General features: G+C 72.1%; 67 protein-coding genes, 1 tRNA gene, 1 pseudogene and 1 riboswitch (1 of these 70 running past the window's edge). Of the genes and pseudogenes, 41 read left to right on the forward strand and 28 right to left on the reverse strand.

What is annotated here, in order from left to right; translation table 11 throughout:
* From ACFYQ6_RS06010 to ACFYQ6_RS06030, 5 genes are all read left to right on the forward strand, one after another.
* Nucleotides 1-687, forward strand: a 687-nt coding sequence (locus tag ACFYQ6_RS06010) for a flavodoxin-dependent (E)-4-hydroxy-3-methylbut-2-enyl-diphosphate synthase (protein WP_361573401.1), incomplete at its 5' end; no start/stop codon positions are given.
* A 25-nt stretch (nt 688-712) separates the two neighbouring features.
* Nucleotides 713-2,623: a 1-deoxy-D-xylulose-5-phosphate synthase gene (gene dxs / locus ACFYQ6_RS06015; RefSeq protein ID WP_388760974.1), complete on the forward strand. Its 1,911-nt coding sequence runs from the start codon at nt 713-715 to the stop codon at nt 2,621-2,623.
* Nucleotides 2,620-4,017 carry an aspartate aminotransferase family protein gene (locus tag ACFYQ6_RS06020; protein ID WP_361573397.1) on the forward strand — a complete coding sequence of 466 codons (1,398 nt, stop codon included), beginning with the start codon at nt 2,620-2,622 and terminating at the stop codon, nt 4,015-4,017. The genes dxs and ACFYQ6_RS06020 overlap by 4 nt, the downstream gene beginning before the upstream one ends.
* 60 nt (nt 4,018-4,077) lie before the next feature.
* Nucleotides 4,078-4,692, forward strand: coding sequence for an XRE family transcriptional regulator (locus ACFYQ6_RS06025; RefSeq protein ID WP_361573395.1), 615 nt, complete (start codon nt 4,078-4,080; stop codon nt 4,690-4,692).
* Between the two features lie 85 nt (nt 4,693-4,777).
* Nucleotides 4,778-4,948, forward strand: coding sequence for a DUF6126 family protein (locus tag ACFYQ6_RS06030; RefSeq protein WP_361573393.1), 171 nt, complete (start codon nt 4,778-4,780; stop codon nt 4,946-4,948).
* Nucleotides 4,949-4,980: 32 nt separating this feature from the next.
* Here the strand turns inward: ACFYQ6_RS06030 and ACFYQ6_RS06035 are convergent, their stop codons facing one another.
* Nucleotides 4,981-5,805 carry a tyrosine-protein phosphatase gene (locus tag ACFYQ6_RS06035; protein WP_388760979.1) on the reverse strand — a complete coding sequence of 275 codons (825 nt, stop codon included), beginning with the start codon at nt 5,803-5,805 and terminating at the stop codon, nt 4,981-4,983.
* Nucleotides 5,806-6,207: 402 nt separating this feature from the next.
* A riboswitch (cyclic di-AMP (ydaO/yuaA leader) is annotated at nt 6,208-6,396 on the forward strand.
* A 4-nt stretch (nt 6,397-6,400) separates the two neighbouring features.
* Between ACFYQ6_RS06035 and ACFYQ6_RS06040 the strand changes: the two genes are divergently transcribed.
* Nucleotides 6,401-7,315 carry a LysM peptidoglycan-binding domain-containing M23 family metallopeptidase gene (locus tag ACFYQ6_RS06040; protein WP_361573389.1) on the forward strand — a complete coding sequence of 305 codons (915 nt, stop codon included), beginning with the start codon at nt 6,401-6,403 and terminating at the stop codon, nt 7,313-7,315.
* Between the two features lie 165 nt (nt 7,316-7,480).
* Nucleotides 7,481-8,308 (forward strand): SGNH/GDSL hydrolase family protein, encoded by an 828-nt coding sequence (locus tag ACFYQ6_RS06045; protein WP_388760982.1) that lies wholly within the window; start codon nt 7,481-7,483, stop codon nt 8,306-8,308.
* Nucleotides 8,309-8,312: 4 nt separating this feature from the next.
* On the opposite strand, the gene ACFYQ6_RS06050 is transcribed toward ACFYQ6_RS06045, so the two are convergent.
* Genes ACFYQ6_RS06050 through ACFYQ6_RS06075 form a run of 6 tightly spaced genes read right to left on the reverse strand, consistent with a single transcriptional unit; the run spans nt 8,313 to nt 14,563 of the window.
* Nucleotides 8,313-9,272, reverse strand: a complete 960-nt coding sequence (locus ACFYQ6_RS06050) for an STM4011 family radical SAM protein (RefSeq protein WP_388760985.1) — start codon at nt 9,270-9,272, stop codon at nt 8,313-8,315.
* A gap of 9 nt (nt 9,273-9,281) precedes the next feature.
* Nucleotides 9,282-10,661, reverse strand: coding sequence for an STM4012 family radical SAM protein (locus tag ACFYQ6_RS06055; RefSeq protein ID WP_361573384.1), 1,380 nt, complete (start codon nt 10,659-10,661; stop codon nt 9,282-9,284).
* Nucleotides 10,658-11,470 (reverse strand): STM4013/SEN3800 family hydrolase, encoded by an 813-nt coding sequence (locus ACFYQ6_RS06060; protein ID WP_361573382.1) that lies wholly within the window; start codon nt 11,468-11,470, stop codon nt 10,658-10,660. Before ACFYQ6_RS06060 ends, ACFYQ6_RS06055 begins: the two co-directional genes overlap by 4 nt.
* Nucleotides 11,471-11,507: 37 nt before the next feature.
* Nucleotides 11,508-12,653, reverse strand: a complete 1,146-nt coding sequence (locus ACFYQ6_RS06065) for an STM4014 family protein (protein ID WP_388760988.1) — start codon at nt 12,651-12,653, stop codon at nt 11,508-11,510.
* Entirely contained in the window at nt 12,634-13,599 is a 966-nt protein-coding gene (locus tag ACFYQ6_RS06070; RefSeq protein ID WP_388760990.1) for an STM4015 family protein, read from the reverse strand. Before ACFYQ6_RS06070 ends, ACFYQ6_RS06065 begins: the two co-directional genes overlap by 20 nt.
* A gap of 7 nt (nt 13,600-13,606) precedes the next feature.
* Nucleotides 13,607-14,563, reverse strand: coding sequence for an STM4015 family protein (locus tag ACFYQ6_RS06075; RefSeq protein WP_361573376.1), 957 nt, complete (start codon nt 14,561-14,563; stop codon nt 13,607-13,609).
* Nucleotides 14,564-14,825: 262 nt separating this feature from the next.
* Here ACFYQ6_RS06075 and ACFYQ6_RS06080 point away from each other — a divergent pair, with 262 nt between their 5' ends.
* Together ACFYQ6_RS06080 and ACFYQ6_RS06085 are read left to right on the forward strand one after the other, a co-directional pair.
* Nucleotides 14,826-15,152, forward strand: coding sequence for a hypothetical protein (locus tag ACFYQ6_RS06080; protein WP_388760993.1), 327 nt, complete (start codon nt 14,826-14,828; stop codon nt 15,150-15,152).
* 85 nt (nt 15,153-15,237) lie between these two features.
* On the forward strand, nt 15,238-16,239 hold the full coding sequence (locus ACFYQ6_RS06085) for a DUF6745 domain-containing protein (protein ID WP_361573372.1): 1,002 nt from the start codon (nt 15,238-15,240) through the stop codon (nt 16,237-16,239).
* Between the two features lie 94 nt (nt 16,240-16,333).
* Here the strand turns inward: ACFYQ6_RS06085 and ACFYQ6_RS06090 are convergent, their stop codons facing one another.
* Together ACFYQ6_RS06090 and ACFYQ6_RS06095 are read right to left on the reverse strand one after the other, a co-directional pair.
* Nucleotides 16,334-16,945: a TetR/AcrR family transcriptional regulator gene (locus tag ACFYQ6_RS06090; RefSeq protein WP_361573370.1), complete on the reverse strand. Its 612-nt coding sequence runs from the start codon at nt 16,943-16,945 to the stop codon at nt 16,334-16,336.
* A gap of 57 nt (nt 16,946-17,002) precedes the next feature.
* Nucleotides 17,003-18,202: a Glu/Leu/Phe/Val dehydrogenase dimerization domain-containing protein gene (locus ACFYQ6_RS06095; RefSeq protein WP_361573446.1), complete on the reverse strand. Its 1,200-nt coding sequence runs from the start codon at nt 18,200-18,202 to the stop codon at nt 17,003-17,005.
* Nucleotides 18,203-18,456: 254 nt separating this feature from the next.
* On the opposite strand from ACFYQ6_RS06095, the gene ACFYQ6_RS06100 reads away from it, so the two are divergent.
* Nucleotides 18,457-18,897 carry a PPOX class F420-dependent oxidoreductase gene (locus tag ACFYQ6_RS06100; RefSeq protein ID WP_361573368.1) on the forward strand — a complete coding sequence of 147 codons (441 nt, stop codon included), beginning with the start codon at nt 18,457-18,459 and terminating at the stop codon, nt 18,895-18,897.
* A gap of 123 nt (nt 18,898-19,020) precedes the next feature.
* Nucleotides 19,021-20,217, forward strand: coding sequence for an MBL fold metallo-hydrolase (locus ACFYQ6_RS06105; protein ID WP_361573366.1), 1,197 nt, complete (start codon nt 19,021-19,023; stop codon nt 20,215-20,217).
* Nucleotides 20,218-20,509: 292 nt separating this feature from the next.
* Here ACFYQ6_RS06105 and ACFYQ6_RS06110 read toward each other — a convergent pair whose 3' ends face one another.
* The 5 genes from ACFYQ6_RS06110 to ACFYQ6_RS06130 all read right to left on the reverse strand — a co-directional run bounded on the left by ACFYQ6_RS06110 (nt 20,510) and on the right by ACFYQ6_RS06130 (nt 27,365).
* Nucleotides 20,510-21,406, reverse strand: coding sequence for an alpha/beta hydrolase (locus ACFYQ6_RS06110; RefSeq protein WP_361573364.1), 897 nt, complete (start codon nt 21,404-21,406; stop codon nt 20,510-20,512).
* Between the two features lie 334 nt (nt 21,407-21,740).
* Complete coding sequence (locus tag ACFYQ6_RS06115; RefSeq protein ID WP_388760997.1) at nt 21,741-22,217, reverse strand: (2Fe-2S)-binding protein; 477 nt, start codon at nt 22,215-22,217, stop codon at nt 21,741-21,743.
* A gap of 15 nt (nt 22,218-22,232) precedes the next feature.
* The gene (locus ACFYQ6_RS06120; RefSeq protein ID WP_361573360.1) at nt 22,233-24,542 is read right to left on the reverse strand and encodes a molybdopterin cofactor-binding domain-containing protein; all 2,310 of its coding nucleotides are present in this window, start codon (nt 24,540-24,542) and stop codon (nt 22,233-22,235) included.
* Nucleotides 24,543-24,758: 216 nt separating this feature from the next.
* Entirely contained in the window at nt 24,759-25,982 is a 1,224-nt protein-coding gene (locus tag ACFYQ6_RS06125) for an oxygenase MpaB family protein (protein ID WP_361573358.1), read from the reverse strand.
* Nucleotides 25,983-26,129: 147 nt separating this feature from the next.
* Nucleotides 26,130-27,365, reverse strand: coding sequence for an oxygenase MpaB family protein (locus ACFYQ6_RS06130; protein WP_388761001.1), 1,236 nt, complete (start codon nt 27,363-27,365; stop codon nt 26,130-26,132).
* 451 nt (nt 27,366-27,816) lie between these two features.
* Here ACFYQ6_RS06130 and ACFYQ6_RS06135 point away from each other — a divergent pair, with 451 nt between their 5' ends.
* Complete coding sequence (locus ACFYQ6_RS06135) at nt 27,817-29,031, forward strand: GNAT family N-acetyltransferase (protein ID WP_388761004.1); 1,215 nt, start codon at nt 27,817-27,819, stop codon at nt 29,029-29,031.
* Here the strand turns inward: ACFYQ6_RS06135 and ACFYQ6_RS06140 are convergent.
* Entirely contained in the window at nt 29,021-29,980 is a 960-nt protein-coding gene (locus tag ACFYQ6_RS06140) for an FAD-dependent oxidoreductase (RefSeq protein WP_388761007.1), read from the reverse strand. The two genes, ACFYQ6_RS06135 and ACFYQ6_RS06140, sit on opposite strands and share 11 nt — an antisense overlap.
* A gap of 251 nt (nt 29,981-30,231) precedes the next feature.
* Between ACFYQ6_RS06140 and ACFYQ6_RS06145 the strand changes: the two genes are divergently transcribed.
* Nucleotides 30,232-30,651 carry a hypothetical protein gene (locus ACFYQ6_RS06145; RefSeq protein WP_361573348.1) on the forward strand — a complete coding sequence of 140 codons (420 nt, stop codon included), beginning with the start codon at nt 30,232-30,234 and terminating at the stop codon, nt 30,649-30,651.
* 171 nt (nt 30,652-30,822) lie between these two features.
* Nucleotides 30,823-31,902 (forward strand): hypothetical protein, encoded by a 1,080-nt coding sequence (locus ACFYQ6_RS06150; RefSeq protein WP_388761010.1) that lies wholly within the window; start codon nt 30,823-30,825, stop codon nt 31,900-31,902.
* A 156-nt stretch (nt 31,903-32,058) separates the two neighbouring features.
* Here the strand turns inward: ACFYQ6_RS06150 and ACFYQ6_RS06155 are convergent, their stop codons facing one another.
* Nucleotides 32,059-33,108 carry a zinc-binding dehydrogenase gene (locus ACFYQ6_RS06155; protein WP_388761013.1) on the reverse strand — a complete coding sequence of 350 codons (1,050 nt, stop codon included), beginning with the start codon at nt 33,106-33,108 and terminating at the stop codon, nt 32,059-32,061.
* 91 nt (nt 33,109-33,199) lie between these two features.
* Between ACFYQ6_RS06155 and ACFYQ6_RS06160 the strand changes: the two genes are divergently transcribed.
* Entirely contained in the window at nt 33,200-33,757 is a 558-nt protein-coding gene (locus tag ACFYQ6_RS06160) for a TetR family transcriptional regulator (RefSeq protein WP_361573342.1), read from the forward strand.
* Nucleotides 33,758-33,760: 3 nt separating this feature from the next.
* On the opposite strand, the gene ACFYQ6_RS06165 is transcribed toward ACFYQ6_RS06160, so the two are convergent.
* On the reverse strand, nt 33,761-34,885 hold the full coding sequence (locus tag ACFYQ6_RS06165) for a mannose-binding protein (protein WP_388761016.1): 1,125 nt from the start codon (nt 34,883-34,885) through the stop codon (nt 33,761-33,763).
* A 544-nt stretch (nt 34,886-35,429) separates the two neighbouring features.
* Between ACFYQ6_RS06165 and ACFYQ6_RS06170 the strand changes: the two genes are divergently transcribed.
* The 4 genes from ACFYQ6_RS06170 (at nt 35,430) to ACFYQ6_RS06185 (ending at nt 42,265) form a co-directional block, all read left to right on the forward strand.
* On the forward strand, nt 35,430-36,230 hold the full coding sequence (locus tag ACFYQ6_RS06170; RefSeq protein ID WP_361573444.1) for a type VII secretion system-associated protein: 801 nt from the start codon (nt 35,430-35,432) through the stop codon (nt 36,228-36,230).
* Complete coding sequence (locus ACFYQ6_RS06175) at nt 36,227-37,564, forward strand: ricin-type beta-trefoil lectin domain protein (RefSeq protein WP_388761020.1); 1,338 nt, start codon at nt 36,227-36,229, stop codon at nt 37,562-37,564. The genes ACFYQ6_RS06170 and ACFYQ6_RS06175 overlap by 4 nt, the downstream gene beginning before the upstream one ends.
* Before the next feature lie 145 nt (nt 37,565-37,709).
* Nucleotides 37,710-41,021: a right-handed parallel beta-helix repeat-containing protein gene (locus ACFYQ6_RS06180; RefSeq protein WP_361573336.1), complete on the forward strand. Its 3,312-nt coding sequence runs from the start codon at nt 37,710-37,712 to the stop codon at nt 41,019-41,021.
* Nucleotides 41,018-42,265 carry a S8 family serine peptidase gene (locus tag ACFYQ6_RS06185; RefSeq protein ID WP_388761023.1) on the forward strand — a complete coding sequence of 416 codons (1,248 nt, stop codon included), beginning with the start codon at nt 41,018-41,020 and terminating at the stop codon, nt 42,263-42,265. The genes ACFYQ6_RS06180 and ACFYQ6_RS06185 overlap by 4 nt, the downstream gene beginning before the upstream one ends.
* Nucleotides 42,266-42,365: 100 nt before the next feature.
* Here the strand turns inward: ACFYQ6_RS06185 and eccCa are convergent, their stop codons facing one another.
* Complete coding sequence (eccCa, locus tag ACFYQ6_RS06190; RefSeq protein ID WP_361573332.1) at nt 42,366-46,388, reverse strand: type VII secretion protein EccCa; 4,023 nt, start codon at nt 46,386-46,388, stop codon at nt 42,366-42,368.
* A 459-nt stretch (nt 46,389-46,847) separates the two neighbouring features.
* Here eccCa and eccD point away from each other — a divergent pair, with 459 nt between their 5' ends.
* The 11 genes from eccD to ACFYQ6_RS06245 all read left to right on the forward strand — a co-directional run bounded on the left by eccD (nt 46,848) and on the right by ACFYQ6_RS06245 (nt 90,064).
* Nucleotides 46,848-48,254, forward strand: a complete 1,407-nt coding sequence (eccD, locus tag ACFYQ6_RS06195; RefSeq protein WP_361573330.1) for a type VII secretion integral membrane protein EccD — start codon at nt 46,848-46,850, stop codon at nt 48,252-48,254.
* A gap of 44 nt (nt 48,255-48,298) precedes the next feature.
* Nucleotides 48,299-49,900: a type VII secretion protein EccB gene (eccB, locus tag ACFYQ6_RS06200; protein ID WP_388761027.1), complete on the forward strand. Its 1,602-nt coding sequence runs from the start codon at nt 48,299-48,301 to the stop codon at nt 49,898-49,900.
* A 443-nt stretch (nt 49,901-50,343) separates the two neighbouring features.
* Nucleotides 50,344-50,679 carry a hypothetical protein gene (locus ACFYQ6_RS06205; RefSeq protein ID WP_145805774.1) on the forward strand — a complete coding sequence of 112 codons (336 nt, stop codon included), beginning with the start codon at nt 50,344-50,346 and terminating at the stop codon, nt 50,677-50,679.
* Nucleotides 50,680-50,768: 89 nt separating this feature from the next.
* Nucleotides 50,769-51,077 (forward strand): WXG100 family type VII secretion target, encoded by a 309-nt coding sequence (locus ACFYQ6_RS06210; protein ID WP_361573326.1) that lies wholly within the window; start codon nt 50,769-50,771, stop codon nt 51,075-51,077.
* Nucleotides 51,078-51,233: 156 nt separating this feature from the next.
* The gene (locus ACFYQ6_RS06215; RefSeq protein WP_356743459.1) at nt 51,234-51,698 is read left to right on the forward strand and encodes a type VII secretion system-associated protein; all 465 of its coding nucleotides are present in this window, start codon (nt 51,234-51,236) and stop codon (nt 51,696-51,698) included.
* A 161-nt stretch (nt 51,699-51,859) separates the two neighbouring features.
* Complete coding sequence (locus ACFYQ6_RS06220; protein WP_388761031.1) at nt 51,860-55,621, forward strand: AAWKG family protein; 3,762 nt, start codon at nt 51,860-51,862, stop codon at nt 55,619-55,621.
* Between the two features lie 184 nt (nt 55,622-55,805).
* Nucleotides 55,806-56,264, forward strand: a complete 459-nt coding sequence (locus ACFYQ6_RS06225) for a YbaB/EbfC family nucleoid-associated protein (protein WP_361573321.1) — start codon at nt 55,806-55,808, stop codon at nt 56,262-56,264.
* Nucleotides 56,265-56,266: 2 nt separating this feature from the next.
* Nucleotides 56,267-56,638, forward strand: coding sequence for a hypothetical protein (locus ACFYQ6_RS06230; protein WP_361573319.1), 372 nt, complete (start codon nt 56,267-56,269; stop codon nt 56,636-56,638).
* An 81-nt stretch (nt 56,639-56,719) separates the two neighbouring features.
* The gene (locus ACFYQ6_RS06235) at nt 56,720-88,336 is read left to right on the forward strand and encodes a lonely Cys domain-containing protein (protein WP_388761035.1); all 31,617 of its coding nucleotides are present in this window, start codon (nt 56,720-56,722) and stop codon (nt 88,334-88,336) included.
* Between the two features lie 383 nt (nt 88,337-88,719).
* Nucleotides 88,720-89,445, forward strand: coding sequence for a type VII secretion system-associated protein (locus ACFYQ6_RS06240; protein ID WP_388761038.1), 726 nt, complete (start codon nt 88,720-88,722; stop codon nt 89,443-89,445).
* On the forward strand, nt 89,438-90,064 hold the full coding sequence (locus tag ACFYQ6_RS06245; protein ID WP_361573313.1) for a type VII secretion system-associated protein: 627 nt from the start codon (nt 89,438-89,440) through the stop codon (nt 90,062-90,064). Before ACFYQ6_RS06240 ends, ACFYQ6_RS06245 begins: the two co-directional genes overlap by 8 nt.
* A gap of 104 nt (nt 90,065-90,168) precedes the next feature.
* Here the strand turns inward: ACFYQ6_RS06245 and ACFYQ6_RS06250 are convergent, their stop codons facing one another.
* On the reverse strand, nt 90,169-90,912 hold the full coding sequence (locus tag ACFYQ6_RS06250; RefSeq protein WP_361573311.1) for a LamG-like jellyroll fold domain-containing protein: 744 nt from the start codon (nt 90,910-90,912) through the stop codon (nt 90,169-90,171).
* A gap of 304 nt (nt 90,913-91,216) precedes the next feature.
* On the opposite strand from ACFYQ6_RS06250, the gene ACFYQ6_RS06255 reads away from it, so the two are divergent.
* Nucleotides 91,217-91,717, forward strand: coding sequence for a cupin domain-containing protein (locus ACFYQ6_RS06255; protein ID WP_361573309.1), 501 nt, complete (start codon nt 91,217-91,219; stop codon nt 91,715-91,717).
* Nucleotides 91,718-91,807: 90 nt separating this feature from the next.
* Here the strand turns inward: ACFYQ6_RS06255 and ACFYQ6_RS06260 are convergent, their stop codons facing one another.
* From ACFYQ6_RS06260 to ACFYQ6_RS06280, 5 genes are all read right to left on the reverse strand, one after another.
* A complete protein-coding gene (locus tag ACFYQ6_RS06260) occupies nt 91,808-93,697 on the reverse strand; it encodes an ATP-binding cassette domain-containing protein (protein WP_361573307.1) in 1,890 nt (629 codons plus the stop codon).
* A 304-nt stretch (nt 93,698-94,001) separates the two neighbouring features.
* The gene (locus tag ACFYQ6_RS06265; RefSeq protein ID WP_361573305.1) at nt 94,002-94,556 is read right to left on the reverse strand and encodes a hypothetical protein; all 555 of its coding nucleotides are present in this window, start codon (nt 94,554-94,556) and stop codon (nt 94,002-94,004) included.
* A gap of 96 nt (nt 94,557-94,652) precedes the next feature.
* Nucleotides 94,653-95,765 (reverse strand): HAMP domain-containing sensor histidine kinase, encoded by a 1,113-nt coding sequence (locus tag ACFYQ6_RS06270; protein ID WP_361573303.1) that lies wholly within the window; start codon nt 95,763-95,765, stop codon nt 94,653-94,655.
* On the reverse strand, nt 95,758-96,453 hold the full coding sequence (locus tag ACFYQ6_RS06275) for a response regulator transcription factor (RefSeq protein ID WP_361573301.1): 696 nt from the start codon (nt 96,451-96,453) through the stop codon (nt 95,758-95,760). Before ACFYQ6_RS06275 ends, ACFYQ6_RS06270 begins: the two co-directional genes overlap by 8 nt.
* A 190-nt stretch (nt 96,454-96,643) precedes the next feature.
* On the reverse strand, nt 96,644-97,714 hold the full coding sequence (locus ACFYQ6_RS06280; RefSeq protein WP_388761044.1) for a LacI family DNA-binding transcriptional regulator: 1,071 nt from the start codon (nt 97,712-97,714) through the stop codon (nt 96,644-96,646).
* Nucleotides 97,715-98,260: 546 nt separating this feature from the next.
* Here ACFYQ6_RS06280 and ACFYQ6_RS06285 point away from each other — a divergent pair.
* The 7 genes and pseudogenes from ACFYQ6_RS06285 to ACFYQ6_RS06315 all read left to right on the forward strand — a co-directional run bounded on the left by ACFYQ6_RS06285 (nt 98,261) and on the right by ACFYQ6_RS06315 (nt 105,655).
* On the forward strand, nt 98,261-100,270 hold the full coding sequence (locus ACFYQ6_RS06285; protein ID WP_388761047.1) for a beta-galactosidase: 2,010 nt from the start codon (nt 98,261-98,263) through the stop codon (nt 100,268-100,270).
* A 223-nt stretch (nt 100,271-100,493) separates the two neighbouring features.
* Nucleotides 100,494-101,314: pseudogene (locus ACFYQ6_RS06290) on the forward strand (hypothetical protein).
* Nucleotides 101,315-101,692: 378 nt separating this feature from the next.
* Complete coding sequence (locus ACFYQ6_RS06295) at nt 101,693-103,672, forward strand: sensor histidine kinase (protein WP_388761050.1); 1,980 nt, start codon at nt 101,693-101,695, stop codon at nt 103,670-103,672.
* A 7-nt stretch (nt 103,673-103,679) separates the two neighbouring features.
* Complete coding sequence (locus ACFYQ6_RS06300) at nt 103,680-104,114, forward strand: roadblock/LC7 domain-containing protein (protein WP_033302663.1); 435 nt, start codon at nt 103,680-103,682, stop codon at nt 104,112-104,114.
* A 2-nt stretch (nt 104,115-104,116) separates the two neighbouring features.
* The gene (locus tag ACFYQ6_RS06305; RefSeq protein ID WP_388761053.1) at nt 104,117-104,488 is read left to right on the forward strand and encodes a DUF742 domain-containing protein; all 372 of its coding nucleotides are present in this window, start codon (nt 104,117-104,119) and stop codon (nt 104,486-104,488) included.
* Nucleotides 104,466-105,077, forward strand: coding sequence for an ATP/GTP-binding protein (locus ACFYQ6_RS06310; RefSeq protein WP_361573290.1), 612 nt, complete (start codon nt 104,466-104,468; stop codon nt 105,075-105,077). Before ACFYQ6_RS06305 ends, ACFYQ6_RS06310 begins: the two co-directional genes overlap by 23 nt.
* Entirely contained in the window at nt 105,074-105,655 is a 582-nt protein-coding gene (locus ACFYQ6_RS06315; RefSeq protein WP_361573288.1) for a GAF domain-containing protein, read from the forward strand. Before ACFYQ6_RS06310 ends, ACFYQ6_RS06315 begins: the two co-directional genes overlap by 4 nt.
* A gap of 65 nt (nt 105,656-105,720) precedes the next feature.
* Here ACFYQ6_RS06315 and ACFYQ6_RS06320 read toward each other — a convergent pair whose 3' ends face one another.
* Complete coding sequence (locus ACFYQ6_RS06320; protein ID WP_388761056.1) at nt 105,721-108,822, reverse strand: ThuA domain-containing protein; 3,102 nt, start codon at nt 108,820-108,822, stop codon at nt 105,721-105,723.
* A gap of 182 nt (nt 108,823-109,004) precedes the next feature.
* Between ACFYQ6_RS06320 and ACFYQ6_RS06325 the strand changes: the two genes are divergently transcribed.
* Nucleotides 109,005-109,376, forward strand: coding sequence for an MmcQ/YjbR family DNA-binding protein (locus tag ACFYQ6_RS06325; protein ID WP_388761059.1), 372 nt, complete (start codon nt 109,005-109,007; stop codon nt 109,374-109,376).
* Nucleotides 109,377-109,380: 4 nt separating this feature from the next.
* Here ACFYQ6_RS06325 and ACFYQ6_RS06330 read toward each other — a convergent pair whose 3' ends face one another.
* Together ACFYQ6_RS06330 and ACFYQ6_RS06335 are read right to left on the reverse strand one after the other, a co-directional pair.
* Nucleotides 109,381-110,277: a transketolase gene (locus ACFYQ6_RS06330; protein WP_361573282.1), complete on the reverse strand. Its 897-nt coding sequence runs from the start codon at nt 110,275-110,277 to the stop codon at nt 109,381-109,383.
* A gap of 52 nt (nt 110,278-110,329) precedes the next feature.
* Nucleotides 110,330-111,031 carry a transketolase gene (locus ACFYQ6_RS06335; RefSeq protein WP_388761062.1) on the reverse strand — a complete coding sequence of 234 codons (702 nt, stop codon included), beginning with the start codon at nt 111,029-111,031 and terminating at the stop codon, nt 110,330-110,332.
* A gap of 130 nt (nt 111,032-111,161) precedes the next feature.
* On the opposite strand from ACFYQ6_RS06335, the gene ACFYQ6_RS06340 reads away from it, so the two are divergent.
* Nucleotides 111,162-111,235: transfer RNA gene (locus tag ACFYQ6_RS06340), tRNA-Pro, on the forward strand.
* A gap of 471 nt (nt 111,236-111,706) precedes the next feature.
* Here the strand turns inward: ACFYQ6_RS06340 and ACFYQ6_RS06345 are convergent.
* Nucleotides 111,707-112,222, reverse strand: coding sequence for a hypothetical protein (locus ACFYQ6_RS06345; protein ID WP_388761065.1), 516 nt, complete (start codon nt 112,220-112,222; stop codon nt 111,707-111,709).
* Between the two features lie 394 nt (nt 112,223-112,616).
* Between ACFYQ6_RS06345 and ACFYQ6_RS06350 the strand changes: the two genes are divergently transcribed.
* Nucleotides 112,617-115,343: the start of a DNRLRE domain-containing protein gene (locus ACFYQ6_RS06350; RefSeq protein ID WP_388761068.1), read on the forward strand. The gene runs 5,862 nt beyond the window's last position; only the first 2,727 of its 8,589 coding nucleotides appear in the window; the start codon lies at nt 112,617-112,619; its stop codon lies beyond the right edge, outside the window.

Here is a 115,343-nt window from a genome sequence, read left to right on the forward strand (position 1 = left end):
AAGTACGGCAAGGCGACGCCGGAGGCTCTGGTGGAGTCGGCGCTGTGGGAGGCGTCGCTGTTCGAGGAGCACGGTTTCCGGGACATCAAGATCTCGGTCAAGCACAACGACCCGGTCGTGATGGTGAACGCCTATCGTCTGCTGGCGGCGCGGTCGGACTATCCGCTGCATCTGGGTGTGACGGAGGCGGGTCCGGCGTTCCAGGGGACGATCAAGTCGGCGGTGGCGTTCGGTGCGCTGTTGTCGGAGGGGATCGGGGACACGATCCGGGTGTCGCTGTCGGCCCCTCCGGCGGAGGAGGTCAAGGTCGGGCTGCAGATCCTGGAGGCGCTGAACCTCAAGCAGCGTCGGCTGGAGATCGTGTCGTGTCCGTCGTGCGGGCGTGCGCAGGTGGATGTGTACAAGCTGGCTGATCAGGTGAGTGCGGGTCTGGACGGGCTGGAGGTTCCGCTGCGGGTCGCGGTGATGGGCTGTGTGGTGAACGGTCCGGGTGAGGCGCGTGAGGCCGATCTGGGTGTGGCGTCGGGCAACGGCAAGGGCCAGATCTTCGTGAAGGGCGAGGTCGTCAAGACCGTCCCGGAATCGAAGATCGTGGAGACCCTCATCGAGGAAGCCATGAAGATCGCGGAACAGATGGAGGAGGCGGGAACCCCCACCGGGGCTCCGGCGGTGACCGTGAGCCGATGACAGGACCAGAGAGAGGGGCCCGAGCGTGTCGGTACTGGAATCCATCAAGGGGCCGCAGGACCTCAAGGCGCTGACTCAGCCGGAACTCGGCGAACTCGCCGAGGAGATCCGGGCGTTCCTCATCCGGGCGGTGGCGAGGACAGGCGGCCACCTCGGCCCCAACCTCGGAGTCGTCGAACTCTCCATCGCCCTGCACCGGGCCTTCGACTCGCCCGTGGACCGCATCCTGTGGGACACGGGACACCAGAGCTATGTGCACAAGCTGCTGACCGGGCGTCAGGACTTCTCCAAGCTGCGCGGCAAGGGCGGCCTTTCCGGTTACCCCTCCCGCGAGGAGTCGGAGCACGACGTCATCGAGAACTCCCACGCCTCGACGGTGCTCGGCTGGGCCGACGGCCTTGCCAAGGCCAACGAGCTCCTGGGACGTCCGGACCACGTCGTCGCGGTGACCGGCGACGGGGCGCTCACGGGCGGGATGGCCTGGGAGGCGCTGAACAACATCGCGGCGGCCGGGGACCGGCCCCTGATCATCGTGGTGAACGACAACGAGCGCTCCTACGCCCCGACCATCGGCGGCCTCGCGAACCACCTGGCCACCTTGCGCACCACCGACGGCTACGAGCGCTTCCTGGCCTGGGGCAAGGGAGTGCTCCAGCAGACCCCGGTCATCGGACAGCCCCTCTACGGCTCCCTGCACGGCGCGAAGAAGGGCTTCAAGGACACCTTCGCCCCGCAGGGCATGTTCGAGGACCTGGGCCTGAAGTACCTCGGACCCGTCGACGGGCACGACATCGAAGCCGTCGAGACCGCACTGCGCAGGGCGAAGCGCTACCACGGGCCGGTCCTGGTGCACTGCATCACCGAGAAGGGCCGGGGCTTTCCGCCGGCGCTGGCCGACGACGCCGACCGCTTCCACACCGTCGGCAGGATGGACCCCCTGACCTGCGAGCCGCTCGTGGTGCCCGCCGCGCCGTCCTGGACCTCCGTGTTCGGCGACGAGATCGCCGAGATCGGTGCCGAGCGCCGGGACGTCGTCGCGATCACCGCGGCGATGCTGCACCCGGTGGGGCTGACCCGGTTCGCCGAGGAGTTCCCCGACCGGATCTGGGACGTGGGGATCGCCGAGCAGCACGCGGCTGTCTCCGCGGCGGGCCTCGCCACCGGCGGTCTGCACCCGGTCGTCGCCATCTACGCGACCTTCCTCAACCGCGCCTTCGACCAGCTGCTGATGGATGTCGCCCTGCACGGGTGCGGGGTCACGTTCGTCCTGGACCGGGCCGGCGTCACGGGCACCGACGGCCCCTCGCACAACGGCATGTGGGACATGTCCCTGCTCCAGGTCGTGCCCGGTCTGCGGATCGCGGCCCCGCGCGACGCCGAACGGCTCCGTGAGGAACTGCGCGAGGCCGTCGACGTCGACGACGCGCCCACCGTGATCCGGTTCCCCAAGGAGCCGGTGGGGGAGCCGATCGCCTCCCTCGGGAGGATCGGCGGGATGGACCTGCTGCACCGGGCCCCGGACCCCGCCGTCCTGCTGGTGGCGGTCGGGGCGCTCGCCCCGGTCTGTCTGCAGGCCGCCGACCTCCTCGCCGCCTCCGGCGTCCGCTGCACGGTCGTCGATCCCCGCTGGGTCAAGCCGGTCGACGGACAACTGCCCGGACTGGCGGCGCGCCACGAACTGGTGGCGGTCGTCGAGGACAACAGCCGCACGGGCGGCGTCGGTTCGGCCGTGGGACAGGCGCTGCGGGAAGCGGGCGTCGACGTACCTCTGCGGACCTTCGGCATCCCCGAGCAGTTCCTCGCGCACGCCGGACGCGGCGAGGTGCTGGCGGACATCGGACTCACACCGGTGGAGATCGCCGGACACATCGGCGCCGTGCTGGAGCGGCGCGCGACAGAGGAGGAGCGGAGCGTGCGGAGGGAGAGCGGCGCATGAAGGACGAACGGCCGGAAGGGTTCGATCTCACACGGCTCCTGGCGGAGCGCGGCGGCGAACGCTACGAGCTGCACACCCGCCACCTCAACCACCAACTGCCGCGCATGCTGCGCACCATCGGTTTCGACAAGGTCTACGAGAGGGCCGAGGGCGCCTATTTCTGGGACGCGGACGGCAACGACTACCTCGACATGCTCGCCGGCTTCGGGGTGATGGGGCTCGGCAGGCACCACCCTGTCGTACGCAAGGCCGTCCACGACGTCCTGGACGCCTCGCTCGCCGACCTCACGCGCTTCGACTGCCAGCCGCTGCCCGGTCTGCTCGCCGAGAAGCTTCTGGCGCACAGCCCGCACCTGGACCGGGTGTTCTTCGGCAACAGCGGTACGGAGGCGGTCGAGACCGCGCTGAAGTTCGCCAGGTACGCCACCGGCAGGCCCAGGATCCTCTACTGCTCCCACGCCTTCCACGGGCTGACGACCGGCTCGCTCTCGGTCAACGGGGAACAGGGGTTCCGGGACGGGTTCGCCCCCCTGCTCCCCGACACCGCCATCGAGCTCGGTGACCTCGACGCCCTGCGCCGTGAGCTGAAGCGCGGGGACGTGGCGGGACTGGTCGTCGAGCCGATCCAGGGCAAGGGCGTCCACGCCGCGCCGCCCGGCTTCCTCCGGGAGGCGCAGGAGCTGCTGCACCGGCACAAGGCCGTGCTGATCGCCGACGAGGTCCAGACCGGGCTGGGCAGGACCGGCGACTTCTACGCGTACCAGCACGAGGAGGGGGTAGAGCCCGATCTGCTCTGCGTGGCCAAGGCGCTCTCCGGCGGCTACGTGCCGGTCGGCGCGACGCTCGGCAAGGACTGGATCTTCAAGCGCGTCTACTCCTCCATGGACCGGGTCCTCGTCCACTCCGCCAGCTTCGGGTCGAACGCGCAGGCCATGGCGGCCGGGCTCGCCGTCCTAGCGGTGATGGAGCAGGAGGAGACCGTCGCGAACGCCCGGCGCACCGGTGATCTGCTGCGCGAGCGGCTCTCCGCGCTCGTCGGCCGCTACGAGCTGCTGCACGAGGTACGAGGCCGCGGGCTGATGATCGGGATCGAGTTCGGCCGTCCCTCCTCGCTCAAGCTCCGCAGCCGCTGGACGATGCTCCAGGCGGCGCGCAAGGGTCTCTTCGCGCAGATGGTGGTCGTGCCGCTGCTCCAGAAGCACCGCATCCTCACCCAGGTCTCCGGCGATCATCTGGAAGTGATCAAGCTGATCCCGCCGCTGGTCATCGGGGAGGCGGAGGTCGACCGCTTCGTGACCGCGTTCACTGCCGTCATGGACGACGCGCACAGTGGTGGCGGGCTGATGTGGGACTTCGGCAGGACGCTGGTGAAGCAGGCCGTCGCCAACCGCTGAGGGATTTGCCTCTGAGGCAATAAACTTGCCTCAGAGGAAAGATCCTGGCCCAATGGAGTCATGAATCCTTCTGACGAAGGGGTGGCCGACGAGCTTCCAGGGGTTGCGCCACGCCTGCGTGACCTGCGCCGCAACCGCGGTCTGACCTTGGAGGCCGCGGCCGGGCGGGCCGGACTCTCGCCCGCCCACCTCTCCCGGCTCGAAACGGGCCGGAGGCAGCCCTCGCTGCCCATGCTGCTCGGACTCGCCAGGGTCTACGGTACGACCGTCTCCGAGCTGCTGGGCGAGATGCCGCCCGAACGTGACGCGATCGTCCGTGGCGGTCCCCTCGAAGGCGCGCCTGGCGGCGACGGCGGCTGGCTCTACCGGCAGGCCGGAGGCTCGGGCCGGGCGATGCAGGCGCTGCGCGTGCGTGTGCCGTACGGCACCGAGGGCGACCTCGTGCGTGTGCACCCCGGGGAGGAGTGGCTGTACGTCCTCGACGGCAGGCTGCGCGTCGTGCTCGGGGACACCGTGCACGACCTCGATCCGGGTGACAGCGCGCACTTCGACTCGCTCACCCCGCACAGGATCGCCGCGCTCGACGTCGGCGGGGCGCGGCTGCTCTTCGTCCACACGCTGCTGCAGAGCCCCACCGCGGAGCTGTGCCTCGGCGGCGGGGCTCACCGTCTCTGATCCGGCACCGTCGCCGGTCCGGCACGCGCCCCAGCCTGCCGACCCCTTGTCACCCCGGCCCCCGCGGCCGGAAGAGAGGACCGTCATGTCCGATTCGGAGCACTACGACCCGCTGACCCCGCGCAGGCAGAAGAGCGCGGACACCCACGAGCGGAGGATGCCTCGCGGCGTCGTCATCCGGCTCTTCGCCTACCTGGTGGCCGGCCACGTCGTCGCGGCCTTCCTCTTCCTCCTCTTCAGCGTGGCCGGCAAGTGACCGCTGTGGCGTCCGGAGGCTGACCGCCGGCCTCAGGCGTCCTCGACGAGCCGCTCGCGCAGCTTCGCGCGGGTGGCCGCGTCGATCTTGAGTCCTTCGAGGAGATAGCGGTCCGTGCCGCCCCAGACCTCCTCGATGGTCTCGAACGCCGCCGCGAGATAGTCCGGGTGGGCGCCGAAGAGCGGATTGAGCAGTTCCATCACCTCGTCCGACATCCCTGCCGACGAGGTGTCGCTCCGCCGCACCTTGTAGCGCCGGTGAGCGTCGTTGGACTTGAGGTAGTCGGCCTCGATGGCCTCCTTCTCGACCCCGACGGCCAGCAGCGAGACCGCGACGGACAGCCCAGCCCGGTCCTTGCCCGCGGCGCAGTGCATCAACGCGGGCACACTGTCCTCGGCCAGCGCGTGCAGTACACGGCTGTGCTCGGCGGTGCGGTCCTTGATGATCGCGCGGTACGAGGCGACCATCCGCGCCGTGCCCTTGCCGTCGGCCAGGATCGAACGCAGCTGCTGGATGTTGCCGTCGCGCACCAGTCGCCAGAACTCCGCACCGTCGGCCGGGTCGGAGAGGGGAATGCTGACATTCCGGACTCCCGGCAGCTCCACGTCATGGCCGTCGAGCTTGTGGTCGGCCGCGTTGCGGAAGTCGAAGACCGTGTGCAGGCCGAGCCCGGAGAGGAAGGCGGCGTCCTCGGGGGTGGCGTGGGCGAGGTGGCCGCTGCGGTAGAGGCGCCCGTAGCGGACCCTGCCGCCGTCGACGGTGGGGAGGCCGCCCACGTCACGGAAGTTGCGGACACCGGTCAGCTCGACGTCCGTCGTCCCGGCGCCGGCCGGCGGGACCTCTGGCAGCTGCGTCACAAGGGCTCCTGTGGTGTCTGGCGTCGGCGCCGCTCGCCGACGGGGGCACGCTCGCGACGATACGACATGGCTGCACCTGCCAATCGTCTCGGGCGCGGCTCGGTGAAATGGGGTGACCGGTCGTATGGGTTGGTCAGTGAAAGCAATGACATGTCCGTATTGGTGTATTTAGTCGAACATGCTCTGCTTGTACGGGAGATGGTGTGAGGTGGGTGAGCGGGATCATATCCGTGACGGTGTGTGGCGGAGCCGCCGGTGGGTATTCCTGACGCCGCGCGGAATGCCAAGATCCGTAATCCACGGAGGGTGACGGGAATTCCGCGCGGAAATTGAAGCGCCGATTCCGGTGCGCAATCCGTGGCTTGTTCCCGGCGACCCGGCTCGCTTACGGTCACGGTCAATCCGGATGGAACGCCTAATCCTGCCGCCGTCCGGAATCCGCACCGACACACGTGTGGCAGGAGCGGGGGAACCAGGTAAGCCGCCGGCCGGAGGGATCCGGAACCGGCTCGGGGTCAAGTCGCGCACCGCGCGGCCGGGCATCTCCAGTCCGCACCCGACAGCTCACCTCGCAGGCGCCGGAGAGGAATGCCCCATGCCCGCAAAGGGTAAGCACCGCCGTACCAGGACCAGCCCGATCTCGCGCGGCATCCTCGCCGTGGGGACCGGCGGCGCCGTTCTCGCCCTGCCGCTGATCGGCGCCACCGGCGCCAACGCGGCGGAGCAGTCCGCACCGGCCGCCAAGACGGCCGCGCAGAGCGCGCCCGCCGCGGCCAAGAGCACCCCGAAGACCTACTCCGTCGTCGCCGGCGACTACCTGGCGAAGATCGCGGCGGAGAAGAAGATCAAGGGCGGCTGGCAGAAGCTTTACAAGGACAACCGCGAGGTCGTCGGCGGGAACCCGAGCCTGATCCAGCCGGGCATGAAGCTGGTTCTCGGAGCCAAGGCGTCCGGTTCCGCGGAGGCCGCGCCCTCCAAGGCCGCGCCCTCCAAGGCAGAGACGGCCGAGAAGGCGGCCGCCCCTGCCGAGAAGGCTGCCGCTCCGGCGGAGAAGACGGCGACCACGACCTCCACCGAGTCCGCCGCGTCGGAGGGCAACACCTCCGGCTACGCCGCCCCGGTCGAGAACCCCAACGTCACCACCCAGTACCGCGCCTCGGGCGCCAGCTGGTCCAGTGGCTACCACACCGGTTCCGACTTCCAGGCCGCGTCCGGCACCAGCGTCCGGTCCATCGGCCCGGGCACCGTGGTCTCGGCGGGCTGGAGCGGCTCGTACGGCAACGAGGTCGTCATCCAGCACAGCGACGGCATGTACTCGCAGTACGCCCACCTGTCCTCGCTGGAGGTCTCGGCCGGCCAGACCGTCACCGGTGGCCAGCAGATCGGTCTCTCCGGTTCCACCGGCAACTCCACCGGTCCGCACCTCCACTTCGAGGTCCGCACCGGCCCGGGCTACGGCTCGGACGTCGACCCGATCGCCTACCTGCGTTCGCACGGCGTCTCCATCTGAGACCCGGCGCCCTGAGGGCGAGGCAGGAGGGGCGGTGCGCCACGGCGCACCGCCCCTCTTCTTATTCCGGCTTTACCAAAAACTGACCGGGTGGTCTTTCTCACCACCCGTCAACCCCTTATTACGGTCGCGTAGGTCACATTCGAAGGTGCAGGATAAGCGCTTGTGGCAGACGATTCGAGAAACAACCAACGAGGCATCATCGGGTCGTACGCAGCGATTGGCGACAGCTTCACCGAAGGCGTCGGGGACCCTGGCCCGGACGGTGCGCTCGTCGGCTGGGCGGACCGGCTCGCGGTCCTCCTCGCGGACCGGCTCCCGGTCCCGCACGCGGTGGTCGCTCCTGTGGACGACACGCACGGGAACTTCCGGTACGCCAATCTCGCCGTACGCGGACGCCTCCTCGACCAGATAGTCGAGGAACAGGTCCCCCGCGCCAAGGAGCTGGCACCTGATCTGGTGAGCTTCTGCGCGGGCGGAAACGACATCCTCCGTCCCGGCTCCGACCCGGACGACGTGGCAGAACGCTTCGAACGCGCGGTCGCCGAGCTGACGCAGACGGTCGGCACCGTCATGGTCACCACCGGCTTCGACACCCGCGACATCCCGGTGCTCAAGCACCTGCGCGGCAAGATCGCCATGTACACCGCGCACGTCCGGTCCATCGCCGACCGCTACGACTGCCCGGTCCTGGACCTGTGGTCCCTGCGGTCCGTGCAGGACCGGCGCGCCTGGGACAACGACCGTCTGCACCTCTCGCCCGAGGGACACACCCGGGTCGCGCTGCGCGCCGCCCAGGTCCTCGGCCTCGACGTGCCGGCCGACCCGGACCAGGCGTGGCCCCCGCAGGCGCACCGCGGGCCGCTGGAGGTACGCCGTGACGACATCCAGTGGGCGCGTGAGTACCTCGTCCCCTGGATCGGCCGGCGGCTGCGCGGCGAGTCCTCCGGTGACCACGTCGCGGCCAAGCGTCCCGACCTGCTCCCGCTCTGACCGATCAGCGCGTGACGATCGGGAGGGGACGCCGGGCAGGGCCCGGTGTCACGAGTCCGTCCGGGGCCGCATCCCGCCCCGGACGGGCGTGCGTCCCCGACGGCCCGCCCGGCACAAGGACCGGACGGGCCGGTACGCGCTCCAGCACGCCGCCCGCGAAGACGTCGTACAACGGCAGCGTCTCCAGGTGCACGTAGCCGATGTGGCAGTCGCACACGTCGAGCGGACAGCCACGCGGACCGAGCGCCTCGCGGTAGCTGCCGTCGTAGAGATTGCCCAGCTCCGCCCTGACGAAATGACAGCGGCGCACCGTCCCGTCGCCGTCGACGGAGACGACCGACTCGCCCGTCCGGCAGGGCAGCCCGGCGGAGCGGTGCGGGAACCGGCTGTAGGGGAACAGCGGGTCCAGGGCGGTCCAGAGGTCCGCCTCCTCGTCCGTGTAGGTGTGCCCCTCGGCGGCGTTGACCCAGAGGTAGACCTCGGACGGCAGCGCCGCGCGCAGCCTCCTCGCCTCCTCCAGATGCTCCGCGAGCCCGACGACACCGACACTGTGCCGGACCCCCAGAGCCGTCAGCTCCCGGCACCTGCCCAGGAAGCGCTCGTACGGTGTCTGGCCCGGGTGGTAGGTGCACCACAGGGCGACCTTGTCCCGCTCCGCCTCGGCCAGCCAGCCCGTACGCCCGCTGAGGTTGGTCTGCACGGCGACCCGCTCGATGTGCGGCAGGCGCGACAGCTCCACGAGCGCGCGCCGGTACCAGGAACGCACCAGGGCCTCGCCCCAGGGGGTGAACAGCACCGACAGCCGGTCACCGGTCTGCTCGGCGGCCCACGTCGTGAACCGCGCCAGGGCGGCGCGGTCGGCCCGCAACTGCTCGCCGCTGTCCCGTCGCTTGGCGAACGGGCAGTACGGGCAGTCGTAGTCGCACGAGGCCAGCGGGCCCCGGTACAGAAGCGTCAGGTCCATGCCCGTCCCTCACTTCGCCTCGTACGCGGCCATCGCGGCCCGTACCTCGGGTGAGAACAGCTCGGGGCCCAGCGCGTCCGAGTGGGCCAGGCCCTCCGGGGAGAGACGCAGCAGCGCGGGGCGGGCCGTGGCGTCCAGCCAGCCGCGGGCGTCGAAGAGTTCCAGCTCGGCCCGGAAGTCGTCGTACGGATCGGAGGCGAAGCGCTCGCGGTACTCGGCGGTCCGCATCCCCTCGGCCTGGAGGAGCGACTGCAGGAGGTGGCGCCTGCGCGCCTCGCCCTCGTCGACGTACCGGCCGACCTCCGCGCGGGAGAAGTCCTCGGCCGTGGTGAAGCCGTCGATGATCCCCCGGATCTCCCGCATCTCCACGGCGTAGTCGAAGGAGTAGTGCAGCGAGGACGTGTACGAGCGCGCCCCGCAGCCGAGCCCGATCATGCCGTCGGTCTGGCAGGCGTAGTCGTCGGGACCGGCGTGCGGGGCGTCCGTGCGGCGGAACATCCGCATGGACACCTGCTCGTAGCCCTCGGCCAGCAGACGGTCACGACCCGCCCGGTACAGCCGCAGCCGCTGTTCGTCCCAGGCCGCGTCCGGTTCGTCCGGCGCGTCGGCCCCGGTGCCCAGCCGGCCCAGACCGGTGAGCGGGCGTACGTAGAGCGGATAGAGGTACAGCTCCTCCGGGCGCCAGGCCAGGGCGGCGTCCAGCGAGGTGCGCCAGCTCGCCTCGGTCTGGCCCTCGATGCCGTAGATCAGATCGATGTTGAGGACCGGGATGCGGGCGTCCCGGATCCGGCCGAGCGCCGCTTCCACGTCGGACCGGTGCTGCGGACGGACCGCCGCGCGGACCTCGGCGTCGACGAAACTCTGCACGCCGATGCTGACGCGCGTGGTGCCCCGGTCGGCGAGCACGGCCAGCCGGTCCGCCGTCGCGGTCGACGGTGAGGTCTCCACGGAGAGGGGCACCGAGCTCAGATCCACGCCCATGCGCTTCTCCGCGATGTCGCAGAGCCGCTCCAGCTCGCCCGCGGTGAGGAAGGTGGGGGTGCCGCCCCCGAACGCGGCGGCGGCGAAGCGGACCGGTTCCTCGTCGCCCAGCGCCTCCCGCACGGTGGTCGCCTGCCGGTCGAGGGCGTCGAGGTAGCGGGTCGTCAGCTCGCCGGGAGCGCCGATGCGGGTGAACAGATTGCAGAAGCCGCAGCGGACCTCACAGAAGGGTATGTGGGCGTAGAGGGAGAGCGCGTCCTTGCGCTCAGCGGCCCACAGTTCGCTCAACAGCGGGCGTCCGGCGGGATCCTCGCCCAGCGGACGGTAGGCGGTCTTGTGCGGGTAGGCGTAGACGTAGCTGCGGTACGGGCCGGAGCTGTCCGTCGTACCTCGCGTGGCACCGGTCATCGAGTGGCCCCCGGTTCGAGGAAGAAGTGGGCGTAGGGGACGGTCCAGACGGCCTCGTGGCCCAGGCGGTGACCGGTGTAACCGTCCTCCCCGTAGGCGGTTCCGTGGTCGGAACAGACGATGGCGAAGCACCGGCGGCGGCTGCTCGCCGCAGCGAAGAGGCGCCCGATGTGCCGGTCCACGTATTCCAGGGCGGCGGCGTGGGTGGCGCGGGAATCGCCCGCGCCGGCGTCGGCGCCGGGCAGGTGGAACCAGTTCGGCTGGTGCAGCGCCGACACGTTGACGAACAGGAACAGCTTCCGGTCCGCGGGGAGACCGGCGACCACCCGCTCGGCGCACGACACCTGGGACTCGAAGGACGTCGGCGAGGCGACCCCGAACGCGGGCTCCCAGTGGCTCTCCTGGAACATGCCGGGCAGTACCGAACCGAGCGGGGGGCGGCCGTTGAAGAAACCCACGCCGCCGACGCACACCGTGCGATAGCCCACCGCGGCGAGCCCCGAGACGAGATCGGGGGTCTCGTGGACGAAGGTGCGCTCCGCGGTGGACTCGCTGCCGGCGAAGCGCGCGGCGAACAGCCTCGGGTGGGGACCGGGCGCCGCGGGCGTCGGCAGGAAACCCGCGAACATCGCCTGGTGGGAGGCGTAGGTGAAGCTGCCGGGGGCATGCCTCTTCTCCCAGACACCGTCCGGCAGGTGCCGGACCAGATTCGGCAGGCGTCCGGCAGCCGCGAGTTCCTCGGCCACGTCGAACCGCAGGGTGTCCAGGGTGACGAACAGAAGGTCGTGGCTCCCCACGACCGCGTTCATGTCGGGGCCGGGCGTCCTCGCCTCGGGGTCCGGTCGTTCAGGGTGATTCGGTGACACGGTCTTTCCTTGCTCGGTCCAGTACGGCGGCGATCTGCGCGCCATAGGTGTCCAGGCCCTCCGCGCCGCTGCCCGGCAGGCCCGTCAGGCGCGGAAGGAGGTCCCCGAAGGCGTTGACCTCGCCGACCGCGAAGCGCCGCCAGCCGGTGGAAGGCAGGAGATCGACGCCCACGCACAGCGTGTCCGGGAAGCAGGCCGCGGCCCTCTCGCACACGGCCAGGGCGGCGCTCCAGCTGCCGCCGGCGGTCTCCACGGCGGCCCGGACGTGGTCCAGATCCCCGCGAGCCCCGCCCAGATGCAGATTGGTCATCGGGGACCGGCTCGTCCGCACGACCGCGTGCGTGGCTCGCCCGGCGACCACCACGACCCGCAGGTCGGCGACGCGACCGCGCTGGGAGGCCTTGGGCAGCCAGCGCTCGACGTGCAGTCCGTCCGGAGCCAGGGCGTCGACTAGCACCGCGGCCTCCCGCTCCGTCGTGCACCTGCGCACCCGGAGCGAGTTGAACAGACGGCCCTCCTCGTCGCGCTCCACGGAGGTGGCCGCCCGCACCCTGCCCGGCCCGGCCGTTTCCAGGGCGATCACCCCGGACGCCGAGGAGCCGTGCGCGGGCTTCACGAACACCCGCGGCATGCGGTGCTCCGCCATCAGGGCCCGCACGTCCGCCCAGCCGCGCACGGGGGCTCCGTCCGGGCCGGACGTGGGGGAGTCGGGCACCGGCACCCCGGCGGCGTCCAGCACTCCGTGGCAGAGCCGCTTGTCGAACAGCACCGCGATGTCCCCGGGATCGTCCAGCAGCACCGCTCCGGCGGTCGCGGCGGCCTCCGCGACCTCCCGTACGGCCGAGGTGAAGCGGGCGTACCAACGGGCGGAGCCCTCCACCCGCGTCGGGTCGTCGCCCCCGCGCAGCAGGCGGTCCACCTCCGGGTCCTCCCCGGGCGAGTCGACGCGCACCGTCTCGCCGGGGTGGAATTCCGTTTCACCCCGCAGCACGGCCGGCCAGGACACCGTGCGCGCGGGCGCGAGGCCGGCAGCGCGCGCGGCGTCCTGGAAGAGGCCGACCCTGCGGTTGCCGGGGATGCCGACCACCGCGAGGCGCGGCTGCGCACTACTCGCTGACGGCGACATAGCGCGTCTCGTCGTCCCCGGTGTCCCGGTCTTCCGCTTCGGCGAGATCGACCCGGACGCCCGCGCGGTCGCACAGCTCCCTGATGCGGGAGACGAGGGGGGCGGAGAGGTAGTGGTGGTGCAGATCCAGCACGGACAGGTGGGTGAGCGGCTGCCCTTCGACGAGAGCCCGCCCGCCCGCGTCACCGAGGGTCCCCAGGGAGAGTGAGAGCGATTCGAGCCGGGCGACGATCGGTGCGGAAGCGACGGCCGCGGCGATCTCGTCCTGCATCTCGCTGTTCCGCAGGCCGAGATGGCGCAGACGCGGCAGCCCGGCGCCGGACAGCACCGGGGCCAGATCGGTGACCGTCGCGTCGCCGCCGTACCAGCTGACACCGAACCAGAGGTCCAGCCGCTCGAGGGCCGGCAGCTCGGACGCGCCCACCGCGCGGACGAAGTGGGCGGGCAGCCCACCGGACTCGACCCGGAGCGAGGTCAGCGCCTGATGGCGGACCGGGCGCAGCCGCAGGTGTTCCTCGGGCTCCGTGTAACCGCAGCCGCGTACCACCAGTTCCTCCAGCAGCGGCAGGGCTTCCAGCACCGGAGTGATGTCGCACATCTCCAGCCAGGAGATCTGGCACTCCTCGCTGTCCACATCGGCGAGGAACAACGCGCGCAACGCCGGGAAGCGGTGCGCGTCGGCGGCGATCGCCTCGACCACCGGCGCGAAGGGGACGTAGTCCTCGTCCCACCAGGGGCCGATCAACAGTGCGCGGACGTGGCCGGGGTCGACCGTCGCGAGGAAGCGCGGCCAGGCGTCCTCGAACGCCAGCTCGTCCGTCATGCAGTCCAGCCGCCAGGCCACGGCGCCGGCCTCAGGCAGCGTCGCGGTCACCGCGGAGCCGGACAGGGACAGGGTGTGGACCGGCAGGCCGTGGAAGGTGTCGGGGTGAGTGACGTCGATCATCGCTCCGTCACTCCGCGACCGCGGTGTAGCGGCCTTCGGCTCCGCGGTCGTCCCACGGCTCGCAGCGCTCGGACAGGTCGACCGACACGCCGTGCGGCTCCAGTGCTTCGGCCACCCGTCGCTCCATCGGGACGCTCAGGAAGTGATGGTGCAGATCGAGCGCCCGGAGATGGATGAGAGGCTGGCCTTCGAGCAGCGCGGCGGCTCCCTCGTCCCCCAGTGTGCCGTTCGACAGGTCGAGTGTGCGGAGCTGCGCGACGACCGGAGCCGCGGCTATCGCGGCCGCGATCTCGTTCTGCAACTCGCTGTTCCGCAGCCCGAGATGGGTGAGCCGGGGGAACCGGGTCCCGGCGAGCAGCGGCGCCAGGTCCGGGACGGTCGCGTCACCTCCGTACGCGGAGACGCCGAGCCAGAGGTCCAGCCGCTCCAGCGCCGGGAGCTCGCTGTCCAGCACACCGCGCAGCGCGTCCGCCGGGAGCCCGCCGCTCTCGATCGTGAGCGCCCGGAGCGACGCGTGCTCGACGGGCGGGAACTCCAGGCCGCTGCCGCCTCGTACACCGAGGTGGGTGAGGTCGGGATAGGCGGTGAGCAGAGCCGTGACGTCGGACTGCTCGATCCACGAGATCTCGGCTTCCTCGCTCATCAGATCCCCGACGAACACCGCTCGCAGAGAGGTCAGCCGGTCGGCCGCGGCGATGACGAGGCCGAGAGGGTAGGAGGAGTTCTCCTCGTACGCCTCGCCCCACTGCCCGATGATCAGCGCCTCCACCCCTGACGGGTCGACAGCGTCGAGGAACGCGCCGAACTTCTCCTCCCAGTCCGCGTCCTCCTCATCGGAGTACGGATCGACGCTGATGCGCCAGGCCGCGGCATCGGCCGCGGGACGGGCCTCCCCGTCGGTCTCGCGCTGGAAATCGACGGCCGGAAGGCCGAGCAACTCGTGCAGACGGTCCGCGTCGGACATGGCACTGAGCTCCTGATACTGGGGGCGGCTGATGTCCGCAAGGTTTATCAAGTGCCACTGACAACGCCGCTACCGGGCCCGGTACGGACGGCCACGGGGCACGGTACGGACGGCTACCGGGTCCGGTAGGAACGACTGCCGGGTCCGGTACGAACGGCTACCGGGTCCGGTACGCACCGTGGGCGCAGCCGATTGTCAGACCCCCCTCGTAGCGTTTCATCCATGGCCGGCACAGAGGTGCCGGGACCGAGGGGAGACGTCTGTGTACCGGCAGGGTGACGTACTGATCGTGGCGACGGAGGAGTCGGCCGTGCCCGCCCACTTCCTCGACGCACCGGGTGAACCGCGCGACGGGCGGGGGAGGCTCGTCCTGGCGCTGGGCGAGGTCACCGGGCACGCGCACGCCGTGCAGGGGCCGGGGCGGCTCATGCGGGAGGCGGGACCGTTCGGTCCCATGCTGCTCCATCTCCCCGAGGGCGGACGCGTGGTGCACGAGGAGCACGCGGCGATAGCCCTGCCCAAGGGCTGGTTCCGCGTGGTGCGCCAGCGGGAGTACGCACCGGGCGCGGTCAGGGTCGTCGCGGACTGACGCCCTCGCGACGGACCGGGGGAGGGCGCCCCAACGATGTGCGGTCAGGACACGGGGAACAGGGAACAGGGGACGGGGAATACCGATGCAGTACGTGAACACGTGGCGGGCAGTGGCGGCGGCGACCGGCAGGGCCGACCGGGGTGCGGCCGAGGACGGGGTGCGGCTCGCCTACCGCAGCGCGGGGCTCGACGAGCCGGAGCGCATCATCTGGGCGGACTCGCCGAAGGCGGCCGTCCGAGCGGTGGAGGCGCTCGCCGGCGCCGGGCGGTCGGTCCGCGAAGAAGTACGCACCCGTCCCTGGGCGGAGGAGCGGCGCCGGATGTACGACGAACTGGGCCCGGCCGGCTGGTCGTCCCTGTGGTCGGCGACGGGCGCCCAGCTGTGGGAGACCACGGCCGCTCTTGCCGAGCGGATACGGACGGGAGTCGTCGCCGAACTCGCCACCCGTCCCGAGGACGAGCCGGACGTGCGGTTGGTGCTGCTCGACGCGGTCCTGGGCCAGCACGACGCGGCCTGGCTCGCTGCCTTCGACGGACGGGGCGACCGGCTGACGGGTCTGGCCGAGGTCGCGAGGAACGCCGGCTGGTGGTGGCCGTACGAACACGCCGTGGTCATCAGCGAACGCCCCGTCGACCTCCACCGCGACGAGGCGGGACGGCTCGACCGCGGCGACGGCCCGGCACTGGCCTACTCCGACGGCTTCGCCCTGTACGCCTGGCGCGGTATGCCCGTCCCGGCCGAATTCCTGGACGGGCTGGCGAGTCTGACACCCGACCGGATCCGCGGCGAGGAGAACGCGGAGCTGCGCCGCGTCATGCTGGAGTACTACGGCTACGACCGCTACCTCGCCGAATCGGGGGCCGAGCCGGTGCACCGTGACGAGACGGGAATCCTCTGGCGCATCGCGATGGAGGGTGACGAGGACGTGGTGATGGTCGAGGTCGTCAACTCCACCCCGGAGCCGGACGGCACCCACCGCACCTACTGGCTGCGGGTGCCGCCCAGGACCAGGACGGCGAAGGAGGGGGTCGCATGGACCTTCGGGCTCGACGGAGAGGTCTACGCACCGGTGCTCCAGACCTGATCCGGCGGCCTGGCGATCCCGGCGGTGGCCGCTCAGGATGTCGGAAGCTCGTGGCAGTGGCGCTGGAGGGGCTGACGCTCCTGACAGTGGGCGCTCAGGCGGTCAGAACCTCGTGGTCGATGCCGAGTTCGCGCGCGAGTGCCTCTTCGGCCCACTGCAGCATGGTGGTCCGGGAGAGCGGGCCGGCGTACGACGTCATCTGGACCGCCAGACCGTCCAGGAGAGCGGTGAGCCGCCAGGCCACCGACATCGGGTCGTCGCAGTGGAACTCACCGCCCGCCGCGCCCTCCTCGATGACTTCGGCGAGCTCGGCCTTCCACTGCTGATCGAGATCACCGGCCACCTCGCGCAGCGCCGGATCATGCAGGGAGGACGCCCAGCCTTCGATCCACAGCCGCCACCCCTTCGCCTGCCCGGTCGGGGCGTACCAGCGCACGGCCGCCCGCAGCCGCCGTACGGCGCTCGTCCGGCGGGTCAGCAGCCTGCGCAGGTGGGCGAGATCCGCCTCGGCCGCGTAAGCGAACGCGGCGGCCACCAACTTCTCCTTCGAGGAGAAGTGATAGAGCACCAGTGCGTTGCTCACCCCGAGGACGGAGGCCACATCGGCGATCCGGACGGCGGCCACGCCCCGCACCTCGATCTGTTCGACGGCAGCGCGGAGGAGTTCCTCACGACGCTCCGCCACGCTCAGCCGTACTCTCGCCACGCGTTCACCCTAGCCAACGTCCGCCACCGGACCACGGGCCGCCCGTCCGCAAGGGGGTCAGCCGTACCAGCCGAACCGCTCCGCCATCACCGGCAGCCGCTCCTCGACGAGTGCGTGTGCGGCCGCCCGTGGCGTGCGGCCGTCCGCCTCCGCACGTTCGAGGACGCGGCTCACGAGGGCGCGCATCGCACGGCGGGTGTGTGCGAAGGCCTCCTCGGCATCGGCGCCGACGTCCCCGAACAGCGTCCACCACCACCAGGCGTTCGTGCCGGAGTTGACGACGACATCGGGCAGCACCGTGATTCCCCGCTCGGCGAGCAGCGCCTCCGCCTCGGGCAGTACGGGCATGTTTGCCGCTTCGACCACCCAGCGGGCCCTGACCGAAGCCTGGTTCGACGCGTCGACGGCGTAGGACACGGCGGCGGGGACGAGTATCTCGGCGTCGGCGGCCAGCCAGGCGTCGGCCGGCAGCTCCCTGTCCTCCTCCCGCAGCGCCGCGCGGTCCACCGTCCCGTACGCGTCCCGTGCGGCCAGCAGCGCTTCGACGTCCAGCCCCGCCGGGTTGGCGATCGTGCCCTTGGCGTCGGCGACCGCGACGACCGTCAGCCCCGCCCGGGAGAGGAAACGCGCCGTAGCCCCTCCCATGGTGCCGAGGCCCTGGAGCGAGACCCGGGCGTCGCCGTAGGCCGTGCCGGCCCGGTCCAGCGCCACGAGCGTCGATTCCGCCACTCCGCACCCGCCTACCAGCTCGTCCAGGCCGATCCCGTCCACCGTGAGGGCGAACGCGTCCGCCAGCCGTCCGCGTGCCGCCGCCTCGTCGTCCAGCAGTGGGTAGACCGCCTGGACCGTGGAGACCAGCCCCGCCTCCGCCGCCGCACGGTCGACCAGGTCCTGGCCGAGACCGAGATCCTCACCTGTCGTCCAGACGCTCTCCACGTACGGACGTACCGCCCGCAGAAAGCGCACGAGGATTCCGTACGCCTCCGGGGCGCGGGGGTCGCAGTCGATTCCGCCCTTCGCCCCGCCGAGCGGGATGTACCGGGCCCGGGTGTCATCGGCGTCGAAGTGCAACGCCTCTTTCATGCTCATGCCACGGGCCAGTCCTGTCACCTCGGCAAGGGTGCAGCCCTCCCGCATGCGCAGTCCGCCGCTCGACACGCCCCGTACGAGCCGGTCGACGACCAGATATCCCTTGGTGCCGGTGACGTGATCCGTCCAGGTCAGCGAGATCAGGGGGGCGGGGGAGGGGCTGGTCATCGAGCGGTTGGTCATCGGGCTGCGGGTCATCGGGCGGCCGGTCATGGGGCTGCGGGGCATCGGGCGGCTCCTGGATCTCCGGGATGTCGCGGGCGGGGGCACTGGGCGCGCGGGCGTGCTGAGTGTGCGGGCGTACTGAACAGCGGGTCAGTATCCGGATGCGGCGCCGGGCCTGTCAACGTGGCCTCGGCCGGATCCGCCGCCTTTCTGCCCGGGGGCGGAATCCTCCGGCGGGCACGGACGTTGGGGTTGGCATGACGGACTTCGAACCCGAGCGCGCGGCCCTGCTCCGGCTCCTCGGCGAGTGTGACGGCGGGGTGCTGGTCACACTCAAGCGCGACGGCAGGCCGCAACTGTCGAACGTGAACCATGCCTATTACCCCGACGAAGCGGTGATCCGTGTGTCCATCACCGAGGGCCGGGCCAAGACCCGCAACCTTCGTCGCGACCCTCGCGCGAGCTACCACGTGACCAGCGAGGACCGCTGGGCCTGGACCGTCGCCGACGCCACGGCCGAGCTGACCCCACCTGCCGCGGACCCGCACGACGCGACCGTCGAGCAGCTGATCACGCTCTACCGCGATGTCCGGGGCGAGCATCCCGACTGGGACGACTACCGGCGGGCGATGGTGCAGGACCGCAGGGTCGTGCTGACCCTGCGAATCGAGCATGTGTACGGGCAGCCGCGTGCCTGACGTCTCGATGCGCGACCGGGCGCTCCACGGCAGTGCGCGAGCGTCCTCCGTTCACCGCCGAGCCCTCGCTCGGCCGTGCCTCCCGGCCATAATGAGACGACACCGACTCCCTCAGGAGATGCCGTGACCGGCGCCGACAGCCAGCCCTCGCTCCGCACGCGACTCCGCTCCCTGCGTCCCGACGCCTTCGGGGCGGATCCCGCCGGCGCGCGGATGGAGCGGATCCGCCGATCGCCCAACTTCGCCGACGGAGTGTTCCAGAACCCGTCGGGTGCCCGGATCAGGCCGTCGGGGTCCATGATCGAATTCGCCAAGGGGTACTTCCGCAAGGAGGAACGCACCCGTAGAGCCCCGCTCGGCACGGTTCCGGTGCACGCGACGACGCTCGCAGACCTCTCCGCGCCGCCCGCGACAGGGCTGCGGCTGACCTGGATGGGTCACTCCAGCGTGCTCGCCGAGATCGACGGCAGCCGCGTGCTCTTCGACCCGGTCTGGGGCGAGCGCTGCTCCCCCTTCGCCTTCGCCGGGCCCAGAAGGCTCCACCCCGTCCCCCTGTCGATCGCCGCGCTCGGCCCCGTCGACGTCGTCGTGATCTCGCACGACCACTACGACCATCTGGACCTGCCCACGATCAAGAGTCTGGCGGGGACCGACACGGTCTTCGCGGTGCCGCTCGGCGTAGGTGCCCACCTGGAGCGCTGGGGCGTTCCCCTGGCCCGTATCCGCGAGCTCGACTGGAACGAGACCGCGCAGGTCGCGGGCATCAGCCTGACCGCGACACCGGCACGGCATTTCTGCGGGCGGGGGCTGCGCAACCAACAGCACACCCTTTGGGCGTCGTGGGTCGCCGCGGGCCCGGAGCACCGCGTCTACCACAGTGGGGACACCGGCTACTTCTCCGGCTTCCAGGACATCGGGGCCGAGCACGGCCCGTTCGACGCGACGATGATCCAGGTCGGCGCCTACTCCGAGTTCTGGCCCGACATCCACATGACGCCCGCCGAGGGCATGCGGGCGCATCTGGACCTTCAGGGCGGCCGCCCGCACGGCGCGCTGATGCCGATCCACTGGGGCACCTTCAATCTCGCCCCGCACCCGTGGTCCGAGCCCGGGGAGTGGATGAAGGACGCCGGTGACGAGGCGGGCCAGGCGGTGGCCTTCCCCCGTCCGGGTGAGCCGTTCGAACCGGCGGGCGAGCTGCCCACGGATCCGTGGTGGCGTGCGGTGTCCGCGCCGATCGCCCACCCCTGGCGTCGTCCTGAGGTGGCGGACGCGGCACCGGTGCACCGTGAGGAAGTGGACCTCGCGGGCGAGCGGTGACCGAGGGAGCGGGCGAGCGGGGACCGAGGGAGGGAGAAGGCCTTCGCGCAGCTCGACCGGGTACTGGTCGTCCGGCCCCTCCTACGACCTCTGGATGACGCGGCCACCACAGGCCGGGCGGGTCGCTCGCGAGCCGGTTCGACGTCGTCGTCCAGACGCGAGAGGTGACGCCGTCCCGGCCCCAGCCCTGGGAGGACCGCCCGGCCGAACCTTCGCAGACGCCGGTGGGAGCGGCCACGGGGACGCCACGCCGGGTCCGCCTCCATGGGCGAAGCGGGCGCCGGGCCACCCGTCATCCGGCGGGCAGCCGTTCCGGTCGCTCGGCGCGACGTGGGAGCGGACCGGACTCCTCTCCTCGCCGCGGCTCTTGTGTGCGGTCGGTCAGTGCCGCGGCGAGGAATTCCAGGGACGCGGAGGCCTCTGCTGACAGAGGCGTGTGATTGAAGTGGCCGTGCGGCATTCCGGTCGCCAGGTGTGTCCGCACGGGAACTCCCACGGAGTCGAGCTGCCGCTGCAGCAACTCCCCCGAGGGGCGCAGGTCGTCGTACTGCGAGAGCACGATGGCGGTGGCCGGCAGGCCGTCGAGCCGTGCGGCGCCCGGAAGCGCGAGTGCGGGAACGTCGGTGATCCGGCCGACGTAGTTGGCGACCATCGATTCGACCTCCTCCGGAGGGAACCGAAGGATCTCCGGCATCGCGTCCATCGCGCGGGCGGTTTCCTGGTCGAGTGCGGGGTTGGGGTGGTGCGCGAAGGGATAAGCCAGCAGCAGACGGTCGGCGGGCATGGAGCCGTCCCGTCCGCGGACGGCCGCGGCCAGTGCCAGGGCGGCTCCCGCGCTGGCACCACCCAGCGCGCGGGTGGTCAGCCCCGAGCGCGTGGCGACCGGGCCGAGCCACTCCCACGCCGCGTAGACGTCGTCGAGCGGTACCGGGAAGACGAGGCCGTCTCCCGCGAGCCGGTAGTCGACGGACACCACGAGGGCCGAGGCACGCGCCGCGAGTTCACCGCTCACACCGTGTGCTTCCGGCATGTCGATCGAGCCGTGGCGGAATCCTCCGCCGTGCATCCACAACAGCGCGGACGTGGGCCTGCCCGCAGGCCTGTAGACGCGGAGTGGAATCGTGCCGTGCGGCCCCTCGATGGAGTGGTCCTCGGTCGTCACCGAAGTAGGTATCGGCGCTTGCTTCACTCTGCCTCCGCAGCCATCGGACGAGTTGCGCATCGGGGCGTCGGCGGTCTGTGGCCGAACGGTCCGACGGGACGCACGTGCGCCGTCGCACGATTCAACACGGTCAGGACGCCGGGAATCCACCACGGGTTCCCAGGGAGGTCTCGGACCGGGCGCCGAGGGCGGCCGTCCCGCTTCCCGCGCGTCAACTCGTCGGCCGGGCCCGGGCGCAGGCCCCGGCACTCCTCCGCGCTTCAGCGCGCCGCCGAGGCCTCGGTGCAGGCCCCGGCCCGCGCCTCGCTCCGCCACACATGCCCACCCGGGCGCACGCGCCCGAGCCGCCGCCGGTTCCTCGTCACATGCGCGCGGCACCGGCCTTGATGGCCTCCCGGATCCGGACGTACGTACCGCATCGGCAGATGTTGCGGATGCCGTCGAGGTCGGTGTCGGTGATCTCGCGGCCTTCCTCCGCGGCTCGGCGTACGACGGCGACCGCCGCCATGATCTGGCCCGGCTGGCAGTAGCCGCACTGGGCCACGTCCAGGTCGAGCCACGCCTGCTGCATCGGGTGCAGCGCGGCGCCCACCGTGGCCGGCAGCCCCTCGATCGTCGTGACCTCGTCGGTCGGGTCGAGGTCGCCCACCGGGATCGCGCAAGGGTTGACCGCCCTGCCGTTCAGATGGCTCGTGCAGGCCTTGCAGACGTTGATGCCACAGCCGTACTTGGGGCCGGTGACGCCCAGGACGTCGCGCAGCACCCACAGCAGCCGGACGTCGTCCGCGATGTCGACGGTGACCTGCTCGCCGTTGAGGCGGAATGTGTGCTCGGGCACGTAGAGCTCCTCACATCAGAAGGCGTGGTCCAGGCCATCGGTCGGGGACTGGGGGACAGGCGGAACGACCGGCTTGGGTTCGAAGGAGAGTGTGCCGTGGTTGATGGGGAAGGTGGTGGGCATCGTGCCGGTCGCCCGGCCGTAGGCGCAGGCGACCGCGGCCATCGACGCGGCGACACCCAGCTCTCCGGCTCCGCCGGGCTTCCCGGTGGTGTCCGGCATGACGATGACGTCCAGCTCGGGCGGCGTGTTCCACTGCCGGGTGTAGAAGTAGTTGTCCCAGCTGGCTTCCAGGAAGTACCCGTCGCGCAGGTGCAGGCTGGAGGTCAGCGCGAGCGCGATCCCGTCCATGGCGCAGCCCGTCATCTGTGCCTTCAGACCGAGCGGGTTGACGGTGAGACCGGCGTCCACGGCGAGGACGACCTTGGTGACGCGTGGTCCCGCGACACCGTTGCGGATGGGCCGGCCGACGGTCTCAGGCCGGCAGTCGATCTCCACCAGAACCGCGCTGGCGGAGTGGTACTCGGAGTGGAGCGCGATGCCCTGTGCCGTGCCGGGCGGCATCGACCGGCCCCAGCTCCCGGCTTCGGCGACCTTCTCCAGGACCGCGATGCACCGGTCGTCCTCGAGGAAGTCGCGCCGGAACCGATAGGGGTCCTTCCCCATCTTCGACGCCAGACGGTCGATGACGAGCTCACGGGCGCAGGTGACGTCGGGGGAGTAGACGTTGCGCATGCTGCCCGTGTTGAAGCCCTTGTCGGTCTCGTTGAGGAGCCGGCTGTTGACACCGAAGTTGTACGGCATCGACTGGGAGAGCTGGAAGAACGTCTCGGAGAACCCGAGGTCGGCCACCGGCAGCTTCGCGGCCAGGGCGGTGAAGATCTCTCCGAACCCGTGGCTGAGGTCGGTGGCCACGCTGGTGTGCCGCTGCTTGTAGCTGAGGACGGTGTTCCCGGCGTAGGCGATGCGCACACGGGACGTGGCCATCGGATGCGTACGTCCCTGACGGGAGTCGTCGGCCCGGTGCCACATGAGTTTGACCGGTTTGCCGATCTTCGCGGAGATCTCCACGGCCTCCAGCGCGGCGTCGAAGAAGAGCTTGCGTCCGAAGGACCCGCCGCTCTCGGTGACATGCACCGTCACGGCTGTCAGCGGCAGTCCCAGCTCGGCGGCGATCGCCTCCTTCGCGACGATCGGCGCCTTGAGGCCGGACCAGATCTCGGCGCGATCGGACCGCACGTCGGCGATGGCGCAGTTGGTCTCCAGGGCACTGTTGCTGCGGAAGTGGAAGGTGAATCTGCCTTCCACGCTCGGGGTCAGCGGCGGAAGCCCCATCGGAGGTTCCGCGGCCTTCAGTTCCTGGAGCACGGTCTCGTCGGACTTGCCCTGCGCGGTGCCGGGTCCCCAGGACACCTTCAGGGCGCGTACGGCGTCGATGCACTGACCGAAGGTCCGGGCGCGTACGGCCACACCACTCTTGATGACGACGACGTCGGTGACGCCCGGCATCGCCCGCACTTCCGCGGCGTTGGCGACCGGTCCGACCTTCCCGTTGATCGTCGGCGGACGGCACACCATGGTCGGGAGGGCGTCCGGAACGGCGAGGTCCATCGCGAACTTCTTGCGTCCGGTGACCGCGTCGAGGGCGTCGATGCGGCGTTGCGGTGTACCGATGACGGTGAACTGCTCGGACGGCTTGAGTTCGGCGGTGACCTGCTGCGTCCGCACGGCCGCGGCCTTCTCGGCCAGCGCGCCGATGCCGATGCTCCGGCCCGCGGGGCCGATGACCACGCCGGCTCTGATGGTGACCTCGGTGAGGGCCGCACCGAACACCACCGCCGCGGCCTCGAGCAGCCGTCCGCGCGCGACGGCGGCCGCGACGCGGATGGGGGTGTACGTCGCGACGGTCGTGTTCGAACCGCCGGTGAGCTGGTTGAACACGAGCTCGGGACGCGCGTCGGCCAGGGTGACCCGCACCTTGTCGAGAGGCACGTCCATCTCCTCGGCGATCAGCATGGCCGTCGACGTGGTGATGCCCTGCCCCACCTCGGCCCGGGGCAACGCGAAGGACACCGTGCCGTCGGTGTTGACCCGGACGGTGATCAGACCCGAGGTCGGCAGAGCCGCCAAGGTCATGACGTCGTTGAGGTCGACGAGTTCCGTGATGTCGGCCGACGGCACGTCGGCTCGGGCCTCTTCGGCAGGCACGAGTTCGGCGGCAGTCACCAGGGTCGGTGCCGCCAGCACGAATCCCAGGAACCTGCGCCTGTCGAAGGCACGGCTCCCGTGCGGCGGTCGGGCCGCACGGTCATCACCGTTCACCATCGGTCTCCTCTCCCGTACGCCTCTTCGGCGTCGTGTCTCCGGGAGTCTGACGGAGGACCCGTCCCGGTGTCCTGCTTCGGCGCGATCTCATCGGTGGGTGCATGGCGCGGTGCGGCTCCGGCTGGGGTGGTGGACGGTGCTGCCAGGGACGGTCCAGGGTGCCGTCCCTGGCAGCGGCGGGGGCTGTGCAGGGGTGGTGAAGAGGTGAGGAGCGGCTCAGGACGGACGGTTGACGTCGGGGATGTCGATCGCGATGGGCCGGCCCTCGGCGAGGAAGAGCAGGACGAACTTGCGGAGGGCCTCCTCCAGCGTCCACAGGACCGCAGGGACCGCGGGCAGCGGCACCAGCCCTTCGCGGAAGGCCACCAGCAGCGGCCACGCGGTCGCTATGAGCTTTTCCAGCACCGGCTGCTTGGACAGGCCGATCATGTCGCCGACGTCGCCGCCGAGCGTGTACCGGGTGAAGGCGCTGATCAGGGGGCGCGTCAGACCGGCGTCGAGTTCGGCCACGATCCCGAGGAGGACGTTGGTCAGTGCCTCCCCCTCCTGACTGTGGGCGAGGATCGGGTCGAGGACCTGCTTGGACTGGGCGTTGGCGGCGTCCCAGGAGTTGGGGATGTACTCGTCGCTGACGCCGAGCATGTGCGCGCTCACCTGCCACACGTGCAGATACGCCTCCGAGTCGGCGGCGTTGACCCGGACACCCCACTCCTTCATCCTGCGCATGACAAACGTGGCCAGGCTGTGCCAGGTGACCATGATGTCGGCCTGGCTGATCGGGATCTTCTGGCCGCCGCTGGTCCGGGACCAGCCCGGCGACTGCGGGAGCAGATGGCGTACCGCCGCGTGCACCATGCGTGTCTTCACGGCGGTCACGATCATCGAGCCCTGCGGCAGGTAGGCGTCCAGATCCCCGATGTCGTAGCCGAGCCGCGCGGTCTTCGCGATGCGGTCCTTCATGTCCGCGCCGCCCTTGGAGTAGTAGACGGCGCGCGCCTCCCTGGGGATGGCGGTGCTCATCAGGCCGCTGCCGAGACCGTACAGAGCCCCGACGTAGATGCCCTTGGTCTTGCTGAACTGGGCGGCGCGGTCGAGTTTGCCCTTGTCCGCCCAGGCCGGCATCTGCCGGGCGTGCTCCATGAACTCCTTGAGGTCTGCCGGGAGGCCGTCGGGCAGTGCCTGGTCGTTGCGGGTCCACCGCTTCAGCAGGGTGTTGACCCTGGGTACGTCACCGCGGTCGATCACGGAGGCGAGCACCGGGTCCGCTTCCTCGTCCCACACCCATTCGGGGTCCACGCCCGCCCCCGCCCCGGCCACCGACCCGCTGGGCGACCAGGTCCACAGCGACCGGGCACTCGCGGGGGAGGCTGCCGCCAGCGCCCCGGCGGCTCCCAGGGCCCCGCCTGTCATCAACATCTTGCGCCTGCTGAACGCGTCCATCTTTCCGGGCTCCTTCGTGAGTTCTGATCGGTGAACACCGCGGTCCGGCGGACCGGAGACGCACGGCCGGCTACCGCAGTCGGCGGGACCGGAGACGCACGGCCGGCTGCTGACGGCGTGGCGCCGCCCCGCACGCCGCGGGTGACCTCAGCGGGATGCGGGGCGGTTGGTGTCGGGGATCTCGATCCGGGTGCCCCGGCCCTTGGTGAGGTAGAAGAGGATGTACTGACGCGCCGCCTCGTCGATCGTCCAGGCGAGCGGCGGCACGAGCGGCAGGGGGATCAGCTTCTCCCGGAAGGCGATCAGCTTCGGCCAGACGGTGGCGATCACCTTTCCCCAGAACGCTTCCTCGGGGATCCCGTCCATGTCGGCGACCCGGTCACCGACGAGGAACCGGGCCAGTGCGTCGACGAGCGGGCGGTCGATCCCGCCGGGGCTCGTCTGCTCGGCGAGCTGGCCCAGCAGGATGTCGGTCAGCTCGACTCCCTCCTTGGTGGAGGCGAGGACCGGATCGAGAACCTGCTCGGACTGGGAGCTGGCCGCCTCCCACGTGGCGGGGATGTACTCGTCGCGGACGCCGAGCATGTGGGCGGTCACCTGCCACACGTGAAGATAGGCCGCCGAGTCGGCCGCGGTGATCGGGACCTTCCACTCGACCAGCTTCTGCATCGCGTAGGTGGCCAGGCTGTGCCAGGTGACCATGATGTCGGCCTGGCTGATCGGGATCTTCTGGCCGTCGCCCGTCCGGGTCCACCCCGGGGACTGCGGCAGCAGGTGACGGACCGCGGCGTGCACCATCCGGGTCTTCACGGCGTGGACGATGACGTCGCCGTCCGGTCGGTAGGCGTTCAGGTCGCCGATGGCGAAGCCCAGGAGGCTCGTCTTGGCGACGCGGTCCTCCATGTCCGCGCCGCCCTTGGAGTAGTAGACGGACCGCGCCTCCCTGGGAATGGCGGTGCTCAGCATCCCGCCGCCCACTCCGTTGAGCAGATTGAGGTAGAAGCCCCGGGACTTGTTGAACTCGGCCGCGGTCTCCAGCTTGTCCCGGTCGGCCCAGGAAGGCAGTTGCCGGGCCTTCTCCATGAACTCGCGCACGTCCTGCGGGAGTCCGGCCGGAAGTGCCTGGTCGTTGCGGGTCCAGGCGCGCAACAGCTCGTTGACCTTCGGCACATCCCCGCGGTCGATCACCGAGGCCATCAGCCGGTCGACCTCGTCGTCCCACACCCATTCCGGGTCGAGACCCTCTCCCGTGCCTGCCACCGATGCGCTCGGCGCCCAGGTCCACAGGGGCCGTGCACCGGCCGGCGATGCGGCGGCCAACGCGCCGACGGCCCCTAAGGCCCCTCCCGCCAGCAGCATCTTGCGCCTACTGAGTCCATCCATAGCCCGGAACTCCTCCTCGAGTCCTTCAGCCCTGCGGCTGTTCGGCGGTACAATGAAACAAAGTGAGCCTCTCTGTGTCACCAGATGAGCACAAGGCGGGTGCGGAACGCCAGAGCTTTTTCAAAAATTCAGGTGCCGCGGTGCAACCGGCCCGGCCGGACCCGCGGTGCAACCGGCCCGGCCGGCACCGCGGGGCGCCGGCACCCGCGGGGGTGCACCCCGGACGACGCGGACCGTCGGTCCGCTGCTCCTCGGCCGTGCAACGGCGTCGCCCAGCGTGAACCGGGCGCCCGCGGCGCTCGTGCGCACGGTGGGTGAACCCGCCAACTGCTACTGGCGCAAGGGGGTTTCGCACCCGCATCATGTGGCGACGGCCGCCGTCTCCGCCCGGCGCCACAGGGCGTGTCAGGCACCCGGGCCGGTCACGGCTGAACCTTCGGGACGGAGTGCCATGGCGGTTGTGTCCATCAGGCCCGCGACTGCTGACGATCTGCCGCGCCTGCGCACACTGCCGGCCGACTGCATGCCGGCCGCCCCGGTTCCTTCCGCGTTGCTGTCACAGGCCGTGGCGCGCGGACTGGTGCATGTGGCCGAGGCCGAGGGTGCCCTCGTGGGCTGCGTGGCCGCCGAGGCACCCTCGGCCGGCCATGTGCGGTTGTTCGCGGTGGCGGTCCGTTCCGGGATGCGCCGCCAAGGCATCGCGTCCCGGTTGCTGGGGGCCATGCTGGAGGGAATTCCGAGCAGTCCCACCGAGCGGCCGATGATCTCGGCGGCAGTGGGGGTCACGGAGCTGGAGGCGGGCGGTTTCCTGCTGGCCAACGGCTTCATCGGCACACGGATGCTCACGACGGGAGCGGACGCCGAGCCGCAGATCCACTACCAGTACACGTTACGGGGCGAATACATCGACCCGGATGCCCGGCACCTGGTTCCCGTGGTCGCCCTGGACCAGCTGGTGGACTCCCTCTCGGCCCCCGACCAGGCCGTGACCGCGTTGGTCACGCTCGCCGGTGAACCCGCCTTCGAGATAGCCCGGTTCGAACGAGGAGACCCCGCGTCGCTCCAGTCCGGTGAGGCCGCAGCCGGTATCGCCTTCTCGGGGTCCCTGCTGGCTGCCATCACGTTCATCCTCGGTTTCGCGCTCACCTCGAGCCGCTTCCCCGACGATGTGCGGCTGCTCCTCATCGGCGCGACGTCCAGCACGCTGCTCTCCCTGATCATCTACGCGAGCGCCTCCGGAGAGCTGGCCCGCATTCGCGCCAACTCGTTCGGGAAGATCATGAAGTGGGGCAATGTGCTGTCCGAGTACGGGGGAGTGCTGCCGTTCCTGATCTGTCTTCCCGTCACCTACGCCCAGGTCAGCGGAAACCCCTGGACGACCATGGTGCTGGCCGTCGCGCTCGGCGTCGCGATCCTCGGCTACGAGCGATCGGAGTTCTCCATCGCCCGGCGCTTCCGGCACAACAGGATCGAGGCCGCGTTGATGGTGCTGACCGCCGCCTCCCCGGCCGCGGGAGCCGCCGTCGTGGCCGCCGGGACCGTCACCTGGCCCTGGACCGCCGCCCTGGCCGCCACGCTGGCGGCCCGTACGTGGCTGTACCTCGTACGTCAGGGCGCGGAGGCGGGAATCGCCGAGCACCGGCGGCAGTGGCAGATCAGGGCGTGAGTCCCAGGGCGCGCCGTACGTGTTCCGCCGCCTCACGCGCGCACCCCCAGGAGACGGTGAGCCCGGCGCCGCCGTGTCCGTAGTTGTGTACTACAGCCGTGTCGCCGTACGGCTCCGTCTCCAGCCTGATGCGGGGGCGTGCCGGGCGTAGGCCGACCCGGTGCTCGATCACCCGGGCGCCCGCCAGCAGCGGTTCGACAGCGGCACAGCGAGCGAGGATCTGCCGCGCCGCCTCCTGGTCGGGCTCCAGATCCCACGTGCCCGGCTCCGCGGTGCCTCCCAGCACGACGGTGTCCCCGTGCGGATACACGTAGGTGAGAGGGGCGCCGGGGGTGTCGTCGCAGAAGAACGACTCGATGCCCGGGTTCTCGACGACGACGAGCTGACCTCGCACCGCGTCGACGAGCGGATCGGCCACCAGGGACCGCGCTCCCGCGCCCGTGCAGTTGACCACCACCCGGGCCGCGCCGTCCACGCTGTCGTTGATGGTGGCGTACCGGTGCTGACGCAGATGCCCGCCGGCCCGTAGGAGCCGCCGGAGAAGGTGGTCGAGGAAGCGGGGCATGTCGACGAGGGGCGCCTGATAGCGCCACCCGGTGACGTAGCCGCGCCGGAGGTCGCCGGGCAGGCACGGGCGGGCGCCGACCACGGTTGTCCAGGACGGGAGTTCGCGTGGATACCGGGACTGCTGCGTCCCTTCCACGAGACGGACGCCGCTCCCGGTCTCGGCACTCAGCTCGCGCAGCACCGACAGGGTGACCCGGCTCCAGCGGTCGACCTGGTCGGCCGGTTCCACCAGGTACGGGTCCCACATGGCGCCGGCGGCAGCGGACGTCGTGGCGTCCGGCCGCCGGTCGCTGACGACCTCGACGTCCACTCCGGCCTCCGCGAGGCAGACGGCGGTGGTGAGTCCGATCACGCCGGCACCGATCACCCTCACACGGTCCACGCTGCTGTTCCTTTCGCCCGAGGACGCTTCTCACGCATGGTCTCCCCAGGATGTCACCGCCCGAAGAGGTGCCGCGTCCGTGACGCACTCACATCCCCCTCGCGGCCTGGGCTGTTGCGGCAGGGCGCAAGAGCCTGGGAAGCCGCACCCGAACCGGGGACGCTGGAGGGGCAACCGGATGTACGGGCGATCGGAAGCCCGTGGATTCCGCACCGGTTGCTCCGGCATCGGAGCCCAGGGGAGACGGGGACATGAGGAAGACGACGCAGCGGCTGACAGCGGTCGCGGGCGGGCTGGCCATGGCGGCCGGAGCGCTCACGGTGGGGGCCGCGTCGCCGGCGGCAGCCGCGACCTGTTACGGGGGCGCGGTCAGCAAGACGTTCAGCATGGGAACGGACCAGGCCGAGCACCGTTTCGGCCCGTACACCACCACGTCCCGGTGCAGCGACATCAACCTGAAGTTCACCAGTTGGGGCAACGCCGACCCGCTGTACGTCCGGGTGTGCTTCCATCCGTCATCCGGTGGCACGAGCTGCAACTCCTGGAAGGAGTTCCACTCGGGCGACCTGAACGAGTGGCGAGTGATCGCCGACGACGTCAAGGACGGCACGAGGTACAGCGTCTCCATGGACTTCGCCAGCAACACGTTCAAGGGCCTGCTCGCTCACTGAACCCGGAAGCGAGCGGTCCACCTCGTGACGGCGGTCCACCTCGTGACGGCGGTCCGGCCCGCAACGGCGGTCCGGCCCCAGGAGCCTGCTCCGAGCCGATGCCTCACACGCATCGGCTCGCGCGGCGTCGCGGGGGCGGACGGATCCCGTGCCGTCTGCCATCCTGGGCGGATGTTACGACGGAGGCTGCGCGCGTGGCAGGACCGGCGAGCACGCCACGACCGGAGCATCGCGGTCCAACTGAACAAGTTCTACGACTCGCTCACTCCGCAGGAGCGGTCCTCGGCCGAGGACGTCGCCCTGAAGTACGGCCGCGCGCTCCACCCCGAGTACCAGCTGCTCCTCCACCGGCCCGCTGCGGCCTCCCTCCATCATGTCGGGTTGTTCGCGGAACCAGGGAGCTTCACCCACGTCACCCGGCGCACGGTGTTCGTCGTGGACACTCTGCTCCTGTCCGACCACGGCATCGGAGCGATGCATCAGCTCGGTACGTGCTCGCGAGACGTCTCGTTCAGCTCGCTGCCGGGGGAGATGCCCTACGAGGCCACCCTCACCCACCGGTACGGGATGGTGACGAAAGACCTCACCGAGCTGGGCCGATGGCTCCTGGACGCCGAGCCCCTGCTGCGCGCCGGACTGGCCTGGTACGGGCCGGTCTTCGCGAGGGGTAAGTCGGGGGAGAACCGCGAACCACCCGGCCCGCTGTCCTCCTTCGAGGACCTGACCGTCGACCACGTGATGCGGCACGGCCGAGCCGTGGACCTGGTGGAGGTCAAACCGCTCGCCGGGCGGGTGGTCCGGCCGATAGTCGAGACGGACCTTCCCTTCCTCGACGGTCTCAGCCCCGGCGCCCTCGCCCGGGCCCTCGGCGAGGAATCCGACGTCCGCGCCCGCTACCGCGACCTCGTGCGCTCGGACCTCCTCGAACTCGACGGCGCGCTGGAAGCGGTCCACTCCCAGGCAGCCCTGGAACGCATCGCGCGCTCCGTCCGTGGCCATCTCGGCGCCGCCGCCGCCGAGATGGCCGGCGCGACCCGGTCCGGAGCCCTCGCCCGTGCCGGTGGGGTGCCGAATTCCGTGCGTGCCGTCCTGGTCGCTGTCCGCCCCGATGCCCTGCAAAGCGCGCTCACCGTCGGTGCGAGGCGCGCGGCCGGAGGGGCCGGCCTGTGGCCTGCCGTCCATGCGTTCGCCGAAACCGAGCACCGGGCTCCGCGGGGTGGCTGGCACTACGTGTGGGTCCTGCGGAAGTAGGCGCGGTCCATCCACCGGCCCCGCCGCGGCGGCCGAGGCGAGAGGCCACAGGACCGGCCGGCCGGGTTCACCGAGGTGGCCTCACGGCCCCGCACGCATGAGTCCGGATTCACCGAGGTGCCCTCACAGCCCCCGGAAACATGAGGTCGGGGCGGTCTACGGGTGCAGCACGATCTTTCCGACGTGCTTCCTGCGGGCCAGCTCCTCCTGCGCACGAGCGGCCTGGTCCAAGGGAAAGGCCGCGGCCACGACGGGCTGGACAGCGGCCCGGCGTGCCAGGTCCATCAGGAGCCCGAAGTGCGTGGGCGTGTGCATCGAGGAGCCGATCAGACGCGTGTTGTGCAGGTAGAGCCTGCGCACGTCGAAGGTCACGTCGTAACCGCCGAGCGCGCCGGCGACGACCCACCGGCCGCCTTCACGCAGCAGGGCCAGCCCCTCGCCCACCAGGTCCCCCGCGACCACGTCGAGGGCGACGTCGATGCCCTCCGGGGCGGCGGCGCGGATCTGCTCGACGACGTCCCGCGCGCGGTCGAACACCTCGTGAGCGCCCGCCTCGCGCACGGCCTGCACCTTGGAGCCGCTGCTGACGGCGAGTACCCTCGCCCCGCGTGCGCGGGCGATCTGCACCAGCGCCAGGCCGACTCCGCCGGACGCTCCCGACACCAGGACGGTCTCCCCCTCCCGCAGCAGGCCCCGCTCGATCATGCCCAGCGCCGTGCCGTACGCGGTCGGCAGGGCCGCGAGCTGGTCGTCGGTGAGGGGGGACTCCGTCACGTCGTGCACGCGCACCGCCGGAGCGGTCACGTACTCGGCGTAACCGCCGTCGCGTTCGCTCCCCATGAGACCCACCGGGTTCGCGTCCGGCCCCTCGGCGTCGTACGTCGCCGGGTCGACGACGACGCGGCGGCCGACGAGGCCCTCGTCCACGCCGGAGCCGACCGCAGCGACCCGGCCGGCCACGTCGGCGCCCTGGATGCGGGGGAAGGTGACCGGGCCGCGCCAGCCCGACAGCGCGTTCGGGTCACCGGGACTGCCGTACGCGCCCTCCCGGGTCCACAGGTCGGTGTTGTTGAGCGCTACGGCGCCGACCCGGACGAGTAGCTCCCCGGCCTGCGGGGCGGGCACCGCCACCTCCACCACTTCGAGAACCTCCGGCCCTCCGTGCCGTGCGATGCGCACTGCGCGCATGGTCTCGGGGACACCCATCTCCAGAACCTCCCTTGGGTATACTGATCTGTGAACTTCATCCACCGTACACCGATCAGTGAAGGAGCGTCCCGTGCGGGAGGAGCGGCTCATGACACCGGCCGGCCGTCGCATCGCGGCGGCGGCCGAGGAACTGTTCTACGACCGGGGGATCACGGCGGTCGGCGTGGATCTGATCGCCGAGCACTCGGGCGTGACCAAGCGGACCCTCTACAACCAGTTCGGTTCGAAGGACCACCTCGTCGCCGTCTACCTCGGGCGACGTGACGAGCGGTGGCGGTCACTCGTCCTCGGCGCCGTCGACGCCTGTGAAGGCCCGGTCGAGGCAGTCACCGCTCCCTTCGACGCCCTGCGGACCTGGACCGGGACCAACACGCGTGGATGCGCGTTCATCAACGCGCTGGCCGAACTCCCGGACCCCGCGCACCCCGCGCACCACATCGCCGCGAGCCAGAAGCGCTGGCTGCTGAACCTGTTCACGGAGCTCGCCACCGCGGCGGGGTGCTCGGGGCCCGCGGTCCTCGGCGCGCAGCTCCTCGTGGTGCACGAGGGCGCTCTTGCCACGCAGCCGCTCGCGCTGGGCACCCTCGCGGCGAGCATCGATCTGGCGCACGCCCTCGTTCGTGCCGCCGCGCCGGCCGGTGAGTAGGCCTCAGGTCGACCAGAGGACCGCGCCGTTGTCCACGATGACCACCTTAGCGTCGGCCCGCAGTACCATCTGGGCGCCCGGGTGGTCGTGGGTCCGGGAAGCCCAGATGGCGCGGTCGTCGCCGTTGTGGATGACGAGGTTGCCGTCCGGCTGGAAGATCGCCCGGTGGTTCTGCCCGAAGGTCATGGCCGCCCAGATCGGCTTGCCCTGCTCGTTGAGGACGACGAGGTTGCCGTCGGGCTGCATGACCATGCGGATGCGGTTGGTCGTCCAGGCCTGATTGACCTGCAGGACGCTCGGCGCCGAGACGGTCGCGGTACCCCAGACGGGCTTCGGAGAGGCCTTGGGCGCAGGGGGCCGGGGCGAGGTCTTCGCGGCCGGGCTGCTCGTCCTGGGCGCAGGCGCGGGCACGATGGGCTTGGGGGCGACTGCCTTCGGGACCGGGCTCTCCTTCGGCTTCGCCTTGGTCGGGGAAGCGCTGGGCTTCACGGTCACGAAGTCGTCGAGGGCGGCGGGCGGGGCGTCCGCGTTCAGCACCGTGTCGGAACCCGCCGCGGTACCACCTCCGGTGTCGCGGGGTTCCTCGTCCTTCGCGCCGATGAGCAGCAACGGTATGGCTATGAGGGCGGTACCGACGATCGCCGCCGCTGCCAGGACGGGCTTGCGAGGGCGTCCTCCGTCGACGCCGGTGGTCGTCCTGGCGGCCGGAGGGGTCGCCACGGCGGCCGTCGCCTGGGTGGCGCCCTCCTCGGAAGCTTTCGCCGCGCCCTCCGCGGGCGCCTCGGACGTCCCCGCGGCGGAGGATGCGGTGGCCGCGGGCGTGGTCGCGAGGGCCGGGGCGGCGGCGGGCGCGGAGGCCGGCGTGGTGGCGGTGGGCTCGGGCTCCTCCTCGCTCGTTCCGGCCTTCCCGGACCCCCGGGCCCTCTCGGTTTTCTTCGGCCGCCCGGAAGCCCCGGTCTCCCCGGGCGCTTCGGGGGCGGTGGTGCCGGACTTCGGCCCGGCGCCCGCCGCCGTGCTCGCCGTCTGCTCGTCCGGTTCGGCGGGCGCGGGTGGAGGTCCGGCCTCCCCTGTGCGGGCCGTGTTCGTCGCCGCCGCGTTCGCGCCGGGGGGCTGGTGCTGGGGGGACATGCGGTACTCCTCCTCGGTGGCGGAGCTGTCGGCGGGCGCTGACCCGTCCGGTGGCATCCGGGGTCCGGGTGAACGCCCGGTGGACTGGCGTGTGTCGGTCGATGGAACGTCGAGGAGAACCGGCGCGGGCCCGCTCCTCGTCGTCGGCTTCCCCGTGACCCGGTGCGGTGGCGGCCGCAGGCCGGCCGGGAACCGTCCGAGCCGCGCGCGTCTCCCGGACGGCCTCGATCCGGACGTCCGGCCGGAGGGCGCGAAACGTCGAAGTAGCCGATGGCGTGACCAACTTAGCCCGTCGTACGGCCGCCGGTCGCGCCTCCCCGTCGCGACCGGGCGCAGCTTTGTCCCCGGACGCCTCACTGCTCCCGGAAAGTTCCTCGTTCGGGCAGAGAACGGGCACGTGGATGCCCGATACGGATCTTCCCCGGCCGTCTACGGGCAGGGCCCGTGTGGCATCCTGTTGGCATCCCGATCTGATCAAGTGTCGATGCGTATGTACGATGTTCGGCACCCACGCATTCGTACGGAACCAAGAGCTCAGGTGGAGATGCGGCCCGGAGAACGGCATGCGGCCCGGCACGGCGCCTCGGCCGTGGCGCCCCATGGCTCCGGCCCCGCCGTCGCCCCCTCCCCATCGGCCGAAGCCGACGCCGACACGTCCGGAATACCCGAGGCCGTGCGGGCCGCCGCCCGCCAGGCTCCAGGGCACTGGATCGGAGTGGTGGATCCGGAGTGGACCGATGAGCGGACGCCGCCGGAGTGGGCGGTGCTGGGGGAGTGGCAGTCGGACGAGAGCGGTGAAGTAGGGGAGTACCGCGCCAATCCCGCGTACCGGCCCTCCGCGCGTGTACTCGGCTGGCCGGAGCCCACGGACCCGGTGGACGCGGCGGCGCAGCGAGCCGCCACGGGTTACGGTTCCGCCGAAGAGGCGATCGCCGCGCTCGCGGAGGCGGACATCACCGTGATGCGCGGGCCGGACGGCGGGCCGCTCACGGCCGCCGGACGGGACGGGGCGCCGGTGATCCTCCTGTTCACCTCATCCGCACACGAGTTCATGTCCGCGGAACTTCACCATGACAGGGTCTCCGCAAGGGACCTGGCCCGCTCCTCGAACGGGCCCGGCACCCTGCTGCTGGTCAACGGCGGGGCCGCGGCTCCGCTGCTCGTCCCCGCTGACAGCCTTGCCGGTCCCGTGAGCGGCGACGGGACGCCGTCCGGCGCGGGCGAGGACCCCGTCCCTCCCTCCGGTGCGGCGGAACGTACCGGAGGCCCGGCCGAGGCTCCCTCCGGGGACCGGGCCGACAGCTCAGCTTCACCCTGGCCCCACACCACAGGGAGGACCCCGTGACGCGTTCGACCCAGCAACACCCTGTCTCCCCCGAGGCTCGCGCGGAGTCCGGTTCCGAGGGCGGGACGGCGGGCGCGCCCAACTCGCCTGCAGTGTCCTCCTCGCACACCGAAGCCGCCGAAGCCTCCGAAAGCGCCGCACCCACGAAGGGCGTCGAGCCGGAGGAGCCCGCGGTCGCATCGGAGCCCGCGAAGTCCGAGGTGCCGGCCACGACGTCCGAGCCCGCGAAGTCCCCGGAGCCGGCCACGATGTCGGAGCCCGCGAAGTCCCCGGAGCCGACGACGGCGCCAGAGCCCGCGAAGTCGACGTCCGAACCCGCATCTGCCACAGCCGCGGCCTCCGAACCCGTAGCTGCCGGCACATCGAAGGCCGAGGGTGCGGCGGCCACACCCGCGGCCCCCGCCACCGGGCCCTCCTCCGGCACGCGGCCGGAGGCCGAGACCGACTCCGGTGCCGACCCGGGCGCCGCCGCCGCGGCCCAGAGCCGGCTGCCCGCGCTCGTACGGACCATGACGGCCACCGCGATCGGCCGGCCGCAGCAGGCCGCCCCGGTAGGACGTCCGGGCAAGGCGGTGCTGGCCGGTGCGGCGGTCGCCGGGGCGCTCCTCGTGTCGGTGCCGTTCCTCATGCTCGCGGGGAACGACGACAAGGGCCCTGAGCGGCCGTCGGCTCTGGCGGCCGGAACCGTGCTCGACGGCAGTGGGCAGGAGGCCCCCGGCGAGTTCGCCGTCACGACGCCCGAAACCAGCTCCGCGGCCGATCCGGACAAGGGCGCCGAGAAGCCTGACGAGCCGGAGAAGCAACTTCCCGCTCCCGCACCAGCGAAGAGCACGGACAAGGCCACGCCGAAGAAGGACGCCGAGCAGAAAAAGCCGGAGCGCAAGAGCACCGACAAGGATTCGGGCACCAGGAAGTCACAGCCCGCGCCCGCCGCTCCGGCCGTCACCCTCAGCTCCCCGGTCTCCCTGCGCAGCCATCTCTCGGGCCGCTGCATCGACGTACCGGACCACGACTTCAGCGACGGCAAGGCGCTGCACGTATGGGACTGCAACAACGCCCCCGCGCAGAAATGGCAGTTCGCGTCCGACGGCACCATCCGAATCAAGGACAAGTGCCTGGACGTGGCCAACGCCAACTTCAGCGACGGCACCGTCATCCAGATCGCCTGGTGCAACGGCAACGCCGCCCAGAAGTTCGCCCTGAACGGTGCGCATGACCTGGTCAACACCGTCGTCGGCATGTGCGTCGACATCGCGGGCGCCAACCGCAACAACGGCGCAGCCCTGCAGCTGCTGAAGTGCTCGGGCAACCCCGCCCAGAAGTGGAGCACCTGACGGCGTCCCTCACACCGGGAGTACCTCTCCCGGAACCCGCACGCTCCGGGGGCGAGGCATGATGGCACCGTCGGCTCTCCGACACACGTCCCCGGCCGAAAAGGGGCGTCCGCAGAAGACGCCGCCGTAGCAAGGAGGTTGGTGCGTGTCGCGCCAGGTACTGTCGGTCGGCCCCGGGGACCGCTTTTCGACGATCGGTGAGGCACTCGCCGCAGCCCGCACCGGCGCGCTCATCAGCGTCCGGCCCGGGACGTACGCGGAGAACCTGGTGATCCACACGAGGGTCACCCTCACCGCCGCCGAGGGGCGGGGCACGGTGGAGATCCGCCCGCGCTCGGGCAGCGTGGTCGCGCTCCGCGCGGACGCCGTGATGCTCTCCGAGCTGACCCTGCGAGGCGGCGACGCCGAGCTTCCGGCCGTGGACGTACGGCGCGGCCAGGCCGCCTTCGACGGCTGTGAGATCGTCGGCGCCGCCTGGACGGCGATGCTGGCCGGCGGTACGGGTTCCCTCGCGCTGCGGGACTGCAGGGTGAGCAACCCGCAGGGCGCCGGCATCGTGGTGACCTCGACGACTCCCACCACCGTCGAGTCCTGCACGCTCGAACACCTGGGCACCAGCGGCCTGGTCCTCGCCGAGCAGGGCGAGGCGCGCGTCCGTGACTGCACGGTGCGCGACGCCCGTGGCAACGGGCTGCTCGCCAACGGCGACACGCGCGGCAGCGTCGAGGACTGCGACATATCCTCCACCGACAAGCCCTCCATCGCCCTGGAACAGAACTGCGCCGTGTCGGTGGTCCGCACCGTGGTCCACGACACCAGCACCGGCGTGCACCTGAGCAGCGCCGGCCGTACGACGCTGGAGGACGTCCGGGTCACGGGCGCCTCCGGGAACGGGATCACCCTGGCAGGGGGCACCGACCCGGTGCTGCGCCGCTGCCGGGTCTCGCGCGTACGCGGCCACGGTGTGCTGGTCACCGACAGGGCGCGCGGCACCTTCGAGGACTGCTGGGTGGACGGCGCGCAGGGCGCGGCGCTCAGGGTCGCGGGGGCGGCGTCCCCGGCGCTCACCGGTCTGACCGTCCGGGACTGCGACGGTGCGGGACTGCTGCTGGAGGAGGACTCGGCGCCCGAACTCGACCGCCTGGAGGTGATCGGCGGCTCCCCTTCGGTCGCGGTGCTCGGCGGCGCCAATCCGCTGCTGCGCCGGGCCCGCCTGGTGGAGCCCTCCGGCGACGGCATCGCGGCGACCAGGGACGCCCGGGGCCGGGTCGAGGACTGCGAGGTCGTCAGGCCCAAGGGCGCGGGTGTGCGCGTGGCCTCGGGCAGCACTCTCTACCTGGCAGGTGGCGGAGTCTCCGAGCCCGTCACCAGCGGCCTGGTCGTCGAGGACGGCGGCAACGTCACCGTCCGTGACTTCCGTGTCGAGGTGTCCGGTGAGGAGGGCGTGGTGGTGGCCGGCGGTGGCGAACTGACCGCCAACCGCACCTCGGTGCACGCCCCCAAGGGCCACGGCTTCATGCTCCACGAGGGCGCGCTCGCCTCGATCAGCGGGTGCGAGGTCACCGGCGGTGCCCAGGACGGCTTCAGAGTGGAGTCGACCGCACCCGTCTCCCTCGTCAACTGCCTCGCCAGGGAGAACGAGGGGGCCGGGCTCGTGCAGACCGCACCCGGGGAACGCCTCGCGGTCGAAGGCCTGACCAGTACGGGCAACGGCAAGCGGGACGCCTGGGGGACCGGAAGCGCGGAGAACACCGACCCGGCCGGTTCGGGTGCGGCGGACGCGCCCGCGACGGACCGGGCGGACGGCCCGCTCGGCGCCCTCAACGCGCTGATCGGTCTGGAGAACGTCAAGCACCAGGTGCGCACGCTGGTCAACCTGACCCAGCTCGCCCAGCGCCGCGAGCAACTCGGCATGCCCGCACCGCCCATGAGCAGGCATCTGGTCTTCGCAGGCCCGCCGGGCACCGGCAAGACCACCGTCGCCCGGCTCTACGGCGCGATCCTGGCGGAGCTGGGATCGCTGCGCAGCGGGCACCTGGTCGAGGTGTCACGCGCCGACCTGGTCGCCCAGGTCGTCGGCGGCACGGCGATCAAGACCTCCGAGACCTTCGAACGGGCGCTGGGAGGAGTGCTGTTCATCGACGAGGCGTACACGCTGACCGCGGACAGCGGCAACGGCGGTGCCGACTTCGGCCGGGAGGCGGTGGACACCCTGCTCAAGCTGATGGAGGACCACCGCGACGACGTGGTGGTGGTCGCGGCGGGCTACTCCCGCGAGATGGACTCCTTCCTCGGCTCCAACCCCGGCCTGGCCTCACGCTTCTCGCGGACCGTCGAGTTCGAGAACTACTCGGTGCCCGAGCTGGTCGCGATCATGGAGAACATGTGCGGTCAGCACCAGTACGAACTGGGCGAGGGCACCGCGGAGGCGCTGGCCGCCCACTTCGGGGCGATGCCGAGGGACGCCGGCTTCGGCAACGGACGTGCCGCCCGCGGGGTGTTCGAGGAGATGGTGGACAGACAGGCGATCCGGCTCTCCGCCCAGTCGCAGATCGGCGAGCGCGATCTGCGGCTGCTGATGCCGGAGGACGTCTCCGTCGCCGCCGCCGCGAAGTCCACCGAGACCGCCGTACCGGCCGACGACCCGCTGACGCGCCTCGGTGACATGATCGGTCTGGCCGAGGTGAAGCGCGATGTCGCGGACCTGGTCAACCTCATCACGACGGCCCGCCATCGCGCCGCCGCCGGGCTGCCGGTCCCCTCGCTCAGCCACCACCTGGTCTTCACGGGCCCGCCCGGTACCGGCAAGACCACCATCGCCCGCCTGTACGGCGAGATCCTGACCCAGCTGGGCATCCTGGACCGGGGCCAGCTGGTCGAGGCCGCGCGCGCCGACCTGGTCGGCCGCTACATCGGTCACACCGCCCAGCTCACCCGCGAGGTCTTCGAACGGGCGCGCGGCGGCGTGCTGTTCATCGACGAGGCCTACACCCTCACACCGCGCGGCGGCGGCGCCGACTTCGGCCAGGAGGCGGTGGACACCCTGCTGAAGCTGATGGAGGACCACCGCGACGACGTGGTGGTCATCGTCGCCGGCTACACCGACGAGATGGAACGCTTCCTCGCGTCCAACCCGGGCCTCTCCTCCCGCTTCCCGCGCCGGATCGGCTTCGCCGACTACTCCTCCGAGGAACTCGTCACGATCGTGCGCACCCAGGCGACGAACATGGGCTACGAGTGCGGGCCCGGTACCGGCCCGCTGCTCAAGGAGTACTTCGACTCGCTGCCCCGGGACCGCTCCTTCGGCAACGCCCGCCTGGCCCGCCAGGTGGTCGAGTCGATGGTCACCCGGCAGGCGGGACGGCTCAGTTCGGTGGCCGCTCCCACCCTGGACGACCTGCGCATCCTCCTCCCCGCCGACGTCGCCGTCGTGGCGCCCGAGGCGGCTCCCCGATGAGGCCTCGCGCCCGGGGGATCGCCCGGCTGCTGTCCGGCCCGGGCCTCGCCGCCACCCTGCTGCTGTCCGTGGTGGTCCCGGCCCAGGCGGGGCCTCTCTCCCGTCTCCCGGCGGCCGAGGGGGACAAGGGCCAGGAGCTTCCCGGCATGCCCTCCGCGCTGGACCCGGATGCCGAGGGCGTGGTCTGCACACCCGCGTCCCGCGAGAAGGCGAAGAAGCAGGACTGGTCGCGCCAGCGCCTGGACCTGGACCGGCTGCACCAGCACAGCACCGGCGAGGGTGTGACCGTGGCGCTGATCGACACCGGTGTGGCTCCCGGCGCCGACGGCCTCGACGGCCGGGTGACCGCCGAGGGCCCGGCCGGTGACGACTGCGTCGGGCACGGCACCTTCCTGGCCGGCCTGATCGCCGGGACGGGAGGGGACAGCCCGCGTCTGGCGGGCGTCGCACCGGACGCGGAGATCCTCGCCCTGCGTGGTACCGACCGTCGCGGACAGGCGAGTTCCGCCCTGGTCGTGGACGCGCTGCGCAAGGCGACCGAGGCCGGGGCCGACGTGATCGCGGTCGCGGTCGCCCTGCCGCGTCAGGACGCGGCACTGAGCGGCGCGGTCGCCGAGGCACGCCGGGCGGGCGCCGTCGTCGTGGCCGCGGCCACCCCGGACCCACCGTCCCGGAGCGAGGGCGAGGAGACTCCGTCCCGCACGTACTGGCCGGCCGGTGAGCCCGGCGTCCTCTCGGTCGCGGGCATGCTTCCCGGCGGTGCCCGGCCTGACGGCTCCCTGCCCACCGACGGCATCGACCTGGCCGCCCCCGGCGCAGGTGTGGTCTCCGGCGGCCCGCGCGGCGACGGGCACTACCTCGGCGGTGGCGTGCCCGTGGCCACCGCCTACGCCGCCGGTGCCGCTGCGGCGGTCCGGGCCGCGCACCCCGACGAATCGCCCGACGCCGTCGTCCGCCGTCTGACGGCCACGGCCTACCCCGCCGACATTCCCCAGCTGGACCCCTACGCCGCCGTCACCACGGTCCTCGGTGCCCCGCCGGCGTCCGCGGGTGCCGAGGGCGCCGCCGTCCCCGTGACCGTCCGCGACACCTCGGGGGCCGACCGCGCCGCGGGCCGAGCGGTTCTCCTCGTACTGCTCGGCTCCGCCACCGTCCTCGCGCTGCTCTGGGCCACGTTCACCTTCTCCCGGGCCCGCAAGCGGGGATGGCGCCCGGCGGAAGCGGGCGGAGCGAGACGGGACTGAGCGAGGGCTTCGGCCCGGGGGCGCCCGCAGTGTTGCCCGGCCCGAACGGAAGCGGGGGCCACCACCGGTGGCCCCCGCTTCCGCTGCGTGTCGTCCCGCCTCAGTCCCGCTGTCCCCTGCTCTCCTCCATCAGGGCCGTCTGCATCAGCCGGGGCCGGCGGCGGGCGATGTGAAGGGCCCGGCCGGGCGGCAGATTGAGGGGTTTGGCGTCGCCGAAGAGGCGGCCTTCCGTGGGCGGGCAGGACAGCAGCACGGCGGGGTTGTTGGCCTCGTCGAGCCGCCGGACGAGACCGTCGCTGAGGCCGCGGCCGGCACCCATGGCGCTGCGGGCGACGACCAGGTGCAGACCCATCTCGAATCCCAGGGTCAGATTCTCGAAGAGCGGCTCGAACGGACTCTGGAACGAGTTGCCGGAGACCATGTCGTAGTCGTCGACCAGGATGAAGAGCCGCGGCCCGGTCCACCAGTCGCACTGACGCATCCGGGCGGGTGCGATGTCCGCGCCGGGGACGCGCCCCTTCATGGCGCGCGCGGCGCCCTCGACGGTCTCGTTGAGATTGTCCAGCGAGATCACGTGGCCGATGCGGTACTCCTCGGGGACGGCGTCCACCAGGGTGCGGCGGTAGTCCACCACGATGATCTTCGCCTCGTCCGGGGCGTACCGGTCGGTGATGCCCTTCGAGATGCGGCGGAGCAGGTTGGTCTTGCCGCTCTCCGTGTCGCCGACCACGATCAGGTGCGGGGTGCGGCTGAAGTCGTGCCAGACCGGTTCCAGGGCCTCCTGGTCGATACCGAGCGCGAGGCGCATGCCGCCGCCCTCGGTGGGCTCGGGCGCGGGGAGATCGGCGAGCGGGAGCCGGTGCGGCAGCATCCTGATCCGGGGAGCGGAAGCGCCGGACCAGTGACGGGAGATCTCGCCGACCAGATGCGTGACTCCTTCACCGAGGTCGTCGAGCGAGCCGCTGCCGTCGAGGCGGGGCAGACCGGCGAGGAAGTGCATCTTGCTGTCGGCGGTGATGCCCCGGCCGCCGCTGCGCGGCACCGAGCGGGCCTTGCGGGTGTCGATCTCGGAGTCCATCGGGTCGCCCAACCGCAGTTCGAGGCGGGTGGCGGCCTGGTCACGTACCTGGGCCGACAGCTCGACCCACCGGGTGGTGGTGATGAGCAGGTGGATGCCGTAGTTGAGGCCACGGGCGGCGAGTTCGTTGAACTTCGGTATCAGGTCGTCGTAGTCCTGACGGACGGTGGACCAGCCGTCGACAACCATGAAGACGTCACCGAACGGCTCGTCGGGGAACTCCCCGGCGGCCCGGCGGCGCCGGTAGGACTGCATGGAGTCCAGCGTGTGGTCCACGAAGAACTGCTCGCGGCGGGCGAGCAGCGTCATCACCTCGGCGACGGCCCGGTGCACCCGCTCGGGGTTGAGCCGCGCGGCGACGCCGCCGACGTGGGGGAGCGCGGCCAGCTGCGAGAGGCCGCCACCGCCGAAGTCGAGGCAGTAGAACTGGACCTCCGCGGGGGTGTGGGTGAGGGCCAGGGCCGCTATCAACGTCCGGGCCAGGGTGGACTTGCCGCTCTGCGAGCCGCCCGCGATCGCGACATGGCCGCCGGCTCCCGACAGATCGACGACCAGCGGGTCGCGGCGCTGCTCGAAGGGCTTGTCGACGAGACCGACGGGGACCCGCAGCCTGCCGGTGCCCGGCCAGCCGGCGCACGTGAGGCCACGCTCCGGGTCGGGGGTGAGGCCGGGCAGCAGGACGTCCAGCGGTGAGGGCTCGTCCAGTGGAGGCAGCCACACCTGGTGGGCGGCGGGGCCGGAGTCGCGCAGCCGGTCGAGAGCCACGTCGAGCAGCGCCTCCTCGTCCTCCGCCTGCCCCGCCTCCGGCTCCGGATCGGGGACGGGCGGCAGGGCACGCGGCACCACCCACCCACTGGTCCACGGTGCCACCTGGCTGGCGACCCGGGCCTGCACCACCGCGCCGGTGCGACGCCGGTACGTGCCCGAGGAGTACGCCGCGCGGAACCGGGTCAGGGCCTCCACACCGGACTTCAGATAGCCGCTCCCGGGCTGGGCCGGCAGCTCGTAGGCGTCAGGCACCCCGAGCACGCCCCGGCTCTCCATGGCGGAGAAGGTGCGCAGGCCGATGCGGTACGACAGATGGCTCTCCAGCTGGTGCATGCGGCCCTCGTCCAGGCGCTGCGACGCGAGCAGCAGATGCACCCCGAGGGAACGGCCGAGGCGGCCGATCATCACGAAGAGGTCCATGAACTCGCGGTGCGTGGAGAGGAGCTCACTGAACTCGTCGACCACGACGAAGAGGCTCGGCAGCGGGGTGAGAGCCGAGCCGGCGGCGCGTGCCCGCTCGTACTCCAGCGCGGAGGTGTAGTTCCCCGCGGCCCGCAACAGCTCCTGCCGGCGGATGAGTTCGCCGTGAAGAGCGTCCTGCATGCGCTCCACCAGCGCGACCTCGTCGGCGAGGTTGGTGATGACGGCGGAGGTGTGGGGGAGTTCCTCCAGACCGAGGAACGTGGCACCGCCCTTGAAGTCGACCAGCACGAAGTTCAGCGTCTCGGACGAGTTGGTCAGGGCGAGTCCGAGGACGAGGGTACGCAGGAGTTCGCTCTTGCCGGACCCGGTGGCACCGATGAGCATGCCGTGCGGGCCCATGCCGCCCTGCGCGGACTCCTTGATGTCCAGTTCCACCGGGCGGCCGTCGACGCCGACCGCGATCGGCACCCGCAGCCGGGTGGAGCCGGTGTGCCGCTCGAAGAGGGTGCGCGGGTCGTGCCGGTGCAGGTCGGGGATGCCGAGCAGGGTGGTCAGCTCGACGTCGGCGTCCAGCGGCTGGGCGATGTCGGTACCCAGGCTCATCCGCCGGGGAGTGATGAGCCGGGCGAGCGACTCCGCGCCGAGCGGGCCGAGCCGGTCCGGGCGGCCGAGGGGTACGGAGCGTTCCTTGCGGCTGCGGTCGGTGCGCACCAGGCTCACCTGGTCGGCCCCTACGGTCAGCCGCAGCGTGTTGCGTCCCGGCCGCCAGCGCAGCGCCCCGGAGACGTCGAGGGCCAGGGCGTTGCGGTAGCCGTTCCCCTCCCAGCGATGTCCCTCCGGAACGGTGACACCGTCCAGGACGACGACCGTGTAGGGCTCGTCCCGGCCGGGGCGCCCCTCCGGGTCGAAGCCCGGACGCTCGGCGAACTCGGCGCCGAGCAGATCGTCCAGCTCGGTGAGGTCGGCGGTGATCCTGCGGGCCTGGCCGGCGCCGTCCTCCTCGTACGGATCCAGCGCGTGCGGCAGCCACTTGACCCATTCCCAGTCCGGGCGCCGCTCGTCGCTCACACAGACCGCGAGCCACAGCTCCTCGGGTGCGTGGAACACCGCCAGCTGCCCGAGCACGGCGCGTACCAGCGCGCGTACCGCGTCCGCCTCGCCGGCGGCCGGTTCGCCTCCGGCGGCGCCGTCCGCACCGCGCGCCAGGGTGTCCGGCTCCGCGCGCTCGCCGTCCGCCCCCTCGGGGCGCAGCAGGATCCGGGCCGAGGAGCGCAGATAGAGGCCGAGCGGCTGGTCGGGGATGGTGGAGTAGGCACGGATGAAGCGCCGCAGGGCATGGGCGCAGAGAGGTTCGAGGTCCTCGACCGGGCGGGTGGAGACGGGGTTCAGGCTGAGCGCCAGCTGCTGCTCGCCGACCGCGAGACGGACCTCGCCGAAGTCCTCGTCCGCCGGGCGGCGTTCCCACAGCCGTGACGTACGGGCCAGCGAGCGCAGCGACGCGGGCTCCGGGTGCCGCCAGGCGAGTGCCCGCTGCTGCTCCGCGATGGTGGTACGGACCCGCTTACGCGTCTGCGCCAGGTAGCGGAGGTAATCCCGGCGCTCGCCCTTCAGACGCTGCTTGCGTTCGCTGGAGCGGCGCATCAGCTGTCCCAGCAGCATGGCACCGGCGGAGAGCGCCATGACGCCCATCGCCAGGTACATGAAGACGCCGTTCCCGCCGCCTGGCCGCAGGAACATGAGCATCATCGAGACCGACATCAGCGCCATCGGCAAATAGGTCCATATTGCCGAGGTGTCCGGAACTGTCTCGGCGAGGACCGGGGGTTCCTGGAGGGTCAATTGCCCTTCGGGCATCTCCGGTCCGCGTCTGCGGGCCGGTCGTCGGAACAGGACCACGCTCAAGGAACAGAACCTCCGGTTTCACTGGCCTTCCGGCCCGTACCGAATACCGGTGCACCCGGTAGTGGGAAAGACCGCACCGCCCTGATTCCCCCGGGCCCACATGACGCGGGTGTACAACGGGTGAATGGGACGAGCGGATGGCGTGGGGACGGCCAACTCCCTTGACGGCCAATTGCATACCGGAAATGGAGACCGGTCCGCAGCACGACCCGGTGGTCGTAGGCAGTAGTCTGCATTCACGGAACGCGACCTGTCCACGCGGGTGTGGTGGCAGCCCGGCGTGCGACCGCAATTCCGCTGCCCGGGATGCTCTTTCCCGGCCGTGCGCACCTTCCGTATCGTTCCCACGTCCCCCGCCCCCCGGGGGGCATCCTCCTGTCAAAGCCTCCACGGAAGACGAGAGTTCAGCTGATGACCGACAGTGCGGTGGCCGAATCGTGCCGCCTGACCGTACGTGCGCCGAGCGTCTCCGTCGATCTGGCGGTCCCCGCCGACGTACCGGTCGCCGACCTGCTGCCCACGCTGCTGCGCTACGTCGGCGAGGAGGCCGAGGAGGCCGGACTGGACCACGCCGGCTGGGTGCTCCAGCGGCTCGGCGACGCGCCGCTCGACGAGGAGACCACCCTGGCCGGAGCCGGTCTTGCCGACGGCGCCGTGCTCTACCTCCGGCCGCACACCGAGGCGTTGCCCGAGGCGCGGCTCGACGACCTGGTGGACGGGATAGCCGACACCGCGAGCCGGCGGTTGCACACCTGGCACCCCGGAGCCGCCCGCGGCCTGCTGGTGGGCACCGCCGTGGCGACCGTCGCGGCTGCCCTCGTCCTTGTGTTCCGCCCGGGGGTGACCGCCTCCGGCTCCTCCCGGGCGGCCTGCGCCGCCGTCGCGGGGCTGCTGCTGCTCGCAGGAGCGGGATCCGCCAGCCGCGCGGTCGGCGACCGCCTCTCCGCGACGGCGCTCGGCCTGCTGGTCGCCCCGTGCCTGGCACTGGCCGGCTGGGTGCTCCCCGGCGGTGACCTGACCGGCCCCGACGCCGTGAAGGTCGTCGGCGCGCGGCTGCTCGCCGCGGGCACCGCAGGTGCGGGCGGCGCGGTCATCGCGCTCGCCGCGACCGCGGTCGGCGCCCCCGCCCTGCTGGCCACCGCGGTGGTCTCCGTGGCCGCCGCGATCGCCGGTGCCCTGATGGGATACACCGGACTGGACATGCCGGCGGCGGTGGCGCTGGTCGCCGCGGTCGTCGTGCTCGCCGCCGGAGCGGTGGCGCCGTTCGCCTTCAAACTGGCCGGGATGCGACTGCCCGCGCTGCCGTCGTCCGCGGGCCAGCTCCAGGAGGGCATCGACCCCTACTCGGGCGACGAGGTGGCCGAGCGCACCGAACTGGCCGGGCGCTGGGTCACCGCGCTCTTCGCCGCCACCGGCACGGTCACCGCGGGCGCTCTGGCCGTCCTCGCCGAGCACCCCGACCTGCCCGAGGTGCTGACCGCGCTCACGCTGAGCCTGCTGCTGCTCCTCCACTGCCGGGGCCTGGTGCACATCGGGCAGCGGCTGACCCTGGCGGTGCCCGGGGTCTGGGGGCTGCTGCTGCTCGCCCGGGCCTGGGCCGTGGACAGCGACAGCGACGGGCGGGTGGTGGTCTTCGCGGTGCTGCTCGCCGCGGCGGCCGGCCTCGTGATCGCCTCCTGGATCGTGCCCGGCCGCCGGGTGCTGCCGTACTGGGGGCGTGCGGCGGAGCTCGCGCACACCGGCTTCGCCGTCGCGCTGCTGCCGCTCAGCCTGTGGGTGGTGGGCCTCTTCGGCTGGCTGCGTGGCCTGTTCGGCTGAGCACCCCCGCAGGCAGGACATGGGATACGAGTTGAGGAGAGGCTGTGCAGTCCAAGCGCGACCAGGTACAGGCCCACAGTTTCATGATGGGCAGACTCAGTTCGGGTCTGCTGACGGCCGACCCCGACGCCCCCGAGAGCCCGCTCGGACGCACCACCCGAGGAGTGGTCTTCGGCGTGCTGGTGACCGTCCTGATCGGGGCGGGCGCCACCGTCTACGGACTGCTGCGGCCCGGCGGGAACGACAGCTGGCGCAAGGGTGAACACCTGGTGGTCAACCGGGACACCGGCGCGCGCTACCTCTGGACCGGAACCGACGGCGTACTGCACCCGGTGCGCAACTACGCCTCGGCGCGGCTGATCGGCGGGGCGGACCTGGCCACCGCGGACGTCGGCACCGCCTCGCTGCGGGACGTCCCGGTGGGCGCCCCGGCCGGCATACCGGGCGCACCGGACAGCGTGCCCGGTCCCGGCCAACTCGACGACGGCGCCTGGCACATGTGCGTCACCGGGCCGGACGGGGCCCTGCCCAGCACCTCGGGTGCCACGTCGGCCACCGGTGTGGAGAAGCCCGGCGCCACCACCCTGGTCGCGGGAGCACCCCTGGACTCCCGCGGGGTCGGGAGCGACAACGGGGTACTCGTGCGTGGCCCGGACGGAGCCGAATACCTGGTGTGGCGAGGCAGCCGACTGCCTCTGGACCGGGCCTCCGACGCCCGCAACGCCCTCGGCTACGCCTCCGAGCGGCCGATGCCGGTCTCCGCGGCCTTCCTCGACGCGCTGGCCCCGGGTCCCACTCTCGAACCGCCCGCGGTCACGGGACGCGGCGAGGAGGGCCCCGTACTCGGCGGCGAGGCGAGCCGGATCGGCCAGCTGTTCAAGGTCAGCGTTCCCGGCGGCGGCAGCACGTACCACCTGCTGCGCGAGGACGGCCTGGCGCCGCTGACCCGGCTCGGCGCCGCCCTGGTGCTGGGGGATCCGGCCACGCAGAAGGACGCCTACGAAGGGCGGTCACCCGAGGTGCGCTCGCTCGGCGCCGACGCGCTGCGCACCCACCGGGCCGAGGACTCCGGCCCCGCCGCCTCCGCCGGACTGCCGGACGCCCCGCCCGCCCCCCGGTCCACGCCACGCGGTACCGCCCTGTGCGCGCAGGTGGACGGCGACGACGGCGGCACCCGGATCAGGTCGGTGATCGTCCCGCTGACCGGACTCACCCCGGTCGTGGTGTCGGACGGAACCGCCCAGCCGTTCCGGAAGGCCTGTGTCCGGACCGACGCCACAGTGGTACGGCCAGGGCACGGCGCCCTGGTCCGGGCTCTGCACGCGAGCGGTGCCGCCCACGCGGGAACCACCTACCTGGTGGCGGAGAACGGGGTGAAGTACCGGGTCTCCGCCAAGGACTCGCTGGCGGCGCTCGGCTACACGGCCGGTGACATCGCCTCCGTCCCCGCACCGCTGCTGGCTGCCCTCCCGACCGGTGCGGACCTGGACCCGGCAGCGGCCTCCGGTGCCACGGAGCCCTCGGTCACGGCTCCCGAATGCGCCACCGGCACGCGGCCGGCGGAGCGTGAGGAGAAGGCCGGCACGGACAAGGGTGGCACGGCCGGCGCCGTCGCCGCGGTCGATCCGGCAGGCTCCGCTTCCTGACCGTGCAAGGGCCGCACCCGGCGCCGGGAAAAGGAAGAAGGGCGGGAAAAAAATCCCGCCCCGAACTGCGCGCCGACCGGTGATTCGGCATGGGCCGGGCACGGCGGGAAACCTCAGATAAAGCTCAGACAATCGACCGGCACCTCCGTGGAATCCCGCAGAAGCGCGCATATCGCCGGAAACAAACAGGGGGAGTGCCCGTTTGCCTTCCGTCCCTGCCCGTTCTCGTGCCGTATCGCGTTGCGTGACGGACCGCTTGCCCGGACGGTCGGGCCGGACATCATCTCGTGGAAACATTCGGGCAACTCCCGTGCCATGAAGGGAATCCGGGCAGCTGACCTATGCTCAAATCTTCCCTACATGCGTTGCGCCGAGCGAGTGCCTTTCTTTAGCCTCAGCGGGCAACGGTGCAACGAGACCGGCCTCAACGAAGGGAGCGCGACATGGCGGACAGTGGCGCGAGGAAAGCGGATTATGCCAAGGGCTTGGGAGGTGTCTCCTCCCTGGAGTCGGCCCGGAGCGCGGTCGAGAAGGTCCAGAACAACGTCGCCGAGATAGCCGCGCGCTCCGGCGTCGGTGGCGACGAGGGCCAGGCCCTGCTGAAGCTCTTCCGCAGCTGGAACGCCGAGGCACAGAAGGTCGTCGTGCAGATCAGCACGATGGTCGACGCGCTGCAGGAGAACGTGACCTCGGCCAACCGCCTGGCGAAGGAGAACCAGGACCTGACCGAGGTCCTCAACAGCAAGACCAGTCAAGGCGTCTTCGAAGCGCTGCGCTGACCCCCACCATGCGGCACCGGCCCCTTCCAGGAGGCCGGAGCGCGTGAGCCACCCGGGCCCCGCGGCCCGGCCATCGAAAAGGAGACGTCATGGCCGACGGCATCATCGATGTGCAGTACTCCACGGTCCGGCACGCGATCGAGGAGCTGAAGGACCAGACCCAGCAGATCATCACCACCCTGAACAACCTGGAGGACGAGCTGAGGCCGCTCGTCACCTCCTGGGAGGGCGATGACCAGCAGATGTACCGCAACGTGCAGGCGGAGTGGGACCAGGCGACCAAGAACATGGCCCTGCTCCTCGGGGACAGCGGCGCGCTGGTCCAGAGCATCCACGACAACCACTCCCGGGACGAGCGCAAGAGCGCCGACAACTGGGGCAATGTGCGAGCCCGTTAGTCCGTGATCTCCCCTCCGGACGACCCGGCGGGGAGCATCAGGCACCCGCGCGCTCCCGGGCGCGCGGGTGCACCGGCGGGGCCGCCCCGTACAGGGGGGGTCGCCCGCCCGGACCACCCCATCCCCGTCCGGCACCGAACGGCAGGAGGACGCCCCATGGCCGGTGAGAAGGCCGACGTCAAGCATTTCGACCTCAAGCAGATGGAGAACTTCCGGGACAACGAGGTGCAGCCGGTGTACACCGCCGCGAAGAAGCACCGCGAGGACGGCGACGGGGCCCACATCCGGCCGCTCGGCCACCTCGTCGACGGGCACACCACCCCGGACAACCTCGACCAGAACAAGCAACTCCTGCGTATCGGCCGGATGGTCACCGAACCCCTCGTCTCGGGGCCGAAGCTGATCGAGGGCGTCCGTACGGCGGCCGAGGCCATCGACAAGCTGCTGGGCGATCAGATGGACCTCTTCAAGGAACTGAAGGAGGCGCTCACCGACACGATCGAGGAAGCCAACAAGACCAAGGACAAGAACCTCGACGCGATCGACGCCCAGACGCTGCTCCAGACCTTCGACGAGGTCGACGCGCTCACCAGCGGGTCGTCGGAGACAGAAGGCACCTGATCCCCCTGCGCGCGCGGGTCCAGGAGCCTCGGGCGTCCGGCACGCGCGTGTGAGCCACGCGCAGGCCCCGGAAGCCCGGCGGCCCCGGACCACCCGGAAGTACCACCGCACGAGACAGCCGTCTGCCGACACGGCCGACAACCGACCAGAAAGGGCGCCCGGTGGCCGATCGGTACGATCCCAACTCCGTCGCCAACCTCGACAAGTTCGACAACGCGGGCGACCCGTCGACCGACACCTGGGCCACCCTGGTCACCCACATCACCGGCTATCCGGTTCCGGACCGCAGTACCGTCTTCGACACCCTGCGCTCCGACCACGGCGGCAAGCTCTTCCGGATGGACATCAAGGAGCGCAGCCTCGGCCTGCTCGTCAAGGACTCCGGATTCCTGACGAACAAGGGCGAGGACTACGACATCTGGTTCTTCGACAGCGGCAAGAAGCGCTCGATCATGCAGGCCCGGATCGTCTTCGAGGGCCGCGTGAAAGCCGGTGAGGAGATCATCTTCGCCGGCCCGGGCTCGGACAGCGTCCACGACGCCCAGGTCCGTGAGGGCAACGAGTTCACGGACTACAACAAGGACAAGATGAGCACCATCCCGCTCGCCCGGTACATGAACGGGCCGCGGGCAGCGCTTCTCGGGCTGCTGGGAGGCAACACGCAGGACGCCCGGTTCAGCAACCTCGGCGTGCCGGGAGCCGACGTCGTCGACCTCACGTCCTTCGACAGCACAGGCCAGTCGTTCGACTTCGCCGCGAAGTTCTTCAAGGACCACGCGACCGTCCTGAAGGACTGGGAGGACAGATTCGGCCGGGAGGACGCGAGCTGGAAAGGCGAGGCGGCGGAGGTCTTCCGCAGCCTGCTGAAGAAGATCCGCGAGAACTACGACAGTTACGTCGAGACCTTCAACTCCTCGGTGGGCACCGGAGACGAGACCGGCACGGGAAACACGGTCTACTCGCGTGCCCTGTCCCTGGGCCGTACCTACCTCGAGGACGCGGCGGGCAAGCTGCTGGACGCGTGGCTGGCCTGGGCCAAATCCTCGTACTACGACCCTCACCAGGTTCTGCGCTACGTCCTGGACGACCTCGCCCAGTGGGTGGACGCGAACAACGTGGCCAAGACGGACATCACCTCGTACACCACCCGCTACAACACGACGGTCAGCCACAGCCCGCAGGGCGGGTTCTCCCAGGTCCACCCCGAGTACGGCGACCTCGCCGACATCGCGAACTGGGCGAAGGTCGGCGACAAGGCGGTCAAGATCTGGACCCAGGGCGTCGACGAGTACCTGGGCAAGCCCGCGGCCCAGGTGCAGTCGGCTCTGAACAACCACTTCCTCGAGCTGGGGGCGGACTTCTCCGACAACGTGCCCAAGCCCAAGTCGACAGGCACGGCTTCGGAGGAGTACCAGGAGAAGAAGGCCGAGGAGGAGAAGGAGGAGATCAACCGGCAGAACGAGGAGAACCGCAAGTACCAGGACGAGTTGCGCGCGGAGCAGGAGCGTCAGCGCGAGGAGGACAGGAAGTACCAGGACGAGCTGCGCGAGGAGCAGAACAAGCAGCGCGAGGAGGACAAGAAGTACCAGGACGAGCTGCGCGAGGAGCAGCGCAAGGAGCAGGAGGAGGCCAAGAAGCTCCAGGCGGATCTGCGGAACGAGCAGAACCAGCAGCGCGACGAGGACAAGAAGTACCAGGACGAGCTGCGCGAGGAACAGCGGAAGGAGCAGGAGGAGGCCAAGCGCGAGGCGGAGGAGCAGCAGAAGGCCGTGGAGGAGAGCCTCGGCGGACTCAACGATCCCAACGCGACCGGCGGACAGAATCTGGGCAACCTCGACGACCTGCTGAACGAGAACCTCCCCGTCACCGAGAGCCTCGGCCTCGGAGACGCGAACAACCCGGTCACCACGAGCCTCGACGGGCTGGGCGACGTGAACAGCACGGGCGGGGACGGGGACCAGCAGTTGCCGACGCCGGCCCCGGTCAGCCAGAACCTGGGCAACCTCGGCGGGCTCAACAACGGTCCGGCCGGGGCGAACCGGGCCGCCGACGAGGCGAACCGGGCGATCACCCAGGACCTCGGGAACCTCGGCGACCTGAACGGTGGTGCCGGTGGCTCCTTGGAGACGCCGACCGGTGGGAGCACCCAGCTCGGTGAGGGTGGCCTGACGACGGACTTCGCGGACGGGAGCAGCAGTACGTTCGATCCGGACAGCGGGGTGGTCACCACCACGCATCCGGACGGGAGTGTCACGACGCAGGATCTGGGCGGCGGTGCCCGGTTGACGAATCCGGACGGGTCGGTCACCTCGCTCGGTGAGGACGGCAAGCTGACCACCACGTTCCCCGACGGTACGAAGCAGGTCGTCGACCCGGCGACGGGCCAGGCCACGACCGTCGATCCGGACGGCACCACCACGACGCAGAACCTGGGGAGCCTCGGGGGCCTGAACGGTCAGAACGGTCTCGGCGACCTGGGGAATCTCGGCGACCTCGGCGACATCAACGCCGAACTGCCGACGGTGTCGACAGGTGACCTCGGCGACCTGAACGGTGGTGCCGGTGGCTCCTTGGAGACGCCGACCGGTGGGAGCACCCAGCTCGGTGAGGGTGGCCTGACGACGGACTTCGCGGACGGGAGCAGCAGTACGTTCGATCCGGACAGCGGGGTGGTCACCACCACGCATCCGGACGGGAGTGTCACGACGCAGGATCTGGGCGGCGGTGCCCGGTTGACGAATCCGGACGGGTCGGTCACCTCGCTCGGTGAGGACGGCAAGCTGACCACCACGTTCCCCGACGGTACGAAGCAGGTCGTCGACCCGGCGACGGGCCAGGCCACGACCGTCGATCCGGACGGCACCACCACGACGCAGAACCTGGGGAGCCTCGGGGGCCTGAACGGCCAGAACGGTCTCGGCGACCTGGGGAATCTCGGCGACCTCGGGAGCCTGGACACCGGCGTCTCCGGCCTGGAGACCCCGACCGGCGGGAACACCGCGCTGGTCGGCGACGACTTCGCCACCACGTTCGCGGACGGCAGCAAGGGCGTGTTCGACCCGGAGAGCGGCATGTTCACCAGCACCGCCCCTGATGGCACCACCGTGCAGACCGATCTCACCCACGGAGCGCGGGTGACCAACCCCGACGGCTCCACCACCTTCCTGGACAACGGCCGGCTGAGCACCACGTTCCCCGACGGCACCACTCAGGTCATCGACCCGGAGACCGGCATCGCCACCGTCACCGACCCGCAGGGCAGGACGGAGACGGTCGACCTGAACCGCCTCAACACATCGAGCGGTCAAGGCGGTTCGGGGATCCTCGACGGGCTCGGCGGTCTGGGCGGCCTGAACGGCACCGGCGGTGGCACCGGTGGCGGCACCACCAGCCAGGACGTGCCGTTCTCCGAGCTGGGAATCGGCGGCGGACAGCCGGGCGCCGGAACGTCGGGCGGTGACTTCTCCGGGGCGAGCACTCTCTCCACGGACGGTGTGGGTTCGGTCGCCCCCCTCTCGGACAGCCCCACCGGCGCGGGCAGCCCGGTGACCGCGGCCGCCACGGCCGGCGCGCCCGGCTCCCCGGGCATGCCCGGAAGCCCCGGCATGCCGATGGGCGGGGGCATGGGCGGGATGGGCGGGGGTGGTGAGAAGGGCAACGGCGAGCGCGTGCGTGCCGTCCTCGTCGACGCCGCGGAGGAGAGCGAACGCCGCAACCGCCGCCGGCGCAGTCCGTGGAACCGCCAGGAGGACAGCGACACCTTCCTCGCCCCGGCCTCCCGGGTGGCGACCACCGGCGGCGACTCCCCGGAGGAGGAGGCGGAGCCGCGCCGCAGGGCCACCAGCTCGGCCGACTACCTGGAGGAGGACGCGGACGTGTGGGGCACGGAGGAGGGCGGTACCCCGGCCGTCATCGGCCGGTGACCACCACACGGCCACCGCGCGGACTCCGCGTGGAGAAGAGGCGCACCCAGGCCCCGGCTTCCGCCCTGGAAGCCGCACCAGGCATGATCAAAAGCGTAGTTGAGGGACCGGTGACCGGAGCCGGACGCGTGGACGTCCGGACGCGCGCACGCACGGAAAGACTGACGGAGAGAGGGGAGCGGCCGTGACGGAACCGCTGGAGAAGCGCCTGGAGAAGGCCATGGCCGAACTCCAGGCCGCCCAGGAGGCGGTCGCGCGTACCGAGCGCGAGCTGCGGTCGGCGTCGTTCAGCGCGCTCTCCTCCGACCGGTCGGTCCGTGCCACGGCCGGCCCGCAGGGTGAGCTGAGCGCGATCGAGTTCCTGGAGAACAAGTACCGCGACATGTCCCCGCAGGAGCTGGCGGCCTGCGTTCTGGAGGCGGCGAGCGCCGCGCGCCTCAAGATGCACCGGCACGTGATGAAGGCGATGGAGCCCTTCACCGAGCCCAGCAGCAACGTGCCGGAGCTGAAGGGCTTCGAGTTGGACTGGGAGCGCATCTTCGGTCCCGAGGTGCTCCGCGAGGACGCCGACGACACGGCACGCGGGAGTGAGAAGACCGCCCCCGCCTGGCGGGATGCGCTCGGCGAAGAGGGAGAGGACTGACGATGGGACAGCGGTACTACGCGGACCCGCAGCGCATCGAGGCCCTGGCGCGCCAGCTGGAGGAGATCGGCACCCTGACCAGGAGCATGACCGAGGAGTTCCTGGACGAGCTGGCCCCCACGGTGAACTGGCCGGGTACCGAAGGAGAGTTCGCCGAGAAGGCCAAGCCGCAGGAGCAGAAGGAACGGCAGACCACCAAGGACACCATGATGTCCATCCGCGATGCGCTGGTGGGGATCACCGATGCCACGGTCAGCCAGGTCCGGATGATGAAGGACACCCGCGACCACAACATCGAGAACGTCGAGCAGGGCACCAGCCGCATCGACACCGACGGATTCGACGGCGGCCCGGGCGGGCATGGCCGTCGCTGACCTCCGCACCGCCGGCCGCTCCCGCGCTCTGCCGGGAGCGGCCACCCCGCGCTGCCCTCGCGTCCTCCAGGGCGGCTTCCGATGAGTATCCACGTGTCGCCGGAAGTCAACGCGATGATCTTCATCCTCACTGGGGAGAAGCTCATGGACGCCGACGAGGACCTCGCCTACGACAGCCGCCTGCCCTACTCCGGCCTGGGCCGCAAGCTGGACAAGCTGTCGTCGCTGATCGACAAGTCGATCCACGACATCGGCGAGTCGATGCCGGACGACCTCGCCAAGTCGTACGGCAAGGCGATGGGCATGCTCATCGACGACGGCGGCAAGAACTACCTGCGCGACTTCTCGGATCAGCTCGACAAGATCGCCGAAGGCCGGCGCAAGACCTCCATGGACATCATGGAGTCGAAGTGGCAGGTCATCGCCGAGGTCATCCGGCTGCTCATCGAGATCGCCATCTATCTGGCGATGTCCTTCTTCACCGGCGGCGCGTCGGCCAGCCAGATCATGATGGCCAAACTGCGCAGCCGGTTCTTCATCCTCACCACGCTCACCCACCTGCTCCAGCGGCTGCACCTGGCGCCGTCGCTGACCGAGGCGTTCGCCGAGGCCTTCACCACCTTCGCGGTCCGGCTCGCGATGATGAACTTCGCCCCGGACGGCCGCCGCCCCGACGGCATCGACTGGAGCGACATCGGCAAGGCCGCCGCGTTCGGCGCCGCGGCAGGCTTCCTCACCAGCGTCTTCGACACCTTCGCGAAGAACATCGTCAAGAGTTACGACAACAACTTCCTCAAGAACAGCCCGGACCTCGACTTCAAGAACAACCCCAACCTGAAGAACACACCGGACCTCGACCCCGGCAACCACGGCCCGGGCCCCAGGCCGAACCCCGACCTCAAGCCGAACCCCGACCCCAGGCCGAACCCCGACCCCACTCCGACCCCAGGCCCCGGCGGCCACATCCCGGTCACCTTCCGGAACGACCCGCTGTCCTTCCGGAACAACTCCGAGCTGTGGCGCAACAGCCAGATCCTGCGCAACAACGCCGACCGGCCGGGAGCGCTGGCGGGTCACTACGGGCTCAAGGGGACTGCCGACTTCCTCGCCGCCGGTTCCGGGGAGGCGCTCGCCGAGATCCTGATCAAGGGCGCCTTCGAGGGCGACTGGTCCACCAGCTGGTCCACCTTCGTCGGCGCGGGCATCAGCAGCCAGGTCGAGGCCACCCTCAGCGACACCGCCGTGAACAGCGCCGCCGAACTGCGGCACCTCATCGACACGTTGCGCAACCAGCCGCCCACCGTCTCCGGCGGCGACTCGCACACACAGGACTCCGGCGGGTCCTCGCGCGCCGGTGGAGGCGCCGACCGCACCGACGGCCCCTCGCGGACGGACACCACGGGCGGCGCCGGCGCCGCTCCCGCCTCGCTCCCGCCGGTCGTCCAGCAGACCACCGGGCAGGGGGGCGCGGGGACCGGCCAGCCGCCCCCGCCGTACGCAGCCGACAGCCCCCCGCCGTACGCCGTGGACAGCCCGTCGGTGAACACCCCACTGGCCCCGCCGCCGTACACGCCTGTGGCCCCGCCCGCGTACTCGCCGGGCACGCTGCCCGTGACAGCCGCCGAGAACGAGCTGTGGCAGCAGGTCCACCGGGGTCCTGCCGAGGTCCGTGAACAGGCGCTGCGTGACCTGGCCGCCCTGCGCGGCGCCCAGCCGCCGGGCAGCGCCGAGATCGGCGTACGCGACAGCCTGCACGGGAGCTTGGCGCAGCTGCCCGAGGTCCGGGTGGTCCCCGCAGGGAACAGCCCCGCCACCCAGATCGACACGGACGAGGTCCGCCGCGCACTCGGTGGTTTCGGCACCGAGGTCACGGTGGATGCCCCGATCACGGTGGGCGCGCCCACTGCGGCTCCGGGGACCTCCGGGAACTTTGGGACCTCCGGGACCGCCGAGACCACCGAGATCTCGGGGAGTACCGAGACGCCTGAGACCTCCGGGTCCTCCGCGACCTCCGGGTCCATCGAGACCCCCGGGACCGCCGAGACCACCGAGATCTCTGGGAGCACCGAGACACCTGAGACCTCCGGGTCCTCCGAGAGCTCTGGGACCTCCACGGTGGGTCAATCCGAGGCCTTCCAGGGGCCTTTGCAGAGCGACGAGCAGACCGTCACCGACCCCGGGGCGGCCGACCGGAGCGACCGTACGGCCACAACTCCGGGCCAAGGTGCCGGCGCGCCCGTCGCCGGCGGTGGTCCGACGGCATCCTCCACCCCTGGCACGGCGAGCGGTGCCAGGCCCGGTGGTATCCCGGCGGCCGGCGGCGGCACCTCGACTCCCGCCGCCTCGCCGGGCGCCCGTACCCCCGAGGGCGCTGCCTCGGTGGACGAGGCCTCGGCCGCGACGGACGACACCCCGCAGAGCGCCCCCTCTGCCGAATCCGTCGACCCGCTCGCAGGCACCCACACCGACTCGCCCGCGGGCACCCACACCGATGCGAACTCCGGGGCGCGCGTTCCCGCTCCGAACGTCGGTGTCACCCCCGCCCCGCAGGCCGTCGACAGCTCTGGCGTTCCGCAGGCTGTCGACACCCCCGCCGCTCCGCCGAAGGTGAGCACGGTCGGCTCGTTCGCGGAGACAGGCGCCTCAGGTGACCTCCGTGTCCCGGCCGACGTGAAGACCGGCCCCGCCCCCGCGCTCACCGGCGACTCCCACTCCCCCCAGGGACAACCCCTGACGATCGTCGTGTCGGCCACGCCACCGCCGGTGGGGTCGCCGGAAGCCGCACAGTTGCTGGACGGAGCCGGTACGGATCGGGCCGTGGTGCTCGGGCCCGCGGTCGCGCCGGACCCCGCGGGGCGTCCGGTGCGTGCCGCCGTCGAGCTGACCCGGGAGGGGCCGGGCGCCCCGGTACAGGTCCGCCCGCTCACCGCTCCCGCGCCCGCTACGACGGCCGACGACAGCCCGGCCACCGAGTTTCCCGGTTCGGACGTGCTGCTGCCGCTCGCCGACGCCCTGGGCCCGATGCCCCGGCCCGCCACCCAGAGCTCAGCGGCTGCCGACAGCGCCCCCTTCGCCGCCTCCACGGTCACCCCGCTGGTCACACCGTCGGCAGAGGCGACGCCCGTGCACGACGAAGGAGCGGCACCGGGCCCCACGGCCGGCACCGACCACGGTCAGGTCAAGCTCTCCACGCTGTCCCGCCCCTGGGGCGAGACCGCCACCGACGTGTACCTCGAAGCGGGTGACGGCGACAGCGCCCGTACCGAGTCCGGCGGCCCGACCTCCCCCGCCGGCGCAGGGCACGGCGGGCGGAACGGAGGCACCCCGCCCCCGCCGCCCACGCTGCTCGCGCCGGAGACCTCCCCCGCGTCACCGCCCGTGGTACACAGCCCGTCCCGGGCCCGGATCGTCGTACGCCCGGCGCGAGGTGGTGTCTCCGGCGCCGAGGCCGACGGCACGGGGCGGGGCGTCGGCGAACCGGCCGTCACCACCCTGGAGGGCCACACGGTGCCCCTCAGCCGGCTGCGGCGGCTGGTGCCCGACGCGACGGTGCAGCCCCCACCGGGTCGTGCCGTCAGGACGGTGACCATCTCGCAGAGCCCGGCCGAGGACGGCACGGCCCGTGACGCGGGGCGCAGGGCGCTTCTCGGTCAGGACACCTTCCGGGGCGTCCGCACCGTGTCCACGCCCGCCGCCGAATCACCGGCCCTGCCGGCGGACGCCCTCCCGGCGACCGGAACGCGACCGCCCGCCCGGCGCACGGTGTTCACCGGCCCGGCGGCCCCGCTGCCCGGCGCGGGCACCGAACGGGGCGCCGACTACTTCGTGGGACACGGCACTCCCCGTACCGTCACTCTCGGCACCGACGACTCGGCGCGACCGGCGGTCAAGGTCAGCGGTGTGCAACTCGGTGAAGTGCTCAAGTCGTGGGCGGCGGACGGTGATGAGGACCGGCCGCTCGTGCTGTACTCCTGCGAGACCGGGCGGCAGCCGGAGACGGCCGGGCTGCCCGTGGCGCAGCACGTGGCGAACCGGACCGGCCGGCCGGTGTACGCGCCGACCACCGAGGTGGGTACGGCGCGCGATCGCGACGGCGATGTCCGCGCGGTGCTCACCGAGGGCCCTGACGGGCCGGGGCGGTGGCGGCTGTTCACCCCGGAACCCGCCGGCGACGACCTGGACCGTGCGGCGCGCGACGCGGGGCTCCACGCGGGTCCCGGCCCGGCCGACGCGTTCGCGCGCGCCCGCACCCTCCAGCAGATCCGGACGCTGCGCGATGCCCTCGGACCGGACGCCGAACAGAACCCGGAGAACCGCGAGTTGCTCGCGGGCCTCGCCTATGTGGACGGTCTGCGCTGGCTGGGCGCCGACAGCGCGGCCCGGTACGCCGACGGCCGCATGACCCCGGACCTGTTGCGCCGCATGGTCACCGACTGGCACACCGTCACCGGTGCCACGACAACCGGCCTGTCCGCCGACCTCACGGTCGAGCAGTACACCGCGTTCCTGCGTGCGGCGGCCGGACTGCGGGCCGGTGCAGGGCCCGAGACGACGCTCGGCGACCTGCTGCCCCCGCCGCCTGCCCAGCTGCCTCCCACCACGCCGGTCACGCGGGAGGACGTGCGCGGACTCTCCTACGCGGCGTCGGCGGAGGTGGCCTGGTCGTTGTCGAGCGCACCGCTGCCGCTGTCCGAACTGGCCCTCAGCCCCGCGGACGTGGCCGAGCTGGCTCGACGCCTGCACGACCCGGCGCCCACGACCACCGGCCATGAGGAACAGTTGCCGACGCCCGAGCCGCTCAATGGGGGTGAGGTCGATTCGTACGTGGCGCGTCATACGTACGGGATCGCGGAGAAGGGGTTCAAGGAGTTCCGTGATCTGGCGCGGGACAAGAATGTGGTCATCGATGTGCGGCCGACGAATCCGCTGGCTCCTAAGTGGCTCGAGGCGGGGGCGTTGCCGAAGCCGTCGGATATCAAGGCGAAGACGGTCAACGACGTCGATGTCCTTCTCGGGGCTGATCCTGCGGTCGTGGGGCTCGTCGGTTATTTCAAGCCGGTGCTGGCTGATGTGGGGGTTGTTCCGGAGGGTGACCGGGATCGGGTTCTGTCGCGTTTCAACGAGCGGTCGACGGAGTTCCACGAGCTTGCCGGGAAGATGGCGGAGTTCGAGGCGGAGAACAGGTTCTTCGTCCGGGACGGTGTGGTCTACGGGAGGAGGGAAGACGGCGAGAGGCGCCCGCTCACCGGTGATCACGACGTGTTCGACATCTCCACGCCTGATGGAGTGCGGGTCACGCTTCCGGCGCATGACGCGCTGATCGACGAGATGCGGGCGAAGGACATGGCCGTGATGCACGGCGCGCACATGTTCTGGAATCCGCCCACGGCCTTCGACAAGTCGGTCTTCGACAAGGTCGTCGGTACTCATCGGGGGCCGGACGGCCAGCCGCTGCTCCGGTTCCGCCCCGGGAACAACAACGCCCAGCTCACCTGGACCGAGCCGCTCACGCGGCCTCCCGGCCTGCCTGCGACCGCGTTGGTCTCGCGGGAGGACGTGCGCGGACTCTCCTACGCGCCGTCGGCGGAGGCGGCCTGGTCGTCGTCGAGCGAACCGCTGCCGCTTTCCGAGCTCGGCCTCGGCCCCGAGGACACCGCCGAACTCGCCCGCCGCCGACCCGATCTGGTGCCGTCCGCGCAGAACCGGCCGGAGAGCCACGCCGAGAGTCTGGCCCTGTTCAGCAGGGGCAAGGGCCCCGTGACGACGCCCGAACCGGCGGACCTCGTCCGGGCGGACGGTCTCGCCTTCCGCCGGGTGGGCGTCCCGGGTGACGGGAACTGCCTGTTCCGGGCGGTGCTCGACAGTGCGCGCGGTCGCGACGTGCCGCCCGCCTGGGCCGCGCGGAACATCGCCGGGCTGCGCGGCCTCGTGCGTGACCGCGTCACCGGGTCCGAGCTCGGTACCGTCGCCGACGCCCTCGTTCCGGACCCGGTGTTCACCGTGGTGGACGACCTGCGGGTACGCGCCCTGGCCGGGGTGACCGACGCGGACGAGCACCGCCGGATCACCGAAACCTGGAACCGCGTCGCGCAGGCGGTCATCACGGACGGCGACGCCGGCCGGTGGCAGCAGATCCTGGCCGACAGCGACTATCCGCAGCTCGCCCAGGTGGCGCCCACCCCCGCCGACGCGCGGCGGCTCGGCGGAGGCGGCCTGCTCGCCGCGGCCGCCGAACGATCAGGACTGTGGTCGTCCCCCTTCGCAGATCTGCTCCCGGACGCGCTGGCGCACACCCTCGACCTCGATCTGCGCCTCGTGCGGCCCGGCCCGCGGACGACGGGCGCGGTCCTCGTCACCGAGCTGCACCCCGGAGGCACCGGCGGCACCCTGCACCTCGCGTACAACGGAAGCGATCACTACGACGCCCTCGTTCCCGCCCCGAACCCGGAAACCGAGCCCGAGCTGAAGCCGGACCCGGAGGCGAAGCCGGACGAGGTCACGCCGCCCGTGCCGCCGGTCTCCCAGCAGCCGGACGGTTCCGACCCGTTCGGGGAGTGGCTGCGCAGCATGGCCGGGATCACCGGTCCCGATGCTGCCGAGATCCCCGACCGGGGCGACCCGGTGCCGCTGGAGACCCAGCTCGAACGGCACCGCCCCGCCCGTCTGCTGACCGGTGACGATGCCCGTCCGCCGGGCCCGGCGCCGCGCACGGTCACCTTCGAGGACGGCAGCAGGCTGCCCGCCGTCCTGATCAGGCCGGGCGCGGACCCGCGCGACACCGCCCCGGCCGGAGCGCCGCAGGGCGCGCGCACCGGGCTGCTCGCCGGGCCCGGCACGCTCACCCTGCGCTCGCCCGAGCTGGCGGCGCAGGAGATTCTCGACAAACTGCCGGCGGCCATGCGTGCGCGGTTCGACGAGACGGAGCTGCTGCGTCTGCTCACCCACCAGCCCGCGGCGTTCACCGCCCCGCGCGGTGCCCGCATCGTGGGCAGGGAGAAGTCCGGGGTCGGCCTGGAGATGACGGTCGAGGCCATCCCGTACCACCGGTGGGAACGCTTCTCCGACGTCGGTGGCGCCACGGTCCGGGTGGACACCATGCGGCGTGGTCAGGCCGGTACGGGTGGCGGACGCAGTGTGGGCGTCGGACGCCGTATCGCCGGCGGCGTGGGCATGGGACCGCCGCTCAACTGGCTCCTGAAGATCGGTACGTCGCTGGGCTGGAGCCGCAGGACCGACTACACCCAGGGCACCACTGCGTACAACCAGGCCGAGCACCGCGCCCACGAGGGCTCCCACCTGCACCTGGACGACGTCCACTACCGGGTGACGGTGCGGCGGGTCACCGAAGAGCCCAAGGGCAGCGACACCCCGGCGACCGGTCCTGCCGCGGGGCCGCGTTGGAGGCGCACCCAGGAGCACACCGCGGAGTTCGGCATGCGGGACGGGCTGAGCTGGCGGCTGCCGGACGACCTCACCGTGCCGTTCACGGGGCCCCGCCGGGCGCCGGAGACGCTGACCTTCCCGGAAGGGGCGCAGCCGCGGCTGAACGATTCCGCTGCCCTGCACCTGATGACGCCGCCGGAGGACATCGCGCTGGCCCTCTCCGGGGCGCGACCGGGTAGTTCGGCGCACCGCACCATGGTCGCGTACGTCCGCCCCGGAAGGCTGCTCGGCCTGTTCGGGCGGCTCACCGGGCCGGTCAGCGGGCCCGAGCTGACCCGGGGCAGCGGCCAGCACCCGCTGGGTCATCTGGTCGTCGAACGATCGGTGCCGCACCGCGCCGTGCTGGTGACCGAGTCGGTCAAGGCGGAGGTGCGCGACCTCACCCAGACCACGTACCAGAACCAGCGCGGTCACGTCCGCGAGACCAAGTTCGGATTCCAGGTCACCGCCGGTCCGAACCACACGCTGCCCGGGCTCGAGACCGACGTACGCCTCCAGGGCGGTCCGCTGGTCCGCGCGGACCTCGGCATCGGGCGGAGCCATCACCTGGGCACCGACGCCTCCCGGAAGGTCACCGGCCGGGTCCGCAACCATCCGGTGGCGCTCTACCAGGTGGAGCGCACCCTGATGGTCCGCAGGGCCGGTGAACCCCCGTCCGCCGCCCGGCCGGTGCAGGTGGTCAGCCTGGACTGGATCTCCACCCAGGACGCCCGCCGGCTGGCGGGCTGGGACAGCCGTACGCCCGGCCGGACGGGGCCGAACCCGGACGCCGAGCCGCCGGTGCCGTGGTATCTCACCCGTGAGGATCCGGTCCACCTGGGCGGCCAGGTCCGCGCGGAGGGCTTCCGCCCGCAGGCACGTGCCCTCACCCAGCAGCCTGCGACCGATCAGCGGACGACACAGCCCGCCATCGGTCGAGCGCCCGCTCCTGCCACCGGTCAGCAGGCACCGCCGACGACGCGGCAGCAGACTACGCCCGCGACCCAGCAGCAGCCCGCGCCACAGGACGGCACCGCCGCGCCGGACCCCATGCAGGTCTTCACGGACGCCGTCCTCGACACCCTGCACCGCTCGTACCCGTCGATGTTCGTTCCGCCGATGATGCTGAGGCATCCCAGGCTGGCCCGGTTCCGGTACGGCGACGGACGGTTGCGGACCGCGCTGCACAACGAGCGGCAGGTGCGGGAGGCGCTGAACCGGCCCACCCTGACACAGAGCCTGGACGAACTGACCACCACCGGCGTCCCGGTCACGCTCACCGAGGACGGAATGGTGCGCCGCGGCCACCACACGCTGACCCTGCGGGCGTCGCTGACCGACCGCCGGTTCGAGACCACCATGAGCGAGCGGTCGCTGCGCAACGCGGTGATCGGCAACGAGGTCTCCGGCCAGGGGCAGCAGGACTCCAGCACCTACTCCGCGGGTGTCGAGGTGGGCGTCTCCCCGCGCGACCACGACAAGGTGCCCGGACCCGGCCTGCCGCGCCAGGCGGGGAACGTCTCGGTGGGTGCCCGCCACGCCCGCACCTACCAGAAGGCCACCCGGAGCACGATCACGGTCGCCCACGACCACCTGACCTTTCAGAGCGGCGCCGACCTCTACAGCTACCAGGTGGAACTCGGCGCGACCTTCGAGGGCCACCGCCGGCCGCGGGGCTGGGCGCGGCTGCTGACCGTCGGTCTGCTCGGTGCGGGCGTCTTCGTCAGCAAGGTCGAGGAGCGTCCTCTGTTCAGCCGGGGCACCGAGACCGTAGGGCGGGTCGAGCTGGCCGTGCCCGCCGCCCACGGCTCCGACCGGCACGCCCCGGCCGACCCGCCCGCCGACGGCACGGCAGCGGCGCCGACTCCCGCTCCCACGCCGCAGCGGCTCTCCACCGCGGAGGCGGACCAGCTCCTCGACGGCACCCGCCCGCTGCCCACGGCGGACCCCGACGCCGGCCGGCTCGTCCGGCAGCTGCTGAGCGCACCGCACGTCGTGCTCAGCGCCGAGGGCGGCCCGCAGCGCCAAAAGCTGATGCAGGACACCGCCGACCGCGCGGCGGGCGGCACCTGGCACGTCAGCGCCCCCGGTGCGCCGGTGCGCACCGCGCTGCGACGGGCGATGGCCAACCTCGGTGTGGCCGGTCAACTCGGCCAGTACCTGGGGCCGTTCGGCTCCCGGATCACCGGGCTCAACGGCGCCGGGCCGTTCCGGACGCACTACGTGAAGGCCGCGGTCCGCGGTGAGCTGGACAACCTACGGGTCAAGAGCGATCCGAAGCCGGCCAGCCTGGAGACCACCATCGCCAACGACCACCGGGTCGTCGGCAGCACTGGCACCGGCTCGCGCACCACGCTGGGCGTCCAGGGCGGCTACATGCCGTTGCACCAGCTCCCCGGCAAGGAGCCGGTCGTCGGCTCGTACTCCTCCGCCCTCCAGTACGCCTGGGGCAAGGGCCGCGGCTTCTCGCAGGCCCTGACCCGGGGACGCAGCACCACCGTGACCTTCGCCGGCCGGATGTACCTGGTGGTCGCCGACGCCACGGAGACCGTGGCGGTGCGGGACCGCTGGACGGCCGCGATCGGCACGGTCGGCACCCGCGCCGGGGGCCGCGTCAGCTCCGCCGCCGGGAAGGTGTCCGAGAGGCTCGGACGCGGCCTGGCCCCGCGCCGGGCCGCCGCCGCGCTCCAGCGGATCCGTGACGCGGTGATGTTCCACCTGCCGATGCAGGACGCCATCGAGGCCGGGCTGGCCCCCGACGGGCTGGGCCCCACCACCCCGAAGAACCTCGGCGGCGGCTACCGGGTGCCGGCCTTCCTGCGGGGCCGGCGCTTCCCGACCCACCCCAGCGGCCAGCTGGACGCGAGCCGGGCCGCGCAGGTGCTGCTGCCGCGTCTGCAGAAGATCGGTGTGCCCTCGCACGACCGCGAACAGGTCCTGCAGCGGCTCTCCCCGGACTTCCTGCGCGCACACCTGCACGAGCTGACCACCGAGGGGATGAGTCTGCCGGTCCGCTACCGCGCCTGGACCAGCCCGCACCTGCTGCCGGTCGGGGGCAGCCCCGGGCAGGTCCGGTTCAAGCTGACACCGATCACCACGACCGTGCAGCGGCTGCGTACGGGGTTCGAGCTCGAGGACTACCGCAACATCTCCCGCGACGACGCGGACAACACCCACCAGGACCGTGGGGCCGACCTCACTCTGTCCGCCGGCGAGCGCGCGGCGGACAACGGGGTGCTCATCGCCAACCCCTCGCTCCAGGGAACGGCGGCCAAGCAGCGGGCGAGCACCCGGACCGAGACCGTGGGCACCACCTCCATGCCGAACATCGCCACCACGCAGGCGCACGCGGAGATCGTCACCGGCTACACCCTGACCGTCACCATGACGGACGCGGCCGGCGACCCGCTCGCCCCGCGTGCGGTCGCCCAGGTCGGCACACTCAACGAGATCGCGCCGGCGAGCCTGCTCACCCCGGTCGGAGACGGCGACGACGGCGCGGTCACCGAACAGGACGTGCCCGCACCGGACCGGTCGGTCCGCCTGCTGACGGCCGAACAGTCCCTGCCGGACGGCATCGCCGCCTGGCGCACCTCCAGTGACGGCGCGAGCGGTCCCGACCCGGACATCCTGCCCTTCGACGACCGGATCGGCTCCGGCATCCTCGCCGTCGACATGCGCGGTGCGACAGGGGTGAACGACGCACTGACCCTCGCCACCGCCCGCGCCGACGGCCTGGGCGACACCGACCTCGGCAGCCGGCACACCGGCAACGTCCTCGCCTCACGCGTGCGCATGGCCCGCCACACCCCGCTCACCGGCCTCGGCACGGCGCCCGCGCAGGCCCAGGCGGAGGCCACCTCCCAGGGCGGACTGACCGCGGGGTTCCGCGAGGCGCTCGGCGCGGGCGGCTCCCAGCTGCCCGCACAGTCTTCCGCCCGCCTGCTGGGCCAGTCCCACACGGCCGACTCCCGCCTCTACGCGAAGATGCACCGCCGCGGCGCGCGGCTCCTCGCCGTGGAGAACAAGCCCCGCATGGAGGCCATGCAGCGGGCCAAGACCTCCGACGCCATCGAGGCCGGTATCACCGACAACGTCGAAGGCGTGGCGGGCACCGCGCCGCTGGCCGGCAACAGCAACGCGGGTGTGACCAACCCCGGTGGTGCGGTGCCGATCGGCGGCTCGAACGACGGCACCGCGCTGAAGGGCGCCACGGACACCACGCTCGGCACCCACGTCAAGGTCGTCACCGACCGCAGCATGCTGTTCGCGGTGCCGGTGACCTGGCTGGCGGTCGCCGAGGTGGACCACCGGATCACCGACAGCCGTCCGTTCCGCGCCCTCGGAGCGGCCCGGCGGGGACCGCGCGCCGCCGAGGCCGAGACCACCGCGCTGATCTGGCTGCGTGAGGACATCGCACGCGACTACGGCCTCCTGGACGACAGCTCGTTCCCGCCCGAGGCGAGCGCCGCCTGGGACGACATGGCGAAGGCGGCCGCCGACCTCGCCACCGCGGAGAAGGAGTACTACGACGCACGCGCGCGGGCCCGTGAGGCCTGGCTCTCCCTGAGTCCGGGGGAGCGGAGGACGCTCGGCGACCCGCCCCTGGCGACCGCGCTGCCGCGGGAGTCGGCACAGTCTCCGGCCGTCATCACCTGGCAGGCCGCCCGCGACGACGCACGGCTCTGGGAGGGTCGCACCGAGGCGGCCGCCGCGGACCACCACCGGCTGCACCTCGCCGCCTCCCGTCTCACCTCCCACCACCAGGGCTCGACGTCCGTCCCGGTCGCGGACGCGCCGCAGGAGTACACGACGCCCGGGTGGCGGTCCGAGGCACCGGAGCCGTACGGGATCACCGACGCCACCGGCTCCGCCCCGCGTACCCTCACCTCGCCGGACGGCACCACGGTGCGCGAGGTGCACGACGTGCCGCACGACGGTGCCTCGTTCTTCCACGCACTGCTTGCCGCCGCCGACGCCAGGGGGCAGCTGCCCCGCCTGCTCGGCGGCGATCTCGCAGGCCGCTTCGCGAAATCCCCCGGTGACCCGGCGGTCGGCGCCGAGGCCATAGGCGCCGCCCGTGACCGCCTGGCCTGGGCCCTGGGCGAGGACGGCAACGAGGATCTGCTGGACGCCCTCGCCCTGGACACGGCCGACACCTTCACCCAGGCCGAACTGGACGGCGCGGGCGTGGTGCTGACCCCGGAGCAGCAGGCCGAGTTCGACGCCTTCGGCCGTCTTCCGCTCACGTTCTGGCCGACGCCCGAACAGCGTGTGGCGCTGGCGACCGCCGCCCTGTCCCGTCCGTTCACGAGCGAGCCGTCCGGCACCGAGCAGCCGGCGGGTGGTCCGGTCCCGCCCGAGCGCCGCGCCGGGGACCACGGCGGCGCCGACCTGCTGCCCGCGCTCGCCGCGCGGGTCCTCGGCACGCCGCTGACGGTGGTGACCGGTGAGGGCCGCGATCACCTGTTCCTCCCGCACGGCGCCGACCCCGCCGCCGTCGATCCGGCTGTCGATCCGGTGCTGTTCTCCACCGGAGGCTTCTTCCACGCCGCCCTCCCGCAGGGCGCCCCGGCCCCGGTCACCGCCGCACTGCCGGCCGTGACGACCACCGGGACCTCCGGTACGGACACCGGCCTCACCACGACCGCGCAGCCGCCCGCGCACCGCAGCCACACCACCGCACCCTGGCTGCCGCCCGCCGACAGCAGCGGACCGCGCTACCGCCTCGCACGCGACGGTGTCCTCACCGCGCCCGACGGCGCCACCTACACCCAGGGCACACCCACGGGACGCGGCAACGGCTTCTTCGGCGCACTCTCCACCGCCCTGCGCCACGCCGCCGAACAGCCCGGAACCGGCCGCCGGGAGGCGGCACGGCTGCGCACGCGCGCCGGAGCGTCGCCCGCCCAACTGCTGCGTCTGAACGGCCTTCCCGGTGATGCCGCCGAGCGCGGCACCCTGTTCAGCCCCCCGCCCATGAACCTGCGCCCCGGAGCACCCGCGCCGAGCCGTGAGGCCCTTGACGGCCACCTGCGCCGCCACCTCACACACGCACCTTGGGGCCCCGGGGCCGACCGGGCTGTGGCCGAGTGGGCCTCCGCGGCGACCGGTGCCACCGTCACCCTCATCGAGGAGAACGGCACCGCCCACACCTACCCCGGTCCGTCCGCCGACGGCCCACACCTGCGAATCAGGCGCCGGGGCGGTGACTTCGTACCGCTGACCGAGCGCTCCCCCGCGCCGCCCGTTCCGCGGCCCGCGCCGCCCGTGTCGCATCAGGACCCGGCCACGGTTCCCCTGCCTCCGCCTCCGGCCGGCGGCGACCTGCCGGGACTCCCGGGGCTGCCGGGTGAGGAGGAGGCGTACGAGCTGAGCACCCTGTCCGGTGCCGAAGCCGCCAAGACGCCGGAGGCGGCGGACACCGAGAACGGGCCGTCCCCCCTGCGGCCGCCCGCGCCCACCCGGAACTCCGGAGCCGATGCGCTGGGGCAGTTCCGGTTCGCCGACACCAGCAGCGTGGACGGTTCCCCGGCAGCCGCTCAGGAGGCGTGGCTCGACCTCCTCTTCGGAGCCGCGGCCAGGCACGACCACTCGCCCGAGACACTTGTCGACACGGTGTCGTCGCTGCGCGAACTCGCCCTGAGGGAGGCGGTGCCGTCCTCCGTGGCCACCGGCGAGCTGGACGCGTTGCACGACCTGACCAGGAGGGTGCTGGACCTCGGCCCGGACGTCCAGGTGCACGGACAGGACCTGCTGCTCCTCGGATCCCTGGCCCTGAGCGCCTCCCCTGACGAACTGTCCGACGCCGGCGCCCTCGCCGACTACCTGACACAGCACGACGCCGTCCTGACCCAGGACACCCAGGTGGAGTCGGAGGCCGGAACCGGGCGGAACTGGACCGGCACCGGGAACCAGGCGCCGCCCCTGAACTCCTACGCCCTGGAAGGCGAGGACGGCAGCCCGGTCACCTGGACCGCCCCCTGGACGGACTCGTACGTGGTCCTCGCCCAGGAGGGTGCCGACGCCGTCCACCTGATGACGCCGCGCGGCCGGCTCACCCTGGACGACACCGGTGAGTTCGCGCGGCTCGTCGCGCGGGACCCGGCACGGCCCCCGGGAGCCGATGTCGTCCTGGCTTTCCCCCACGGTGACATCGCGTTCCTGGCTCGGCACGTCGCCGACCTGACGGGCTCCAGGGTCTGGTATTCGGAGCACGGCCCCCGGCTGTCGACGGACTGGCGGTCGGGCACCGACCACATCACGCTGGGGCCGGTCCCCGACGGCGTCGGCACGGCATGGGCCTCCGTCGGACCGGACGCGGACGACAGCGACGAGGCGGACGTCGCGGACATCGTCGACCTGTACGAGAACAGGTCCGAGCCCGCTGACGGGATCGAGGCGCGCCGGCAGAAGCCGCTGACCACGAGGGACTACGGGGTCGTGGACCACCGTGGTGACGGCGTGCTCTTCCGCAAGCCCGGTGACCTCCGGACCACCTGGCAGACCCCGCAGGCGCTGGTCGGCAAGGAGGACGCCCCCGAACTGGCCATGTCCGTGCAGGGCTACTACGAGACACTCGCCAGCCAGCGGCCCGTCCTGCGGATCGCCTCGGACCGTACGCTCGCGGTCGAGAACGGGGCGTACGGACAGCAGGTCTTCGCGACGGCGGAAGCCGTCGCCCGCGCGTCGGTCGGTCTGGCGCGCGCGGGCCTCGCGATGCGTCTGCGGACCGACGAGGACCTGAGCATCCTGCTGCCCACCCCCGACGGGGGCACGAAGCGACTGTTCCGCGTGACGCCCGGCTTCCTCACCCGATCCGGGCAGTCATCGGAGGAGATCTGCCGGGACTTCGCCGACATGCTGGCCGACAACGCCCGCACGTCGCACATGGTCTTCCGTGACTCCCGCACCGGCCAGATGGTCACCGCGCCGGTCAACGCCTCCGACGGGGCCGAGGTCACCGGCACGCACCACCTGGCCGACGCCCTGGGCCACGTCGCGGACGGCGACGTGGCGCCCGACAGGGTGGATCCCGCCTGGGCGTCCTCGTACGTCCGCCGGGACGACCGGCCCACCGGCGGTGACGGCGGCCCGCTGCCCGGCCACGCCTACGGCAGCGCGCTCAGCCTCGACCAGCCGGACGACCCGCGCCGCGACGCACTGTCGGACGCCGCGAGACGGATCGGGGTCAACGAGCACGCGTGGGCCGCCGTCGGCGAGGGCTACGTCGTCCAGTCCGTCGCGGCGGCCGGGGCCCAGGGCCAGCCGAGCCTGGAACACAACTACGCCAAGCCGCGATCCGGCATCAGCCGCTCGCACTTCGGCTACCACTTCGCCACCGTGGTCCTGGCCAGCGAGGACGGCAGCCACCAGATCTCCCTGGAGAACCACGCGCGGTCCTCGCAGCGGAACGCCCGGCACCGCGGGGAGGCGAAGGCGAACCTGCGGGTGCACAACCTGAAGGCGCTGCGGGAGGCCGCGGCGCGACTGCGCGGGGAGATCGAGCAACGACAGGAGGCCGGCGCCGACGAGCACCTCACCGAGCTGCGCGCCCACCTCGACCTGACGCTGGCCCTGGTGCGGGCGAAGCAGGCCCAGGCGGACATGCGCGCGGCGCCCGCCGACTCACCGGAGCGCGCTGCCGCCGAGCGGGCACTGGAGGGGGCCACCCGCGCCGCAGCGCAGCGCATCGGCCAGCTCGAACAGGTCATCCCCGGCAAGAATCAGTGGTACATGCGGATGTACTCCAAGCGGCCGGGTGAGTCGGCCCACGACACCAACGCGGAACTGCTGGAGGAGAGGCCCGCCGCCGAGGCCAACCCGCTGACCGCAGTCGTGCTCCGCGGCCAGCAGGCACTGCCGGTGACCATCTCCTTCGAGAAGGGTGCCCAGCAGACACCCGACGGCGCGAAGCCCCCCATGCAGTACCTGGCCAAGATCGTGGCCAGGACGGCGCTGTGGAATGCCGACAACGGGCTGCCGCTCCCCGACGTCAAGGTCACCGGTCTGCGCAGCGGGCTCCTGACGGGCCGGGACCTCGCGAAGGCCCGTGCCGAGGCGGTGGTGGCGTCGTTCCGGCAGGAGCTGGCCGAGGCGTTCGCGGCGTTGCAGGACGGTGCATCTCGACCGCACCTCACCGCCGACGCGATCACGGTCGATCCGGGCTCGGAGCGCGGGCACGGGTCCGGCACCGCCGACGCCGTGCACATCACGGTCGACGACCACCGCGGCGGACTGCGGGAGATCGCCACCCGCGGTCCCCGCGGCCCCCGGTCCGGAGGCCTGCTGGGCGGCTCGCCCGACGACGGCCTCGACCCCGTGGCCGAGCAGTGGCCGATCGGCCGCCCGGTCACCGTCATGCGGCCCCGCTTCGGCGGCGTCGAGCCGGCGTCCGTCGTGCCTGCCGCCGACGTGCCGGCCACGGAGGCACCCGCGACGGACCTGCCCGGGAAGGGCAAGGCCCCGGCCGTGCCGACCGCGGACGACGTGACGGCCACCACGGACGCTCTGCCGAACCGGTGGTTCACGTACACGCGCCCCGCCGAGTCCCGCTCGGAGCCCTTCCGCTACGAGGTCGCCGACACCGGGCACATCAGGCTCCCGGACGGGACGGAGATCCCGCCCGCCGGGTGGACGCGGTTCGGCCACGACTTCGTCCACGAGGCGAAGGGCGTGATCCTGCGGGGTGACACCGGCTGGATCGGCCGCGTGGCCAACATGGACACCCTGTCCGTCGTCATGGCCGACCTGGACCAGGACGCGGCACCCCACCGGATCGCGGCGGACGATTCGGCCCTGTACCTGGTGCCGGAGGACGGCGGCGACACCGCCCTGCGTATCGCGCTCCGGGAGACCACCGATTCCACCGAGCCGCCCCGCGCCCGTCTCGACGACCGGCCGCGCATCGTCGTGCGCTCGGCCTTCGACGTGCGGCGCTTCACCCACGCCGGCGAGACCGTCACCGACCTCACAGTGCGGCTCGCCCTCCGGCCGGGCGACGGACAGGCTGATACCGACGCCGCCATGGCGCGAGTGCTCGAAGGAGTGGAGGAGTTCTACAACGGGCCGGGGCACAAGCTGCCCAACGGCGACCGGCTGCACGTCACCGTGGAGTCGGTCCGGGCGGACGGGAACCCCCACCTGACGGTGGACCTCGTCGGCCGGGACCAGCAGATGAACCAGCGGGCGTGGTGGGCCGACGCCGAACCGGTGGAGTTCGCCCACGAGCTGGGGCACCAGCTGTTCCTGCGGGACGAGACACGCGACGCGAGCAACGCCGACCGGCTCCACGCGCCGGGCAGCCTGCTCGGGCAGTTCCGCGAGCAGGCCCCCGACGGCCTCGCGCACAGCGGACTGCGCCCGCGCCACCTCCAGATCTGGGCGGCGGTGGCCGGAGAGATCGAGCCGCACACCACTCCGGATGGTATGACCTGGGCGGACGCGCGGAAGAGCGCGCCGGCGGAGATCCGGGAGCCGGCATGGGTGGACCCGGTATCGCTCCCGGAGGCCTCCCCGCAGACCGGCCCAGATGGTGCGGTGCCGCCACCGCTGCCCCCCGGAGCCGCCCTGCCCACACTGGCGGAGGCGTCCGACGAGTCGGACTCCGACGACGAGGACGACGACGAACGGCCGTTCTGGGCCGAACCGGCCTGGCTGGACACGCTGTTCGGCCCCCAGCGCGGCACGATTCCGCGCACCCGCCTCCGGGAGACCTCCGAGGCGCTGTACGACCTCGTCCGGGAGGAGGCGGACGCGCACTCGACGGCGCAGACGCTGCGCGACGACCTGAAGCGCGTCACCCGGCAGGTCCTGCACATGGGGGGCAGGACCCGGCCAGGCCCCGCGGACTTCCGGCTGCTCGGCTCGCTGGCGCTCGACGCCTCTTCCGACGACCTCGCGAGCGTCGACGACCTCGCCCTGTACTTCGTGGAGCGGCAGATCGAGACCGGCAGCGGCGCCCTGGACGAGGGCACGCTGCTGCGCGACGACGAGGGGAACGCCGTCGGGCGTGACTTCACCGGGCCGGGGCAGCCGACCCCGGAGCTGGCGTCCTACGCCGTCCGGGGCCGGGGCCGGGTCATCCCGCGGCCCGCTCCGTGGAAGAACCCGTACCTGGTCGCGGCGGACGCGGACGGCCGCGCAGTCGGGATCGCCATGCCGGGGCGGACCTTCCGGGTGGACAGCGCCGAAGAGCTGGCGATGCTCATCTCGTACGACTCCCAGCGGCCCGGCGGCGCCGACATCGTCCTCGTGCTTCCCCCGGAGTACGCCGCCGCCGTCGCCTCCCTCGTTGCCGGGACGACAGGCCGCCGCGTCTGGTACCCGGAGGCGCCCGTCGGTGTGGCCACGCATCCGACGTCCGGGACCCGCCACCTCATGCTCGAACTGAGCGAAGGCAACACCGGTGCCGGCTGGGCCTCGGCCGACCCGGCCCCCGACGGCGGGCTGCCCGGTGCCCGTGATCTGAGCAGTGGGGACGACACCGACAGCGAGCCCGACCCGGACAGCGACGACGAGCGGTCCAGCAGCGACGGGGACGCGGAGTTCGACCGCATGGTCGACCAGGCCGTCCTCGAACGGCAGATCGAGGGCCGCCGCGCGCGGCCACTGACCACACGCGACTACGGCGTCATCGACAAGCGTGGCACCGGAGTCCTGTTCACCCAGCCGCTCCCGCTGTCCGGCGGGGAGGTCAAGGCCGGCGCCGGCCCCGAGGCGCTGGTCCTGCCGCGACAGGATCTCGGCACCATTCCCATGGCCGGCCGGCCGCCGCTGCACATCTCCGAGGACCGGACGCTGGCGACGCTCGCGGGCGACGACGGAACGACCGGCCGCAGTCGGCAGGTGTACGCCACCCGCGCGGCGATCGAGCGCTCGTCGGCGCGGCTGGCCGCAGCCGGGGCCGGCATCCGTCTCAAGGCCGACGAGTCGGCCGGCGTGCTGCTGCCGGCGGAGGACCGTACGTACGGCGAGCCGCTGTTCCGGGTGGAGCCGGAGTTCCTGACCGCTTCCGGCGGTTCGGAGCACGCGTTCACACGGGACTTCGCGCAGATGGTGGCAGGCGCGGCGAGCGCGCCCCTGTCCCACATCGCCTTCCGGGGCCCCACCGGCGAGGTCGTGTCGACTGCCCCGGTGAACGGGCAGCACGGCCGGGAGGTCACCGGAACCCACCACCTGGCGCAGGCACTGACGGAGGTCGCCGAGGGCACGCGCTCCGCCGCCGACGTCACCCCCCGCTGGGCCGCCCGTCAGGCGGGCCGGGACCATCGCTTCACCGGCGGCGTGGTGGGAGCCCCCACGCCGGGAGAGCGCTACGGCCGTGCCCTGAGCTACGAGCCGCAGAACAACCCGCTGCGCACCCCGCTGGCCTCGGCCGCACAGCGCATCGGCGTGAACGAGTACGCGTGGGCGGGTGTCGGCGAGGGCTATCTGATCCAGTCGGTCAGCACCACGAACGACGGCGGCGCGCAGTTGTTCACGCACAACCACGCCAAGCCCGGCGACCGGGTGGGCCCGCACGCCTCCTACCACTTCGCGCAGGTGGTGCTGGCCAGTGAGGACGGCACCCACCAGATCACGCTGGAGAACGAGACACACTCCCGGAGCGAGATCCCGGCCGACCTCCTCGACGACGTCATCGACGAGAACCTCGACCGTCACGGCGAGGACGAACTCACCAGGTTCGCCCGTGAAGCCGAGCAGCGCGCCGCCGGGGCACGGCAACGCGGTGAGGACGAGGCGGAGACCGACCGGCTGAACGGCTTCGCACGCGTGGCCAGGGCCCTCGCAGACGTCCACCAGGCGGAACAACTGCCGTGGTACTTCGACGAGGACCGGCCCGAGCACGCGCTGGCACTGCGCGAGGCGTCCCAGGCACGCTCCCGTGCGAAGGATCTGATCCGTGCCGCTGCGCCGGTGATGGACAGCAAGGACCTGTGGTACTTCAAGGCGTACAGCAAACGCCCGGGCGAGTCGGCACACGAGGTCAACGCGGCGCTGTTGTCCGACTCCTCGCCCGCGGTGGCCAACCCGCTGACGACAGTGGTGCTGCACGGTCACGCGCCGCGCTGGTACCAGCAGGCCGTCCCCTTCGAGGAGGGGGAGCGCGGCGTTCCGGCCGACGCGGACCGCACGATCGAAGGTCTTGCGCTCTCGCTGGCGCGCGCGGGCCTGTGGAACCGGGCCCACGGCCTTCCGTTGCCCTCGGTCACCCTCACCGGGCACGGCAACCGCTCGCAGGCCAGCGGCCAGGAACGGGCCGACGCCGTCGCCAAGGCGCTCGGGGCCAGGCTGGGCCAGGTTCTGGAGACCTTCCAGACCGGCCTGAGCGGGCCGCGCGTCGGCGTACGGGACTTCGGCCTGGTCAAGGCCGCCAAGCGGGTGCGGAGCGCCACCGACCCGGCCCAGGGACGCGTGGTGACGATCGAGATCGACGATCACCGCCAGGTCCCGGCGGGGCCCCACGGAGACACCACCCCAGTCGGAGAAGCCGCTCGGCCGGAGGAGCCCCCACGCACGCGGCCGGCGTCCACCGGACCCACGACGACCACCGAGCCGCCGGTCACGCGGCCCGAGACCGCCGCATCCGCGAGCACCCGGCTCGAGGCCGCGGAGACCGTGCCCACCCCTGGGCGCGTCAGGTCCCGGCCGCCGGGCGGATCCGTCCTGGCGAGCCCGGAGCGCAGGAACAGCGACGCACCCCTGTGGGTCCTGGCGCGCATCCGCTACGCCGAGGAGTCCGTCGCCTTCGACAGGCGGCTGGGCGAGTACCTGGCCGAACACGAGGCGGTCACCGCCGAGTTCCGGAAGATGGCGAGCGCCGCGTGGGCGGAGACGCGCAAGCGGTACCCGCGGGCGCTGGCGACGTTCGGCGACACCAGCAAGTTCAAGGCGGGCGTCGTCGGCACATCCCGCGAGGCTCTCCAGCGGGTGGTGAGGAGCGGGAATCTGCGGGAGCTCGTGGCGTTCCTGTACGAGGGGATCTCCAACGATCTCGTGCCGGAGATGCTGGGCGGCGCAGAGGAACAGCACCCGGAGATCGCCGCGGAGCGGCCGAGCAGACGGCAGCTCGCGACCTACACCGAATACATGCGGCGCGCCACGGAGATCCAGGCGTCGGACATGACCCCCGCGGAGAAGCAGGCCGCGCTCAAGGAGCTGCCGCCGCCCGTGACGGACCCGGCACGCCCGGACGAGGCGCGTCCGCCGCTGAGCGAGGCGGAGCGCCGGTTCGCCGTCGACGAGGCCGGACTGACCTGGATGCCGGCGACGTCGGTGTACGACATCGCGATGAACGCCGCCTTCCAGGGGCTCTCCGAGGACTCGGGCGGTCTGGTGGCCACCGGCACCGCCGGGTCCACCTACCGCTTCGTGCTGCACGCCGCCCGAATGCGTGAGCAGTGGGGCCTCGATCTGGACCTCGGACTGATCCGGGCCGGGATGCTGGCCATCTCGCTGACGGTCGGCCACCACACCGTCCACGAGGTGATGCGGGGTGCCCAGCTGGCGCTGGACGGCGTTCCCGGCCACGACCCTGCCCTGGACTACACCGACAACTGGGGCAGGTACTGGAACATCTACCCGCTGGACGAGGGGGAGTTGAGGGAGAACGTCGCGCGCGACGGGCTCTTCCCCGACGAGCACGCCCAGGCCCTGCTGGACGAGCTCGGTCCGGGGCACGCCACGGACCCGGGCACGCGTCAGGGCGCGCGCGCCGCGCTCCCGCACCGCCCTGGCCAGGTCCGCCAGGTCCTCACCCGCCCCGTCGCCGCCGAGCCGGACCGCCCCGTGGCGCAGATGCCAGGCCCGTCCGCCGCCACCGGCCAGGACACCGCCGTCGCGGAACGGGACGCGGCGTGGGAGGCGCATGCGCGGACGCTGGCCGCGCTGGGCGGCGCCGCCGCCGAGGCGGCGACTGCGGAACAAGCCGGCCGAGACGGGACGGCGGTGGCGCACGCCTGGGCGGCGGTAGACGAGGCGCGCCGGGGTGTGGAGGACGCCGAGGCGTGGCTGTGGGCGCTGGGTGTCGCTCCGGAGGCACTGGCCGCGGGGCGTGAATCCGCCGGGGGCGGGGGCCTGCGCGCCCGTGACGCGATCCCGGTCGTTCCGCGTGGTGCCGGAGAACGCGTCTGGATGGCGCGCCAGTTGACCGAGGACGATGTGCCGGTGGAGGCCGACGTCCGGGAAACGGACGCGGATCTGGAGGAGTCGGGAACCGTGGGCCCGCAGGAGCTGGAGGCCGCGGGCGTCACGCTCTCCCTCGGCCTGCGGACCGAGATGGCGCTGAGCGGCGACGGCCGGTTGCCCGCGGGCGCGTTGTCGCCGCTGGAGCTGGCCCGGGTGCGGATGGCGGCGCTCGGAGCCTGGTCGTCCAGGACGCACACGGTGGCCGCGCTCGCGTCACGGCGGCTGTGGGCGCGGGCCTACGCCGACTTCGAGGGCGCGGCGCCCGAAGCCCTCGGGACGGCCACCACCGAGCGTGCCTGGGAGGCCGCCGTCTCCCTGGTGCTGCCGGTGGAGCCGCACCCCGTCCTCGCCGACTTCCGGTACGCCGGGGACGCCTTCCGGGACGCGGTGCGTCAGGTCGCAGGCCACCTGCTGGAGGTGGGGGCCCACGCCGGGCCCGCCCCGGCGTCGGCCACGGAGCTGGCCGACGCCTTCCGCGCCGGTCTCGGCCTGCGGCAGCGCTGGACCACGCCCGCCACGGACATCGCCCGAGCCGTCGAGGCAGACGACGAGCCGGGGCCTGCTGCGCAGTCGGAAGCCGATGCCGACATGCTCGATCTCGACCCTGCGATCCTGGACTACGCGATCCTGGACGACCTCGACGTGGACACCTCCGGCACCGCAGGCCTGGACACCTCCGGCACCGCAGGCCCGGGCGACGTCGGCATCTCGGCGTGGAACGACCTCGACCTCGACCTCGGTCTCGGCCTCGACCACGGCGTGGGCCTCGGCGGCATCGACTTCGGCCTTCCCGGCACAGGGCTCTCCGCCCTGGACACGACCGGTCCAGAGATGACCGACCTGGACATGACCGGCCTGGACACGACCGGCCTGGACATGCCCGACCTGGACATGACCCGCTCGGTCGTGCCCGCCCCGGACATGACTTCGCTGGACACGGGCGGCGGGCATCCGGTGTTCGCCGCCCCGGCGGCCACCGCACCGGCCCGTCCGCTGGGCCCGCTGCCGAGGCTGAGCCTCGTCGCGTACGCCCAGGGGCAGACGCGGCCCTCCACCGAGGCGCAGGAGAGCATCGACCGGCTGGCGTTCCAGGTCGCCAGGGCCGGACTGCGCAACCTGCGTGCACGAGTGCCGCTCCCGAGGGCCGACATCGCCGGGTACGGCGCCGACGCCCGCGGAGCAGGCACCGCGCAGGAGCGGGAGCAGGCGGCTCGCAGCAGGGGCGACCAGCGCGCGCGGGCCGCGCACGAGTTGTTCGTACGCGGACTGGACCACGCGCTGGGCGTCCTCCAGGGGAACCCGGCGGCAGGACGGAGGCGGCTGACCGCCAAGGACTTCAAGATCACCTCGCGTGGCCGGGCGCGTCTTCCCGGCCAGGGCGCCACCGCCGGCCTGCCCGCCGGCACGGCCAACCGCGCGGACCTGGGCCGACAGGCCACCATCGCCGTGACGTCCCCGGGACACGCGGCCGCGGTCGAGACCCTGGACGCGCTGCGGCGCGGCGAACGGGCTCTGCGGGCCGGGCCGTTCGACGCGGCCACCGTCGCCCGGAGCGTTCTCCACCTCGGCCCCTTCGTCCTCGTCGACCCGGAGATGCTCAGGGACCTCTACACGAAGGTCGAGAGGGCGCTCGCAGCCGGGCGGGCGAACAGCCTGGCCGCCCTCAGGGCGTTCGCCATGGAGGAGGAAGGCGTCCTCACCGCCGACCGTGTCCGGTACGTGTCCGTCAACGGAACGCGGGTGCCGGGCCTGAACTGGACCGGTCCCGACGCCGCCGAGCTGAACAGCATGTTCGTGGAGGAGCTCCAGCCCGACGGGGCGGACGGGTTCACACAGAGCGGCATGCTGGACCTCTCCCCGTGGCCGTGGGACGTGACCCCGTACGCCGTCCTGGCCGAGGGGCGCCACGACGCGGTGACGGCGCGACTGCCCGACGGGACATCGCGGGACCTCGGCCCCGACGAGTTCGCCGAGCTGGTCGCGCACGACCCCGCGTGGCAAGGGCTGCCGGACGAGACCCCGATCGTGATGGCCGTACCCTTCGCCGGCGACCGCTACCTGGAACTGCCGCGCACACTCGCGGAGCGCACCGGCCGCACCGTGTGGGTACACAGCGGCCTGGCGCGGCGCCACCCCGATCCGGCCGCCCCGAGCACCGTCGCCGTGATCCAGCGGGGCGGGCTCCCGCACGGCTCCTGGGTCCCGGTCCGGCCCGGCCTCGCGCCGGACGCCCGGGACGGTGCCCCGGCCTGGCACCGCGACGTGCTCACGCAGCCCATCATCAGTGCCCTGACCGGGCAGCAGATCGGCCGCAGCCTGCACGAGCCCGGTGAACTCGCGGGGAGCCGCGAGGACAACTTCAGCCGCCTCGACCAGATGACGCTGTACGTCCACTACAACCGCGCCACCGGCACCTACTCCGCCACCCTCCCGCTGGACGATCCCGGACCGAAGGACAAGGCGTACCACTTGGCGGCACACGGCCTGCCGGGCCGCCTGATGCTGCCGCTGGCCGGCGGCGGGTCGAGGTCGGCCGACCGGCACGAGGCGGGGGAGTGGCTCCGGCGGCGCAAGAGCCTCTCGAGCATGCCCGAGGACCACTGGATCGACATGGTGGTCTGCTACTCCTCGACCCCGCAGGACAGTGCCACGCAGGATCTGTCGCAGGCCGGTGACTCCTTCCCCGTACCGTTCGCAGCCGATCCGCTCGCGGACGACGCTCTCTCCCTCGGCCAGCATCTGGCGAACGTCACCAGGCGCAGGGTGCGTCTGTCCTACGCCCTGCAGGGGGTGTTCACCTACCAGGGCGACCCCGTGCGGGTGCTGTTCACCGACGCGCGCGGACGGCGGTGGTGGTGGGAGACCAGCCGTCCGGAGCCCGTGGACGCGGAACTCGACCGGCTGGCGGCGCGCGCAGGGTTCGCGGGCGAGTCGTCACCGCGGAGCAGGGCCGAGCTGTTGCGTCTGGTGCGGACACTGAAGCTGCTCCTCGGGCACGACGTGGAGGACGCCGCCGACTTCGTGGACCTGATCCGCGGATCAGGCGCGCTCGTCGGCATGTGGCACACCGACCCGGACCTCGGGCCGACCGGCCCGCTCACGCCTGACCTGCTGCGCCGGGTGGTCGCCGCGCACCCGGAGGCCGCGTCCGGGGTGGACCGTCAGGTCATCCGGCGGGTGCTGGCGGCGGCCGCGCACGCGTGGCAGTCCGGGGTCTCCCTGCCCGTGAGCCGGTTCGTGGACCTGCCGGTTCTGCACTCGGCGGCACGATGGCTCCAGGACACGGCCGCGGTGAACGACGCGGCCGTCGCCGCGCTGAACCTCTCCGGCCCCGGCGACGTGGGCCCGGCCGAACGGGCGCGGATGTTCCGGGCGCGGGTCGAGGCCGAGGGGACCCAGGCCGCGGCAGAGCCGGGCGCGGACGCCCACGCCGCGAGGGTGCTGCACCTCGACCCCGCCGTCGAGGTGGACGACGCGCTGCGCGGCGCGGCACTCACCCTGCTCACCAGGGGGTTCGCGGCGGGCCGGGACATGAGGGACCCGGACGTGGCCGCCGCGTACGACCTGGAGACGCGCGGAGCCTTCGGCGGCCCGGCGCCGCTCACGACGATGGGCCCTGCCGTGGGCAGCGGCCGGGACTGGCAGACCGCGACCGCCCTCGTGCCCGAACTGGGTACGTTCCGGACACCGAGCGGGCTCACCGGCGCCCCTTGGGCGGGACAGGACGCGTACGGCAAGGACCGGCCCGCTCCGCACCTGGTCCTGGCATACGTGGACTTCCAGGACAGCGACCGGCTCCAGGTGGCCTTCGGCGGCGCCTCCTGGTCGGTCGGCCCGGCGGAGTTCGCCGAACTGCTCGCGGCGGACTCCGTGTTGAGCCGCAGGGCCCTCGCGACTCCCGTTCTTCTGCTGCTGACGGGTGTCGGCGGCCCGCCGCCGGAGCTCGCGGACGTGATCGCCCGGAGGCTGGGACGGAGCGTGTGGTGGAGTCCCTTCCCGGCGGACCTGTCCGGGACGGACGACACGGGCAGCCAGGTGCCGACGCTCGTCGACTCGCTGGTGACGATGACGAGCCCGACGGCCGCCGACTGGAAGGAAGCACGTCCCGTCGACCCGGACGGGGCCCCGGAAGGACCGCGCCCCGTCGAGCCGCCGTTGCCCGCGGCTCCTCCGGGCGGTGCGTCCGGAGCGGACGCCCAGTGGGCCTTCGCCACGTCGTCCGGCCCGGCCTCGGCCCCGCCGTCACCCGCCGTCTCCTCCTTCTCCTCCACCTCGCGGTCGTCGTCCACCGGCTCATTGCCCCCGGCCGGTGCGGCCGACCCGCTGCTGTCGGACGCCACTGTTATGGCCGACGGCCACGGCACCCCACGCGGGCGGGACTGGACCGGGTCGGGCATCAGGAACGTCGACGCCTCGCGGGTACGGCTCCACGAGCTGCGGGACGGCGAGCTCCGCACGGTCGCGGACGAGGCGGCACCCTGGGGAGCGGGGGCCTACGTGGTGGCGGCCGACGGCGGCCACGACGAGTCGGTGGTCGCCGACGGCCGGGAGCTGGATCCGGAGACGGCGGCCGGCCTGCTCGCGGCAGATCCCGTGCTGACGTCGCTCCCGCGCGACGTCCCGGTGGTCCTGGTCAGCCCGTACGCGGGCGCCCAGTACGGCCGTACGGCACGGGCGGTGGCGGAGCGACTGGGCCGCAGGGTCTGGGCGCCGAGCGGCGACGGGCGTCTCCTGGGCCCCGTCGGCGTCACCGCGGCCGGGCCCGCCCCGTACCTGCCGTCGCTCCTCGACACCGATCCCGGCGACGCGTACGGCGACTGGGTGCCGTTCGATCCGCCGGCGGACGGGCCCCGGCGGCCCCGGGAGACCGCGGACCGCGAATGGGTCACGGTCGACGGCATCCGTTTCCGCGACAGCGACGTGGACACCCGCCCGCTCGTCGGGACGGACCATCGGTTCGAGGGCCGCGAGTCGATGCCCGACGACGGCCGGAGGCGGCTGAGGGAACGACGGCTGAGGCTGTACCGGGACATGCGCGAGCGTGCGCACGTGCTCCGCCTCGGCGACACGTTCCACACCGTCGCAACCGAGGAGACCACCCCCGACCCGGAGGCCTCGGTCTACACGTTCCACGCCCACGGCGTACCCGGCGGGTTGAAGCTCGCCGACAGACGCGGCCGGGTCCTGCTGCTCGGTGCCGAGGACGGCGGCCGGTACATCGGCGGACTGCCCGAGGTGGTCGCACGGGCAGCCGGCGACGAACTCCACGTCGCCAGTTGCTACGGCGGTGTGGCCGGCGACCCGCTGCGGGAGCAGTCCCTCATCCGGCCCGCACCGCTCGTCGAGGACCCGCTGGAGGAGGTCGCGCTCGCGCAGCACACCGCCAACCACAGCGGGCGCGTCACCACCGCGGCCACCGGCAGGACCGGCTACAACGACACCGCGCGGCTGCTCGCCGCGACGCCCGAGGGCACCCTGGCGCGCATCGAGACCTTCGTACCCGAACCGGTGGCCGCCACGGCCGAGGTGACCGTGGCGGCCGGCCTGCGCCCTCTCCCGTATCCCACGGGCCTCCCCGCCTGGGACGACGAGGGGCCGCGCGCCTTGCGGCTGGTACGGGCGCTGCGTCAGGTCTTCGGCAACGAGGTGGAAGCCGACCGCGGCGTGCCCGGCGGCCGTCACGAGCGACTCCTGCGCGGGATCGGCGCCCTGGAGACGCTGCGGGCGAACGACCCGGCGCTGAGCGCGCTCACCCCGCTGCGCATGGAGCTCTGGCAACTCCTCGCCAGGACGTACGGTGAACCCGCTCAACGGCCGGGCGAGAGCGAGGGGCAGCGGTCGGGCGAGAGGGAGGGGCAGCGGCTGGACGACCACGCGGCTCTCGGACCGGCCCACTACGAGGCCGTGCTCGCCCACGCCCTCGCCGCGCCCCGGGACGCCGCGCTCACCGCCGTGTGGGACGTGCCCGCGCTGCGGACCGCCCTGGACCGGATCACCGGGGGCGGCGACGCGGAGGTGCTCGCCGTGCTGCGGACGACGTCCGGTCCGCCCACGCAGCGCGGGTACGCCCGCGCGCTGTGGGCGATGACCGGGGCCTCCGGTCTGCTGGACGCCATGCCCCCGGCGGCGCGGGAGCAGGTGGGGCGCGCGGCGCTCCACCTGCCCGCCGGCGCCCCGTGGGACGCCTCGGCCGAGGCCCGGCTGCGGGAGCTCGCCGAACAGGCAGTCGCCGCAGGTCGGGATCCGGGCCACCCGGGCGAGCTGGCCGTCTTCCACCTGGAGACGCTGGGGGCGTTCGCCGAAGAGGGCCGGATCCGCGCCCCCGGCGGGGTCCTCCAGGGCCGGAACTGGGGCCCCACGCCCACGCCCGGCGGACTGGACGCCTCACGTCTGTACGTGGCCGGAGCCGGCCCCGGCAACAGCGCGTCCACACCGGAGTTCGCGCCCTGGACCCAGGAGGGCGTCGCGGTCCCGTATCTCGTCCACGCGGAGACGAACTCCGCCGGCGCCGTGGTCCTGCGGCTGCCGGGCGGCACCGTGCAGGTCCCCGTGAGCGAGTTCTTCGCACTCCTGGAGTCCGACCCTGACCACCTGCTGATGAGCCCTCGACGGCCCCTGGTCCTGCTGGTGTCCGGTATGGGCGCGGGACCGTCGAGCGCGCAGCAGCTGCACTCGCTCAGGAACGACCGGACCGTGTGGAGCTACGACGGCCCGGTCACCGTGTCCGGGGGAGACGCCACGCGGCCGGGCCGTGTGACCACCGTCGCCCGTCCCGGGGGCGGGGGCTGGCGCAGGACGGGGCCGCGTCCGGCTGCCGCAGAACCGGCCGTACCAGGGCCTGCGGCGCGCACGTCGGACACCGCCGCGTGGAACGCGGGTACCGGCGGCCCGACTCCGCCGGTCGCGGAGCGGCCGTACTCGGCGGACGGACAGTTCGACCAGCGGTTCGCCGAGACGGCCGAGGCCTTCCCCGTCGCCGCGTCCTCCGATCGGCACACGGTGTGGGGCTACGGTCAGGACGACCCCGACCTGCACGTGTTCGTGGCCGAGATGCCTCAGCTCGGCTTGCGGGGCGAGTACAACCCGGACGGCCCGTCCGCGGGCAACGTCACCGACATGGCCGGGCGCCTGCACTCCGACGGGCCGGCCTGGGACTGGTACCTGCCCGGCCGCGGACTCGTCGCCTCCTCCCGCCTGCTGACGGTGCCGCAGGCCCCTGGCACGCCGGACCCCTCGCCCGTGCCGGTCGGCTGGCCCGCCACGGGACCGGTGAGCCCGACCCCGCCCGTCGCCCCGGCCACCGTCGCCGCGGATCCGGCAGCGCTGGCGGGCAGCACGCTTCCCGAGGCGCTGTGGCGGGACCACGACGGCCCGCTCCACCGCTTCAGCCCCGACGGGCCCGAGCAGGTGTTCCGCGAGGGACTCAAGCCGTACGGCCCCGACATGGTGCACCTCATCGACCACGTCTACGGCGGCAGTGCGCTCGTCCCGCACACCGTCTTCGCGAGCACGACAGCGAACCGTCACTACGTCCGCGACAGCGCCCGCGCGAACCCGATGAGCGCCCCCGCCCTCCACCACCGCTACCGCTGGCGCTACGACCTGGAGGTCCCCGGCGGCATCGACGTGAACGCCACCCTGGGCCTGGCATCGCCCTTCCCCGACCAGGAGGAGGTTCTCTTCCCCGGAGGCGTCCACCGCCGGTACATCCGGGGCGCGCAGCCGATGGCGTACGGCATGCCGATCGGTCCGTACGTCGCCAATCCGCACTTCGCACCGTCCCCGGGCGCCGGCAGCGGTCAGGCGTCCGTCGCGGACGCGGACTTCGCCGGCCCGGCGGAGCGCGCCGCCGACGTGCTCGAGTCCTTCCCGGCACTGTCCCTGGACCCGGATCCTGATTCGGACCCGGATCCTGATTCGGACCCGGATCCCGATTCGGAGCCGGAGCCTGACGCGGAGCCGGAGTCGGCCCCGGCACCTGAGCAGGACGCCGCACCTGGGCCACTTGCCGCGCCGGACTGGGTCCTGGCCCGCGTCCGGTACGCACAAGAGGCGCTGCGCTTCGAGCAGCGGCTGGCCGCGTACCTGGGCGACAACGAGCAGGTCAACGCGGAGTTCGGCAAGGTCGCGCGGGCGCTCTGGCTCATCGCGCTGCACAACCGCACGGACTACCGGCTGTTCGGCAGCGACAGCGGGGAGGACGGCGGCGCCGTCGGGACCTCGTACGAGAGCCTCGCCCGGGTCGTGGAGTCCGGCAACCTGCGCGAGCGGGTGACGTTCCTGTTCAACGGAGTGGCCAGGGACCTCGTCCCCTACCTCATGGGCGGCGTCGAGCCTCAGCACCCGGTGATCGCTCTGGAGCGCCGTGACCGGTACACGAGCGAGCAGCTCGAACGCTTCGAGCAGGAGCAAGCCGAACTCCTCGCGGCCGAGCTGGACCCCGAGGACGAGGCGCGGAAGATGGAGGACCTGGAGGCGATGCTGCGGACACCGCTGCTGCCCCATGAGGTCCGGCCCGCGCTCAGCCCTGCCGAACGGCGCCTCGCGGTCCGGGAGGGCGCCCTGCTCTGGTCACCCGCGGGCCTGCTGCACACGCTGCCGATGTCCGCCGACTTCCAGGCACGCTCCGAGGACTCCGCCGGTCTGGTGCTGACCGGCACCTCCGGCAGCGCCTACCGGATCCTCACGCATGTGGCCCGGCTGCGCCGGCTCGCCGGAGTGCCCGTGGACCTCGGCCTGATCAGAGCCGGACTGGTGAGCGTGCTGGTGGGTGTGGGCCACCACAGCTTCCACGAAGTGATGACCGGCGCCCAGCACGCCCTGGACGAGATCGACCGCTCGTCGGCCTCCGTCTACGTGAACAACTGGGGCCGGTACTGGGACGTGTACCCGCTGACCGAGGACGAGCTGCGCACCTTCGTCGCCCCGGACGGGCTGTTCCCGGACGAGCACGCACGGGCGTTGCACGCCCCGCCGGACACCGGAAGGGCGTTGCACGCCCCGCCGGACACCGGAACGGCCGAAGGGAGCCGTCCGGCCCCCGGCACCGGAGGAGGGGCGGGTAACGACGGCGATGCGCACGGGTGATGAGATGTCCACGCTCCCTCATCCGCGAGCCGGGCATCCGCGCGGCGTGACTGTCAGGAGTGCACCCCATGCCGACCGATAGCGGCCCACCGGAGGGCACCCACGGGCCGATACCCGCTACGGCCGCGGCGCCCGGCGCCGGAGGCCCCGCAGCCTCCGGTCCGGGCGCCTCCGGTCCGGGCGTCTCCGGTCCGGCCGTGTCCGGTCCGGCCGTGTCCGGTCCGGCCGTGTCCCGTCCGGGCGTCTCCGGAGGAGCAGCCCCGGAAACGCCCGTGCCGGGGCACGCGCCTCGGCCCGTACCCGCGCGTTCGCCCGTGTCCGCGCGTCCGGCCGTCGGAGTCCCACGCGGCGAGCCGGACTTCCCGGAGCCACCCGGAGACATCGTGGCGGCGGCCCGAACCGCCCCCGAGCACTGGCTGTCGGTGACCGATCGGCACTGGCTCGGCGGGACCGACGGCGAGCCTGCTCCCCCGTGGGCCGTGCTCGGCCGATGGCGCAGTGACGCGCACGGCGAGATCGTCGAGTGGGAGACCAATCAGGACTACCGCCCCTCGCCCGCGGCGCTCGGCTGGGCGCCGCCCGTCAGTGACGCCGACGCCGCCCTGCACCTGGCCGCCACGGGATACGGGCCGGACGCGGACGTCGCCGAGGCGCTCGCGGAGGCCGGCGAGGTCGCTGTCTGCGTGGACGCTGACGGGGAGCCGACGTGGACGCGGGCGCCCGGCGGCGCACACGCGGTGCCCGTCTTCCCGGTGGCGGGCCGCACGCACCCGGACCGCCTGCCCGCGCATGTGGTGATGGCGCTCCCCGTCCTCCTCGACCGGCTGCCGCCCGGCCGGGACGTGATGCTCCTCAGCCCGTCCGCTCCTGCCGCCCTGCTCGTCCCGGCCGGCGACCTGCGGGCACTGCGGGAGGCCGCGGCGGGTGACACGAGGGCACTGCGGGAGGCCGCGGCCGGCGACCTGCGGGCACTGCGGGAGGCAGCGGTGGACGACACGAGGGCACCGCGCGAGACCTCGGCGGGCGGACCCCCCGCGCGGCACCAGGCCCGGGCCGGGCGTCGCGACAGCGACTCAGGTATCCCCAGTGAGCGAGGACAAGATGAGTGATTCGGGTGCCGTGACTGCCGCCGTTCCCGTGGACCCGGTGCCTCCCGAGGAGTTCGTCCGGGCGGCCGAACTGGCGCCGGACCACTGGCTCTACCTGCCCGATCCCGCGTGGCGGGGAGAGGGCCCGCCCCCGGCCTGGGCCGTGGCCGGTCAGTGGCGTTCCGACTCCCGTGGCGTGATCGTCGAGTGGGAGGACAACGAGGAGTACCGGCCCTCGCCCGAGGCCATGGGCTGGCCCGAGCCGGCCGACGATGTGGACCGCGCCGTCCAGCTCGCCACCACGGGCTACGGCCCGGCGGAGGACGTCGTGGCCGCCCTGGCCGTGGCGGAGGTCGCCGTACTGGTCACGGCGGACGGCGAGCCGGTCAGCGCGGCGGCACCCGACGGCACAGCGGTGGTCCCCGTGTTCACCTCCCCGCGCTATCTCCAGGCCGCCGGGCGGCTGGGCTCCGAACAGGTGCCGTTCGCGGATCTGCTCGGCCGCATCCCCGCGGGCCACAGCCTGTGCCTGAACAGTTCCGCCCCGGTCGGCATGGTGCTGGCCACGGACGGGCTCGCCGAGGCTGTGCGGGCAGCGGCCGGGGCGTCGGAGGCGCCTGCGCCGGCCGTTTCCGAGTAGCGGAGCCGGCGCGTGGACGCCCCCGACCGGTGGGGCGGAAGACGGCACGGGTCGTCCCCGGGGCACCGGTTCCCACAGCGCCTGCCGTGGTGCCGCTCTGACCGTCAGCATGCGGTCATGGCGGCGTGATGGGCGGCGAGGCGCTCCGCGGACAGCTCCCGGGGGTAGACGGCGACCTTGCCGATTCCGCCGAGGAAGTAGGAGCGCAGCGTCGCGCTGCCGATGCGCAGCGGCGAAGTCGTGTTGCCCGGGACGATGTTGTAGTCGGCCAGCGCGTCGCGGTCCCGCAGCCGTCCGTCGCGGTACAGCTTGGTGTGGCCCGGAGGCTCGGCCGGGCCGTCCGGCGCGGTCGTGATGACCAGGGCGTAGTGGATCCATTCGCCGGGCCTCAGGGGATCCTGGAAGTACGAGCCCGCGCCCAGCCCGCCCGGCGGGTTGAAGGCGTAACCGGAGACACGGTTGGCGCGGCCCTCGGTGTTGTCCGCGGAGTAGACGCGCGCGACCCACTCACACTGGTTGACGGTGGCGTAGGTGAGCTTGCCCAGCCAGTGGACGTAACCGGAGCCCTCCGGACGCGGGAAGACGAGTACGTCCGGGCGGAACCATGCCTCGATGGTCAGCGCCCCCGTGGTGGAGACGGACAGTACGTCGCTGTCCGGTACTTCGACGTACTGGCCGGAGGTGCCGTCGAACAAGGTCGCCGTGTCGCCGTTGGGCAGGTGGGTGTGTGCGGGGGAGCCGTGGTACGTCGCGATCAGTCCCCCCGGGGAGACCTCGGTCCCGGCTCCGCCGAGTCCGAGGAACAGCACCGGGTCGTCCGACAGGATCGTCTGGTCGTAGCTGCTCAAGAGCACCCTCTCTGCGGCAGACAGGCGGTGGGGCCACGCGCGCGCCGGCCGTCCCGTGTCCCGTACACCGGGCCGGCGGCGTGCGCCGGCCGACCGTCCCACCGTAGAAGGCGACAGCGCCGGCCGTAACGGCGTCCGGGTAGGCACCGGGATGTGTGCGGGGTGCGCCGGAGCGTGAGCCCGGGCGTGCGCGCTGGGGTTCTGCGAGGGCGCTCCACAGGCTCCCCACGCGCTGAATCGGCCCAGTGGACCAGGGCGCCAATGGCCCAGGATCGTGGGCCTGTTGGGCCCTAGTGTGGATCTCATGACGGACCACACGCATACCTTCGCCCCTGTTCTCACCCGCCACGCCGAAGCCGAGACCTGCGCCGACCCGAGCAGTGTGATGCGCCTGCTCGGTGAGGGCGGCAACACGGAAGGTGGCTTCACCAGTTACCGGTCCACCTTCGCCGAAGGGGCGGTGGGGGCCCCGGCGCACTTCCACACCAGGGCGACGGAACTCTTCTTCGTGCTCGACGGCGCCCTGCGCGTCCTCGTGGACGAAGAAGTGACGGTCCTGCGGGAGGGCGACTTCCTCGCGGTACCGGCCCACACCCCGCACGCGTTCGCCGCCGCACCCGGCTCCACCGCGGACGTACTGTTCGTGTTCGACCGTGCCATGGACCGGTTCGCCTATCTGCGGCTGCTCGGCAGGGTCATGCGCGGTGAGGCGGACCCGAAGGAGATCGCCGAGTCCGCCCAGCGCTTCGACAACCACTACGTCGACAGCCCCGCCTGGCGGGCCGAACTCGACGCCTCGTCCTGAGCCGAAGAGGGAGGCGTCCGGCGCGCCGGCCGTTCACGGAAGCCGGCAGCCGCGCGGTCAGGCGGCGCTCCGCGAGGGCCGGTCCGCGCTCTACCGGTCCTTGGCCAGGGCGACGAGTTCGGCGAACAGGCCGCCCGCGGCGATCAGTTCCTCGTACGCCCCGTGCTCGATCACACGCCCCTCGCTCATGACGACGATGCGGTCGGCGAGACGGGTGTTCTCCAGCTGGTGGGTGACGACGACGGTCATGCGCTCGGCGGCGATGCGTTTGATCTCGAGGAAGATCTGGTGTTCCCCACGAGGATCCATCTGCGACGTCGGTTCGTCCAGGATCAGCAGAGGCGTCCGCCGGTAGAGCGCGCGGGCGCACACGAGCCGCTGCCACTGGCCGCCGGACAGCTCGGCACCGCCCCAGAGTTCCTTGGCCAGGAGTGTGTCGAGCTGCCTGGGCAGCTTCTCCACCGCCTCGCGCATACCGACGGCGTCGACCGCCTCCCATACCGCGTCATCGTCGTACGTCCTGGGCTGCCCGAGGGTGATGTTCTCGCGCGCACGCAGAGGCCAGCACGCGAAGTTCTGCGGGACGAGAGCGGTCCGCTTCCACACGGCGTCCGGGTCCGCCTCCGCCAGATCGACGCCGTCCCACAGGACACGGCCCTTGTCGGCGAGGAGGATGCCGGTCATGAGCTTGGCCAGGGTGGACTTGCCCGAGCCGTTCTCGCCGACGACGGCGAGGATCTCCCCGCGCCGCAGGGTGAGGGAGACACCGGCGACCGCGGGCTCGCTCCTGCCCGGGTAGTGGTGGACGACCTCGTCGAGGCGGATCTCGTCCACCCGGTCGGGAACGGTCAGCTTCCCGCGCGCGGGGGCGCGTTCGGCCGCCATGTCGAGGAAGGTCCGCATGTCCGCAAGGTAGAGCGAGGTGTGGAACATCGCGGCGCCGTGGACGACGAACTGCGAGAGTGCGGCAAGTGTGGCCTGGACGGCGACCACCGCGGTGGCGGCGACCGGCAGCGCGACGCGCCCCGTCGTCGCCAGCCACGCGAGCACGGCCCAGGTGCTCAGCAGGAAGAATCCGCCCAGGGCGCTGGTGGCCAGGACGATCCGCAGCATGCGGGGTGCCGCGGTGAGGGTGCGGCGGTCGATCCGGTCGGAGAGGGCGCGGTACCAATGGACGAGGTAGCCCGTCATGCCGTTCGCGCGGACCTCGTCGCCGTACCGGGAGTAGGTGGCCCACCAGCGCATCATGGAGCGTACGTTGCGGTCCCCGACGTTGAGGTAGTGCGTCTCGTAGTCCACCCGCGCCGACAGCACGGCGCCGATGCCGGCGGGGAGCACGGCCAGCAGGAGCAGGGGCAGCATCATCCAGTGCAGGGCCGTGACGACTCCGGTCGCGGCGATCATGCGCACCAGGGCGGCCAGGAAACGCTGTGCGTCCTGCACCATCATCCGGGTACGGGTGACACCGACCTCTGCGGCCTCCTGGCGGTCGGCGAAACCGTCCTCGCCGTACGCGGACGCTTCGACCCGGCACACCGCGGAGACCAGGGCGATGTCCGCCTCCGTCGTCAGCAGCGGCGTGATCCGGCCGTCGGCGTACGAGGAGAGGGCACTGCCGACGCGGCCGGCGCCCGAGGCCGCCGTCACCACGATCAGCGCGGGCAGGGCCCCGTGCAGGCGTTCGGCGACAGGGCCCTCGTCCAGCAGATGCGTCATGGCCCGCGCGGTGAACGCCAGGACCACGGCTGCCGCGACGCCGGTGAGGAGCTGGCAGAGGAGCAGCAGCACGGCCCCTGCCCTGTCCACCTCCCAGGCCCGGCGCGCGGTGTGCCCGAGTACGGCGGGCAGGCGCATGCACAGTGCCCCGAAACTGGCCTCGGCCAGAGGGTTCTTGCCGTGCTTGCCCTCGAAGGTGATGTCGGCCGGTGGGGGAGGCGGAGGCAATTCCGCCGGTGCGGCCGAAGCGTCGGTCACAGTCACCCTGCATCGCTCCTTGAGTCGTGCCGCACCGGGACGGTTCGGCGGTGCTCGGCTCAACGACGGCCCAAGGGAATCGAACGCGCTCGATTTCGGACGGGCTGGGGCCCTTGCGGGGCAAGGCGTCGCGCGGGCGGCCGCCGCGCTCAGGCCGCCGTCCGGCCGGGAGGATTGGCCGAATCGCCGGTGCCTGAAACGCAGGGGGCGTACGGGGTCAACGAGGCCGGCCGGCAGGGACCTCCGGCTGACCGGCCCTCCTGCCGGCCATCGGCCCGGCTCCTGCCGGGCGGCGAGCCCGCGGTCTCTCCTATCCCTGGAAGAGCGTCAGGAACCAGAACACCGGCAGCGCGAGGATGCCGAGTGCGATGACTCCTATCAGGGAGAACAACCAGACGAAGACGTAGGCCTCACCGTCGCGAAGCTTCCCTCGGCGGGCCGAGGTCAGCAGCCAGTGACCCGGCAGGCCGAGGGTGACGGCCGTCCAGCCGGCGAAGGTGAGGTACTCGGACGCGCCCAGCGGGGAAGGCGCGAACACCACGTCACCCACGCGCCGGACATCGTGCTGTGTCCCGGGGCGCAGCTCGCCGGAGGAGGAGTGGAGCACCAGCGAGCGGGTCGCCGTCGCCCCGGAGCCCGAGGACGCGGAGGACGGTGTGTAGGTGCCCCGGCAGCTGATGTCGGTGTCCTCGAAGCCCTCGTAGCAGCCGGAGACCACGAAGGTGCCCGTCGGCCCCGGGATGCCGGTCAGCGCGGCGAACCGCATGCCGAACAGCAGCCAGACCACGATCAGGCCCCCCGCGAGCCACAGCACGGCGAGCCCGCCGGCCACCCGCCACCACCACGTCCGGCCTGTCCGTCCCATGCGACGCCCCCGCCCTCCCGGCCATCCGTCCGAGGACGCATTACCCCGCGGGGGGACCGTGGAATCGCACGGGTTTGCGAGGGCGGGGTGGGTGCGTCACGTGCCGGCGCCCGGGGGCGCCGACGGCAGTTCCACGGTGATGCGGAGCCCGCCCTCGGGGCGGGGCGTGAGGGTGAGTGTGCCGTCGTGCGCCTGGGTGACACGTTCGGCGATCGCGAGGCCGAGGCCGACGCCCGCGTGGTCGGTGTGCACGCGCTCGGTGCCCCGCTGGAAGGGTTCGGTGAGGGTCGGGACCAGCCGCGGTGCGAGTCGTTCCCCGGTGTTCTCGACGGTGAGCACCACGGTGCCGGGGCGGGCGCCGGTGCTCACCCACACGGTGCCCAGCTCGGGCAGGTTGTGGACGACCGCGTTGTGTACGAGGTTCATGGTCAGGTGCAGCAGGAGCGTGGGCGACCCCATGGTGCCGGCGAGGTCGCCGGAGGTCTCGATCGTCACGCCACGCCTCTCGGCGAGCGGAAGGAGCGTCTCCGTGGCCTCTTCCGCCAGCAACGACAGGTCGACGGCTTCCCGGGTGAAGGAGCGCTGATCGGCACGGCTGAGCAGGAGCAGTGCCTCGGTGAGGTCGATCGCCCGGGTGTTGACGGCGTGCAGACGCTCGATGGCGTCGCGGGCGTCGCTGGTGGGGTCGGCGCGGACCACGTCGAGGAGCGTCTTCGAGACCGCGAGCGGGGTGCGCAGCTCATGGGAGGCGTTGGCCGCGAACCTCCGCTGTTCGGCGACGTGTGCTTCCAGCTGTTCGAGCATGGCGTCGAAGGAGTCGGCGAGTTCACGGAACTCGTCCTCGCGGCCCGGCAGCCGGATCCGGTGCGAGAGCGATCCGCTCGTGGCGGTGCGTGTGGCCTCGGTGATGCGGGTCAGTGGGGCGAGCATGCGGCCCGCGAGGATCCACCCTCCCACGAGGCCGATCACCAGGAGGAAGGCCAGGACCGCGGCTGCCCTCGGCGCGAAGACGTCCAGGAGGTTCGACCGGACGGGGAAGACGCCGTTCGTGGGCCGGTCATCGGCGTTGATGAGCATCGCGCGCTCGGGGACGTACCGCAGGAGGAACACCCACACCGCCGCCAGCAGCAGGACGCCGGCCAGCATGAGGAATCCCGCGTAGCTGAGGGTGAGCTTGAAGCGGACGCTCGGTCCAGGCCGCCTACGCACGGTCGCCGCCCTCGTACCCGGCCTGCGGACGGGTGTCGATGCGGTAGCCCACGCCCGGCAGAGTGGTGATGACCCGGGGTTCGCCGAGGCGCTTGCGAAGGGCCGAGACGGTGATGCGCACGGCGTTGGTGAAGGGGTCGGCGTTCTCGTCCCACGCCCGCTCCAGCAACTCCTCGGCGCTGACGACACCGCCTTCGGCACCGACGAGGACCTCGAGTACGGCGAACTGTTTCCGGGTCAGCGCGATGGGGCGGCCGTCGCGGTGGACCTCGCGGCGGAACGGATCCAGCCGCAGGCCCGCGATCTCCCGTACAGGCGGCCTGATGTGCGCGCGCCGGCGGTCGAGCGCTCTGAGCCTGAGTGCCAGTTCCCGCAGCTCGAACGGCTTCGTGAGGTAGTCGTCGGCGCCGATCCCGAAGCCGGAGGCCTTGTCGTCGAGACGGTCGGCGGCAGTGAGCATCAGGATCGGCAGGCCGCTGCCGGAGGCGACGATGCGTGCGGCGATCTCGTCACCCGACGGTCCGGGGATGTCGCGGTCGAGGACGGCGATGTCGTACGTGTTGACGCCGAGCAGCTCCAGAGCGGTGTCGCCGTCCCCCGCGAGGTCGGCCGCGATGGCTTCCAGACGCAGGCCGTCGCGGATGGCTTCCGCCAGATAGGGCTCGTCCTCGACGATCAGCACACGCATGGTCCCGATGCTACGAGCCCCCGCATGTCGTCGGCATATCGAGAACACGTACCTGCCTCGAGCCCGCGCTCAGCCGGGTGCGGCAGCCCGCCCAGGCCGTCTCCGCCCTCACCGCCCGCCCGGCCACGCCCTCGGCCGTCGGGCATCCCACCGGTGCTCCCGGCGCGGGCCCCGCTCCGCGCGCCACAAGTCAGCGGGTCACGGATCCACCGGTGATCCGGTGGGCGGCGGGCCCGGTGGTGCTGCTCCGGACCGTCAGGCGCGGACCGATCCCTCGGTGCTCCGCGGGGGGACCGCCCTCGATCTCCTGGACCAGCGCCCGCACGGCCGTCCGGCCGATGGCGGCGAAATCCTGGTGGACGGTCGTCAAGGGGGGAATGAAGTTCCCGGCCTCCGGCATGTCGTCGAAACCGGCGACGCTCACATCCTCCGGTATACGCAGCCGCGCCTCCGTCAACGCGCGCAGCACTCCCAGCGCCATCTGGTCGTTGGCCGCGAAGACGGCTGTCACCCCCGGCTCGGCGGCCAGCCGACGTCCCGCCGCGTAACCGGAATCCGAGTACCAGTCGCCGTGGAGCGGCGGGGGCACCGGCCGGCCATGGGCGCGCAAGGTCTCGCGCCAGCCCCGCAGGCGCAGGCCGGCGGAGTCGGAGTCCCGGGGCCCGGCGACGTGCCACACCGTTTCGTGACCGAGCCCCAGGAGGTGCTCGGTCGCCAGCCGTGCGCCCGCCACCTGGTCGGTGTCGACGACGGGGGAGTGGCCGGCCACCCGCGCATCCACCGTCACCACCGGGATCCCGCGGCGCAGCTGCGCTTCGGCCGCGCCGATCAGATGTGACTCGATCAGCACGATGACCCCGTCGACGGCCTGTTCGCCGAGCCGGTCGAGAGCCACGTCCACATCGGCGTGGGTGGGGCGTTCCAGCGGCATCAGCGTGATCGTGTACCGCCGCTCCGTGGCCGCCGCCGCGACCGCCTCCAGGGTGCGCAGATTCCCGTACGAGGTGAGGGTGAAGACGATGACGCCGATACTGCGGAACTGTCCCGACCTCAGCGCCCTGGCCGCACTGTTGGGGCGGTACCCCAGCTCACGCATCGACGCCAGCACACGCTCCCGGGTGGCCGCTCCCACATTGCTGCGGCCGTTCGCGACGCGGGACACGGTCTGTCCGGAGACGCCCGCGTGCCGGGCCACGTCGTCGATGGACGCGTCACGTCTGCGCGGCCGGACCGGCCCGGATTCTGCTTCCACGCCGTCCATGGCTTCTCCCGGGCGCCCGTGCCGAGTACTGAGTGATCCCGCCAGGGTATGCGAGAGGGCGCGCGGCCCCGGCGGGCCCCGGTCGTGCGGAGCCGTGCCCCTGCTGCGCGCTGCGCCGGAGCAGGTGGAGTGGACCGCTGAGCGGCATGAGTTCACGTGGACGGCGGCCGTACCGCACCGCGCACATGCGCCTTCCCGTCGGGGGATACCTCGTTACCTGGTGCAGGAATGTTGACGTCAACACAGCGCCCTGCCTAGGCTCCTGCCGAAGCGGGATGCGGTCGGCGTGACGACGGCGGAGCACCCCGCACAGCCGCGGATCACCTCTGCGGAAGGCGAGCGGGGCCCGGGCCTCGAGGGCGGCCCGGGCCGGCCGGACGGACCGGCCGTTGCCGCTCGACGTGCGAGGGCCGTGAGGGAACGGCCGCAGTCACCGATCGACACCACGTGTCGTGCAGCACGATCGTGAATCGTTTCATTCCGCTGCTTCGGCAGATCACTCACACCGGAACGGGCATCCGCGTGCCCGCGAGAGGACGGACCGGCATGCCGACCGAACGCCCCTGGCCCCTGCACACCCCCGGCATCGCCTACGGAGGTGACTACAACCCCGAGCAGTGGCCCCTGGACGTGCAGGTGGAGGACGTGGAGCTGATGCGGGAGGCCGGCGTCGGCCTCGTCAGCCTCGCGATCTTCTCCTGGGCGCAACTGGAGCCACGGGAAGGAGAGTTCGACTTCGAATGGCTGGACGCGGTGCTGGACCGGCTGCACGCCGGAGGCATACGCGTCGCCCTCGCCACCGCCACCGCCTCACCGCCGCCGTGGCTCACACGCACGCACCCCGAGATCCTGCCCGAGCTGGCCGACGGCACCGTGCTCCACCAGGGTTCCAGGCAGTCCTACGCGGTCTCCTCGCGGGTGTTCCGTGACTACGCCGTGCGGATGACCCGCCGGATGGCCGAGCGCTACGGCGAGCACCCCGCACTGGCTCTGTGGCACGTCGACAACGAACTCGGCTGTCACGTGCCGCACGACCACTCGGACGCCGCCGCCGAGGCGTTCCGTGGTTGGCTCGAGAACCGCTACGGCACCGTCGCAGGGCTCAACGCCGCTTGGGGGACGGCCTTCTGGTCGCAGCGCTACGACTCCTTCGACGAGATCCTCCCGCCGAGGGCTTCTCCCACCTTCGTCAATCCCACCCAGCAGCTCGACTTCGCCCGGTTCTCCTCCGACGAGCAGCTCGTCCACTACAGGGCTCTGTGCGAGGTGCTGCGCGAGGTCACCCCGCACGTCCCGACCACGACGAACTTCATGATGACCACCGCGAACAAGTGGGTCGACTACTTCTCCTGGTCGCAGCACATGGACGTGGTCGCCAACGACCACTACCTGGTCGCACGCGACCCCGAGGCACACATCGGGCTCGCCTTCAGCGCCGACCTCAGCCGCGGCGTCGCCGGAGGGGCGCCGTGGATGCTGATGGAACACTCGACCTCGGCCGTCAACTGGCAGCCGCGCAACAGTGCCAAGCGCGCCGGGGAGATGCTGCGCAACTCGCTCTCCCACGTGGCGCGCGGCGCGGACGCCGTGATGTTCTTCCAGTGGCGCCAGTCGGCCGCCGGCGCCGAGAAGTACCACTCCGCCATGCTCCCGCACGCCGGCCGGGACACCGACGTGTGGCGCAACACCGTGGAACTGGGCCGGATCCTCAAGGCGCTGGCTCCGGTGAAGGGGAGCCGTGTCAGGGCGGACGTCGCGCTCGTCGTCGACTACCCCTCCTGGTGGAGTACGGAGGCAGAGGGCCGCCCCACCCAGGCCCTCGGCTACATGGAGGAGGTGATGCGCTGGTACCGCGCACTGTGGCGGCGCGGCATCGCCGTCGACATCGTCTCCGCCGCGACCGACGCGTCGGCGTACAAGGCCCTGGTCGTCCCCACGCTCCACACCGTCTCCGACGAGGACGCCGCACGCATCGCCGGGGCCGCGCACGCGGGCGCCGCTGTGCTCGTCACCTTCTTCAGCGGCATCGTCGACGAACACGACCACGTCCGGCTCGGCGGTTACCCCGGCGCGTTCCGTGACCTCCTCGGCGTGCGCACCGAGGAGTTCTACCCGCTCCAGGAAGGCGAAGTGCTGACTCTGGACGACGGCACGCGTGCCGATCTCTGGAGCGAGAAGACGCACCTCGAAGGTGCCGAGGCGCTGCGTACCTGGGCCGACGGGCCTCTCGCGGGTCTGCCGGCCGTCACCCGCAACGACGCCGGCAGGGGCAGCGCCTGGTACGTCGCCACACGCCCGGACGACGAGGGCGTCGCCGGAATCGTCGACGCCCTCATCGCCGAGGCCGGCGTCGCCCCTGTCGTCGCCGGTCTCCCGGAGGGCGTCGAGGCGGTACGGCGGCACGCCGACGACCGCGGCAGCTTCCTCTTCGTCATCAACCACACCGAACGCGCCGTCGAGGTGCCCGCCGAGGGACGGGAGCTCCTGAGCGGCCGGGACGCGGTGGGACGCCTCACGGTGCCACCGCTGGAGTCCGTGGTCGTGCACGAGCGCTGAACGCCGGCACAGCAGCAGGTCGCACCCGCCACCGGCAGTCCCGAACCGTATCGATGGAGGCAGTTTTGCGTCCCGGTTCCGCAATGTCCGGATTCCCCTCGCACCGACCGGAGAACCGCCGTCCCGTCCCCCGGCGCTACGCCGTCCACGGCACCGGCTCCCGGGCGGCGATGTACGTGAACGCCATACTCACCGACTACGCCGACATCGCGGTGCCGGTCGCGTGGCGCGATCCCAGCGGAACCCGCATGCGGCACTACGACGGGAAGGTCCGCGCGGCCGGCCACCGGCCGCGTCACTACCACCCCGACCAGCTGGAGCGGATGCTCGCGGAGCAGGAGGTGGACGTGCTCGCGACGTCGCCGACATCGACCCCCGTCGGCCCGGCACGGAGATCTTCACCGTCCACGAGGCCGGGACCTCGGCGCCGTACGGCTACACCATGCGCGACGCCGCCACCGGTGAGGTCCTCTTCGGCGGATACACCGGTGTCGACACCGGGCGCGGCATGATCGGCGACGTCGACCCTCCCGCCCCGGGCTCGAGGTCTGGTCCAACGCGGTGGAGGATACGGGCGGTGACCCCGTCGGGCTCTTCAGCACACAGGGCGAGCCCATGGGCAAGGAGACTCCCGGTACCAACCAGAGCATCCGCTGGGCCGCCGACCTGACCACACAGATCGTCCACGGGGCCACGACCACCACGTACCAGACGCCCGAACTGCGGGACTGGCGGCGCGGGACCCTGCTCACGGCCGACGGCACGACGACGAACAACTACACCAAGTGCAACCCGTCCCTGGTGGCCGACATCCTCGGGGACTGGCGTGAAGAGCTCCTGCTGCCGACAGCCGACAGCTCCTCCGTTCGTATCTACACCAGTACCGAACTCACCCACCACAAGCTGTACACCCTGATGCACGACCCGCAGTACAGGGTGGAGGTGGCCCGGCAGCAGACCACCTACAACCAGCCCGCCTACCCGAGCTTCCACCTGGCGTCGGACACCGACTTCTCCCAGGTGCCCGTCCCGCGTCTGGACTGAGCGCGCGTACGGAGTGATGAGGAGCGGGAGCCCCGGACCGTCCGGGGCTCCCGCTCCTTCTGCGTGCCGGGAGGCGCCGGGGCGTCGCCCTGCCCGTGAATCGTGCAGGAGTTCGGGACTCGGCCGTCCGTCCGGAGCGGCGTCCGGAGGTATTCGGCTGCCCGTGCGAGGTGTCATACCAGAGCGGGACGCATGGCGGGCAACTTCGACAACTGCACGCCGGGCACGGACGATTGACGACTACCGTGTGTGGCCGGTGATCAACGGTGGGCTCCTATCGGTCGAGCCTGCCCCAGCCGTTGACCCGGGCCTGACCGACCACCGTAGGTGTCACCACACGAATGCCGATTCCTGGTGCCCCACGTACCGAGGACGATGATGTCTCAACTTCGCGCACCCACCGCGCGACCGGAACGCCGCGAAGGCGGACGGCACGGCCGTCCGGGTGGCCGTTCGCACTCGGCCCAGAACCGGCCGCGCACCGCACGGCCCGCCCCCGACGCCCGACTGCGGCCCCAGGTACTGCGCACCGCCCTCCTGCCCACGGTGGCAGCCGTGCTCAGCGGCGCCGCGGCAGTCATCTTCACCATCCGGGCCTCCGGCGTGCGCCCGTCCGGCAGTCTTCTGGCGGCCCTCGGAGGATCCGGGGCGCTGGCCGTGGCGGCCGTGGCCGCCGCCTACCTGGGGGCCGGTCGTGTCGCCGGCGGCGTGATCGACCGCTGCCTCGCGCTGCGGCGCGCCAGCGCCCAGCACAGCGCCGAGCTCCGGCACGTCGTCGAGCAGTTGCGTGACGGCGAACCCGTGCCGGCCCGGCGGGCCGTACCCGGGGCAGCGCCCGACGCCGACGCCTTCGACCTCCTCGCGCAGGAGATGGGCCGGGCGCAGAACGACGCGGTCGCGTCGGTCGTCCAGGCCTCGCAGCTGTTCCGCGGCAACGGGAACGAACAGAAGGTCGAGGTCTTCGTCAACCTCGCCCGGCGGCTCCAGTCGCTCGTGCACCGTGAGATCCAGATCCTCGACGAACTGGAGCACGAGGTCGAGGACCCCGACCTGCTCAAGGGCCTCTTCCACGTCGACCATCTCGCCACCCGCATCCGCAGGCACGCCGAGAACCTCGCCGTACTGGGCGGCGCCGTGTCCCGGCGGCAGTGGAGCAACCCCGTCTCCATGACGGAGGTGCTCCGCTCGGCGATCGCCGAGGTCGAGCAGTACCCGCGCGTCAAGCTCGTACCGCCGATCGACGGCACGCTGCGCGGACACGCCGTCGCCGACGTGATCCACCTCCTCGCCGAACTCGTCGAGAACGCCACGGTGTTCTCGGCACCCCACACCCAGGTCCTGCTGCGCGCACAGCGCGTGACCGCCGGGCTCGCCCTGGAGGTCGAGGACCGGGGACTCGGCATGCCGGGCCCCGAGCAGAAGCGGATGAACACGCTGCTCGCCGACCCCGACCAGGTCAATGTCGCCCACCTCCTGCAGGACGGCCGCATCGGCCTGTTCGTCGTCGCCTCCCTGGCCCGCAGACACGGCATCGCCGTGCGGCTGCAGAGCAACATCTACGGGGGCACGCAGGCGGTGCTGGTCCTGCCCGAGGTACTCCTGGGCATCGACATCGACACCACCGCGGAGCCCGGCGCGGCGCCGGTGCCGGCCCCCGGCCCCGTACACCGCCCGCCGGTCTCGGACGAGAACCAGGTCTCCGCCGCCCAGCCCCCGCTGCGGCTGGACCAGCCGCCCCGCCAGTCCCGGCGCCAGGACGAAGGGCCGCCCCTGCCGCTGCGCGCCGAGCGGGTCGACCGTCCCAACCTCGCCGCGTCCCCTCCTGCCGCGCGTCCCGCCGGGCCCGCCGCCCCCGTCGATCCGGTGCCGCCCGCCGAGGCGGTCACCCCCGCCGAGCGCGTCACGCCCGCGCCCGTGCCGGCCCAGGCGGAGCACGGACGTCCCGCCGAAGCACCGGCCGCCCCCGCAGCTCCCGCCGGCCACGGGCGGCCCCAACTCCCCAGGCGCAGCAACCAGGAGCATCTGGCCCCCCAGCTCAGGGAGGCCCCCGTGCGACGGGCCGAGGACGAGAACGCCCTGCACGACCCGGGGCTGATGGCCGCCTTCCGGAGGGGGGTCGACCTGGCCGAGGCGCAGACGGCGGAGGAGGACCCCGGAACCGCCTGGGGCGCACCGGACGCCGTGCCCGCAGGAGGCCCCCCTCCCGCAGCGGCGCTCGGGGCACAGACGTCGCCCGGTCTCGCGCCGCTGCCGTTCCGCGGCACCACCGCGACTCCCGGCACGGGGCGCCCGGTCCCGGGCCACCCCGGGCCCCGGCTCTCCGAGCCGGATCCACGAACCGAGAACTTCAAGGAGTAGATGCCACATGACGAGCGAAATGCCGTCCGGTCAGGTCGCGGACCTCGACTGGCTGCTGAGCGGACTGGTCCAGCGCGTGCCCTACACGCGCAGCGCGGTCCTCCTCTCGGCGGACGGCCTGGTGAAATCCGTCCATGGCATGGACGCCGACAGCGCCGATCACATGGCGGCCCTGGCCGCCGGGCTGTACTCCCTCGGCCGCAGTGCGGGCGCGCGCTTCGGAGACAACGGTGACGTGCGGCAGGTCGTCGTCGAGCTCGACTCGACGCTCCTGTTCGTCTCGACCGCGGGCTCCGGCACCTGTCTCGCCGTCCTCGCGGGGCGCGAGGCGGACGCCGCCGTACTGGGGTACGAGATGGCCATGCTGGTCAAGAGCGTGCGGCCCTACCTGATGACGCCCCTCCGGCAGCCGGCCGGAGCGCCGTTCACCCCGGGGCTGTGAGGATGCCGGCCCCGCAGGACGGGCCCCTGCTCGACGACGCGGCCGGCCGGCTCATCCGCCCGTACACCGTGAGCAACGGCCGGACCAGGCCGACCACCGTGCTCGATCTGCTCTCCCTGGTGATGGCCACGGGCAGTCGGCCCCAGGGCCACCTGGGACCCGAACACACCGTGGCCCTGGAACTCTGCGACGCCCCCACGTCCGTCGCGGAGATCGCCGCCCATCTCCGACTGCCCGCGGTCATCACCAAGGTCCTCCTGTCCGACCTGGTGGACTGCGGGGCGGTCACCGCGCACGCTCCCGCATTCCATGACATGCCCACCGACCGATCCCTGCTGGAGGCAGTGCTCGATGGTCTACGACGACAGCTCTGACAGCTCCGAATTCTTTCCCGTCGCGCTCAAGGTCCTGGTCGCGGGCGGGTTCGGCGTCGGCAAGACCACGTTCGTGGGTGCCGTCAGCGAGATCGCACCGCTGAGCACCGAGGAGCTCCTGACACAGGTCAGCGTCGCGACGGACAGCCTCGAAGGCATCGAGTCCAAGACGGCGACGACCGTGGCCATGGACTTCGGCCGGATCACGCTGTCCGCGCAGCACGTGCTCTACCTGTTCGGCACACCCGGCCAGGAGCGGTTCTGGTTCATGTGGGACGAACTCTCCAAGGGGGCGCTCGGCGCCGTCGTGCTCGCAGACACCCGGCGGCTGGCGGAGTGCTTCGCGGCCGTCGACTTCTTCGAGCGCCGGGGCATCGGGTTCATCGTCGCCGTCAACGAATTCGACGGCGCCTACCGCTACGAGCCGGAAGAGGTGAGGGCGGCGCTCGACCTCGGGCCCGAGGTACCCGTCGTCCTGTGCGACGCCCGCATCGCCAGTTCGGGCACGGGCGCGCTGGTCACCCTCGTCCAGCACCTCATCAACGCCACTGCGCCGGCGCCGCTCTCGGGGTTCGGGGCCCATCCGTGACGTCGTACGGGGACGGCCGGCCGCTGCTCACGCCCGTCGACCAGGACGCTCCCCGCCGGAGCGCGCGGCTGCGCAGGCTCGGGCTGGGGGAGCGGGCGGACGCCACGTACGACAGCTTCGACGCCTTCGCCGACCGGGTGGCCGAGGTGACCGCGACCCCGTTCTCGATGGTCAACTTCATCGACGAGAACCGGCAGTTCTTCGCGGGGCTGCACACTCCGGCCGGAACGGCGCGCGGGGCGGACCTCGGCGCGGCTGCCGCGGCCGGGGGAAGCCGCAGGCGCTACATGGCCCGGGACCACGGCTACTGCCCGCACGTCCTGGAACGGCGCAAGGCCCTGGTGCTGGAGGACGTCTGCGACTACCCGCGGTTCGCGGGCAATCCCGTGGTCGACGACATAGGCATCCGCTCCTACCTGGGCGCACCGCTCATCGACCGGACGGGCGTCGCGCTCGGCACGGTCTGTGCCGTGGACACCGTGCCACGGCCCTGGGGCCGGGCGGGACTGGACGTCATCAAGCTGCTCGCCCGGGAGATCGTCGCGCAGATCGAGCACCGGGAGGCCCACCGCCCCTGATCCGCCTCGCGCGCATGCCGGCCGCGTGCCGTCCCAGGCATCAGCTCCGGCAGGCCACGGGTGTGTCAGCCGGTGCGCGGCCCGCCGAACCGCAGCCAGTCGACCGTGAACAGATCCGGCGCCTCGCTCCTCCAGCGGGCATTGACGAACACCAGGTAGAGGCGCGCGTCACCGCCCCCGCTCGTCAGTGCCGCCGTACGTGACACGACTCCGCCCGGGCGCGTGGCACGCCCTCCTTCCGCGACTGCCGGCACCGACAGCGAACCGAGCAGAGGACCGCTCGGGGAGCCCGACCGGAACTGAACGGTGCCGCCCAGGCCGCACGGCGTCGCACCGACCGTCACCGAGCGGACGCCCGCCAGGTCCACCGGGGCGAAGGCGACCCAGTCGCCGTCCTCGATCTCGGTCAGCGCCCTGCCACCCGAGGTATGTGCGCGGCTGCCGGCCACGGCGCCGCCATGGTCGCCCCCGGTCGACGTGAACCGTTCCGCCTCCTGGAAAGCGGTGCGCAGGGTGAGCCAGGCGGAGCCGGTGAGTTCGGGCGCGCCACGAGCGCCCTCGTCCGTGTACTCCACCGTCACCCGGTGGAGGCCGGCACCGGTGCCCGCCCCGGGTTTCGTGGCGATCGATCCGTGGCAGCCCGAGGAGCCCGCACGGGGCAGGAGCCGGGTGGGGTGGCCGAGGAGTGACCGTACGAGGACGCGCGAGCAGTCGACATCGGCGCGTGCTCCGCCCTCGACGCCACCACCGTCCTCCTCGTCCGCCACGTCCACGGTGAGCCCGATGGTGTCGCCGAAGCGGAAGAGGCCTCCGTCCGACGGCCGCCGGACGGTCACCCGGGGCCGCGTGTTGCCGACGGTGATCGCGCGGCCTGCCGTCGCCGACGCACCCCCGGGCCCGGTCACCGTGAGCCGCGCCGTGTGCAGCCCGGCCGTGCGGTACGTGTACGAAGGGCTGGCCTGCGTCGAGTCGGTGACGCCGTCACCGTCGAAGTCCCAGGCGTACGTGACCCGTTCTGCCGCTGCGGGGCGGGAACCCGGGCCCGCGCCTGTGTCCGTACGCGCGCCGGTGCCCCCGCCTGCCCCTGCGCCCGCACTCGTGGTCGTTCCCGTATCGGTGGCCCTTCCCGTGAAGGTCACCGTGAGCGGGGCGGAGCCGTTGTCGCGGTCGGAGGTGATGCCGGCCTCGGGGAACCGGCCGTCGCCGACATGGTCGATCCGGAAGACGCCCTCGCCCTCGCTGCCGCCCTCACCGTCCGTACCGCTGCCGAGCCCCGGGTCGATGACGTACAGGGCGCCGTCCGGGCCGAAGACCGCAGCGGCCGGACGCCCCCACTCCATGTCCCCGAACACCCCGTCCACGGACTGGAGTTCACCCGATTCGGCCTTCGGAAGCCCCGAGGGGAACACCTGGTCCGAGCGCTGGAAGGAGAGTGTCCGGAATCGCCGGGCGGTCCGGTCGTACGTCAGCCACTTCCCGGCGAAGTACTCGGGGAACCCGGTCCGGTAGGGGTTGCCCGGATCGTAGGCGTAGACGGGCCCGCTCATCGCACCGGCGGCGGGGGCCTGGTCCGTGGCGCCGGGCGAACCGGCGACCCGGGGCGCGCAGACCGGGTCCCCGGGAGCACCGCCGGCGCAGTACGGCCGGCCGATCCGCCCCGCTTCGGTGATCCGGGAGTACCCCACCGCTCCGTCCGTACCGTCGTCGGCGATCAGCAGGGCGCCGCCCTTCCGGTCCACGGTGAAGCGGTAGGGGTTCCGCATGCCCGTCGCATAGATCTCGGGGGCGGTCCCGGCCGTGCCCGGAGCGAAGAGATTCCCCTCCGGCACGGTGTAGGTGCCGTCGTCCTGGGGCGTGATCCGGAGGATCGCGCCACGCAGGTCCTCCGATGCCGCCGATGCGGAGGGAAGCGTGCTGTCGCCCGACGCGGCGTACAGGTGACCGGCCGCGTCGAAGGCGAGCGACCCGGACGAGGAGGACGCACCACCACTCGTGGAGCGACGGCCCGGCAGGGAGATCAGGCGCTTCTCCGACGCCGGATCGACCCTGGTCCCGCGCATCGTGAACCGCGAGAGATGCAGCCGGCTCCCCGTCGCGCCGGTATGCAGCAGGTAGAGCCGGCCGTTCTCCTCGAAGCCCGGATCCAGCGCGAGGGCGATGAGACCGTCGGAGCGCGTGGCCGCCTCCGGCGCGTAGGCGAGGTCGAGGGCGGTGGAGATCCGGGCCGTGCGCTGGTCGACGGCCTTGAGCTCGCCCGTGCGTTCGGCGACGAACACCCGGCGGTCGGGCGCCACGGCGACGTCGACCGGATCGGTCAGGCCCCCGGCCGCGAGCGCCGTCCGCCGGAAGGCCCCGGCCTGTGTCGCCGTGCAGTCACCCTTCGCTGCGCCCGCCGCCCATTCGATGCCGCCCAGCAGATGGGCGAGGAAGGCCTCGTCCTCGAAGGCCGACGGCACGGACCCACCCGCCGTGAACCAGGAACGCCCGCCGTCGTAGTTCTGGCACCAGGACCAAGGGTGATCCACCCCCTCGCCCACCCGGATCCGGGCGAGAGCGTGCACGGCGCCCGGGTCGGCACGCCAGCTGGGCCAGTGCTCCGTGTGCTCCCAGAGGTCGGGGAGCGTCACCGTGGAGGGGTGCGCGTGGTCCAGGACCCTGATGCGACCCGTCTGCGGCGAAGTGGCGCGGTCGAGTTCCGCGCCGACCAGCCCCTCGTACCAGTCCCAGTCGCCCGTGTCCGCGGAGGCGTCGTGCAGGCCGACCCAGCCGCCACCCGCCCGGATGTATCTCCGCAGGGCGGCACGCTCGCCCGAGTCGAGCGCGCCGTTCTGTGCCGAGGCGGTGTTGTTGAAGACGACCGTGTCGAAACGCGCCAGACCGTCGTCCTCGAAGACGGCCGGATCGTCCGTCGCCTCGACTCCGAACCCGTTCTCGGCGCCGAGCCTCCGCAGCGCCGAGACTGCGGCGGGGACCGGATCCGGAGTCGCCGCCGCGGATCTGCCGGAGAACACCAGCACGCGGAAGTCGGCCGGGGAATCCCTGGGGAGTGCGGCACCCGTCACCGAGCCGACGATCAGCGCCAGGATCGCGACGAGTGCGACGAGGGCGATCGACGCCGGGGAGGACGCCTGGGGCGTGGGGCTGCTGCGTAACGGGCTGCTGCTCATGAGGGCGCTCCCGGTGCGGGGTGGGGGCCGGCAGGGGTGGAAAGCGCTTTCTGGGGTGCGTGACTCAGAGTAAGTTCATGGCATGGTCGGGTCAATGCCGCGAGGAACTCCCGCGTCGGCGCACGACCCTCGCTGCTGCGGGCTACCGTCGGAGTGACCGCAGAGCCAGACGGGAGACGGGTATGCCCACCACCGCCGACGACGTCCGCGCGATCGCGCTCTCCCTCCCCGAGACCTCGGAGAAGCTCGCATGGGGGCAGCCCACCTTCCGGGTGGCCGGCAAGATCTTCGCCGCGCTCGGGGACGACGACGCGACGATGGGTGTGAAATGCCCGGTCGAGGACCGCGCCGAGCTGATCGCCTCGGAACCGCAGAAGTTCTTCGTGCGGCCGGGCCATGACGACGCCTACGCCTGGCTGCGGGTGCGGCTGGCCGCCCTCGACGACACAGCCGAGCTGACGGCGGTGCTCGTCGACTCCTGGCGGCAGGCCGCCCCTCGCCGGCTCCACTCGGCGTATCCGGGGGTGGCGCTGCCGCCTTCCGAGGGCGGCTGAGGGGTCAGAGGGCCAGGAAGCCCGCGATCCGCTGCCGTAGGGCGCGCGCGTCGAGCCCGTGGGCCGCGAGATGGTCCGCCATCTGCCCGTACCGGCGCAGCTCGGCCCTGCCCACCCCGAGCCCGAGCACGCGGTGGGGGAGGTCCGCCAGGGCGTCGTTCGCCTTCGCGGTCGACGTACCCGCCAGGTAGGGCTCGACGATGACCACGTCCGCGCTGGCGGACGCACCGGCCGCGCGGCGGAGTCCCGCCGCGTCGAAGGGGCGCACGGTCGCCGCGTACAGCACGGTCACGTCCAGGCCGTCCGTCGCCGTGAGTACGTTGTCGAGCATCGGCCCGACGGCGATCACCACCCCGCCCGCTCCCTGGCGCAGCGTGCTGAGCGCCGGGCCGACCGGGCGGGCCGTACGGTTCGACTGGAGGGAGAGCCGTACGTAGACGCGGTCGTCCCCGGTGGCGGCCTGCCGCAGGAGCGCCTCGGCCTCGTCGGCGTGGCCCGGCACGTGCACCGTCCAGCCGTCGAGCGTGTCGAGGAGCGCGACATCGCCCGGTGCCATGTGGGTGAAGCCGCCCGCCGGCCAGTCGTACGAGCCCCCGGCACTGACCAGGACGCCACCCACCCCCTGGTGGCCGAGGTCCAGTTTCACCTGCTCGAAAGGCCGCTCGACGAGGAAGCTGGCGAACGTGTGCATGAAGGGCCGCATCCCGGTCAGGGCCATTCCGGCCCCCGCGCCGATGAGCAGCTGCTCCCTGATCCCGACGTTGACCACCCGGTCGGGGTGGGCCCTGGCAGCGCCTTCGAAGCCGTCCCTGCTGATCTCGGCCAGCACCAGGGCCAGGCGGGGGTCCTCCTTGAGCAGTCGTGTGGTGGTGGCGATGAAACGGTCACGCATGGTGTCCATGTGCGGTGTCCTCCGTGATGTCACGCGACAGATGCGCTGTGTTCTGCGCCGGTCAGCCCTTGGGTGCCACGCGGGCGATCACCGCGTGGGGCCGGCCGGGGTGCGGTGCGGTGAAGGCGATGTGCAGCGCCTCGTGGTCCCGGCCGTCCACGGTGCGGACCGACCAGCCCGCCGTCTCGAACCGGGCCGCGATTCCGCCGGGCCTGGCATGCGTGGCAGAGGCGTTGTCGATCACCACGGTGTGCAGCTGGTCGAGGCCGGCCGGCCCGGCGAAGGCGATCGCCTCGTGGCTGCTGCCCTCGTCCAGCTCCGCGTCGCCGGTCAGTACCCACACCCGCGGGTCCGTGAGCCCTTGCGCCCGCAGTCCCAGCGCGCTGCCCACGGCGAGGGGGAGCCCGTGCCCGAGCGAACCACTGCCGATCTCCGCTCCCGGCACCAGGAGCCGGTCGGGATGGTGTCCGAGGGGCGAGTCGTACGCCCCGAAGCCCGGGAGCAGCTCCTCGACGAAGAAGCCACGGGCGGCCAGCACGGCGTAGTACGCCATGGGGCCGTGTCCCTTGGACAGCAGGAACCGGTCGCGGCCGGGTGCGTCGACGGTGCCGGGCGAGACCCGGAGCACCCGGTCGTAGAGCACCCAGAGGGCGTCCAGGGTGGAGGTGGCGGCGGGGCCGTGCTTCTCGTCGCCCGTCATGAGGCTCATGAGCCGGCCCAGGTCGTCGTATCCGAGGGGCGGTGCGGAGGTCGTGGTTGTCATGTGCCCCAGCGTTCAACCTCAATCGAGGTTGAGGTCAAGCCTCCGGCAATGGGTTCGTGAGCACCGGTGCAAGTGCGGTATTGTTCTCATGCGCGTTCGGCCAGGGCGAAAGCCCAGGTCAGACGGACAGCGGGACGTGGCGCAGCTTGGTAGCGCACTTGACTGGGGGTCAAGGGGTCGCAGGTTCAAATCCTGTCGTCCCGACTCGGGAGAGTCGTAGGTCAGGGCCGGTCTCGGAGAAATCCGAGACCGGCCCTTGATCGTTTTCTGGGACCGGTCGGGGACCGGCGCGCTTGACGGAGCTGAGACGCGGCTGACCCGGTCAAGGCGGCAGCCCTCGCCAGGACGCCACGGCCCGGCTGCCGCGTCGGTCGTGATGATCCTTGGTCCGCGTGGCGGCCACGACGCCCGGGCGGCCCGGCTCGTGATCGCCGACCGGGCGGAACCCGTCCCGCACCGCCGTCAGGGCTACGGCGCGGTCTTCTGTGCTCGATGTTCACGCCTGTGGTCGTCGTCACAGACCGGCCGATGCGTCTTGTCGGTCCTCATCGCTGTGATCACGCCCCCTCCCGGCCGGGGCGCGGGCCACTTCCGTGCCGGAGGCGAGACCGAGGAGCGTGAGGGCGACGGCGGCAGCCGCCGCGGCCCTGGCCGCAGGACGGAAGAGATGTGAGGTCACCGGGTTCCCTGAGCGGCTGCGGGCGCTTCGGGGGTGGGGAGTTCGCTGCTGCACGTGGTCCGGCCGAAGGCACCGGTGGCGGTGGCGCGTTGGACGTGCTTGCCGCTTACGGCCAGGGTGCAGCTGGCCGTGCCGCCCTTCTCGCCGAGGGTGACGTTGACGATCGGGGAAGCGCCGAGCGGAACGCTCACGGTCTTCCTCCACGGCAGGCCTGCGTTCGTGACGACATCCGCCTTGTCGCCGCCGGCCCCGCGGTAGGAGATGTCGGCCGAGCCCTCGCCGAGCACCTCGTAGGTCACCTCGGCGGTGGGCGTGGCCCGCCGCTTGTCCACCGGGTCGTCATCGGAGTCGAGGACTCCGAAGGTGACGAACACACCGCATGCGAGCAGCAGGGCCGCGGCTACGGCGATGCCGCTGCGGTCGCTGCGGCGCTCTTCCGGCGTCTCGGAAGCCCTTGTGCCGTCCAGGGTTTCGGACGTTTCCGGTCCTGCCGGTTCTTCGGTCGTCGGCATTGCCGTGCTTTCTGTCGATGTGAATTCCGCCTGCGTTATACACCATCGGATTCGATGAATGCCAGGCAGCGGAAAAGTCCGGCAAGTGCCCCCAATCGTCTTGATCCGTCAGCTGAAATGCCCCAAATGCGTAAACGGTTGACGGGGCATCAACTCCCGTGATCAGAATCTGCCCGCTGCGACCGGCTCATTTCTGGCGAGGCCATTTTTCCGTATGTGGGAGGTGGCCTGGTTCGGCATGCCCTGAGGTGCTCCGGTCGAGGTCAGGTCCACCGTGAACGGCGACGGAGTGCCCGCGCCGGCGCGTCGGTGCGCCTTTTTCGCCTGGTGCGGGATGGGCGCCGATGAAGGGAATGGCGTGAAAGTCAGATACGGGCGGGCAATAGCCTGCCTCGTGGTTTCGGCGGTCGCCGGTGCCATGCTGCCACAAGTCGCCTATGCGGCACCGGTTTCGAATGCCGACGGCGAGGGTATCGTCGATAGCTTCGCGGGCTGGTTCTCGGAGGACGAGGACGAGGGCGAGCCGGACGAGCCGGAGGAGCCGTCGACCGGCGGGACCCCGGTGCTGCCGAGCCGGGAGAAGCTGCCGAAGGGCAAGGCGGCCGGGAAGGCGAAGCGCGTCGCGGAACTGACGGGCGAGCGCACGGCGAACGCCCGGTACTGGAAGCTGTCCGACGGCCGGGTGCAGGCCGAGGTGTCGGCGACGCCGACCGGGTACCGGGCGGGGAAGTCGTGGAAGGACATCGACCCGACGGTCACCCCGACCGGCTCCAAGGGCTTCGACTTCGCCAATACGACGAATGCTGCCCGTAGCTGGTTCGGATCGGACGCCGAAAGGCTGCTCCGCTTCGAGTCCGGTGACGGGCACGCGGTGACTCTGGGCCTTGAGGGCGCGGGCAAGCTCACCCCCGTCGCCAAGGGCGACACCGTCACGTACAAGGACGCCGTGGCCGGTGCGGACCTGTCGTACCAGGTCGGTCCTGGCCGGGTGAAGGAGAACATGGTCCTGGACCGGAAGCCCACGGGCCCGGTCTCCTTCACCTTCACTCTGGACGCAGAAGGGCTGACGCCGAAGCCGGGCAAGGACGGTTCGGTCTCCTTCTACGGCGAGGCCGCCCACCCGGTGATGGTGATCCCCGCGGCGTTCATGACGGACGCCAGGAAGGACGCCCGGTCGCCGTACGGGTTCGCCTACAGCAAGACGGTCACCCAGAAGCTGACCAGGGCCGGAAAAGGCTGGAAGCTGACGGTAACCCCCGATGCGAAGTGGCTGTCCGCGCCGGAGCGGCAGTACCCGGTGACGGTCGACCCGACGATCTCGATCGCTCCGACGCCGACGACGGCGCAGGACGTCATGATCTCCTCGGACGGTCCGGGGACGAACTACGACGACAACTGGCGGCTGTCGGTCGGGAACACCAGCACCGGATCGTCGCGTGCGCTGATGCGGTTCCCGCTGACCGGCGTACCGGCCGGCACGAAGCTCGACTCGGCAGATCTGAAGCTGTACTACGACCAGTTCCACACCACGGGCGATACCCAGGTCCAGCTGGAGGCGCACCGCGCCACGCAGCCGTGGACCGAGGACCAGGCCACCTGGAACAGCGCCAACGCGATCACCGGCGAGCTGTCCGGCACGGCGGTCGTGGTGGACGACGGCGACGCCGGACGGACGGCAGCCGTCGGCGCCTGGCCCGCGTCGGGGAACACGGCGTACACGCAGTACGCGGTCAACCAGGACTACCTCTACAACAAGGACTCGGCCGCGGGCGACACGTACACCTGGCAGCCGAGCCTCCCCGAGGACGGCACCTATCAGGTCGAGGCGCACAACGTCCCGGCCTCGGACCGCGCCACCAACGCCCCGTACACCGTGACGTACGCCGGCGGGACGAAGGCGTACACGGTCGACCAGCAGGCCGGCACGGCCGGCGTGTGGAAGACGCTCGGCTCGCACCCGTTCAAGGCCGGCACCCTGGGCAAGATCGTTCTCGGTGACGGTCCGGCGTCGACCAGCACGTCGGTGATCGCGGATGCCGTCCGGTTCACCAAGGGCGGCGTGGTCACCAAGCAGCCGGGCGAGCTGAACACCTGGCACACCTTCCCCGTCACCAAGACCGTCCAGTCCTGGATCGACGGCGCCCAGGTCAACAACGGCTTCGTGATCAAGGCCGGCGACGAGAGCGCGAACGGCCCCAAGGGCGGCCCCCGCTACGAGGGCAGCGAGTTCGGGTACGACGGCGAGACCGCCAACTACCCACGTCTCGTACTGACCTTCGGCCGCCAGGGCGTCGACCTCGCCGCCCCGACCACGATCCACGACACGGGGGCGGAACTGTCCTGGTCGGCGTACCAGGACCGGGACCCGATCGGGACCGCCGACGACATCGTCGAGTACCAGGTCCACCGTTCGATCAACCAGACCTTCACGCCGTCGGCCGCGACGCTGGTCTCCCCGGTGGCGCCGGCCACCACGTCGTTCACGGACACGGCGGCGACGCCGACGAAGGCGGACGATCCCGACCCGTACGGCCGCGCCTACTACTACATGGTCGCGGTCAAGACGAAGGACGGGCAGGTCGTCGCCGCTCCGACGCAGCTCGTTCGGCTGCCGAAGGCCGGACGCACCACGAAGGTGCTGCCCGCCTCGCAGGACACGACCCTGTCCTCGGCCCGCACCACGCTCACCCACGACACGATCGACGACGGTGGCCCCAAGAACTGGCTGAGCGTCGGCAACAACTCCGCGACCTACGGCGACACCCGCGCCCTGCTGAGGTTCCCGGCCCTCGGCATCCCCGCCACGGCACGGGTGCTGGACGCGACCGTACGACTGTGGAGCACGCAGACCACCCAGGACACCGCGGGGGCGGTCTACGAACTGCGGCCCCTGACGCGTGACTTCGACGAGGCCACCGCGACCTGGGCCAAGGCGGACGCGACGACGAACTGGACCGCCGCAGGCGGCGACTTCGGCGCGGTTGCGGCTGACACCGGCGCGAAGACCAACGACCCGGCCCGCCAGGACTGGAACGTGACCTCACTCGCGCAGTCCTGGGTGACCACCCCGGCCTCCCAGCGCGGTGTGGCCGTCAAGATGGCGGACGAGGCGGCCTCGCAG

Origin of the sequence: Streptomyces sp. NPDC005494 (assembly GCF_042872025.1) — a bacterium.
Taxonomy (GTDB): domain Bacteria; phylum Actinomycetota; class Actinomycetes; order Streptomycetales; family Streptomycetaceae; genus Streptomyces.

Coding starts and splice junctions, on each gene's coding strand:
- ACFYQ6_RS06020 (WP_361573397.1), top strand. CDS start 2,620: ATGAAGGACGAACGGCCGGAAGGGTTCGATCTCACACGGCTCCTGGCG.
- ACFYQ6_RS06025 (WP_361573395.1), top strand. CDS start 4,078: ATGAATCCTTCTGACGAAGGGGTGGCCGACGAGCTTCCAGGGGTTGCG.
- ACFYQ6_RS06030 (WP_361573393.1), top strand. CDS start 4,778: ATGTCCGATTCGGAGCACTACGACCCGCTGACCCCGCGCAGGCAGAAG.
- ACFYQ6_RS06040 (WP_361573389.1), top strand. CDS start 6,401: ATGCCCGCAAAGGGTAAGCACCGCCGTACCAGGACCAGCCCGATCTCG.
- ACFYQ6_RS06050 (WP_388760985.1), bottom strand. CDS start 9,272: ATGGACCTGACGCTTCTGTACCGGGGCCCGCTGGCCTCGTGCGACTAC.
- ACFYQ6_RS06055 (WP_361573384.1), bottom strand. CDS start 10,661: ATGACCGGTGCCACGCGAGGTACGACGGACAGCTCCGGCCCGTACCGC.
- ACFYQ6_RS06060 (WP_361573382.1), bottom strand. CDS start 11,470: ATGAACGCGGTCGTGGGGAGCCACGACCTTCTGTTCGTCACCCTGGAC.
- ACFYQ6_RS06065 (WP_388760988.1), bottom strand. CDS start 12,653: ATGTCGCCGTCAGCGAGTAGTGCGCAGCCGCGCCTCGCGGTGGTCGGC.
- ACFYQ6_RS06070 (WP_388760990.1), bottom strand. CDS start 13,599: ATGATCGACGTCACTCACCCCGACACCTTCCACGGCCTGCCGGTCCAC.
- ACFYQ6_RS06075 (WP_361573376.1), bottom strand. CDS start 14,563: ATGTCCGACGCGGACCGTCTGCACGAGTTGCTCGGCCTTCCGGCCGTC.
- ACFYQ6_RS06085 (WP_361573372.1), top strand. CDS start 15,238: ATGCAGTACGTGAACACGTGGCGGGCAGTGGCGGCGGCGACCGGCAGG.
- ACFYQ6_RS06095 (WP_361573446.1), bottom strand. CDS start 18,202: ATGACCAGCCCCTCCCCCGCCCCCCTGATCTCGCTGACCTGGACGGAT.
- ACFYQ6_RS06100 (WP_361573368.1), top strand. CDS start 18,457: ATGACGGACTTCGAACCCGAGCGCGCGGCCCTGCTCCGGCTCCTCGGC.
- ACFYQ6_RS06120 (WP_361573360.1), bottom strand. CDS start 24,542: ATGGTGAACGGTGATGACCGTGCGGCCCGACCGCCGCACGGGAGCCGT.
- ACFYQ6_RS06125 (WP_361573358.1), bottom strand. CDS start 25,982: ATGGACGCGTTCAGCAGGCGCAAGATGTTGATGACAGGCGGGGCCCTG.
- ACFYQ6_RS06130 (WP_388761001.1), bottom strand. CDS start 27,365: ATGGATGGACTCAGTAGGCGCAAGATGCTGCTGGCGGGAGGGGCCTTA.
- ACFYQ6_RS06135 (WP_388761004.1), top strand. CDS start 27,817: ATGGCGGTTGTGTCCATCAGGCCCGCGACTGCTGACGATCTGCCGCGC.
- ACFYQ6_RS06145 (WP_361573348.1), top strand. CDS start 30,232: ATGAGGAAGACGACGCAGCGGCTGACAGCGGTCGCGGGCGGGCTGGCC.
- ACFYQ6_RS06150 (WP_388761010.1), top strand. CDS start 30,823: ATGTTACGACGGAGGCTGCGCGCGTGGCAGGACCGGCGAGCACGCCAC.
- ACFYQ6_RS06155 (WP_388761013.1), bottom strand. CDS start 33,108: ATGGGTGTCCCCGAGACCATGCGCGCAGTGCGCATCGCACGGCACGGA.
- ACFYQ6_RS06160 (WP_361573342.1), top strand. CDS start 33,200: ATGACACCGGCCGGCCGTCGCATCGCGGCGGCGGCCGAGGAACTGTTC.
- ACFYQ6_RS06165 (WP_388761016.1), bottom strand. CDS start 34,885: ATGTCCCCCCAGCACCAGCCCCCCGGCGCGAACGCGGCGGCGACGAAC.
- ACFYQ6_RS06170 (WP_361573444.1), top strand. CDS start 35,430: ATGCGGCCCGGAGAACGGCATGCGGCCCGGCACGGCGCCTCGGCCGTG.
- ACFYQ6_RS06185 (WP_388761023.1), top strand. CDS start 41,018: ATGAGGCCTCGCGCCCGGGGGATCGCCCGGCTGCTGTCCGGCCCGGGC.
- eccCa (WP_361573332.1), bottom strand. CDS start 46,388: ATGCCCGAAGGGCAATTGACCCTCCAGGAACCCCCGGTCCTCGCCGAG.
- eccD (WP_361573330.1), top strand. CDS start 46,848: ATGACCGACAGTGCGGTGGCCGAATCGTGCCGCCTGACCGTACGTGCG.
- ACFYQ6_RS06205 (WP_145805774.1), top strand. CDS start 50,344: ATGGCGGACAGTGGCGCGAGGAAAGCGGATTATGCCAAGGGCTTGGGA.
- ACFYQ6_RS06210 (WP_361573326.1), top strand. CDS start 50,769: ATGGCCGACGGCATCATCGATGTGCAGTACTCCACGGTCCGGCACGCG.
- ACFYQ6_RS06215 (WP_356743459.1), top strand. CDS start 51,234: ATGGCCGGTGAGAAGGCCGACGTCAAGCATTTCGACCTCAAGCAGATG.
- ACFYQ6_RS06230 (WP_361573319.1), top strand. CDS start 56,267: ATGGGACAGCGGTACTACGCGGACCCGCAGCGCATCGAGGCCCTGGCG.
- ACFYQ6_RS06235 (WP_388761035.1), top strand. CDS start 56,720: ATGAGTATCCACGTGTCGCCGGAAGTCAACGCGATGATCTTCATCCTC.
- ACFYQ6_RS06245 (WP_361573313.1), top strand. CDS start 89,438: ATGAGTGATTCGGGTGCCGTGACTGCCGCCGTTCCCGTGGACCCGGTG.
- ACFYQ6_RS06255 (WP_361573309.1), top strand. CDS start 91,217: ATGACGGACCACACGCATACCTTCGCCCCTGTTCTCACCCGCCACGCC.
- ACFYQ6_RS06265 (WP_361573305.1), bottom strand. CDS start 94,556: ATGGGACGGACAGGCCGGACGTGGTGGTGGCGGGTGGCCGGCGGGCTC.
- ACFYQ6_RS06275 (WP_361573301.1), bottom strand. CDS start 96,453: ATGCGTGTGCTGATCGTCGAGGACGAGCCCTATCTGGCGGAAGCCATC.
- ACFYQ6_RS06280 (WP_388761044.1), bottom strand. CDS start 97,714: ATGGACGGCGTGGAAGCAGAATCCGGGCCGGTCCGGCCGCGCAGACGT.
- ACFYQ6_RS06285 (WP_388761047.1), top strand. CDS start 98,261: ATGCCGACCGAACGCCCCTGGCCCCTGCACACCCCCGGCATCGCCTAC.
- ACFYQ6_RS06295 (WP_388761050.1), top strand. CDS start 101,693: ATGTCTCAACTTCGCGCACCCACCGCGCGACCGGAACGCCGCGAAGGC.
- ACFYQ6_RS06300 (WP_033302663.1), top strand. CDS start 103,680: ATGACGAGCGAAATGCCGTCCGGTCAGGTCGCGGACCTCGACTGGCTG.
- ACFYQ6_RS06305 (WP_388761053.1), top strand. CDS start 104,117: ATGCCGGCCCCGCAGGACGGGCCCCTGCTCGACGACGCGGCCGGCCGG.
- ACFYQ6_RS06310 (WP_361573290.1), top strand. CDS start 104,466: ATGGTCTACGACGACAGCTCTGACAGCTCCGAATTCTTTCCCGTCGCG.
- ACFYQ6_RS06320 (WP_388761056.1), bottom strand. CDS start 108,822: ATGAGCAGCAGCCCGTTACGCAGCAGCCCCACGCCCCAGGCGTCCTCC.
- ACFYQ6_RS06325 (WP_388761059.1), top strand. CDS start 109,005: ATGCCCACCACCGCCGACGACGTCCGCGCGATCGCGCTCTCCCTCCCC.
- ACFYQ6_RS06330 (WP_361573282.1), bottom strand. CDS start 110,277: ATGGACACCATGCGTGACCGTTTCATCGCCACCACCACACGACTGCTC.
- ACFYQ6_RS06335 (WP_388761062.1), bottom strand. CDS start 111,031: ATGACAACCACGACCTCCGCACCGCCCCTCGGATACGACGACCTGGGC.
- ACFYQ6_RS06345 (WP_388761065.1), bottom strand. CDS start 112,222: ATGCCGACGACCGAAGAACCGGCAGGACCGGAAACGTCCGAAACCCTG.